The sequence below is a fragment of the Pseudonocardia zijingensis genome (genome assembly GCF_042657305.1).
In the GTDB taxonomy this organism is placed as follows: Bacteria; Actinomycetota; Actinomycetes; order Mycobacteriales; family Pseudonocardiaceae; genus Pseudonocardia; species Pseudonocardia zijingensis.
Genome location: NZ_JBHSKO010000009.1, coordinates 1 through 114861, shown reverse-complemented (window position 1 = coordinate 114861; position 114861 = coordinate 1). Strand labels below are relative to the sequence as shown.

Here is a 114861-nt window from a genome sequence, read left to right as displayed (position 1 = left end):
GGCTCGTACTTCACCTGGGTGGCGTGGTTGCGCCCGGTGGAGCTGTTGATGACGTCCAGCATGATCTTCGGGTCGAGCCCGAAGCGGGTGCCGGTGGTGAGCACCTCGGCGGCCCCGGCGAGGCCGATGGCCGAGAGCAGGTTGTTGAGCGCCTTGAGGGCGTGGCCGGAGCCCGCCGGTCCGGTGAGCTGGATGGTCGTACCCATCGCCTCGAGCAGCGGCCGCACCTGCTCGACGGCGTCCGCGTCGCCGCCGACCATGATCGACAGCTCGCCGGTGACGGCCCTGGCCTGCCCGCCGGACACCGGCGCGTCGACGAACCGCACCCCGCGCCCGGCGGCGCGCTTCGCCAGCTCCACGGTGCTCGCGGGCCGCGACGAGCTCATGTCGAGCACGATCGCGCCCGGCTGCAGCCGGTCCAGCAGCCCGTCGCCGAGCAGCAGCGACTCGACGATGTCGCTGCTCGGCACCATCAGCAGGAGCACGTCCGCCTGCGCGGCCTCGGTGCGCGGATCCCCGGCGGGCACGGACAGCTCCTGCGCCCTGGCGGGGTCGACGTCGTGGACGACCAGGTCGCAGACGCCCGCCGCGGCGAGGTTGCGGGCCATCGGCAGCCCCATCACCCCGAGTCCGATGAACAGCACCCGCTTCGTCACCCGCACGACCTCCGCACTCGGCACGTCCGTCGTGCCGTCGGCATACGGTAATACGATCTCAGGCCGCGGGCGAGACCTCGGGGGTGACGGCGGCCGGACGCCGGGTGGTGATCGTCATGGCGACGCCGCCGAGGATCAGCGCCCCGCCGACGGCCTGCACCGCGGTGGGCACCTGCGCGAGCAGCAGCCACGAGGCGATCGCGGACGCCACCACCTCGAGCAGGGCCACGAGCGACCCGCGGGACGCGCCGATGCGCGCGATCGCGGCCACGCCGGCCAGGTAGGCGATCACCGACGAGACCACCACGAGCAGGAACGCCACCAGCGGCCACCCGACGTCCACCCCGGCGAGGAGCACGCCCGTGGCGGCGGTGTCGATCACGATCGGCAGCGCGCCCGCGACCCCGAGCAGCACCACGACGACCGTGCCCACGGTCATCCCGACGCCGGCGAGCACGAGCGGCGGGGTGCTGCTGCCCGCGCGGTCGGCGACCAGGAAGTAGGAGGCCTGGCACACGGCGGCGGCGAGGCCCCAGGCCAGGCCCTCCCAGCGCAGCTCGACGCCGGTCCACACCTGCACCACGAGGGACAGCCCGAACAACGCGATCGCGGCGCCGCACAGCGTGCGGGCGCCGAGCGGCTGCCTGCGCACCAGCCACACCCAGGCGAGCACGAGGATCGGGCCGAGGAACTCCAGCAGCAGGGCGATCGCGACCGGCACGTACAGCAGGGCGTTGAAGAACGCCACCTGCACGCCGGCCACCGCGAGCACGCCGTAGAGGAGCAGCGCGGGCGAGTCGGAGCGGATCGCGGCGATCACCCCGGGACGGGTCAGCGCCAGGACCACCAGCAGTATCGCCGCGGCGCCACCCATCCGGACGAGCACCGCACCGCTGGCCGACCAGCCCGCGTCGGTCAACGCCTTCGCGAACGGCCCCGACAGCCCGAACGTGACGGCGGAAACGACCGCCAGCGCGACACCGACCCCCGTACGTCCCCGCAACACGTGGCAGTCAACCGGGGCGGCGCCGCGCGCATTCCCCGGGCAGACGGGGCAGCGGGTCCCGGCCCGATCGGCCGCCGGGAATTCCTCCTGCCCACGACAGGCATTTTCATGGTGCAATTGTTTGGACGCGCGAGGGGATTCCGGACGGTCCGAGCGAGGTGGGCCATGACGCGGTCCGGTTCGAGGCGAGCGGTGCTGTCGGGGGCACCCGTCCGCCCACGATCGGCGAGGGGCACGCACCGACCGCTGCCCGCGGTGCACGACGTCGACCTGCGGCGATTGCTCGCGGTCGCGCGACTCACCCCTGCCCAGGCCGTCGCGCTCGGCACGGACGTCCTCGCCGCGCTCGAGGACCCGGAGGCGGCCGCCGGGTCGGCCGTGCTCGTCGGGCCCGACGGCAGGGCCCGCGTGGCCGGCTCGGGCCCCGCCGGGAGCCATGAGGCCCGGCTCGCCACCGCCGCCGCGGTACTCGACGAGCTCCGGGCGGCCACCGACGGGGAAGCGGCCTCCTCCCTGGAGCGCGCCGCGGCGGAGACGCGGTCGCCGGAGGGCCGCCTCGCGTTCGCGGCGGCGATCCTGCGCGAGGCCGACGCGCCCGAGGGTGCCCAGGCGCGGGCGGAGCTGTCGACCTTGGTCAGGGTGCTGACCGGGGTCGCGCAGCCGATCGTCGCCCCCAGCCCCCCGCCGCGGCGCCGGACCCGCCCGCGCCGCACCCGGCGGGCCCGCGCCCGGGCCCTCGTGGCGCGCAGCTGGAAGTGGGGACTGTCGCTGGTGCTGCTGGTCGCGATCGTCGGCGTCGAGATCGCCTTCCTGCAGGACCGGATCGCCGAGGACGTGCAGGCGGTGCTCGACGCGGGCCGGTCCGCGGCCGCGCCGGCGACGCCGACGGGGCTGCCCCCGGTCGTCCCGCCGGAGCCGGCGGCCGCGGGCCCGATCGACCGCGTCGATCTCCGGCCGGTCCAGCCGTGCGCGCCCGGCACCGCGTGCGCCCTGCGCACGCAGGTGGTGGTGCAGCCGCAGGCCGGACCGCAGACGGTCACGTGGAACATGCGGATCCTCGACCGGTGCACCGGTGTGGCGACCACCGTGCCGGGTGGGTCGGTCACCGTGCCGCCCGGCGGCGACCGGGCCGACGCGGTCGGCACCGTCGCGCTCCCCGACGCCGGTGCGCTGGCCGTCGTGGCCGTCGCGACCGCGCCCGCCACCGCGGCGAGCGCGCCCGTGGACATCCCCGGGAACGGGGCGTGCGCGAACTAGCGGAGAACGTGGATGGGGGGTGCAGGCATGCTGGTCGTGGAGCACGGCGATCACCCGGTGCCGGAGGAGCCCGAGCGCGAGCCGATGCGGCGCCGGGACACCCGCGGTCTGGCGTTCGACCTCGTGGCCGTCCTCGCGGCGGTCGCGCTCGTCGGCCTCGGGCTCGCCAACCTCTACGCCGTCGACGGTCTCGAGATGGCGGCCCGGCAGGCGGCGCTCGCCGGCGTCGGCGTGGTGGTGCTCGTGGCGCTGTGGCAGTTCCGGATGCGGGTGCTCACGGTGCTGGGCTGGGTGGCGTACGTGGCCGCCGTCGCGCTGCTGGCCACGGTGCACGTCGCCGGCGTGACGTTCAACGGCGCGAAGCGCTGGATCGCCTTCGGTGACCTCACGTTCCAGCCCTCGGAGCTGGCCAAGCTGGGGTTGCTGCTGGCACTGGCCGTGACGCTCGGCTCGAGCCGGCCGGCGTGGCAGCGCTTCACGTTCGCGATGGTGCTCGCCGCCGTCCCGATCTCGCTGACCGTGTTGCAGCCCGACCTCAGCACCACGCTGATCCTGCTGGCCCTCACGATCACGATGTTGATCATCGGCCGGGTGCCGGCCCGCTTCCTGGTGCCGCTGTTCGGGGCCGCGGCGATCGCGGCACCGCTCGCCGTCGGCCTGCTGCGCCCCTACCAGCTCCAACGGCTGGGCAGCTTCCTCGTCGGGGCCGAGGAGTCCCCGACCAGCGCCGGGTGGACGCTGCTCCAGTCGCACATCGCGATGGCCTGGGGGTCGCTCTTCGGCCGGGCCGACGACCCGCTGACCGGCCTGCTCGCCGAGTACCTCCCGGAGAAGGAGACCGACCTCGCGCTGGCGAGCCTCGTCGAGCAGTACGGGCTGGTGGCCGCGGCCTGCGCGGTGGTCGCGGCGGTCGTGCTGATCTGGCGGCTCGCGCTGGCCGCCCGCGCGGTGCGGCCCGCCGCGGGCGCGCTGGTGGCAGGCGGGCTCGCCGTGCTGTTCGGCGTGGAGGTCATCGTGTCGGCCGGAGGCAACCTCGGGCTGCTCCCGCTGGCCGGGGTGCCGTTCCCGCTGGTCAGCTACGGCGGCACCGCCCTGCTCGTGCACCTGGCCGCGCTGGGGGTCGCCCTCGGCGTGCGACGCGACGGGGCCCGGCGGCGGCTCTGGATGATGTCACGCTGGCGCAGCAGGCGGCCCCGGCTCGTGCGGGCGATCGCCCTGGCCGTGACCGTGCTCCTCATCGTGTTCGGCCACTCCGCGTGGACCCTGCTCGCCGAGCGCGGACCGCAGCTCGCCGCGGCGGGCGAGGACCAGATGACGCGCTGCATCCGCATCCCCGCGCAGCGCGGTGCGATCACCGACCGGCACGGGGCACCGCTCGCGTTGAGCGCCTCGGTGGCGGACGCGGGCACCTACGAGGTCCGCGCGGTGCCCAACATCGTGCTCTCCCGGCCGGACGACCTCGCCGGGCTCGCGGAGCTCACCGGGCGGCCGGCCGACGAGGTGCGCACCGAGCTCGAGGGCGTCCCCCGCACCACCCTCTCGGTGGTGGTGGCCGAGGTGCCCCGGGCGGTGGCCGACGCCGTCACCGCCGCCGGTCTCACCGGTGTGGTGGTCACGCCGACGCCCCGGCGCACCTACCCGACCGGCTCGTTGCTCGGGCCCGTGCTCGGGTTCGTCGGCATCGCGACGCCGAAGGAGACCGACCGGTGGCCGGGCCTGCCGTCGGGCGAGTTCGTGGGCCGGGCGGGCCTGGAGATGCAGTACGACGCGCTCCTGCGCGGGGTGAACGGGCGCCAGTGCGTGTACGTCAACCCCGTCGGCGTGCCCGTGGCGATGGCCGAGCGGGTCGAGCCGGTGCGCGGCGCCGACCTGCGGACGTCCCTGGACCTCGGGTTGCAACGGCAGCTCACCGCGAGCCTCGAGGCCGCCCTGCGCGCCGGCACCGGGCGCGGCCGGGTCGCGGCGGCAGTGGCGATGGACCCCCGCGACGGGCAGGTCCTGGCGATGGCGAGCCTCCCGTCCTACGACAACAACGTCTTCGGTCCCCCGCTCGACGCCGCGGCCCTCGACGCGGCCGCGAAGGCACCCGGCCACCCGATGCTGGAGAAGGTCACCCAGGCGGCGCTGCCACCGGGGTCGACGTTCAAGCTCGTGGTGGCCACGGCCGGCGTGCTCCACCCGGTGTTCCCGCCGGAACGGGCGATCCCGACGGGCGGCAGCTTCACCCTGGGCGGCCACACGTTCGGCAACTGGCGGGTGATGGGCCCGATGAACCTCGTGCAGTCGATCGCGTGGTCCAACGACGTCTACTTCTACAAGCTGGCGAACGCACTCGGCCCGGAGCCGCTGATCGAGGCCGCCCACGCGCTCGGCGTGGGCTCCCCGACCGGCATCGACCTGCCCGGGGAGTCGCCCGGCTACCTCGGCACCCCGGAGTCCGTCACCGCGGCGGGCGGCCACTGGTACGGCGGGTCGACGGTCATCCTCGGCATCGGGCAGGGCTACCTGCAGACCACGCCGCTGCAGAACCTGCGGTGGACGGCCGGGATCGCCACCGGACAGATGGTCACCCCCCGGCTGGGTCTCGCCACGGGCACCGAGGGGAGCACCTACACGGCGTTGCCCGCCCCGGCCCCGTCCCCGCTGCCCTTCGCCGACCGGCTCGGCCCGATCCGCGAGGGCATGCGCGGCGCGGTGACCGGTGGCACCGCGGCGGCGCTCTCCGGCCTGCCGATCCCGGTGGCGGGGAAGACGGGAACGGCGCAGGACGGGAGCCTGCCCGACGGCTCGTACGACAACTGGCTCTCGGCCGTCGCACCGGCGGACAACCCCGAGCTCGTGGTCACGGCCGTGGTCCAGGGCTCGGGGAAGGGCGGCAACAACGTGAAGGGCGTGGTGGCCGGCGCATTCCAGTACTACGCCGACCACCGGGAGGAGATGCTCGCCACCGGGCCGATGCAGCAGCCCACCGGATGAGCAGGAGGTGAGCCCTACCTCCAGCCGAAGGCGTCGAGGACCCCCGGGGCGTGCAGGCTCAGGGCGGCGCCTTCGGCCACGCACGTGAGCGGGGAGTCGGCCATCTTCACCGGGAAGCCGAGCATCTTCTCGAGCCGCTGGTCGAAGTCCCTGGTGAGCGACGCCCCGCCGAACGCGACGACCCCGTCGGCCAGGATGTCGCTCGCGGCGTCGGGCGGCAGGTCGTGCAGCGCCGCGCCCAGGGTGCGGATGATCTCCTCGGTGATCGGGCGGATCACCTCCGCGATCTCCGCCGTCGAGATCGTCACCAGCCGGGCGTGCCCGGTGCCGGCGTCCAGGCCCGGCACCGGCAGGCTGGGCTCGCTCGCGACCCCCATCCGGATCTTGAGCTCCTCCGCGGTGCGCTCGCCGACGATGAGCTGGTGGTGCTCGCGGAGGTGGCGGAAGAGCGCAACCGTCATCTCGTCGCCCGCGACGCGGCAGGAGCGGGAGGTCAGCACGCCGCCGTAGCAGAAGGCCGTGGCCTCGGCCGTTCCGCCGCCGACGTCGACCACCATGTGGGCGCGCCGGTCCATGGGGTCGATGCCGCACCCCAGCGCGCCCGCGATCGGCTCGTCGATCGCCGTGGCCCGGTGCATCCCGGCCTCGTCCGCCGCGGCGAGCAGCGCGCGGCGTTCCAGATCGGTGGCGCCGGACGGCACGCCGATGGCCACCCGCCCGTGGACCCGGCTCCAGGGGTTGGACACCGCGCGGCGCAGCACCGCCCGCAGGTAGGTCCGGGCTGTGTCGAGGTCGGTGATCACCCCGTCCTGCAGGGGCCGCACCGCCTGCATGCCCGCGGGCACCCGCCCGAGCAGGTCCGCCGCCTCCCGCCCGATCGCGACCAGCGCGCCGCGGCGCCCGCCCCGGCGCCGCCGCAGCAGCACCGACGGCTCGTCGTACACGACCTCCTGGTTGATGTCGTAGACGACGGTGTTGGCAGTTCCGAGGTCGATTCCGAAGTCCGACACACCGCCTCCCCCACACCCCGCGTCGCCGATGGACTCGCCCCGGGCCCCGCCAGCGTTAGTGTGCGCGGTCGGTCCGGGCGGCGCAGGCTCGACGCCGCCAGGTAGGAATGGCGGTGTGCGACTGAACCAGTGGACGGTGCAGACCACCGACTCGCCCATCGGCACTGCCCACGCCCTGCTCGACCGCCGCGCGAAGGAACGCGAGCTGCTCGACCTCTCGCAGGCGGCGCCCCAGTACCCGGCGGCCCCCGAGGTGCTCGAGCACATCGTCGCCACCGCCCGCCACCCGCGGGGCGGCGACTACGTGGGGATCGCGGGCCTGCCGCACCTGCGCGAGGCGTTCGCCGCGGACCTGTCCGACGCGTACCGGGGGCGGGTGCGGGCCGAGGACGTGATCGTCACATCGGGGTGCAACCAGGCGTTCTGCCTCGCGGTATCGGCGCTCGCCGCGCCGGGCGACGAGGTGGTGCTCACGCTGCCGTACTACTTCAACCACGACATGTGGCTGCGTATGGCCGGGATCGTGCCCGTGTACCTCGAGCCGGGTCCCGACATGGTGCCCACACCCGAGGCCGCGCAGGCCCTGATCACCCCGCGCACCCGCGCGATCGTGCTGGTGACGCCCGGCAACCCGAGCGGCGCCACCGCAGCGCCGGAGCGGATCGCGGCGCTGGCCGAGGTCGCGGCCCGCCACGACGTCGCGCTCATCCTCGACGAGACCTACCGGTCCTTCCGCGACACCGAGGAGCCCCCGCACGAGCTGTTCTCCGTCCCGGACTGGGGCCGCACGGTCGTGAGCCTGCACAGCTTCTCCAAGGACTTCGCCATCCCCGGCTACCGCGTGGGTGCGCTGGTCGGCTCGCCGGAGCTGGGCCGGGAGGTCACGAAGCTGCTCGACTGCGTGGCGATCTGCGCGCCGCGGATCGGGCAGGAGGCGGCGTGGGCCGGGCTCACGGCGGCCCGGGAGTGGCGCCGCGACCGGGCCCGGGAGATCGCCGACCGGCGGCACTGGTTCCGCACGGTGATGGCCGACCGGCCCGGCGGTTTCGAGCTCCTGTCTGTGGGCGGGCTGTTCGGCTGGGTGCGCCACCCGTTCCCCGGCCGGCCCACCGAGGACGTCGTGCGCCGGCTCGTCGTCGAGCTCGACACGCTGGTCATCCCCGGTACCGCCTTCCTCCCGGACGACCGCGGCACGTTCCGGGTGAGCCTCAGCAACGCCGACCGCGACGCGCTCACCGACTTCGCGGGGCGCCTCGAGATCGCGGCCGGCTGACCGGCCCGGCGATCACTGCGCGTCACCGCATCCAACCTGTGCGGGCGACGCCCGGAGCTCTCTTTCGGGTCCGGGCGCCGTTGCTAGCTTTCCCGCCATGTCCAGGCCAGGGCACCGCCCCGTCAGCGTCTCCCTCACCGTCCTCGCGCTCGCTGCGCTGCTGTTCGGCGGCGCCACCGCCGCCGCTCCCGCGGCGGACGCGTCGGCGTCGGCGGGCAGCCGGGCCACCGACGTGATCGCACGGACCAACGCGATCCGCGCGGAGGCGGGCTGCGACCCGGTGCGCGCCGACCAGCAGCTCGGCGCCGTCGCCCAGAAGCACGCCACGGAAATGGCCCGCCACCGCTACCTGGAGCACGAGAACCGCAGCGGCACGACCTCGGGCGAGCGGATCAGGTCCGCCGGGTACGACGAGGCCACCGGCGAGAACCTCGCTCACGGCTACCCCACCGCCGCCGAGGTCATGGACGTCTGGATGGCGTCGGCGGGGCACCGCAGGAACATCGAGGACTGCGAATTCACCCACGTGGGCATCGGCTACGCGCCCGACGGCCACTACTGGGTGCAGGACTTCGGCGGCTGAGGCACGGCGCCGGCGCTGGGCCCATGATCGAGGAGTTGGCGCATTCCCGGGTCGATTTCGCCCGAGAACGCGCCAAAGCCCTGATCATGCCCGCGGGACCGGCCGGAGGTGGCGCCGCGCGCCCACCCGGGCCGGGCCCCGGCCTGGCCGCGATTCGCCCGGGAGGGGCCGCAGAGGCTCACGGGTCAAGGGGCGCGAAGCGACGCCGCAGGCGCCCTTCAGGCGTGAGGAGCGGCCCCGCACGATGCGCGGCGCCACCGGAGACCCGAGCCGGGCGGCTCAGTCGCCGGTCTGAGCGGCCTCCCGCTGGGCCACCGGTGCGCCCGCCAGGTCCTCGTCGTTGCAGAGCAGTTTGACCTCGTAGTACGGAGAACCGGCCTCGTCGTCGTAGTCGAGGTGGATCGCGATCACGTCGACCGGTTCACCCAGCCACTCCTGGGTGCGCCGCAGCCAGGCGGCCGCGCGTTCCAGGGCCGTCGGCAGGTCGTCGTCGCGGAACTGGACGGGCCGGAAGGGCACGTCGTGGATCTGGTCCTGCGGATTCTGGGGTCGGGGCAGCTCGGCGGCCAGTCCGGCCTCGTCGAGTTGCAGGTCCAACGAGTACTCGCTCACCCCCCGAGTCTCGCGACTCTCCCCGCCGGGGACAAGCGGCACGCCGAGACGGGCCTATCCGACCCAGATGGGCGAGGACCAGGCCATCTCCCCGTCCACCTGGTACACGCGGGCGTAGTAGAACGCCGGCGCGGTGGAATCGTCCACGAGCGGCACGTCCAGCTCGCGCACCCCGAGGCCCAGCAGCGCGCCGGTGGCGGGCAGCAGCGCGAGCTCTCCGGGCAGCTCGTCGTCGAGCACCACACCGCGCGCGGCCAGCTTCGTGAGCTCGAACGACGCCGTGCGGCCCGCGCACTCGAGGTGTACCACCGCGTCCGGCGGCCCGCACACGCTCACCTCCACCCCGCCGCGCTGCGCGCCGTAGGGCTCGCCGAAGCTGTGCGTCACGTGCTCCCAGGACACCGACTCCTCGTCCATCGCCACCACCTCGGGGCCGACGAACTCCGGCAGCAGCAGCCTGGCCCCGCCGCTCACCCGCAGCCGGCCGTCCCAGCACATCGTGACGTCGGCCTTGCCCCACTCCACGCGCAGGTCGACGCGCACGTGGCCGTCGCGCAGCTCGGGTTCGCCGCGGACGCTGTGCACGACCTCGCCGTCGCGCACGATGTCGATCCGGGCCAGCTCGGCGTAGCCGCGGACGTGCACGGTGAGCGGCCGCGGGCCGTCCCAGGTGACCTCGGAGCCCATCAGGTGGGGGCCGAGCCGCAGGTCGGCGACGATGCCGCGGGTGGTGGCCGCGCAGGTGCGCCGCGCGTGCAGCCCGTCGAACACGTCCGCCCGCGAGAGCGAGCGCGCCAGCACACCGACGTAGCTCGCGCCGTGGCCGTGGTCGGAGGAGGCGATCAGACCGAACCGGTGCCCGCGGTGCAGCCCGTCGAGCATGAAGGTGCCGGTCGCGGTGCCGTCGGAGTACTGCCGGAAGCAGTTGTCCGACTCGTAGTTGCCCCGGCAGGCCTGGAACACCTCGACCAGGCGGCTGTAGCGCGGGTCGTGGTAGTCCCAGTCGTTGTGCACCATCGCCGAGCCCGGGTGGTGCGGGATCGTGATCGCCGGGTGGTCCGGGTGCTGCGCGAGGGCCCGCCACAGCCCGTCCGGGGTGGTGGTGCCCTCGGCGAACGCCGAGAAGATCGGGGCGCCGCGCGCCACGTCCCCGTAGATCACGTTCTGGTGGCCGGTGTCGGCGGAGGTCCACTCGAAGCCGTAGAGGGGCACGAACCGGCCCGGCACGTGCAGCAGGTCGGCGATCTTCTGGATGCTCCACCACTGGTACTCGGTGGAGTTCTCGGCGTGGTCGGTGACCGCCCAGAAGTCGTAGGAGTCGACGTCCCACGCGTAGCGGTAGAAGTCCTCCAGCGAGGGCTCGTCGCCCGAGGTGCACCGGCTGACCAGCGAGTGCCGGTGCAGATCACCCCAGTAGAGCGTGTGCTCCCCCACGCGGTAGCGCTCCTGCGCGGCGGCACCGACCCAGCGCCGTTCCTCCTGGCGCCCGTCCGAGCTGATCAGCGCGGACCGCTCGCTGCCGTCCGCCGCCGGTCCCGCGGACGCGACCGGGGCCACGACCACCTGGCCCGCGCCGTGCACGCCGTGCCAGATCACGGCGCCGTGGTGGTCGGCCAGGTACGGGCACTCGCGCCCGCCGAACCCCTCGGTCCAGCCGAGGGCGCGGTCGAGCCTGCCGTCGGACTGGGTGACCAGCAGGCCGTCCGCGAGCGCCACCTCCTCGAGCGTGGCGTCGGTGCCCGTGTACGTGGTGGGCGGCAGCCACCCGTCCGGGCCGAGCACCTGGGAGGCGGCCTCCCAGTAGTACGTCATCAGCGGCAGCTGCCGGTGCACCCGGTAGGCCACCACGAGGCCGCCGTCGGGGGTGGCGTGCAGCCGGGGCAGCGCCGAGGGCACGACGTTCAGCCCCGGCGCGAGCTCACCGGGCGGGGTGACGAGCCCGTCGCCGGTGACGCACACGACCCGGATCGCGGCGCTCACCTCGGGCAGCAGCTCCGGGGGCACGCTGTCACCCGCCTCGCGCATGCCGCTCGGCAGCGGCGCGGCCTGCCCGCGGGGACGCAACCGGGTCGGCCCGCTCCCGCCGTGCCCCTGCACCGTGACCACGTCGAACGCGCACCACAGCCGGCCGTCGGCGGTGCAGGCCAGGCTCGGGTGCAGGGCGTAGTCGGAGCCTCCGGTGAGCCGGCGCGACGTGCCGCCGACGTTCAGCACCACCGCGTAGCTACCGCCGTCGTACTCCGACCAGGCGTACGCCATCCCGTCCGGCACGACGGCGAGCGTGGGGTCCCACGCGTTGCCGGTGGCGCCCTCACTCACCCACCGGGCCGGTTCCCAGCCGCCCGCCCAGCGGCGCGCGAAGATCCCGAAGCCGTCGCCGGAGCGGCCCTGCCAGCACACGTGCAGGCTGCCGTCGGGGTGGGCGAGCACCTCCTGGTTGAACGACGGCCCGTCCGTGGTGCTCACGAGCTCCGGCTCGGTCCAGCCCGCCCCGTCGAACCGGCTCGCCCACACCCCCACGACGGACGCGACCGACCGCCCGAACAGCAGCCACGGCGTGCCGCCGGCGGTGATCACCGCGGTGGGGCGGAACAGGTCCTCCGGGCCCTCGATCACCACCGCCGTGGCGCCGTCCAGCTCCGCGACCAGCCGGTCGCCCTCGCCCGGCACCCACTCCAGCCAGCCGATCAGGGTGCGGCCACCACCGGTGGCGACGGTGGGGCGGGCGGCGTTGCGGCTGTGCTCACGCGGCCGGGCCGTCTCCCGCACGTGCCCGGCGAGGCGCGGCGCGCCGTCCAGCACCTCGGCCGCCCGCGCCAGCTGGTCCGGGATCAGCCCGGCGCCCTCGTCCACCCACATGTAGCGCAGCGGGTCCGGGTCGAGCGCCGCGATCGTGTCCCCGATGTCGACGCACTGCTCCACGGCGTGCGCCAGGCGGTGGTTGAACGCGAGCACCAGGTCGAGGTCGGCGCGCTGCCGGTCGGTGTACTCCCCGCGGTGGTGGTCGGCCGCGCAGCCGTGCCCGTGACCATGACCGTGTCCGTGCCCGTGACCCATGTACTTCCTTCTCCTCCTCACCCCAGCGCTCACCCCAGCGCGATCCGCCGCCCGGCGTGCGCGGGCGCAGGCACCCGCAACGCCTCGATGCGTGCCCGCAGCTCGTCCGGGAACGGGCTCGAGCGCCCGGCTCCGGCGTCCACGTGTACCGCGAGGACCTCCTCGGTGGCACGCAGCCGGCCCTCGGACCGCATCTCGTGCCAGAGCCACAGCAGCTTCGCACTCGCACCGATCACCGATGTCCGCACCTCCAGGCGCGCGCCGGGCGGCACCTGGTCGAGGTAGCGGACGTGTGCCTCCACCGTGTAGAGCGACGTGCCGGTGACGGCCGGGTCGATGCCCAGCCCGAAGATCACCGCGTCGGTGGCGTGCCCGAACACCAGCACGTAGTAGGCCTCCGACAGGTGGCCGTTGTAGTCGATCCACTCCGGCCGGACGTCCTCGGTCCAGACCCGCGGCTCAGGAGGCACCGGGCACCTTGCCGAGCACCCGCAGCACGTCGACGAGCCGCCGGTCGCGCTCGCGCACGAGGTCGGCGATGGTCCGCTCCCCCGCCGACTCCTCGGTGCCCGCCACCACGCTGTCGCGCAGCTCCGGGGTGAGCTCGGGGGCGTCGAGCCGGGTCCACGGCGAGAGCAGGGAGGGCCCGAAGTGGTCGAGCATGTGGGCCATGCCGCCGGGCCCGCCCGCGAGGTGGAAGGTGAGCATCGGGCCGTGGAAGGCCCAGCGCAGGCCGGGCCCGTCGATGATCGAGGCGTCGATCTGGGCGGGGGTGGCCTCGCCGTTGGCCACCATGTGCAGCGCTTCCCGCCACAGCGCCTCCTGCAGGCGGTTGGCGATGAACCCCGGCACCTCCTGGTCCATCACGATCACCGACTTGCCGATGTGGCGCAGGAACTCCTCGGTCCAGGCGACGGCGTCGGCCGCGGTGCGCTCGCCCCCGACGACCTCGACCAGCGGGATCAGGTACGGCGGGTTGAACGGGTGCGCGACCACGAGCCGGTGCGCGCCGGCGGCGTCGGCCGCCATCTCGGTCATGCCGTAGCCGGAGGTGGAGGAGCCGATCACGACGTGGGCGGGCGTGGCCGCGTCGATGTCCGCCAGCAGCTCGCGCTTGAGGTCGAGCTGCTCCGGGGCGCTCTCCTGCACGTAGTCGGCCTCGCCGACGGCGTCGGCGAGCTCGGCCGTGACGGTCAGGTGGTCCACGCTCGCGCCCGGGGCCAGCCCCAGCTCCGTGAGCGCGGGCCAGGCCGCGTCCACGAGCGTGCGCAGCCGCGCCTCCGCGTCGGGCGCGGGGTCCCAGGCGTGCACCCGGAAGCCGTGCGCCAGGAAGTAGGCCACCCAGCCGCCGCCGATCACCCCGGCCCCGATGCAGGCGACGGTGCGCACCCGCTCGGGCGGGACGCGCCCGGTCACGTGCGGGGCCGCAGGGACAGGATCTCCCGCGCCTCGTCCGGCGTGGCCACCTCGGCGCCCATGGCCTCGATGATCGTGACGGCGTTGGCCACCAGCGCCGCGTTGTCGACCTTGTTGCCGCGCCCGAGGTAGAGGTTGTCCTCCAGCCCCACCCGCACGTGCCCGCCGAGCAGCACCGACTGCGCCACCCACGGCATCTGCATCCGGCCGAGGGCGAACGACGCCCACACCACCCCCGGCGGGATCTGCGCCACCATCGCCACGAGCAGCGCGGGATCGGGCGGGGCGCCGTACGGGATGCCCATGCACAGCTGGTACATCCCGGGCGGGTCGATCAGGCCCTCCTCCACGAGCTTGTTGGCGAACCAGAGGTTGCCGGTGTCGAAGATCTCCAGCTCGGGGCGCACCCCGAGCTCCTGGATCCGCTTGGCGCCGGCCCGCAGCATGTCCGGGGTGCTGACGTAGACCAGGCTGCCCTCGCCGAAGTTCAGGCTGCCGCAGTCGAGGGTGCAGATGTCGGGCAGCAGCTCCTCGACGTGCGCGAGCCGCTCGATCCCGTTGACCAGGTCGGTGCCCTCGGCGAACCCGGACGGGTCCCGCGGGTCCAGGTACAGGTCACCGCCCATCCCGGCCGTCGTGTTGATCACGACGTCGACGTCGCTGTCCCGCAGCCGCCGCACGACCTCCCGGTAGAGCGCCACGTCGCGCGACCCTGCGCCGGTCTGCGGGTCGCGCACGTGGACGTGCACGATCGCCGCTCCCGCGCGCGCCGCGGCGATGCCGGCCGCGGCGATCTCCTCCGGTGTGACGGGCACGTGCTCGGACCTGCCGACGGTGTCCCCCGCACCGGTCAGCGCGCAGGTGATGACGACTTTCCTGGTCACGACCGAACCACCCCCTGACTCCCTTCAGCCGACCGTGGGCGAGTTGCCGATCAGCCGCTTCGTGTACTCCTGCTGCGGCGAGTCGAGGACCTCCACCACGAAGCCCGACTCCACGACCGCACCGGCGTGCAGCACCTGCACCCGCGCGGCGATCGAGCGCACCAGCGCCAGGTCGTGGGTGACGAACAGCATGCTGATCCCCCGCGTCTGCCGGAGCTCCTCCAGCAGCGCCACGATCGAGCCCTGCACCGACACGTCGAGCGCCGAGGTGATCTCGTCGCAGACCAGCAGGTCCGGCTCGGCGGCCAGGGCGCGCGCGATCGCCACCCGCTGGCGCTCGCCGCCGGAGAGCCGGTCGGTGCGCAGCTCGAGCACGCCCGGCCCGAGCGCCACCGCGTCGAGCAGCTCCACCACGCGGTCGCGGGCCGCCTTGCCCTTCGCGATGCCGAACAGCTCCATCGGCCGGGCCACGATCTGGGCGATCGTGCGCCGCGGGTTCAGCGAGAGGTAGGGGTTCTGGAAGATGTACTGGATCCGCTTGCGGTCCTCCACGCTGCGCGCCCGCGAGCCCTTGCCCAGCGGCCTGCCCTCGAACGTCAGCTCGCCGGACCACTGGGCGTGCAGCCCGCCGACGCAGCGCGAGATCGTGGTCTTGCCGCTGCCCGACTCCCCCACCAGCGCCACGACCTCGGCCTTGCCCACGTCGAACCCGACGCCGTGCACGACCTCCTTGCGCCCGTAGGACACCCGCAGGTCCTCGACGGTGAGGATGATGTCGCGTTTCTTGGCGGGGTCGGTGTCGGCGACGTTGCCGCGGTCGATGTCCCAGTGCCCGATCTCGCCGATCCGCACGCACTTCGCGGCGTGGTCCGGGCCCACCTCGACGTCCGGCGGATCGACCTGTGCGCAGCGGTCCTGGACGTACTCGCAGCGGTCGTGGAACCGGCAGCCGGACGGGCGGCGCCCGGGGCCGGGGGTGCTGCCCGGGATGCCGGTGAGCGCGCGGGCGTGGCCCAGGTGCGGGATGGCGTCCAGCAGCGCCCGGGTGTAGGGGTGCGCGGGCTGGGAGAACATCCGTTCCCGCGAGCCGAGCTCGATGATCCGCCCGGCGTACATGACGGCCACCCGGTCGGCGATGTTGGCCACCACGGCCAGGTCGTGGGTGACGTAGAGCGCCGCCACCCGGTAGCTGCGGCACAGCGCGGCCATCGTGCGCAGCACCATGCCCTGCGTGGTGACGTCGAGGCCGGTGGTCGGTTCGTCCAGCACCAGCACCTTGGGGCGGGGCAGGAACGCCATCGCCAGCGCCACCCGCTGCACCTGGCCGCCGGACAGCTGGTGGGGGTAGCGGGCCAGGAACTCGTCGTCGTCGGGCAGGCCGACCTCGCGCAGGCCCGCCCGGGCACCGTCGAGGCGCTCCGCGGGCGTGCCGATCCCGTGCAGCTCCAGCAGCTCCACGATCTGACGGCCGATGCGGATCGCGGGGTTGAGCGCCGCGCCCGGGTCCTGCGGCACGTAGGCGATCTTGCGGCCGCGGATCTCGCGCACCCGCTCCCACGGCAGGGCCAGCACGTCCTGGCCCTCGAACAGCAGCGTGCCCCGCTCGATCACCGCGCCGTGACGCGCGTACCCCAGCAGCGCCGTGCCGGCCGTGGTCTTGCCCGACCCCGACTCCCCGACCAGCCCGACGACCTCACCGGGCCGCAGCTCGATGCTGATCTCGTCGACGACGTCGACGTCGCTCCCGGTGAGCGCGACCCGCAGGTCGGACAGGACGCACCCGGCTTCGGTGGTGGTGGTCATCTACTCGCCCCGTCCCGAGAGCTGCGCGATCCCGTCGGCCATGAGGTTGGTGCCCACGGTGAACACCCCGATCACGAGCACGGGCGCCAGCACGCCCCACGGCTGCACCAGCAGCGCCAGCCGGTTCTCGTTGATCATCTGCCCCCAGTCGGCGGCGCCGGGGTTGGCGGCGAAGCCGAGGAACCCGATGCCGGCGACCATGCCGATCGAGTACGTGAGCCGCAGCCCGGCCTCGGCCAGGAGCGGCGCGCTCATGTTCGGCAGCACCTCGGCCGCGAGCACCCGCAGCCGGGACTCGCCGAGCGCCTCCGCCGAGTGGACGTAGTCGCGCGAGACGATGCCCAGCGCCACCCCGCGCGCCACCCGCGCCACGCGTGGCGCGTGCGAGACCCCGACCAGCAGCACGATCATCCAGGCGGCCGGCTGGTCGACCGCGGTGAGCACGAGCAGCGCCAGCAGGATCTGCGGGAAGGCGAGCGCGACGTCGTTGAGCCGCATGATCGCCTCGTCGAGCCAGCCGCCCGCGTAGGCGGCCACCACCCCGATCACGATGCCGAGCACCATGCCGAACGCGGTGGCGGCCACCGCGGTGACCAGGATCGGGCCGCCGCCCGCCAGCACCCGGCTCCACACGTCCTGGCCGAGGTAGTCGGTGCCCAGCCAGCCGCCCTCCATCGTGAACGGCTTGCCCACGATCTCGGTCTCGCCGTACGGGGCCAGCCACGGGCCCACGATCGCGATCAGGGCGACGACCGCCGTGATCACCAGCCCCGCGGCGAGCCTGCGCTGCCGCCCGATCCGCTTCGTCGTGAGGATCATGAGGTGATCGCCGTCCTCGCTCGCGGGGTGAACAGGATCGACAGGACGTCGGCCACCAGGTTCACGCCCACGTAGACCGCGGCGATGACCATGGCCAGCACCTGCACGACCGGGAAGTCGGAGTTGCGCACGGAGTCGACGAGGCTCGCGCCGATCCCGGGGTAGGAGAACAGGTACTCGACGATCACGATGCCGCCGGCGAGCCACGCCAGCTGCAGCGCGATCACCTGGATCCCGGGCACGATCGCGTTGAGCAGGGCGTGGCGGCGCATGACCACGCGCTCGGGCACACCCTTGAGGCGGGCCAGCTCGACGTAGTCGGAGTCGAGCACCTCCAGCAGGCTCGCCCGCACGATGCGCGCCACGTACGGCGCCACGGCGATCACCAGCGTGAGCACCGGCAGCACCATCGACCCCGGCGCCGACCACGGCGGGGCGCCGCCACCGGCGATGGTGACGGCCGGCAGCACGTGCAGCACCGTGGTGGAGAACAGCGCCACCAGCAGGATGCCGACCACGAACTCCGGCAGCCCGGCCAGGGTGATCATGACGAGCTGGATCACGCCGTCGGTGCGCCTGCCCCGGTGCGCGGCCGAGAGCATCGCGATGCCGAACGCCACCGGGATCATCACGATCGCCGCCACGATCACCAGCACCGCGGAGTTGACGATCCGGCCGCCGACCAGCTCGCCGACCGGCAGGCCGTTGGCCACCGAGTTGCCGAGGTCGCCGGTGAGCAGCCCGCCCAGCCAGGCGAAGTACCGGCTGATCACCGGCTGATCCAGGTGCAGCTGCGCCTCCAGCGCGGCCACGCGTTCCGGGCTGGTGCCGTAGTCGCGGCCGAGGATCGCGCGCACCGGGTCGCCGAGCGCGGCGGTGGCGAAGAAGACCAGCATCGAGCACAGCCAGAGCGTCAGCACGGCGAGGCCGATCCGGCGGGCGAACCACGTGATCCACGGCCGGGCGGCGGGGGGTCGGCGGGGCGGCGCGGGCGCCGCGGTGCCGGTGGCGGAGTCCGGCGTCACGAGATCGGTCACGGCTGCCTCACGAAGGACGCGCGAGAGAAGCGGAAGTTCGAACACGGCAGGTACCGGTGTGGTTCCAGGCCCTGGACCAGGTTCGAGTACGCGTCGAGCTGGCGCTTGAAGCCCCAGATGATGTAGCCGCCGGTGTTGTACTCGATCTCCTGCGCGTCGTGCAGGAGCTGCGTGCGCCGCGCCGGGTCCGGCTCGCGCTTGGCCTGTTCGATCAGCGCCGTGAACGTCGGATCGTCGAAGTGGGTCTCGTTGTAGGTGGCGCCCGCCACCGACGAGGTGGCCACCTGCGGGATGTAGTTGCGGGTGTTCCAGAAGTCCTGGGCGAAGTTCCACGACAGGTACCGGTCGCCGTAGAAGACGTTGGCGTCGGCCTTGTTCAGCCGCACCGTGACGCCCGCCTGCCGGGCCTGCTCCACGAACAGGTTCGCCGACTCGACCCCACCGGCGCCCACCGCGCTCGACGTCACCAGCTCGACCTCGAGGTCCTCGTGCCCGGCCTGGCGCAGCAGCGACCGCGCCTGGTCGACGTCCTGCTCGCGCTGCGGCAGGTGGCTCGCGTAGGCCGGGTCGAACGGGGCGTACAGGTCGTTGCCGAGCACGCCGAAGCCACCCAGCGCCTGGTCGATCATCTGCCGGCGGTCGACGATCAGCCGCAGCGCCTGCCGCACCCGCACGTCGGAGAAGGGGGCGACGTCGACGCGCATCGTGAACGGCACCCACGCGCCGGTGTCGGACACCAGCGGCGACGCGCCCTGCTGCTCGATGGTGCCCGCCAGGTAGTTGGGCAGGTTGTCGATGCTCTGCACCTGGCCCGCGAGCAGCGCGTTGACCTTTGCCGCGTCGTCGGCGAAGTCGTAGATGAACAGCTCGTCGACGTAGGCCGGGCCGTCCCAGTAGTTCTCGTGCCGCACGAAGCGCGACAGCTGGCCGGGCACGAAGTGCTGGTAGGCGAAGGGCCCGGTCCCCACCGGGTGGGAGATGTCGAAGTCGGTGGGGATGATCCCCACGGTGTACTCGGCGAGCAGCTGGTCGAGCACGGCGTACGGGGAGTTGAGCTGCAGCACGATCGTGCGCGGGTCGAGCACCTTCGAGTTCTGCAGCTCGACGACGGTGGCGAGCTCGGTGCCGCCGGAGCCCGGGTTGTCCGGGTCGGTCACCGTGGCGAGGCTGTGCATGACGTCCTCGGCTGTGACCGTCTTGCCGTGGTGGAACTCCACGCCGTCGCGGATCCGGATCGTCCACTGCGTGTTGTCGGCGTTCGGCGTGACCGACTCGGCGACCGCGGGCTCGATCTCGTAGTCCGGGTTCCACCGCAGGAGCGGCTCGTACAGCTGCACGCACCGGCTGATGTCCGGGTTGGTCACCGGGAAGTACGGATCGAGCGTGTCCTTCAGGCCACCGCCGGTGGCGCCGTGGCTGTACACGCCGCCGCGCACCGGGGGCGTGCCGGGCGGCGGCCGCTGCGGCACCGCGCCACACCCCGGCAGGCCGGCGAGCGCGGCGCCCGTGAGCAGGCCGAGCTTCAGCACATCTCGACGGGACGGCGGCAACTGTCGCATGATGCGAACCCCCTCGGAGCAATGTGAACCTAGCCACCCCGAGGGGGACCGTCAACGCAGGAGGGTTCGCGCCGCGGGAGCCGTTACTCGACGGTCACGGACTTCGCGAGATTCCGCGGGCGATCGACGTCGTGACCCAGTTCGACCGTGACCTCGCGGGCGAGGTGTTGCAGCGCCACCACCGACTCCAGCGGACCCCACGGGGGCTCGCGGGTGGGCAGGACGGCGGGCAGCACGGCGTCCTGACCGGCCCCGCCCACGGTGATGATCCGGGCGCCGCGCGCGGCGAGCTCGCGGGCATTGACGGCGAGCCGGTCGGCGGGCGCGGCGGTCACCGAGACGACGGGGACGCCTGCGGTGACGAGGGCGATCGGCCCGTGCTTCAGCTCGCCCGCAGGCAGCGCCTCGGTCCAGCGGTAGGCCAGTTCCTTGAGCTTGAGCGCGCCTTCCTGCGCGTAGGGCACGCCCGCGCCGCGGGAGATGAACACCCAGCCGGGCTGGTGGGCGAACGCCTTCGCCAGTTCCTCGGCGACGGGCCGCGCCATGGCGTCGGTGGCGGCGAGCCGGTCGGGGATGCCGAGCAGCACGCGTTCCCACTCGGCGACGGCGCGCCGGTCGCGCGCGGCGGCGAGCGCCAGCGCGAGGGCGGCCCCGGCGACGACCTGGGCGGTGAACGACTTGGTGGCCGCCACGGCGAGCTCGGGTCCGCACCCGAGGTCGAAGACCCCGTCGCTGCGCCGCGCGAGCGTGGAGTGCGGGTTGTTCGTGACGGCCAGCCACGGGCCGGGCCCGCCGTCGGCGTGCGCGGCGAGCAGGTCGGCGGTCTCCCCCGACTGGGAGAAGGCCACCGTGAGCTCATCGCCCGCGGGCGAGTGCTCGCTGGCAGGCACCACGTGGGCCGGCAGGCCGGCGAGCCTGCTGATCATGCGCGCGGTCACCGAGGCGGCGTGGGCGGAGCTGCCGCACGCCAGCAGGCGCACCGGCCGGTCCCCCGGAATGCCGAGGTCGCCCAGCAGCCTGCCGGTGGCGAGCCGCCCGGCCACCGCGTCGAGGATGCGGGCGACCACCGCCGGCTGCTCGGCGATCTCCTTGCTCGTGTGGTCCGGCGCCCCGTCGAGCTCGACCGTGTGGTGCCGCACCGAGAGCCGCAGTGGCGCGGGCGGCTCGGTCTCCCGTCCGCCGGGACCGCGCCAGCGCAGCGTGCGGCCGGGGGCGAGGGTGACGGTGTCGCCGTCGCCCAGTTCCCGGACGGTCGCGGTCCGCGGGCACAGCCCGAGGGTGTCCGAGGCCGCGGTCAGCGCCGTGGGAGTGGTCCCGACCAGCAGCGGGCTGCGGTGGCGGGTGAGCACCACCCCCGGCACGCCCTCGGCGGTCACGGCCAGCGCCCACGCTCCCCGCAGCTGCCCCACGGCGGCGGCGACGGCCTCCGCGAGCCGGTCCAGGCCGTCGCCCGTCCCGGGAGATGCCCCATCGAGCTGTTCCTCGATGAGGTGCGCGATCAGTTCGGTGTCGACCTCGGTGCCGATCCGGTGGCCCGCGGCGGAGAGCCGCTCCGCCAGCGCGTCGGCGTTGTCGATGGTGCCGTTGTGCACCACGGCGACGGTGCCGGTGCAGTCGCGGTGCGGGTGGGCGTTGGCCGCGGTGGGCTCACCGTGCGTGGCCCAGCGGGTGTGCCCGATCCCGACCGCCACGTCGTCCGCGGCGTCGGCGGGCAGCACGTCGAGCAGCGCCGAGAGCCGGCCGGCGGCCCGGGCGACCCGCAACCGGTGCCCGGCACCGTGCAGCCACGCGATTCCCGCCGAGTCGTATCCGCGGTATTCGAGGCGTTCCAGTCCGCCGAGCAGCGAAGGCACGGCCGACGCCTCTCCGCAGTGGGCGACGATTCCACACATAGGGCGCCTCTCCTCGAGTCGAGTTCGCGTCCCGCGGAAGAAGAGTCGGCGACCGCACCGAACGCGACCAGGGTGCCCCCACGAGGAAGGGGGGAGGCCGGGCCCCCGGTTCCGCCGTAGGGTTTCCTCCCTCCGCTCTCGGGGGGTGGCTCCAACAGCTGGGGGGACCACTCCATCGATCGGCCACGCCTTCCGATCCACGCTGTCCGCAGCGATTCACGAGCCGGGCCGACCGGCCAGAACCGGATCCGAAGGACGTGCCGAGATGTCGAAGACCGCAGCCGACCGCCAGCCCCGGGCTCGCGCGACCAGCGGCCACTCGCCCGCGCTGTCGGTGATCATTCCGACGTTCAACGAGGCCGAGAACATCGAGGAGCTGCTGCGTCGGCTCGACGAGGCACTGCCCGCGACGCGGCCGGCCGAGGTGATCTTCGTCGACGACAGTTCCGACGACACCGCGTCGGTGATCACCGAGAACGCCGCGCGGATCGCGCTGCCGGTGACGCTGATCCGCCGCGAGAAGCCGACCGGCGGGCTCGGCGGGGCGGTGGTCGAAGGGCTGCGGGCGGCGCGCGCGCCGTGGGCGGTGGTGATGGACGGCGATCTGCAGCACCCGCCGTCGATGGTGCCGACCCTGCACGAGGCCGGGATGCGCTCGGGCAGCGACGTCGTGGTGGCCACCCGCTACCGCGAGGGCGGCAGCAGCGACGGCCTCGGCAGCGCGTACCGCCGGCACGTCTCGTCGGCCTCGAAGCGGCTCGCCGCAGCGGTGCTCGGCGGCCCCATCGGGAACATGAGCGACCCGCTGAGCGGCTTCTTCGCGGTGCGCACCGATGCGCTGCGCCTCGACGCGGTCAACCCCATCGGCTACAAGGTGCTACTCGAGCTGATCATGCGTTCGGGGCTGACCCGGATCGACGAGGTGCCCTACCGCTTCGGCGCCCGGCACGCGGGCACGTCGAAGTCGACCCTGCGGGAAGGCATGCGCTACCTGCAGCACCTGCTCGTCCTGCGTGCCGCGCAGCTCCGCGAGGGGCGGCAGGCACCGGCCACGCGCCGCGCCCACCTGGAGCTCGTCGGCAGCCGGACCGAGGACGCGGCGCACCCGCAGCTGAAGATCCTGCTGGTCACCAGCGAGGCCCCGCCGATCGTCTCCGGGATCTCCCGCACCGTGGACCGGATCGCCACCGGCCTGCGCGAGCGCGGCCACACGGTCGACGTCCTGTCCTCGGTGCAGATCCCCCGGCTGGTGCTGGGCGAGTACCGGTTCAGCGCGCTGGCCGCCTACTGGCCCGCCATCTCCCGCCGCCTGGCCGGCTACGACGTGGTCAACCTGCACGGACCCGTTCCGACCATGAGCGACGTGTTCCTCGCCCTCGGTGCACGCCGGCGCGCGCCGATCGTCTACATGCACCACTGCCCCCTGGCGATCCGCGGCGTCGAGAGGCTGTGCGCGGTCTACAACCGGATCCACCGGGTGCTCTCCGGGCGCGCCGACCTGACCCTGGCCACCTCCGAGTACTACGCCGAGCAGGAGCGCAGGCCGGGCGGGCCGGAGGTGCGGGTGGTGGCCCACGGCGTCGACGTGCGGCCCCGCCCGCTGAAGGCGCGCGCGGGCGAGGGGCCGCTGCGGGTGCTGTTCGTCGGCCAGATGCGCGGCTACAAGGGCGTCGATCGGCTGATCGGGGCGGTGGCCGGCCGGTCCGAGATCGAGCTCACCCTCATCGGGGACGGCCCGGAGCGCGCCGAGTACGAGCAGCTGGCCGCCGACCTGGGTGGGGGCAACGTGCGCTTCCTGGGCCGGGTGCCCGACGAGGTGCTGCACGCCGAGTACGACCGCAACGACGTCGTCGTGCTGCCCTCGGTCACCAAGGCCGAGGCGTACGGGCTGGTCACTCTGGAGGGCATGGCCGCGGCGTGCGTGCCCGTGGTGTCCGACCTGCCCGGCGTGCGGGACCTGGCCCAGGACGTCGGGCTGGTCGTACCGCCCGGTGACGAGGCCGCGCTGCGGGAGGCGCTGCTGGGGCTGGCTACCGACCACGCCCGGCGCAAGGAGCTCTCCGGGCTGGCCCGCCGCAAGGCGGAGGGCCTGAGCTGGGACAACTGCGTGGGCCAGTACGAGCGGGCCCTGCTGGACGCGGCCACGAGCCGTGCCGCACGCCCCGTCCGGTCCCTGCGGCCCGTCCGGTACGTCGCCGCGGCCGCCGCCATGCTGTCGATGCTCCCGCGCGCCGTGCGGGCCGGCGGCGCCCGGTGAACCGCCCGCACGTCGTGGTCTCGAACTACGACGACATCGGCAACCCGCACTACGGCGGCGGTGGCGCGGTCGTCGTCGGGCAGATCGCGCGCCGGCTCGCCCGTGACTTCCGGGTGACCGTCTACACCGGCTCCTACCGGGGCAGCGGCCGCTCGCAGGTGCGGGACGGCGTCCGCTACGTCTTCCTCCCCGTCGGGTGGGCCGGGCCGAGGGGCGGCCAGCTCGTGTTCATGGCGTTGCTCCCGCTGGTCGCGCTGCTGCGGCGCCCGGACCTGTGGATCGAGAGCGTCACCCCGCCGGTGTCCGCGAGCCCGTTGCCGCTGTTCGCGCGGTGCCCGGTGGTCGCGCTCGTGCAGATGCTCTGCGGCGCCGACATGGGCCGCCGCTACAAGCTCCCGTTCGCCGCGATCGAGCGCCGCACGCTGCGGCTCTACGGGCACTTCGTGGTGCTGAACGAGACCGACCGGGAGACGGTGCAGGCGGCCAACCGCCGCGCGAGCGTCACCGTCATCCCCAACGGCATCGCGCGGCCGCCGGACGCCGACCTCGCGTACGGCGCGGGCGAGCACATCCTGTTCCTCGGCCGCGTCGACGTCCGGCAGAAGGGCCTCGACCTGCTGCTCGGGGCCGTCCCCGCGGACTGCCCGCTGCCGGTGGTGATCGCCGGCGGTGGAACCCAGCAGGAGGAGGCCAGGCTGAAGGCGCTGCTGCCGGAAGGCGACGACCGGGTCCGGTTCGTCGGCCGGGTCGACGGCGAGCGCAAGGAGGACCTGCTGCGGCGCTGCGCGTTCATGGTGGTGCCGTCGCGGTACGAGACGTTCTGCCTCAGTGCGCTGGAGGCCATGGCCCACGGCAAGCCGGTGGTGCACTTCGAGCTGCCGCAGCTGGCCTGGATCGGCGCCGGCTCCGGCATCGCCGTCCGCGCGTTCGACGGCGACGAACTCGCCGCAGCCGTCGCCCGGCTCGTGCACGACGGGTCGCTGCGGGCCCGCCTCGGCCGCGGTGCCCGGGACCGCAGTGCCGCCTACGACGCCGCGCTCACCGGCGACCGCTACCGGACTCTGGTGGCGGAACTGCTCGCGAGCCCGGGGTGGGGACAGCACCCTCCCGGCACGGGGGAACGCCGCGCAGGTCGGGGGCGCACCCCATCGAGTCGGAGGGCCAGGAGGGCGACGCTGTCCCGGAGCAGAGCGGAAGGACGAACGCGATGATGCGCGCGCTACGGGTCGAGCAGACCGCCGCGACCGGCACCGCCATCCTGATCACCGGGATCGGTGTCACCGCGGCGCTCAACCACGGGTTCGGCGTGGCCCTCACCTGGCTGCTCCCCACGGCCGAGTTCGGGCTGGTCGGCGTGCTGCTGACGGTCCTGTTGCTGGCCACCTCGGCGCTCGCCGCAGGCTTCCCCTGGACCCTGACCCGCGACATGGCCCGCGCCGACGGCACCGACGGCCACAACAAGGCCGATTCCGACTCCGCTGTCCGCGCCGCGCTGGTCGGCAACGTCGCACTCGGCGCCACGCTCGCCGGCGCGTTCGCCGCCGTCCAGCTGAGCACCGGCGCCATCCTGCCGGGCGTCGGCCCCGGCGTGACCCTGATGCTGGCGGCCACGATCGTGCTGCTGGCGCTCGGCCAGGTGCTGTCCGGAGGTCTTCAGGGCGCGCGCCGCTTCAGCGCGCTCGGGCTGAGCCGCATCGCCGAGATCGTCATGAAGGTCGCGGTGGGCATCGCCCTGGTCGCGTTCGTCGGGCTCGGTTTCCTGGGCGTGGTCTGGGCCCTCTTCGTCAGCGCCGCGGCCGTGGTGGGGATCGCCGGCTGGGCGCTGCGCGACCGGCTGCCCGGCCCCGGTTCGCTCGCCGGCGTCCGCACGTTCACCTCCGCCGCGCCCATGGCGGTCGGCACGGCGACGTTCGGGATGCTCGCGACCCTGGACCTGCTGCTGCTCCCGGCGATCGGCGGCGCCCACGGCGTCACCCTCGCGGTGGTGGCCGTCTACCAGGCCGCCGCCGTGCTGGCGCGGGCGCCGTACCTGCTGGGCAAGGGCATCTCGGACGCGGTGTTCCCGTTCATCGCGAAGGCGCGTACCGCGGCCGACGCGCACCGCTGGTTCCTCACCGGCTTCAAGTGGTTGCCGCTGGCCATCATTCCGGCCCAGATGACGCTGCTCGTCTGCCCGGGGGCCCTGATCGGCCTGCTGTTCCCGGCGGCCTACGCCGACGGGGCGGGCCTCGTGCGGATCATCACCGTCGGTGCCACCGGCGCCATCGCGATCGACCTGCTGACCAAGGCCCTCTACGGGCGTGGCCGCGCCGTGTCCGTCGCCGTGCGCATGCCCGGCGTCGTCGTCATCCAGCTGATCAGCATGCTCGTCCTGGTCCCCGAGTTCGGCGCGATCGGGGCCGCGGTCTCCTACGCGGCCGCGAACTGGATCGGCGCCGGCCTGCTCGCCGTGGCGTACCTGCGTCCTCTCGGGTACGGGCGGCTGCCGCTGCGCACCGCCGTGCACTGGTTCGTCGCGGTCGGCGCACTCGTGACGATCCTGCTGGCCGCGCCGCTGGTGCCGCGGCCCCTCGATCTCCTCGTGATGGTCCTCGGCCTCGCCTGCTACGCCGCGATCGCCGTTCGCCTGCGGCTGGTGTCCGAGGCCGAGGTCGAGCGCATCCGCAAGCGGCTGACGCGCTCCACGGCCCGCTCCGATGCCCCTGCACTGCCCGACACCCGGACGACGCTCAGCGAGGTGGCGCCATGACCGCTCCGGCATCCGCCCTGAACGGGGTCCGGATCGTCAGCCCGGCACCGCGGGACGACTGGCGGGCCGTGCTGGCCGCCGATCCCGACGCCACGCCGACCCAGCTCCCGGAATGGCTGGACTGCCTGCGCGACGCGCGAGGATTCGCCGACGCCAGCAGGCTCTACGAGCTGCCCGACGGGCGCAGGCTGGTGCTGCCGATGGCCGCCCGGGCGCCGGCGGGCATCCCGATCTCCGAGGAGTCCTGGCCCTACGGCTGGGGCTACGGCGGGGTGCTCGTGGAGGGCGGCCACGGCGGGCTCACCCCGGACGACTGCCGCGTCGTCCTGGCCGACCTGGCCCGGCGGCCGGCGCTGCGGCGCGCCGTCGTGCCGGCACCCGCGCTGGGCGGCGTGTGGCAGGCCGCGGCGCCGCCGAACGCCGTCCGGATGCCCTACCTGACCCAGGTCCTCGATCTGGAGGGCGGTTTCGAGACCGTCTGGTCGACCCGGTTCCGCAGCAAGACGCGCAAGCTCGTGCGCAAGGCCGAGCGGTTCGAGCTGGACGTCCGCTGCGAGCGCGGCCCGGAGGCGGTGGCCGGGCGGGGCCTCGGCATGTTCGCCCTGCTGTACCGCGAGGCGGTCGACCGGTGGGCCGTGCAGCGCGGCCAGCCCCTGGCGGTGGCACGCCGGCTCGCCGCCCACCGGGACCGTCCGGGCCAGGTCGCCGCCGTCGCCGCGGGGCTGGGTGAGCACTGTGCGATCTGGTCGGCCACCTGGCGCGGGGAACCGGTCGCCGTCAAGGTGGTACTGCGGTTCGGGCGGCACAGCCTCGCCTGGATGGGTGCACGCAACGCCGCGCTCTCCCGGGAGACCCTGGCGAACTACCTGTTGCAGTCGCTGGCGATCGAGGACGCCTGCGCCGCGGGGGTGCGCCACTACAACATGGGAGAGTCCGACCCCGGCTCCGGCGTCGAGCACGCCAAGCGCGTCTTCGGCGCGGTGCCCGTCGAGTACCAGGCACTGCGGTTCGAACGACTCCCCCTCACCAGGGGCGAGCAGCGGCTGCGAGCGCTGTTCGGCACGCTGTCGCGCCTCAACATCCGGCGCAGGGAGGTCGGTGCGACGTGAACGGGTTGCCACCTCGGCTGGAGGAGCACGTCGCCGCCGGCGAGCCGGTGCTGTTCCTCTCCGCCCACCTCGACGACGCGATCCTCTCCTGCGGCGGGCTCATCTCCGAGCTCAGCAGGAGATGCCCGATGACCGTGGCGACGCTCTTCACCGAGGCGTCCGCCCCGCCGCACACCTACGCGGCGCGCTCCTCCCTGCGGCAGTGCCGCGCGACCGACGCCGCGTCCCTGTACGAGGCGAGACGAGCCGAGGACCAGGATGTTCTCGCACAGCTCGGCATCGACTGCGTCCACCTCGGTGCCACCGACGCGCTGTACCGCCCCCGCGAGATCGGCAACGGGCTCGTCACCGGGCTCGGCCGGCACCTCCCGGAGGTGGTCCACCGGTACCCGACGTACCGCTTCGACATCGCCAAGGGGCGGGTGTCCCGTGGCGACCGGAACCTGATCGCCGACCTGTGCACCCGGGTGGCGGACCTCGTGGTGACGATCGGCCCCGCGCTGGTGTTTTCCCCGGTCGGCGTGGGGAGGCACGTCGACCACCTGGTGACGCGGACGACCGCCGAACGCCTGCAGACCGGCGTCGTCTACTACTCGGACTTCCCGTACGACGAGCAGGCACAACCGGATCCGGGCTTCCTCGGGCAGCACCGGCTCCTGCCGTGGACCTGGGGTCGGCGGATCGCGGAGAAGCACCAGCTCATCCGCGCCTACCGCACCCAGGTCGACGCCCTCTTCCCGGGCGGCCGGATCACCAGGAAACCCGAGACCTACTTCGAGACCTGCTTCGAGGGAGCCTGAGATGCCAGTGCACACGGCTGCGTCCCGGCTGCGCCCGGTGGACGTGATGCTCGAGCGCCAGTGGGACGAACTCGTGGTTCGTTCGGGCGCCCCGCCGTTCATGCGTCCCGGGTGGCTGCGAGCCTGGATGGACGCGTTCGCGCCCGGGGAGCCGCTCCACGCCCTGACCGTCGAGTCCGGCGGTGAGCCGACCGCCGTGCTGCCGCTGCGGCAGCAGCGTGGCACGTTGCGCTCGCCGACCAACGGCGAGTCGATGATCTTCTCCCCCGTGGTCGCCGACGCCGCGGCCGCCGCAGAACTCGCCGACCGGCTGTTCGACGGCCCACGCCGCACGATCGACCTGACCTCCCTCCCCGTGGGCGGCGGCGCGCCGGCCGAGGCACTGGTGGCCGCCGCGGCGCGGAACGGGAACGCCGTGCTGCACCGCACCACGAACGTGTGCCCCTTCCTGGACGTCAGCGGCGATCGCGATGCGTTCGTGCAGGGTCTGTCCGCGAAGCGCCGGCAGAGCCTGCGCCGGCTGCACAACCGGCTGGGGGCCGCCGGCGAGGTCACGGTGACCGTCCACGACGGGCGGGAGCACCTCGACGCGCTGCTCCGCGAGGGGTACCGGCTCGAGGCACGGGAGTGGAAACGCGCCGCCGGCTCGGCCATCATCTCGCGCCCGGCGGCCGCGAAGTTCTACACCGCCGTCGCGCGCTGGGCCGCGGAGAACCGCATCCTCCGGCTGGTGTTCCTGCGCCTCGACGGCCGGCCCATCGCGTTCAGCTACAACCTCCAGCAGGGTGGCGTCCTGTACGGGCTCAAGCTCGGCATGGACGACGAGTTCATGAAGTTCAGCCCCGGGGTGCTGCTCACGCAGCACCTGATCGACCACGCATTCGCCGATCCCGATGTCCGGCTGTTCGACTACCTCGGCCAGAACGAGTCCTACAAGACCGAGTACGCCAGCGGGACGCGGGAGCAGGTGCGCCTGCAGGTCTTCCCCGGGCCCACGGGCAAGCTGCGCCGGGCGGCCGTGGTGAAGACGGGCGAGCTCCGGGCGTCGCTGGTGAACCGGCTGCCCGCCTCGACGAGGAAACGCCTCGTGGCGGTGCGCAACCGGATCACCCTGTGACCGGGCCACCGCGGCGACCGGCTAGCGCGATGCGGCCACCAGCTGGGCGAAGGCCTCGAACGGCACGGTGTCGTCCCACAGCTGCCGGTCGTGCGCCCAGTAGAAGGTGACGAACTCGCAGTCCACCGCCTGGCGCACCGCGCTCGCCATCATCCCCCGTGGTGACAGGTCCGTGTAGTAGTCGCCGAAGGAGCCGGGTTGGCCCCAGCCCGGGTTCTCCCCGCTGACCGGGTAGCCGTACTCCCGTGCCACGCGCGAGATCCACCGCGTGGCCGACCAGCTCTCCGCCGCAGGCGAGTCGAGAGGCACCGCGCGGTCCTCCGGCGTGCAGGTGTCGTTGCCGCCGGAACGGTCGGCCACCGAGCTCACGTAAGCGATGATCCTCGGGTCGCGCGGCAGCTTGCTGTAGAAGACGTGCCACGCCCCGCCGGCGCCGAGCAGACCGGGGGGAAGCCCCTCGCGGATCGCTTCCTCGTACTGCCGGGGCCGGACGCCCGAGCCCGGCGTCATCACCTCGAACGCGTTCCGGTAGCCCAACCGCGTCCAGGCGTCCATCTGCCAGGCGACGACGTCGGCGAGCGCTCCCACGTACCAGTCGGCCCACTCGCGCACCCGGTCCGGGCTGAGATCATCGGTGCCCGGATGCCATCCCGGAGCCGGGTTCGGCCGCAGCGACCGCGGCAGGTCGGGCCCGTTCTGCGCGTTGTCGTCGAAGGCCCAGTAGTGGCCACTGTCCGGGTAGAAGACCTCGGCGTACCAGCCCGCCCCCAGCCGGATCGCCTGGACGTCGTCCAGGTCGATGCCTTCCGCGACGTGCCGGAAGTAGTCCAGCGCAGCACCCCGGACCCGCTGGTTGAAGATCAGGTTCGGTCCGTCCTCGGTGTTGTCCCGGTCGTCGACGAGCCGGCTGTCCGGGTCCTCCAGGAGCCAGTCCGGCGCGTAGTGGATCGCCAGGTCCAGCGTGATCGTCCGGCCGGCCGCGCGGAGTTCGGCGATCTCCGAGCGCACCGACCTGATGAAGTCCTCGTCGAACTCCCCGTCGGCGGGTTCGAACCGGCCCCACCCGAGCTCCACCACCGCCGCCGTGACACCGGCCCTGGCCTCGTCCTCGGCGGCCTCGAGCACCGGGAGCAGGGTACCGAACGCGGGTCCGGGTGGACGGGCCGCCTGGGTGGAGACGGTGGCCTCCCCCGAGACCCGGGCGCCGCAGCCGGCGAGCAGGACGGCGAGGGCGAGCGAGAGGATCGCCGGCGCCTGCCGGCTCGTCATCAGGGCACCGTTCGCAGCGACGCGTACGGGCTGTTGGCAGGACCGGTACCGCGCATGACGTCCCACACCTCCTGGAGCGCTCGGGTCTGCGCGGGAGTCAGCGAGACGCGCGCGGTGTCGCTGAGCCCGGCCAGGGCGTCCGGCAACGACGTCCCGGTGGCGAGCTGCACCATCGCCGCCATGGTGACCGCGGCCCCCGCGTCGGAGGTCCCGTGCAAGTACACCACCGCACCCGCGGCGGTGTTCGCCTTCACGAGTGCGATCAGCGCGGCCACCTGTTCGGCCGATGGAGCCGCGTCACCCGCGAGGGGGAACTCCTCCATCCGCAGCCCGAACGCCTTGACGCCCGCCCGCTCCTCCACCGACGCCTCCCCCGTCACGGCGATCACCCGGACGCCGAGGGTGTCGCGCAGCAGCACCATCTCGTCCTCGTTCGGCAGGCCCGCCCGGACCAGCCCGGGCACCACCTTCGCCGCGCCCGGCATCGGCGGCAGGGCCGGGTCCGCGGGGGTCGGCGCCAGGATTCCACTGGTGCGCACGACCAAGCCGACGACGAGCAGCCCGATGAGCAGCGCCGCCCGTACCCACACGGCCCGCCGGCCGAGCGGCGCGACCGTTCCGAGTGGAGGGGGGTCCGCGGGGCGGAGACCATGTCCGAGATGTCCGTTCATCGCGCACTCCAGGGGTGCGGGCCGGCGGCGCGCCGGGTGCGGAGCAGGCGGAATCCGAGGAGCAGCGCCGCGACGACCGTCCAGAGCGCGAGCGCGGCACACAGGGCCGACACGAACGGCCGGACCGTCGTCGGCTTGGCCGGGCCCTGCTCGTCGACCAGCGGCGGAGCCGGGTCGGGCGTGGTCGCGTCCTGGGGCGGCGCCAGCACTCCGGTGTCGATCGCCAGCCGGCCGATGGCCGCCAGCCGCGCCGGCCCGGCCGGGTCCGGGCGCTCGAACACCCCGTTCGCGAAGGCCTGCCGCAGCACGCCGTCTCCCATCTGGGTGGCGGGGCCGATGGGGTCACCGAACCGCGCACGGGCCCGCTCGACCGCCGCCGCCGGCGGGTTGTCAGCCGTGCCGAAGTACGCGGTCCTGATCGCCGGATCGACCACCAGGGCGAGGGTGTCGGCCGGATTCCGGGACCCGGTCGGCTGCGTGACCGGTGGGAGGTCGGCGCGGTTGTACACGTCGGCGTGAGCGGACGCGAGGGTGGCCACGATCGGCATGGCGGTGGCGATCTGCCCGCTCGCGGAGAGCGCGGCGCCCGTGAAGACCTGGATCGAGCCGCCGTTCTGGCTCCAGCTCCTGGTCAGGGGCGGACCCGCCACCGCCTTGCCGCCCAGCTCGTCCCAGCCGCCCGCGAACCCACCCGCCGGGCCGTCCAGCACTGCGAACCCACCGCAGCGCGACCCGACCGTGGTCACGAACTTCCCGTCCTTGATCAGGTCGGTGTCCGCGAGCGGGTCGTACGGGTCGCTCGCGACACTCCACAGTTCGATCCCCTGGTAGGTCTTGCTCGCGAACGACTCGACCCTGAACCCGTTGGCCTTGACGTAGGCCGGCAGCTCGGGGTGCGCGTAGCCCAGCTTGGCGTCCTTCTCGTTCAGGTAGAACAGGTGGATCCCGTGGCTCAGCGCGGCTTCGGCGGAGCCGAAGTCCGTCACGACCCGGCCCGGCATCAGCGGTGCCCAGGCGCCGGCCGAGGTCATGGCGTTCACGACCGAACAGGGCTCCTCGTTGTTCTGCACGTAGGCGGCCGCGCGGACGATCCCGTCGCCGGCCGGGAGGTAGGAGCGGGCCCAGCTGTCGGCGGAGAACCCGACCAGCGCGACCAGCGCGAGCACGGGCAGCAGCACGACCGGCCGAGCCCGGCCCACGGTGACACCACGGGCACGCAGGGACGCCACGCGACGGGCGATGATCGCGTCCCCGACGAGCACGGTGCCCGTGACCGCTGCGGGCAGCAGGTAGACGAAGAGGTGCTCGTTCAGGGTGCCGAAGGCGACCATGTAGGAGCCGAACGCGTAGCTCGTCAGCAGCCAGGCGAAGAGCCACCGGTACGGGCTCTCGCCCCGGTGGAAGAACAGCCACAGCAGCGCGAGGCCGCCGGTCGCGAGCAGCAGGTAGGTGGTGCCGTAGTCGGTGGCTTTCGCCAGCACCTCCGACAGGAACGTCCCGAACCCGAAGCCGGGCCGGTTCCACCCCGTCGTCTTGACGAGCCCCAGCAGGCGCTTGAACAGCAACAGCTTGACGTCCGCGAACTCCGACCACAGCCCCAGCTGGAGCGGCCACGCCGTGAAGGCGAACGCCCACAGCGCGCTGCCTGCGCTCACGGCGCCGAGGGCCTTCAGCGCGTGCCGGCGGTTGCGCTCCAGCAGCGCGTACACCAGTGGGGTGGCGACCATGAAGATCGCCATCTCCTTGGTGAGCAGGGCCAACCCGGTGGCCAGCCCCACGATCGGCACGTACACCGAGGGCGGCCGGTTGCGCAGCCAGATGGCCGCGCACAGCGTCAGCATCGAGGAGAACAGCGCGAAGGACTCGATGAGCCCCATCCGGCCGTAGCGCAGCAGGATGGGATCGGTCGCCAGGAGCACGACGACCACCCCGACGAGGAGCAGCGCCCGTCGCCGGCCGGCCCGGTGGGTCAGGTACGCGGCGACGAGGCTGATCAGCAGGATCGTGAAGACCAGGACGCCCGCGGCGAGCACCCGTCCCGCGACGAGCGATTCCTGCAACGGCGCGCGTTCGAGGCCGAGGAGGCGCAGCCAGGCGGCCTGCGCGAGGAACGACATCGGCGGGTGCACGAACACCGGCGAGTTGCTCCAGGTCAGCTGCCAGTCCTGCGCCACGTTGCGCGCCGCCGTGACGTACGAGACCTCGTCGTACATGGTGTCCGGGCTGGACGCGATGTTCCACAACATCGTGATGCCCGCGATCAGCGCGGATCCGAACACGACCAGCACCTCGGTGGGAAGTTGCCGCCGGGCCTTCCGGGGGCGGATCGGCGGCGGTGCCGCATGCTCCGCCCCGGCGTGGGGTGGATGCTCCTCACCCCGCGGCAGCAGGCCCAGGGCGGCGTTGCCGGGCTGCTGGACCGTGTCGGTGTTCGACGACATCGCGTTCGACGACATCGCGTTCGACCACGTCGCGTTCGACCACATCGCGGTTCGCCCTTCCGGTTCCGTGATGGGCAAGCGTCGCAGCGCGGACCGCCGGACTCGATGGAGCGCGCCCCCGGACGAGCGAGGTCGGCCCCCCAACTCCGCGGGGGACAACCCCCGGTCCCCGCCGGCTCAGGTCACCCCACGAGCCGGTTGCGCACCGCGGAGAGCCGGGTGCGACTCGCGTCGGACAACCTGCTGACGACGAAGGCACGGGCCCTGGCCGTCGTGACGATCGCGGCGCGTTGAACGCCGCCCCACCAGGAACGCGGGAAGGTGTGCAACCGGATCAGCTCGCGCGTACCGCTCGCGAAGTCGACCTTGTACGGCTCGTCCTCCCCCAGCATGTCCACGCAGGAGACGTCGGGCTGGGCGAACGCGTGCTCGACGAGGTGGGAGGTGAAGACCACGCCGGGGCCGAGCTTGAGGTGCTCGTCGCTCATGCCGACCTTGATGAAGTACAGGACCGATCCCTGCTGCACGTTGTAGCCGAACGCGATCGGTCGCCCGGCGAGCCGCAGGAACGCCAGGCGCAGGATGCCCGCCTCGGCCGCCCAGCGGGCGGCCTCGGTGAAGAGCTCGGTGGAGCCGGGCCGGGAGAGGATGGCCGACCCGGCCGCTCGCTTCCACTCGCGGGCCTCCAGCCGGAACCCCTCGTCCAGGAGCGCGTCGAGGTTCTCGCGTCCGTCGTGCACCTCGAAGCTGACCTCGCCGGCGTCCCCCATCCGGTTCCGGAGCCGCCGCAGGCCGTGCCGCCGGTTCTTGGACAACCCCCGCCAGAAGCCGGCCGGGTCGCCGGTGACGTCGACGTAGGGCGACGCGCGCAACGTCCTGCGCAGCACCGGCGCACCGGAGCGTCCGGCGGCGTCGAGCAGCACCTCGGTCGGTGCATCGTCGGGCCGCAGCGCAGACAGGTGAACGGCCCCGGAATCGACAGCGAGGAGCCGCTCGGCGAGCTCGGCAGCGGCCTCGTGGTCGGCCGCGATCGGGGCGAAGAGCGGGCTCTCGAAGTTGGTCGGCGACCGGAGCACCCCCCGGGCGGCCAGCAGGGGCAGCACGCCGGTGAGCTCGCCGCCCCGTTCGACGGTGAGCAGCCGCAGCGCCTCGGTCTGCCGGAACGCGCCGGCCCAGGCCTTCAGCCAGCCGGGCCGCACGAACGGCGAGCTCCCCGTCGCGACGGCGAGCTGGTCCCACTGCCGTTCGAGGTCCGGGTCGAGCGGGCGGAGAAGGTCAGAAGCGTTCTTGCCGGCCACACGCATGTGGCTCCTCCAGGTGTTGCCGCCGCTGTGCGGCTCGATGAGGGATCAGCGCGTCCACCGCGCTCGGGAGGTCGGGACGGACCGCGTCGGCGAGAGGGCTCCGGGCCCCTGCGCCCAGGAGGATCGTGCCCGTGCCTGCCGCTCTCCCGGCCTGCACGTCCGACACGGCATCGCCGACGATCACGGACCTCGTGAGGTCGATGGCCAGCTCGTCCGCGGCGCGCCACAACATGCCCGGGGCCGGCTTCCGGCACAGGCAGGACCGATGTGCGTGCGGGCAGTGGTACGCGGCGTCGAGCCGGGCCCCCTCGGCGGCGAGCAGCTCCACCAGCCGGTCCTGCGTCGCGACGAAGGCGGCGCGGTCCGCGCCGGGCATCGACAGCCACCGCTGGTTGGTGACGAGGACCGTGCGCAGTCCCGCTCGGTTGAGCCGCCGGATCGCGGCAGCCGCGCCCGGCAGGAGCACGAGCTCATCCGGGCTGCGGACGTAGTCACCGGCGGCGGCCGGGACGTTGATGGTGCCGTCACGATCCAGGAACACGGCCTCCAGAGGCCGCCCGACGGCATGCGCGGCGATCACGGCGATCTCGGGAACATGCCGGCCTCCACGAGTTCGCAGATCGTGTGGCCGACGTGGAGGCACGCTTCCTGCACCCGCGCGGTGTTCGAGCTCGGCACGCGGATGCAGTGGTCGGCCACGGCGAGGCACTGGCGACCGTCCGCCCCGGTGAGGGCGACCGTCACCATGCCCGCCCGGCGGGCGGCCTGGAGGCCCCGCACGACGTTCGCCGAGCTCCCGGAGGTGCTGAGGCCGAACGCCACGTCTCCCGGCCTGCCGAGGCCGAGCACCTGCCGGGCGAACACCTCCGCGTAGGAGTAGTCGTTCCCGATTGCCGTGACGGCGGCGGTCGAGTCGGACAGGCTGAACGCCGCGAGCCCCGGGCGGTCGTAGGCGAACCGGCCGGTGAGCTCGGCCGCGAGGTGGCCCGCATCCATAGACGATCCACCGTTGCCGAAGAACATGATCTTGTTGCCGGCGCGCAGCGCCGCCACCACCACGTGCGCGATGGCGACGGCCTGCTCGAGCACCCCGTCGTCCAGCATCGCCTGCTTCACCGCGATGGCGTCGCTCAGCCTTGCTCTGGCCGTCACCAGGCCGTGCGCCGTGACGTTCTCGACGGTCATGCTCGCCATGTCCTCAGACCTTTACCCTCGAAGGAGAATTCCATGGTGCTCGCACCGGCCTTCTCCAATGCCTCGATCACGCGGTGTTTGCGCGTGAAGTCGCAGTAGAAGAGGATGAATCCGCCACCGCCTGCCCCGGTCACCTTCCCGCCGAGAGCACCGTTCCTGGTCGCGATCTCGTAGATCTCGTCGATGCGCGGGTTGGAGATCAGCGGGGACATCCGCTTCTTCTGCTTCCACGCCTCGCCGAGCAGTTCACCGAACTCCCGCAGGGCACCACGCAGCAGCGCCGACTTCATCGCCACCGCGAGTTCCTTCTGCGCACGCAGCCCGGCGAGAGCATCGAAGGATCCCTCGCTCACCCGGCGCGTCTGGTCGTCGATGACCTTGCTCGACGCGCGGGTCGTCCCGGTGAAGCACAGCATGAGGCTGAGCTCGAGTTCGTGGACGACCTCGTCCCGCACCCGCAGCGGGTTGACGACGACCCGGTCGCCGAACTCGATGAAGTTGAACCCACCGAACGTCGCCGCGTACTGGTCCTGCATCCCCCCGGAGATGCCGAGGTCGACCCGCTCGATCGCGTGGGCGAGCTGGGCGATCTCGTACTCGTCGAGCGTCCTGCCGTGGTGCTCGGCGAGCAGGCCGGTCAACGCCACCATCACCGTGGAGGAGGAGCCGAGTCCCGAGCCCGGCGGCGCGTTGGACCGCAGCACCAGGTCGTAGCCACCGACATCAGGAGCCCCGAAGCGGTAGACCGCGGCCTTCACGAGGTCGAGCTCGCCGTCGAAAGCGGTGTCCTCGTCGAGCCCGACCTCGATCGTGCTACCGAAGTCGACCGATTCGACGGTGACGCGGCGGTCCTCCCTCGGGCGCAGCGAGCCGTACGCATAGCGGTTGATGGTGGCCGACAGCACGCATCCGCCCTCGGACTCCGGAAAGGGAGGTACGTCGGTACCCCCGCCCGCGAAGGAGATGCGCAAGGGGGCACGCGCGCGAAGACTCCGGGGAATTCCGGTGCCCGAAACCGCCTGCCGTGGAGGCATCATCTTCCACCTCGATCATCGCGCTGCGATCCGCCGGCTGGTGCCGGGGTGGATGAGACCTTGACACCGATGCGCGTCGGAATCTGCCGTGCAGGCCCCCGGACGGCAGCGGATTTCTCCGACCTGCGGGTAGGGCAGGCCCTACTGCCCGATACTGCCGGGCTGGAGAACTAGATCCGGATGAGAAGTGCGAAAACGACCACCAGCGCCACGACGATCAGCGCCAGCACGGCCACTCCGATGACCAACATCCGCGAGGTGGCGGTCGGTTCCCAGTCCCCGTCGGCGTGCCCGTGCCGGGTCGGCGGGTGCGGCGCCGGCGGGGCCGGATTCGTCTGGGGCGGAGGCGGATGCTGCGGCGGCGGGTCCGGTGGCGGCTTTGGGGGTGGCGGCTGTCGGGGCGGCGACTGCTGGGGCGGCGGGGGCGGCGGCACCGGACCTCCGGCCGCCGCGAGCACTCCCAGCCGGGCGGCACCGAGCACCACTGCGTGCTTGCCATGCGGGTACGGCGTGACCGGACGCCCCACCATCTGCGACACCAGCTGCGCCACGAGCGGGATCCGTGAGGAGCCCCCCACCAGCAGCAGCGCGCTCAGCTGCGCGGGGGTGACCTGCGCCGACCGCAGCACCCGCCACAGCGAGGCCACGGTGGCGTCGATCCGGGCGTGCACCCGCTCCTCGAAGGCGGCGCGCGTGACCCGCACCTCCAGGTGCCGGCCCGGCACGAGCACCGGCACCGTCGCCTCGGTGTCCGACGAGAGCGACTCCTTGGCGACCACGCAGTCGTGGCGCAGCCGGGCCAGGGCGGCCACCGTGGCGGGGTCCCCCATGTCGAGCTCGTCCAGCGCCCCGGCGGAGGAGCTGATGACGAGGTCGAGGACCGCCTCGTCGAACGTGGTGCCGCCCAGGCGCTCGAACCCCTCCGGGCGGCCCAGGATCTCCACCCCGCCCGGCCGCACACCCAGCACGGCCGCGTCGAACGAGCCGCCACCGAGGTCGTAGACCGCCAGCAGCGACCCCGATGGCAGGCCGTGCGCCTCCGCGAAGTACGCGGCGACGGCCTCCGCGTCGCTGATCATGACCGTGTCGGCCCGCCCCACCAGCCGGGGCGCCTCGGCGAACAGGCGCTGCCGGTAGGCCCCCCAGCTCGCGGGCCGGGTCAGCACCAGCCGCTCGGGCGGAGCGCCCTCGGCCTCGGCGACCCGTCGCAGCACGTCGCGCAGCTGCGCGGCCAGCAGGTCGACCACCGAGCGGGGCTGCCCGGCCAGCGTCACCGACGTCTGCTCGCCCAGCAGGTCCTTGAACCCGCTCGCCGCCCGGCCGGGGTCGGCCGCGGCCCTGCGGCCGGCCACCTCACCGGTCAGGAGGCCGCCGTCGGCGCCCTGGTACACCACGGACGGTGCGACGGCCGCGTTGTCCCCGAGGAAGGCCATGCGCGCCCGGGGTCCGAACGCGGTCGCCGCCGCGACGAACGACGAGCCGAGATCCACACCGAGGGCGTAGCTCACCGCACCTCCCCTGCCGACGGGGCGTGTCGTCGTGGACCGGGGGTCCACCAGGGCACACTGGGTCTGCCTGCGCAGACGATCCGCTCACCGCGGCGGAAGGGCAAGGAGGCACCGCGATCGACCGACACCCGTGTGCACTGCCGCTGCCGGTGGCCCTGGGCGACGAGTTCACGTGCACGTGCTCGGCGCGCTACGTCGCGGTACGCCGGCGCTGGTGGAGCCGCCGCCTCCGCTGGAGCCGGGTCATGTTCGCCGTGCCCGGCGAACCGACCGCGAGGCGCGAGGGCGGGTCGCCGGACCGCGAGTCCGGCTGACGGCCGTCAGGTCGCGGGCACCTCCGCCGACGAGCGCCGCTCGGAGAGCGCGTAGTAGAGCGTCGCGACCTCCTCGATCGGCAGCCGGTCGCGCTTCCCCTCGGCGAGGGCAGCCACCTCGACGACGTCGAGCAGGCCTGCGCCGTGCCGGAGGCTCGCCGACCGCGCGGCCAGGTCGCCCGGCACCCCCCGTCCGGTCAGTTCCGCGGCCCGGCGGGCGGCCGCCTCCGCCTCCCGGCCGCGCAGCAGGGACCGGAGCCGGGGCATCAGCCGTGAGACCGGCGGACCGAACCGGTCGATCTCGGCGGGCACCGCCAGCGGCTGCGGGCGGTTGGTGAGCAACCAGCGCGCCGCGCCGTCGAGCAGGCGACGCGACTCGAGCACCATCTCGTCGGTGAGCGCCGTCGGCACCGTGACCGGGAGCGCCGCGATCGCGGCCCACAGGCCGGGCAGCCCGAAGACCGCGGTGGTCACCCGGAAGGCGCGCACGGCGTCGGCAGGCGTCGCCGCGACGTCCTCGGCCAGCCGGTGGGCGAAGGTGATCCCGGCGCCGCCCACCATCTCGTTGACCAGCAACGTGGTGACGATCTCGCGACGCAGCGGATGGGCGGCCACGGCGTCGGGGAACCGGCGGGACAGCACGGAGGGGAAGTACTCGGCGAGCCGGTCGGCGAACTCGGGCCGGTCGGGCAGGTCACTGCCCAGGATCGACGACTTCAGGTCGAGTTTCGTGTGCGCGAGCAGGACGGCCAGCTCGGGCGAGCTGAGTCCCGGCCCGGCCCGCTCCAGCTCCGCGATCTCCTCGGGTCCGGGCAGCACCTCGAGCGCGCGGTCCAGGTCGCGGCGGCGCACGAGGTCGGCGATCATCCGCGCGTGCACCGCGAGCATCTCGGGGGCGCACATCCGGGCGATGCCGAGCACCGTGTTCTGTTCGCGGTTGTCGGCGAGCACCAGCTCCGCGACCTCGTCGGTCATCGCCGCCAGCAGCTCGTCGCGACCGGCGCGGTCGAGCTCGCCCGCCGCCACCAGCCGGTCCAGCACGATCTTGATGTTGACCTCGCGATCGGAGCAGTCCACGCCCGCGGAGTTGTCGATCGCATCGGTGTTGATCTTCCCGCCGCCGCGGGCGAACTCGATCCGCCCGCGCTGGGTCGCCCCGAGGTTGCCGCCCTCGCCCACCACCCGCACGCGCAACCGGCCGCCGTCGACCCGGATCGCGTCGTTGGCCTTGTCCCCCACGTCGGCGTGGGTCTCGGTGCCCGCCTTCACGTACGTGCCGATCCCGCCGTTCCACAGCAGGTCGACCGGCGCCAGCAGGATCGCGCGGATCAGCTCGGGCGGGGTCATCGCGGTGACCCCGTCGGCCAGCCCGAGCGCCGCACGCATCTCCGAGCCGACCGGCACCGACTTCACCGTCCGCGGCCACACCCCGCCACCGGGGCTGATCGCGTCCCGGTCGTAGTCGTCCCACGACGAGCGCGGCAGGTCGGACAACCGGCGGCGCTCGGCGTATCCGCGCGCGGGGTCGGGATCCGGGTCGACGAACACGTGCCGGTGGTCGAACGCCGCCACCAGCCGGATGGCGGGCGACAGCAGCATCCCGTTGCCGAACACGTCACCGGACATGTCGCCGATCCCCACCACCGTGAAGCCCTGCGCCTGGGTGTCCACCCCCAGCTCCCGGAAGTGGCGGCGCACGCTCTCCCACGCACCCCGGGCGGTGATGCCCATCGCCTTGTGGTCGTAGCCCACCGACCCGCCGGAGGCGAACGCGTCGCCCAGCCAGAACCGGTGCTGCGCGGCGACCCCGTTGGCGACGTCGGAGAACCGGGCGGTGCCCTTGTCGGCGGCCACGACGAGGTACGGGTCGTCGCCGTCGTAGTGCAGCACGCCGGGCGGCGGCACGGTCGTCGCCGCGCCGTCCTCCCCGGTCACCACGTTGTCCGTCACGTCGAGCAGCCCGGAGACGAAGGTCCGGTAGCAGGCCTCGACCTCGTCCGGCGCGGGGGCGGGCGCCGTCACCACGAACCCGCCCTTCGCCCCCACCGGCACGATCACCGCGTTCTTCACCGCCTGGGCCTTCACCAGGCCCAGCACCTCCGTGCGGTAGTCCTGCGGGCGGTCCGACCACCGCAGCCCGCCACGGGCGACCGGGCCGAACCGCAGGTGGACCCCCTCCACCCGCGGCGAGTACACGAAGATCTCACACCGCGGCCGCGGCGCCGGCATGTCCGGCACCGCGGTGGAGTCGATCTTGAACGAGAAGTACGGCCGCTCGTGGAAGAAGTTGGTGCGCACCGTCGCGGTGATCAGGGCGAGGTACCCGCGCAGGATCCGGTCGGCATCCAGGCCCGTGACCTCGTCGATCAGGGCGCGCACCTCGGCGAGCGCCTCCTCCGAACGCACCGACGGCTCTACCGGCCCCGGGGCCGGGTCGAACCGCGCGTGGAACAACGCCACGAGTGCGCGGGACGCGGCGGGGTGGGCCAGCAGCACGTCGGCGACGTACTGGGGCCCGAACGGGCCACCCAGCTGGGCCGCGTACCGGGCGTAGGCCCGCAGGACCGCGACGTCGCGCCAGCCGAGCCCGGCCCGCAGGACCAGTGCGTTGAACCGGTCGGCCTCGGCCGCGCCTTCCCACACCGCGCGGAAGGCGGCGCAGAACCGGTCCTGCGTCTCCCGGCGCCGCGGCCCGGCCATGCTCCGCGCGGTCACGTCGTCGACCCCGAGCCCGAAGTCGTAGATCCAGCACCGGCTCCCGTCCGGCCTGATGATCTCGAAGGGCCGCTCGTCCAGCACCTCGACGCCGAGGCTCTGCAGCGCCGGGAGCACCGCCGAGAGCGAGACGCCCGCTCCGGCCAGGAACAGGCGGAAGTGCAGCTCGTCGCCGCCGGGGTCGGTCGAGAGCTCCAGGTGCGGCTCGGCACCCAGCGCGCGGAGCCGGCGCAGGTCGGCGAGCGCCTGCACGGGGTCCACGTCGTCCTTGTAGCCCTGCGGCACCCCCGCGAGGTGGTCGGCGATCTCGTCGGCGTCGGCGCCCGCGGCGTCGAGCACCCAGTCGTCCCAGGTCAGGATCGCCGCCGCGAGCTTGCCCTGCAGCCGGTCCGGGTCGGGGGCGGGTGCGGCCGGGTCGACCTGCACGGTGAAGTGGACCAGCACCAGTCCCGGCTCCCCGGGCAGCGGGGTGTGGTCGATGCGCCACCCGCCGAGCTCGCGCAGGAGCACCTTCTGCATCGCGGCCCGCGCGTGCGGCGAGTACCGGTCGTGCGGGAGGTAGACGAGGCAGGAGAAGAAGCGGCCGTAGGGCTCCCGGCGCAGGAACAGGCGCAGCCGCCGCGGCCGGCTGAGGCCGAGCACGCCGATCGCGGTGTCGTGCACGTCCTGCGCCGTGGCCCAGAACAGCTCGTCGCGCGGGTGCCGGGAGATCACGTCGAGCATCCGCTGGCCCGACCACGACTCCAGCGGCACCCCCGCCAGCCGGACGGCCGCGCGGACCCGCCGCGCGAGTACCGGCGTGTCCAGCACGCTCTCGTGCAGCGCGGCGGCCTCGAACAAACCGACGAACCGGTGCTCACCGACGATCGCGCCGCCGGCGTCGACGACGGCGATCCCGAGGTGGTGGGGGTGCACCGGACGTAGCACCCTGCTCGGCGCGTCGGCCCGGGTGAGGACGACCGGCGGCTGCGCACCGCCGTCCCCTCCCCCACCCGGCTCCCGGGGCACGCCGTCGGGCACGTCGTCGCGGCGCAGCACGCCCAGGCCCGATCCGGGCACGGCGCGGAACCGGCGCGGACCGGCTGCCCGGTCCACCTCGTGCCGCCGGTACCCGAGGAACACGAAGCGGCCCTCGCCCATCCACTCCAGCAGGCGGGCGACGTCGGTTCGCTCGTCGTCGGGAGACCCGGGCCGCCCGGACAGCTCGGGTGCCTCGGACAGCTCGGCAGCCACCTGCCGCACCGTCGCGGCGATCCGCTCGCGGTCCTCCGCGACCTCCCGGACGGCGCGGAGCACCTCGCGCAGTTCGCTGCCGAGGTCCTCGTTCTCCTCGGTCGAGAGCGGGTCCAGGTCGAGCCGCATCCAGGCCTCGACGACGGTGCCGGGTTCCCGGTCCTCCGGAGCGGCCGTCGGCAGCACCTCGACCAGCTCGCCACCGGGCGTGCGGCGCACCACCACCAGCACGTGGATGACCCGCCGGACCCGCGGACCGGCCCGGCCGACGGCGGCGAGCACGGACGGCACGAGGTAGGGCATGTCGTCGCTGATCACGTCGACGAAGGCCGTGCCGTTGGCGGCCGGACCGTGGATCTCGACGATCGGCTCGCCCGGCTCGCGGCTCGACGCGAGGCGCCGGTGGGCGCGCGCGGCGGCGGCGAGGGCTGCCGTGACCTCAGCGGGATCGTCGGACCCGAGCGCCACGGCCGGAGCGTGCTGGGCATAGAGGCGGCACAGCCCGGTCGACTCCCTGGTGCGGCTCATCGCCCCTCCGCTCGGCTAGTGCATGCCGGCTGCCCGCACGAGCAGCCGTTCGCAGGTCTGGACGATCGCTCCGGCCGCGGTCCGCGCGTCGTTGCCCGCGCCCGGGTTCGCCGCGCGACGCTTCCAGAGCCGCAACTGCTCCTCCGCCGATCGGACGACCTCCTGCACGGCGGCGTCCGGGGCCAGGCCGAGGCGCGTCTGCGGCTCCGGGCCGCCCGCCCCGAGCAGCTGCTCGGCCTCGTGGCGCTGCTTGTCCGGGAGATTCAGCTCGCCCGCCCGCAACGCGTCGACCAGGTCGACCTCGGTGAGTTCGTGCGCGGCCGACCGGATCCGGTCCAGCCGGTAGAGCAGCCGGGGGGGCGGCGGGTCCGCCCGCACCAGGGTCTCCAGCGCGAGCAAGACGGAGCGGGCCTTGAGCGTGTCGGCACGGCACGCCAGCCGGGCGTCGACGAGCTCGCGCAGCCGGAGCACGCCGCTGTGCTGCAGGAGCGCGGCGGCGAGCGCGGACCGATCCCCGGCATCCCCGGACCGGATCGACGCGATGGCCGCCCGCACGACCGCCGGGCCGAACCGCTCGAGCAGCTCCTGCTCGCTCGCGTCGGGCACGAACCCCTGCTGCGCCCACTCCCGCAGCGTCCGGTCGTCGTCCTCCCCCAGCGCGACGCCGGCGCGCGCGAACGCAGGCGCCACGGGCACGACGGCGTGGCACAGGCGGCGCACCTCGGGCCGGGCCACGCAGCGAGCGGCCGCGTCCTGCGCCGTCTCGTCGACCGGCTCCTCGCGGACGAGGGCTCCGATCACGTGGGCCGGGCGGGGCCGGGCCGGGCCGCCGGAGGCGAAGACGGTGCTCTCGCAGTGCGTCTCGTGCAGCAGGAGCACGAACGCGTCGGCGGGCGGGATCGGCAGACCGTCCGACGCCACCGGCGGTGGCAGGTCGATCAGCGTGGCCGCGGTGGAGCCGGGTGGGCGACCGTCGCCGTCGGGAGCGAGCGCGTCGAGCGCGTGGACCAACGCGGATCTCCCCGCCTCTCCGGTGACGGCGATCCGCAGCGGCGCGTCGAGCCGCTCCGCGAGCAGGCGCAGCTGCTCGGCGCGCGCCGTGCCGTGGTAGAGCTCCCGCGCATCCCGGACCGCGTCGCGGACCTGATCGACCAGCGGGACGGGGGCGGCCGCCACGGCCCGTGCACCGGGCGCAGGCGGCTCCGGAGCCTCAGCGGGAGTGCTGTCGGCTCCCGGCCCCGCGACGGCGGGCGGCAGGGGGACCGACCCCTCCACCGTCGTGCCCTCCCCCGGGGCCGACCGGACGTCGACGTGACCTCCCACCACGAAGATCCGCGCCGCGACGTTGCGCAGCCCCCGTCCCGGCGAGCCCGCCTGCTCCTTCGGGTCCCAGCCCGGGCCGTCGTCGTGGACGGTGAACAGCAGCCGGCCGTCCCCGGCGCCCAGGCGCACGACGATCGGCGCACCGGGCGCGTGCTTGCGCGCGTTGTTCACCGCCTCCAGGCAGCAGAAGTAGACCGCCGTCTCGACGTCGTGCGGGAGCCGCACGCCGGAGTGCATGCCGGCGACCTCCACCGGCACCGGCGGCTGTCCGCCCGCCAGGTCCTTCGTGAGCGCGCCGGCGAGGCCGACCTCGGCCAGCAACGGGGACGAGACGCCCGTGGCCGTCTCCGCGAGGATCGACTCCGCCATGTCGATCTGGTCGGCCACCTGCTCCAGCCTGGCCCGCGCCTGGTCGAACTGGTCGGTCGACACCTGGTGCTCGACCAGGCCGAGGGCCAGCCGCAGCGAGACGAGGTGGTGCTGGGCGCCGTCGTGCAGGTCCCGCTCGATCCGCCGCCGCTCCGCGTCCATCTCGGCCACCACCGCCCGGCGCGACACGGCGATCTCGTTGGCGTGCGCCAGCGCGGCCCGCAGGTGGCGCTCGAGCTCGATCCCGAACCGGTTGGCCTGCAGCACGACGCCGAGGCTGTCGGCGATGTCCTCCAGCAGGTGCTGGCGCTGCCGGTGCAACCCGGAGACGGCGGCGCGGTCGACGGCGATCGTGCCGATCACCTCGGCGCCGTGGCGGATCGCCGCCTCGACGAGGTCGTCGGCCTCGGGCCCCTCCGCGGCCTCGGACCACGTGTAGCTGCGGTCGCGCAGCCCGGGCCGCGCGACGGTCAGCCGGCAGGTGCTCGCGCCGAGCCCGCGCCCGACCGCCTCGGCCACCCGCCCGAGGTCGGGGGCGTCCGTTCCCGTCCCCCGGGACAGGGCCGTGACCCCGGCGAGCACGCTGTACGGGGTGGGCCGGCTGCCGTAGAGCATCCGGTCGGCCAGCCGCTCGGCGCGGACGTAGACCGGCAGGGTGGCCAGCGCCGTCGGCACCGTCGCGATGACGAGGGCGAGCGGGGTGTCGCGCGCGAATTCGACGAGCAGGTACTCCGCCGTGCGGTGCAGCACGACGTAGCCGCCCCCGACCAGGGCCGCGGTGAGCCCCGCGGCCAGGCCCCTGCTGAACAGGCGCTCCGCGGTCGAGAGCCCACCAGGTCTGGTGGCGACGAACACGGCCCCCGCGATCCCGATGCACACGAGCCGGGAGAACCAGAACAGCAGCGCGGTGGGCTCCCCGGTGTCCGGCTGCCCCGCGTGCACCGTGGGGTCCACCAGGACCACGCCCGTCCAGCCGGTGGCCGACAGCACGAGCGTGATGAGCGCGAGCACCACCGCGACCACGAACGAGACCGCGAGCACGCTGAACAGCAACCGGGCCTGCGTGCGGACGGTGGCGGTCGGGCCCCCGCGGACCTGGCGCGGCAGCGCGGCCAGCCCGACGAGTGGCACGAGGAACCCGAAGAACAGCACGCAGCTCACGGTGTGCGGCAGGAGCGCGGTGCCGATGCCGACCAGCAGCGACGTCACGGTGCCGACCAGGACGAGGGCCGTGCGGGCGCTCCCTTCGAACCGGGCCTCCCGGTCCGGCGGGAACACGAGCAGCGCGAGGATGTAGGCCGCGGAGGCGACGCCGTGCAGCAGCACCTGGTGCAGGCCGCCGATCGCCAGCCCCATCGCGGTCTGGACGGCCGTGGCGGCGGCGTGCGCCTGCAGGTTGAACGCCCCGGCCGAACCCACCAACGCGAGCACCAGCAGCCGGATCGACCAGCTCCGCTCCTGGCCGGCGAGCAGCACCACCGCGATGACGAGCGTGACCACGCTGAACCCGTAGTCGAGGACGGCCTGAGCGGCGGGCTCGCTGCGCGGCAGCGCGTCGAGGACTCCCTGCGCCCACCGGTCGCCCGCCGCCGCGGCCGCGGCCACCGCGGCGGCGAGAGACGGGACGTACGCCGCGACCCCGACGACGGCGCCCACCGCGAGCCACGCGAGCGACAGCACGGCGCAGGCCGTCAGCAGCACGGCGTACCCCGCCGTGGCGAGCGCCGCGCGCGTCCGGTCGGTCAGGAGGGCCACGACGTCCTCAGCTCCGCCCGGCACCGACGCTGCTCTCGACGACCGGCTCGAGCCGGTCGGGCAGCCGGACGTTCAACCCGAGAGGACCGCCCTCGCTGCCGCCTGTGTCCAGGTCGATCACCCCGCCGAGCGCCGCGAGCCGCTCGGCGTCGTCGGCGAGGGCGCCGCGCAGGTCCTCAGGGCTCGTGGTCGGCGCGGGATCCTCGATCCGCACGCCCACCCGGCCGTCCGCGCGCTCGAAGTGCACGAGCACCTCGCCCGGACCCGGCCTGCCGGCGAGGGCGTTCATGGCTGCGGCGACCACGAAATAGGCGCCGGACTCGATCTCCCAGTCCAGTCGGCCGCCCAGGTCCCCCGTGAGCCGCACCGGCCGGGGCAGGTCCGCGGCCACCTCGTCGAGCGCCGCCGCGGGGCCCTGGTCGCGCAGCACCGCCGGGTACACACCCCGGGCGATCAGGCGGAACCGGTCGAGCAGCTCGTCGAGCCCGACCCGGGCCCGGGCCAGCGCCTCCTGGGCACCGTCCACGTCCTCCGGGCGCCGGGCGAGACCCACCCCCGCCGCGGCGACATCGGCCCGCAGCGTGGCCAGCCGGTCGCCCGTGGCGTGGCCGAGCTCCATGATCAGACGCCTGCGCTCCACCTCGCGGGCCCGGGCGAGGCGTTGCCGCGACGCCCGCAGCTCCGCCGCGAGGTCGTCGGCGCGCCGCACGCGCTCGGCCAGCTCGGCGTTCAGCGCCACCCCGCGCAACAGGAGCGCGGCGCCGTTCGCGGCGTCGCGGACGAGCGCCTGGTCGGCCGGCGTGATGGGCGCGCCGGGCTTCGCGATCGCCAGAGCCGCCCGCAGCACGGGCCCGTCGAGCACCGGGACCACGTGGTCGGTGTCCGGCCGGCTGAGCAGGATCGCGAGGTTCTCGACGGTCTCCGCCCCGCCCCTGGCCCCGTCCGCCGGCGGCGGGTGTGCGGCGGCGCGGACCAGCCGGTCGCCGACCGCGAGCCACACGGCGGCGTGGCTCGCGCCGGTGCCGTCGGCGACCACCTGTGCGAGCCCCGGAAGTGCCTGCTCGAGCTCCCCCGCCCGGATCCGCGCCGCGGTCTCGGCGAGCGCCGAGTACGGCGTCACCTCGCGGTGGTGGGTGAGCCGCTCCACCAGCTGGTCGATCCGCGGCAGGACCAGCCCGAGCCCCAGTGCGATCGCCATGACGGCCGTGAACGGCAGCAGCACGTCGAGCGGGCCGGATCCGATGACGAGAGCGGCCACCCCGAGGGTGGCGACGAGCACGGCGCAGGAACCGCAGGCGACCAGCATCGCCCGCAGCAGCCGCGCCACGATCGTCCGGTTCATCGTGCTCCGCCGGTTCGTCCCCGGATCGGGTCCGGGTCTCGCCCGGCCACGCTAGGCGCCACGGGGACCGCGGCCCACGGCCAGAAGTCCCCGGTTCAGTCCCGGCCCGTCACTCCTCGTCGCGCTGCGAACGCAGGTAGGTGAGCACCGCGAGCACCCTGCGGTGGTGCTCGGCGGTGTCGGCGTGCAGGTTCAACTTGCCGAAGATGTTCGCGATGTGCTTCTCGACGGCCTTGGGTGTGACGAACAGCTGCGCCGCGATGCCGGTGTTCGAGCGGCCCTCCGCCATGAGCCGCAGCACGTCCAGCTCGCGTTCCGACAGCGTGGCGATGACCCCCTTCTTGTCGCCGCGGGGCCGTTCGACGAGCCGCTTGGCCAGCGTGGGCTCGATGACGATCTCACCGCTCTCGATCCGCGTGAGCGTGTCGGTGAGGACGTCGACGCTGCCCACCTTCTCCTTGAGCCGGTAGCCGATCGAGTCGGTGCCGATCTGGAGGATGCGCATCAGGTAGTGCGACTCGGCGTAGTGCGAGAGGAACAGCAACCCCATGTCGGGGTGGGCGGCGCGCAGCCGCTCGGCGGTCACCAGGCCGCCGTCCGGCTCGGGCGGCATCCGGATGTCCAGGATCGCGACGTCGGCGGGCTGGGTGGCCAGCAACGCGACGAGCGAATCGCCGTCGGCGGTGCACCCGACGACCTCGTGCCCCGCCGCCTGCAACAGCATGAGCAGGCCCTCGCGGAACAGGGCGCCGTCCTCGGCCAGTGCTACTCGCATGGGAGTCTCGCTGTGATCGTGCCGGCATCCGGTCCGCCGGCGACGTCGATGGTGCCGCCGAGTCGCCGCACCGCGTCGAGCATCGCGTCGGCGTGGCGCAGCTCCACACCGACGACGTCGACGGCGAGCACGGCACCGTCGCGCCGGACCACGACGTCGAGGCCCGGCGACGCCGCGGTGGCGGCCTCGAGGCACTCGGTCACGGCGAAGTACGCGGCGCCCTCCGCGGCAGGACCGAACCGGTCGTCCGGGGCGACGACGCGCACCGGCGTCTCCACCCGATCGGCCGCCTCGCGCAGCGCCGGGCCGAGCCCGGCCTCGTCGAGCAGCGGCGGGTAGATCTTGCCCGCCACGTCGCGGAGCTCCTGGAGCACGGCGTGCAGCTCGTCCTGGAGGCCGTCGATGGACGCGTGCAGGTCGGGTTCCGCCTCGGGGACGCGGTGCCGGAACAGCCCGAGCTGCAGGCTGAGCGCGGAGATCCGCAGCGCCGCGCCGTCGTGCAGCTGCCGCTCGAGGCGGCGCCTGCGCTGCCACTGCTCGCGTTCGGCGCGGAGGCGGGCATCGCGCGCGGGGGCGGGGAGCCGCGTGGTGTGGTCGGGCGGCGGGCTGTGGTCGGGCAGCGGGCTGTGCGGGTCGTTCGGCGTGCGGGGAGCATGGGTGCGGGGAGCGTCGCCGGCGCACTGCGCAGGCTCGAGCATCATGCCCGAATCGTCCGCCGCCCGGGGGCCCGGCGGGAATGGGGCCTGCCCCACCGGGGGTAGGGCATACCCCCCGAATGCAGCTGGGCAGGTAACGCTGCGCGGTCGAGAATCGAGCCAACGCGGTTCTGGCCTCCGGGAGGCATCGTGGGATATCACCTCGGAGTCGACCTCGGCACGACGTTCGTCGCTGCTGCGGTCGCGAATGAATCCCGTGTCGAGATGTTCACCCTGGGTGACCGGACGGTGGTGACACCGGCGGTCGTGTACCTGCGGGAGGACGGCACCCTCGTCTCCGGTGAGGCCGCCGCCAGACGCGCCGTCAGCAGCCCGGACCGGATCGGCCGCGAGTTCAAGCGCCGGCTGGGCGACCCGACCCCGGTGATCCTCGGCGGCACCCCGTACGTGGTCACCGACCTGCTCGGCAGCCTGCTGTACGACGTCGTCACGCGGGTGACCGAGACCGAGGGGGCGAAGCCCGACAGCGTCGTGCTCACCCACCCGGCCAACTGGGGCCCGTTCCGCCGGGAGCTGTTCGACGAGGTGCCCCAGGTGGCGGGGCTGACCGCCACCCGCACCGTCACCGAGCCGGAGGCGGCGGCCGCGCACTACGCCGCGTCGCGGCACCTCGCCGACGGCGAGATCATCGCCGTGTACGACCTGGGCGGCGGCACGTTCGACGCCACGGTGCTGCGCAAGAACCCCGGCGGCATCGAGATCCTCGGGGTTCCGGAGGGGATCGAACGGCTCGGTGGTGTCGACTTCGACGAGTCGATCCTGTCCTTCGTCAACTACGCGGCCGGTGGTGCGCTCTCCGAGCTCGACATGAGCGACGCGCAGACCGCGGTCGCCCTCGCCCGGCTGCGCCAGGACTGCGTCACGGCCAAGGAGGCCCTCTCGGCCGACACCGAGACGACGATCCCGGTGTTCCTGCCCCACCACCACTTCGACGTGCGGCTGACGCGGGCGGAGTTCGAGGACATGATCCGGGCTCCCATCGAGTCGACGATCGGCACCCTGACCAAGACGCTGCGCTCGGCGCAGGTCGAGCCGGAGCAGCTGTCCGCGGTGCTGCTGGTCGGGGGTTCCTCCCGCATCCCCCGGGTCACCCGGATGATCTCCGAGGAGCTGGGCTGCCCCACCGTGGTCGACGCCCACCCCAAGTACGCGGTCGCGCTGGGCGCCGCAGCGCTGGCGCTCGCCGGCGCCGTTCCCGCACCCGCCGGGGCCCCCTCCGGTGCCCAGCCCCGGTCGGGCACCCCGGATGTGGCCATTCCGGCGCAGCGCGGTCCCGAGCCCGTCCCGCCCTCGGGCGGGGTTCCGGTCGCCGCGGGGGCGGTGGCCGCACCCGGACGGGCCGACGCGCCCGCCGGTTCGCAGCCGCCACCCCCGCCCCGCCCCAGGGCACCGCAACCCGCCGGGCGTCCGCCGTACCCGGCCGGCGACGGCCGGCCACCTGCCGGTCCACCCCCGGGGACGGGGCAGCCCGGGGGGAGCCCGCCGAGCTGGCCCCCGCCCGCACCTCCCGCCGGAGGAGGCGGGGCGAACCGGCGGGTGCTGCTCGCGGTGGCCGCGGTCGTCGCCGTCCTCGCGGTGGTCGGCGGGCTCCTGTACGTCGCCGTGGACCAGTTCCGGTCGGGAGCACCGGAGGCGGCGGCGCCCTCACCGGCGATCGTCGAGCCGCCGGCCCCGGAACCCGCCCCCGCGGCGGCGGTCGCCGCCAGCGTTCCGGTCCCGTCCATCGAACAGACCGTCGCGGTGGGCGCCACGCCGGGATTCGTCGCGGTCGCACCCAGCGGGCGCCAGGCCTACATCGCCAACCGCACGGCGGGCGTGGTCACCGTCGTCGACACCGCGGTGAACCGGGTGACGGCCACGATCCCGGTGCCCGCAGGCCCTCCGCAGTTCCTGTCGTTCTCCCCCGACGGCCGCCGCATCTACGTCAGCATCTTCAACGACGAACGCACGATCGCCGCCGTCGGTGTGCTCGACACGACCACGAACTCGATCATCGCGACCATCCCGGTGCGGACGCGGCCCTACCTCGGAGCCGTCACGCGCGACGGCGCGCGGCTGTACGTGCCCAACCACGACTCCGGGACGATCTCCGTCATCGACACCGCCACCAACGCGGTGACCTCCGAGATCAAGGTGGCGCCCAACCCCCACTGGATCGAGTTCACGAAGGACGGCTCGCGCGCCTACATCGCCAACCACGAGTCGAACGTCGTGTCCGTGCTCGACACCGCGACCAACACCGTCCTGACCGAGGTGCCGGTCCAGAAGAGCCCGCACAGCGTGGCGGTCCACCCGACCCGGCCCCTCGTCGCGAACGTCAACTACGACTCCGCGTCCGTCACCATGATCGACACGAACACGAACCAGGTCGTGGCCACGATCCCGGTGGGGCTGAACCCGCAGGACATCACGTGGTCGCCGGACGGGCGTTTCGCCTACACCGCCAACGTCAACGACAACACGGCGTCGGTGATCAGCGTCGACTCGATGTCGGTCACAGCGACGATCCCGACCGGCGTCTCCCCGACGTCCTTCGCGGTGCTGCCGGACGGCCGCACCGGCTACATCACCAACCTCAAGGACGGCACGGTCACCCTGCTGAGCCTGGGGTCCTGAACCCGCGGGGCGAACCCGCTGGATCGAGGTGGGGTGAACCCGACCTCGTCCGGCGGGTCCGCCCTGTCGTTCGTAGGGACAGCGAGATGTTCGCGGGCGTCGTCGCGGCGCATTCTTGGGCGGTCACGAGCACCACCCGGACCGGAAGGAGAACGGCGATGAACGCCACGACCGCCCCTCCGCTCAGCCACCGCGATCACGCCGTTCTCCGCGCCGTCGCCGCAGGCCGTTGCGCCACGGCCGCAGGTGGTGCGCTGGTCGTCGACGGGCTCTTCCTGAGCGACCAGTTCACGGGAGCGCGCCTCGCCGCGGCGGGCCTGATCACCGACGGACCTCGGCTCACGGCGTCCGGCCACGCACTGCTCGAGGCGGCGTGACGACATGAGCACCGACACCCTGACCCGCGTCCTCACCCGTCACGACCGCTGCGACGGCTGCGGTGCCGCAGCACGCGTCGCGGTGCTGCTGCCCACCGGCGGCGAGCTCCTGTTCTGCGGCCACCACGCCCGCAAGCACGCACCCAGGCTGCGCGAGCTCGGTGCCGAATTCAGCCCTGGTTCCTGAACACCCCGACGTGCCGGCCGGAGAGGAGATCACGCCATGACCGTCACCGCCATGACCACTGCGCGCCGGAACGGCGCGATCCCGTGCACCAACCCCGCGAGGCCGGCGACTTCGCACAACCCCGCGACGAGCGCCTCCGGCTCGGTGCACGAGGCCACCGCGCCGCTGCTCGCCGCGCTCGCCGACGCCGTCACCGCGGCGGCCGCCCGGGGCATCAACGACACCGGCGCCCGCGAGACCGCTGCGGCGCTGCGGGATGCCCGCATCGCACTCGACGTCGCCATCATCGCCGCCGGTCGCGCACTCGCCGACCGGGAGGTGAACGTCCGGGTGGATCCAGCTGTCGCATGATGCGAACCCCCTCGGCGTAATGTGAAACCGTTCATGTCGAGCGCGTGATGGGGGCTGGTGCGTCGTGGGGACACACGAGCCGGCGGCTTCCGTCCGGATCCAGTCGGTCGACCGGGCGGTCGACCTCCTCATGGCCGTGGCCGCGGCGCAGCCCGAGAACGCCACCGCCCCCGCGCTGGCGCGGACCTGCGGGCTCAACCGGGCCACCGCATGGCGGCTGCTCAAGACCCTGCAGGCGCGTGGCCTGGTCAGCGTCGACGACGCGACCGGCCGCTACGCGATCGGGCTCACCACCATGGAGCTGGGCAACGCCGCCGAGCCGGACGCGCTGATCGCCGCCGCCCACCCGATCCTCGAACGGACGTGCCGCCGCACCGGCGAGACCGCCTCCCTCGCCGTGCCCGGCATGGGCGGGCTCACCTACGTCGACGAGGTCACGCCCACGGCCGTGCTCACCGCGAGCTGGTTCGGCCGCTCGGTGCCGCTGCACGCCACCTCCACCGGCAAGGCGCTGCTCGCGTTCCTGCCCGCCGACCACGTGCAGCGGGTGCTGAACGGCCCGCTCACCCGCTACACCGACACCACGATCACCGACCCCGGGGCGCTCGCCGCCGAGCTCGCCGCCACCCGCGCGCGCGGGTACGGCGAGTGCGCCGGCGAGCTGGAGTCGTCGCTGTACGGGGTGTCGGCCCCGGTGCTCGACCGCAACGGGCGCCCGCTCGCCGTCCTCTCGATCTGGGGGCCGCGCGACCGCGTGCCACCGGCCCGGTTCGCCGAGCTCGGCGCGGAGGTCGTCGCCGCGGCGGCCGACGTGACGTGACCGGCTAGGTCGCAGAGTCGAGGAAACCGACGGCGAGCGCGGCGAACTCGGCGGCGCGCTCGACCTGGGGCAGGTGCCCGGCGTCGGGGAAGACGTGCGACTGCGCGTGCGGCAGCGCCGCGCGGGCGGCCCGCAGGTGGTGCGCGGGGAGGATGCGGTCCCGGTCGCCCCAGACGACCAGGGTCGGGCGCGGGTCGCGCGCCACGTCGGCGAGCAGGGCGCAACGCCAGCCCGGCCGGATGCCGCGCACCGTGCCCAGCTCGCGGACGACGTCGAGGAAGACCGCGGGCCGGGCCGGCTGCGCGGCGACGCGCAGTGCGTGCCGGACCCGCTCGTCGGTGACGAACGAGGGGTCGTGGAACAGCGCGCGCTCGGTGCGGCGCGCGGTCCGCGGGCCGGCGTGGCGCAGCAGGACGTGGCCCAGGCCGGGGATCGTGAGCAGCCGCAGGTCCAGCACCACCTCCTGCCCGAACCCCGCGGGTGCGGCGAGGACGAGGGTCTGCACCCGCTCCGGGTGCGCCGCCTGCATCGCGAGCGCGACGGCCCCGCCCAGCGAGTTGCCGAACAGGTGGACCGGCCGCCGCACGCCGAGCGCGTCCAGCACGTCACCGACGCCCGTCGCGAGCCGGGCGAGCGTGCTCGGCCCCGGTGGGGGTTCCGACAGCCCGAACCCGAGCAGGTCCATGCTGATCACGCGGTGCGTGGCGGGCAACGCCTCGTGCTGGGGCGCCCAGTCCTCGAGGCTGCGGCCGATGCCGTGCAGCATGACGATCGGGTCGCCGTCGCGGGGCCCGGTGTCGCGCACCCGGACCCTCGCCCCGCTCGCCTCCACGAGCTCGGTCATCGGGTGACCAGCCGGGAGATCGCGGCCATGTGCCCGACCGGCAGCAGCCGGGCGAGCACGTCCGGGATCTTCGCGCTCGCGGCGATGAGCAGCCTGGCCTTGCGGCGTTCGACGGCGCGCAGGATGTCGGCGGCCGCCTTCTCCGGCGGGTAGGTCAGCAGCCGGGAGAACGTCGCGAGCCCCGCCTCGAACTCCGCGGGGTCCACCCCGGAGCCCACCCGCGCGTCTGCCGCGATCCGCGTGTTCACCCCGCCCGGGTGCACCGTGGTGACGCCGATCCCCTGCTCGGCCAGCTCCCCGTGCAGCGACTGGCTGAAGCCGCGCAGCGCGAACTTCGACGCGGCGTACGCCGACTGGGCGGGCGGGGCGATCAGACCGTAGAGGCTGGAGACGTTCACGAGGTGCGCGCCCGGCTGCATGGTGGGCAGCAGGTGGTGGGTGAGCACGACCGGCGCGTGGAAGTTCACCTCCACGACCCACTCGAACTCCTCGAGGGTGACCTCCGCGAACCGCCCGGCGAGCGCCACCCCGGCGTTGTTGATCAGCAGATCGGTGCGCGGGTGGTCACGGACGATCCGCTGCGCGGCGTCGGTGGTCGCGGTGCGGTCGGCCAGGTCCACGATGATCTCGTCGACCGTGATGCCCGGGTGGGCGGCGCGGATCTCGCCCGCCACCCGGTCGAGGCGGTCCGGGTCCCGCTCGAGCAGCACGAGGTGGCTTCCCCGCTCGCCGAGCGCGCGGGCCAGCTGCTCACCGATGCCGCTGCCCGCGCCGGTGACGACCGCGGTGCGCCCGGCGAACCGGTACGGCTTCACGGGATGGCCGACCGCAGCGGTCCGAGCACCGGCTCCCACTCCACGATCTCGTTGGAGGTGATCACACCCGCCTTCCTGAACGGGTCGCCGTCCACGATGGCCTGCACGGCGTCCTTGTCGTCGGCGCGGAAGAGCAGCAGCGCGCCCGCCTGCTCACCGGGGCCGTACGGCCCGGACAGCAGCAGCTGCCCCGTGTCGGCGAACCCGCCCAGGTACGCGCGGTGCTCGGGCCGCACGCGGTCCCGCGTGTCCACGTCGTCGGAGTACCGGTAGGTCACCGCGTAGATCGTCATGCTCACATTCTGGGTGCCCGGAACCCCCGGATGGAAGGATCGGCGCCATGTCCTCGACCTTCGCCGTGATCTACACCTACACCGACGACACCGCACTGCGGGAGGCCACCCGCCCCACGCACCGCGACTACCTGCGTGGGCTCGACGAGCTGATCGTGGCCGGTGCATGGGCGCCCAGCGAGGCCCCAGGCGGCCTCCTGGTCTTCCGCGCCGAGGACAAGGCCGCGGTGCAGGCCATCGTGGAGGCCGACCCGTACAAGAAGGCAGGCGTGATCGCCGATGTCCAGATCCGCGAGTGGGTCCCGCCCCTCGGCCCCCTGGCGGGGCAGATCACCGGCCAGTAGGCGGTCGCGGTAGGGCCCCAGACACCATGATCGCCGGCCGGGAGCGAAACCCGACACAGGGCGTCGGGAAACGCGCCAATCTGGTGATCAAGCCCCACGGCGCCTGGACCCGGTTGACCAGCCGTGGGTGTGAGAGAGCCACCGGCGATCGGCGCCGAGCCGCATGATCCGCGCGACCCGCACACCATGGTCGTGACCAGACCCTGACGTACGACTCAGATCGGCCACCGGGAGATCAACAGCACCTGGGGGTCGTGACGAGCACCCTGGTGTGCGGGTCGGCCGGCTTCGGCGTTCCACGCACGGCTGGGCGCTCGGCTCCGGAGGCCGACGGCCCTGATCAGCAGCATCTGGGGGTCGTCCGACCGCGCTGGTGTACGCCTCGCGCTCAGGCCTTCCCGAGCCCCCCGCGCTTGACGAGCTGGGCCGCGATGACGCCGCGCTGGATCTCGTTGGTGCCCTCGCCGACGATCATGAGGGGGGCGTCGCGGAAGTAGCGCTCGACGTCGTACTCGGTGGAGTAGCCGTAGCCGCCGTGGATGCGCACGGCGTTCAGCGCGACCTCCATGGCGATCTCGGAGGCGAAGAGCTTGGCCATGCCGGCTTCCATGTCGCTGCGCTCGCCCGCGTCGAACCGGTCGGCGGCGTGCAGGATGAGCTGGCGGGCAGCGGTGATCTTGGTGGCCATGTCGGCGAGGTAGTTGCCGATCGACTGGTGCTGCCAGATCGGCTTGCCGAAGCTCTCGCGTTCCTGGGCGTAGCGCAGGGCGTCGTCGAAAGCGGCCTGGGCGACACCGAGGGCGCGGGAGGCCACCTGGATCCGCCCGGTCTCGAGGCCCTTCATCATCTGGGCGAAGCCGCGGCCCTCGACGCCGCCGAGGAGCGCGTCGGCCGGCGCGTGGTAGCCGTCGAACACCAGCTCGCACGCCTCGACGCCCTTGTAGCCGAGCTTGGGGAGGTCCTGGGAGACGGTGAGGCCGGGGCCGTGCTCGACGAGCAGGATCGAGATGCCGCGGTGCTTCGGTTCGGCCACGGGGTCGGTCTTGCACAGCAGGGCGATGAGCTGGGAGCGGCGAGCGTTGCTGATCCAGGTCTTCGCGCCGTCGATCCGGTAGCCGTCGCCGTCGGGGCGGGCGACGGTGGTCATCGCCTGCAGGTCGGATCCGCCGCCGGGCTCGGTCAGCGCCATGGTCGCGCGGATCTCGCCGGTGGCCATGCGGGGCAGGTAGCGGTCCTGCTGCTCCTTCGTGCCGAACGCGGTGAGCAGCTTCGCGACGACGGTGTGCCCGCCCATCGCGCCGGCGAGGCTCATCCAGCCGCGCGCGAGCTCGGCGGTGACCAGGGCGTAGCAGGGGGTGGAGACCGCGACCTCGCCCCACGGCTCGGGCACGGCGAGGCCGTAGATCCCGAGCTCCTTCATCTGCTCGATGAGCTTCTCGGGGTAGGTGTTGGCGTGCTCCAGCTCGCGGACCACGGGCCGCACCTCGTTGTCGACGAAGTCGCGGACGACCTCGACGATGGCCTGTTCCTCGGCGTTCATGGGTTCCTCTCAGACGACGGCGCGCTCGTGCAGCGCCGCGATCTCGGTGTCGGTGCGGCCGAGCTCGCGCAGGATCGCGTCGGTGTGGGCGCCGAGCACGGGCACGGGTCCCATCACCGGGTCGACGCCGGCGATGTCGGCGGGCGGGCGCAGGGCGCTGACGGTGCCGCCGGGGACGTCGACCGGCTGCCAGCGCCCGCGGGCGGCGAGCACCGGGTGGTCGAGGAAGTCGCGCACCTGGTTCAGCCGGGCGTTGGCGATGCCGGCCTTGTCGAGCAGCGCGGACGCGGCGTCGGAGTCCAGGGTGGTGAGCCGGGCCTCGATCAGCGTGTTCAGCTCGGCGCGGTGCTCGACCCGCGCCGAGTTGGTGACGAAGCGCGGGTCGTCGGCGAGGTCCGGGTCCTCGAGCACGACGGCGCACAGGGACCGCCACTCGCGGTCGTTCTGCAACCCGAGCACGACGGCGCCGTCGGCGGTGGCGACCGGGCCGTACGGCGCGATCGTGGCGTGGTCGGCGCCGCTGCGGGCCGGCTGGCGGCCGCCGTAGGCGGTGTAGTTGGCCGGGGAGCCCATCCACTCGGCGAGCGCCTCGAACAGGGACACCTCCACGGCCGACACCTCGCCGGTGGTGGCGCGGCGCAGCAGGGCCGTGAGGATCCCGGAGTAGGCGTACATGCCGGCGGCGATGTCGGCGATGGAGATGCCGACGCGGGCGGTGTGCTCGGCGGTGCCGGTGAGCGCCAGCACGCCGGTCTCGGCCTGCACGAGCAGGTCGTAGGCCTTGCGCCCGGCCCAGGGACCGTCGGTGCCCCAGCCGGAGACGGTGCACGGGATCACGCGCGGGTGGGTGCGGGCCAGCGTCGCGGCGTCGACGCCGAGGCGGCCGGCCGCACCCGGCCCGAGGTTCTGCACGAACACGTCGGCCCGGTCGAGCAGCTCACCGAGCACGGCGCGCCCCTCGGGCGACTTCACGTCGAGGGTGAGCGACTCCTTCGAGCGGTTGAGCCACACGAAGTAGCTGGAGTTGCCGTGCACCGACTCGTCGTAGCCGCGGGCGAAGTCGCCGCCGTCGGGCCGCTCGATCTTGATGACGCGGGCGCCGAGGTCGGCGAGCTGGCGGGTGGCGAACGGGGCGGCGACCGCCTGCTCGAGGCTGACGACGGTGGTGCCCTGCAGCGGCGGGGTCATGCCAGCTCCACCGTCGCGGTGAGGGACGGGGCCGCGCCCTGCGCGGCGACCACGACCTCCAGCTCCGAGCCCCGCGCCGTGCCGGCGGACACGATCCGCGACGGCGCGAACGCCGGGCGCACCAGCCGGTAGGTGAAGGAGCGCACGGTGCGGCCGGGGGCGTGGCGTCGCGGCAGTTCGAGGGCGAGCATCGCGAGCAGCGGGCCGTGCACGACGAGGCCCGGGTAGCCCTCGGCCTGCGTGGCGTAGGGCAGGTCGTAGTGGATGCGGTGGCCGTTGTAGGTCAGGGCGCTGAACCGGAACAGCGCCACCGGGTCGGCGGCGAGCTCCACCCGCCACTCCCCCTCGGGTTCGGGCTGCCCGGTCTCGGGCGGCGGCAGCGTGCGCGGGGGCGTGCCCGGCGGCTCGGAGCGGTAGACGATGTCCTGTTCCTCCACCCCGACCGGCGCGCCGTCGGCGAACAGCTCGGTGCGGACGGTCACGAACGCCATCTCGCCGCTGCGGCCCGTCTTCACCGTGACGTCGGAGACGGCCGCCCGGCTCGCCAGCTCCGCGCCGAGCGGGATCGGGGCGTCCTGGCGGAGCCGGCCGCCCGCGAACATCCGGCGGCGGCCCGGGATCGGCGGGAGGAACGGCGCCCGCGCCGGGTGGCCGTCGGCGCCGGTGTTGGAGCCCGCGGGGTGGTCGAGGAGCACGAACCAGTGCCAGAGCGGGGGCAGCACGTCCGGGCGCGGGGCGTCGAGCAGGTCCGCGAACGCCTCGGCGAACCAGGGGTCGACACGACGGGTCAGCTCGACCGGGTCCGGCTTCCAGCCCTCCAGGGCGTCGGTCAACGAGACCTGCGCGACGTCGCTCATCCTCCCATCATCGACGCTGATCCCGGCAGGAGTGAAATAGTGATTCCTGATGGGGGGATGCGTGCCGGGCATGAGGAGGTCGCCGTGGAGCTGCGCCAGCTGACCGCGCTGCTCACCGTTGCCGAGGTGGGCAGCGTGACCCGGGCGGCGAAGCTGCTGCACCTCGTGCAGCCCGCCGTGACCCGGCAGATCCGGCTCCTCGAGGAGGAGCTGGGCACCCCGCTGTTCGAGCGCACCCGGCACGGGATGGTCCCCACGCCCGCAGCCGAGGTGCTGATCATGCGGGCCCGCCGTGCCCTGGACGAGCTGGACCGGGCCCGCGCGGAGCTGCGTCCCGAGCCCGGCGAGGTCACCGGCATCGTGAGCGTGGGCCTGCTCGAGAGCGTGCTCGAGATCCTCGCCGAGCCGCTGACCGACGCCGTGGCGCGCCGCCACCCCGGCATCGAGCTGCGGCTGTTCAGCGGCTACTCCGGCCTGCTCCAGCAGTGGCTGGACACCGGGGAGATCGACCTGTCCCTGCTCTACAACCTCAGCGACACGCCCTCGCTGTGGGTCGCGCCGCTGCTGCGCGAGCAACTCTGGGTCGTCGGCCCGCCGGACGCGGACCTGCACGTCGGCTCCCCCGTGCCCTGGGCCACGGCGCTCGCCCACCCCCTCGTCCTGCCGGTGAGCGGGCACGGCCTGCGCGCGCTGGTCGACCGGGCACGCTCGGTGGCACCGGTGCAGCCGCGCATCGTCGCGCAGACCAACTCGATGCTCCTGCAGAAGCAGCTCGTGCTGGCCGGGCACGGCTGGACGGTGCTCCCGGCCGCGGGCGTGGCCGCCGACGTCGCGGCCGGCCGGCTGTCCGGTGCCCCGCTCACCGCGCCGGACGTCGAACGCTCCGTGGTGCTCGGCGTGCAGCACCGCAGCAGGCTCATCGCCCCGGTGGAGGCGGTGGCCTCGACGCTCACCCGCCTGGTCGGAGAACTGGTGCGCTCAGGGGCCTGGCCGGCCGCCACCGCAGATGCCCGTCCGAGGGCGGCCGGCGGATGAGCTCCAGGCGCGGCTTGGGCCCGTCGCTGCGGCCGGTCTGGGGCTTGCGCCTGCCCGCCCGCCACGGGGCGGGCCACACCGCGCCCCGGCCGTCGTAGTCCTGCTCGACGGCGGCGTGCAGCGTCCAGTTCGGGTCGTAGAGGTGGGCGCGGCCCACGGCGCACAGGTCGGCCCGGCCGGACAGGATGATCGTGTTGACGTCGTCGGGGGACGAGATCACGCCCACGGCGATCGTCGGGATCTTCAGCACGTTGCGGATCGCGTCGGCGAAGGGCGTCTGGTACGAGCGGCCGAAGGCGGGTCGCTCGTCCGGGGTGACCTGTCCGCTGGACACGTCGATCGCCGCGGCTCCGGCCTGCTCGAACGCCCGCGCGACCGCGAGGGTGTCCTCGAGGGTGATGCCGTCCTCGACCCAGTCGGTGGCCGAGATCCGGACGGTCATGGGCTTGTGCGCGGGCCACACCTCGCGCATCGCGGTGAAGACCTCGAGCGGGAACCGCAGCCGGTTCTCGATCGGGCCGCCGTAGGCGTCGGTGCGCCGGTTGGTGACCGGCGACAGGAACGCCGACAGCAGGTAGCCGTGAGCGCAGTGCAGCTCGACGAGGTCGAATCCGGCGCGGGCGCCGCGCTCGGTGGCCGCCACGAACTCGGCGACGATCGCGTCCATCCCGGCGCGGTCGAGCTCCCTCGGCACCTGGTTCACGCCCTCCCGGTACGGGCGCGCGGACGGGCCGACGACCGGCCAGTTCCCCTCGTCGAGGGGCTGGTCGATGCCCTCCCACATCAGCTTTGTGGACCCCTTGGGGCCGGAGTGCCCGAGCTGCAGGCCGATCTTCGCGGCCGACGAGGAGTGCACGAAGTCGGTGACGCGCCGCCACGCGGCGGCCTGCTCGTCGGTCCACAGACCGGTGCAGCCGGGGGTGATCCGGCCCTCCGGCGAGACGCACACCATCTCCGTCATCACGAGGCCGGCGCCGCCGAGCGCCTTGCCGCCGAGGTGGACGAGGTGGAAGTCGGTGGGCATGCCGTCGACGGCGACGTACATGTCCATCGGGGACACGACGACCCGGTTGACCAGCTCCAGCTCGCCGAGGCGGAAGGGGTGGAACATCGGCGGCCGCGGCTGCCCGCCCCCGGCGAACCACCGGTCGACCGCGGCCACGAACTCCGGGTCGCGCAGGCGCAGGTTGTCGTAGGTGACGCGGCGGCTGCGGGTGAGGATGTTGAACGCGAACTGCAGCGGCGGCTGGTGGACGTACTGCCCGAGGTTCTCGAACCACTCCAGGCTCGCCTGCGCGGCCCGCTGCGTGGACTCCACCACCGGCCTGCGCTCGGCCTCGTAGGCCGCCAGCGCGGCCGGCACGTCGTCGCACTCGTGCAGGCACGCGGCGAGCGCCAGCGCGTCCTCCATGGCGAGCTTGGTGCCGGAGCCGATCGAGAAGTGGGCGGTGTGCGCGGCGTCGCCGAGCAGCACCACGTTGTCGTGGCACCAGTGCGCGTTGCGCACGGTGGTGAAGCTGATCCAGCGCGAGTTGTTGGCGAGCACCCGCCCGCCGGCCAGGACGTCGGCGAAGATCTCGCGCACCGCCTCGACCGACCGCTCGTCGGACTCGCCCGGCGCCAGCAACAGCGCCTCGCTCGCCCCGAACCCGGCGCGGCGCCACACGTCGTCGTGCATCTCGACGATGAACGTGCTGCTGTGCGCGTCGAAGGGGTAGCCGTGCACCTGCATGACGCCGTGCTCGGTCTCGCGGACGTCGAAGGTGAACGCCTCGAAGACCGTGTCGGTGCCCAGCCACATGTAGCGGCACCGGCGCACGTCGAGGTCGGGGCGGAACTGGTCGGCGTACTTCGTGCGCACCGCCGAGTTGAGGCCGTCGCTCGCCACCACGAGGTCGTGCTCGCGGCGCAACTGCTCGACGTCGGGGGCCTCGGTGGAGAACCGCACGTCGACGCCGAGCTCGCGGCAGCGCTCCTGGAGGATCTGGAGGAGGCGCTTGCGGCCCATCGCGGCGAACCCGTGGCCGCCGCTGGTGATCGTCTGCCCGCGGAAGTGCACGTCGATGTCGTCCCACCGCGCGAACTCCCGCTGCATCGCGGCGTGCACCGCCGGGTCGGCGTGCTCGATCCCGCCGAGCGTCTCGTCGGAGAACACCACGCCGAAGCCGAACGTGTCGTCGGCGGCGTTGCGCTCCCAGACGGTGATCTCGTGGTCTGCCCCGCGCAGCGCGCCGAGCTGCTTCGCGAGCGCGGCGAAGTACAGGCCGCCGGGGCCGCCGCCGATGACTGCGATGCGCACGAGCCAAGTATATTGTTTGTTTGACGGCCGTTGTCAATGCGACATACGATGCCGGCATGGAGCAGGCCGCCTACACCGATCGGGTCCGCAGGCTCGCCACCGACCACCTCCTCCCCCTCGCGCGCGAGGACGGCCGCGTCAACCGCCCGCTCGTGTCGGCCATGGGCGAGCTGGGGCTGCTCCGCGACCTCTTCGGCGGCCGCCCGGACGAACCGCCCCGCGACGCCGCCGCGATGCAGCTGTGCCTGCTGCGCCAGACGATCGCCGCCGTCTGCCCCGAGGCCGAGACCGCGCTCGCCCTGCAGGGGCTGGGCAGCTACCCGATCCTGCAGTCGGGTTCACCTGCCACCGTCGAGCGCTGGATCCCCGGCGTGGTGAAGGGCGAGGTCGTCGCCGCGTTCGCGCTCACCGAGCCCGGCGCCGGGTCCGACGCCGCCGCGCTGGCGCTGCGCGCCGAGTCCGACGGCGACGGGTGGCGGCTCTCGGGCGAGAAGCTCTGGATCTCCAACGCCCCCGAGGCCGACGTCTACACCGTCTTCGCGCGGACCTCCGGCAGCGGGGCGCGTGGCGTCACCGCCTTCGCCGTGGCGGGCGACTCCCCCGGGCTGTCCGGCGAGCACCTCGACATGCTCTCCCCGCACCCGATCGGGCGCCTCACCTTCGACGGCGTTCGCGTCGGGCGCGCTGATGTGCTCGGCGAGGTCGACGCCGGGTTCCGGGTGGCCATGCGCACCCTCGACCTGTTCCGGCCCAGCGTCGGCGCGTTCGCGGTGGGCATGGCGCAGGCCGCGCTCGACGCCACCGTGGCGCACGTCAGCACCCGCGAGGCGTACGGCGGCCCGCTGTCGGCCCAGCAGGCGGTGGCGCACGCGATCGCGGACATGGCCACCGACCTGGAGGCCGCGCGCCTGCTGGTGCACGCCGCGGCCCGCGCCTACGACGAGGGCGCCGACCGGTCGTCGATCACCCGGTCGGCGGCGATGGCGAAGCTCTTCGCCACCGAGGCGGCGGGGCGCATCGTGGACCGGTGCGTGCAGCTGCACGGTGCGCGGGCGCTGCAGCGCGGCCACCTGCTCGAACACCTCTACCGTGACGTGCGGGCGCCCCGGATCTACGAGGGCGCGTCCGAGGTGCAGCGCACGATCATCGCGCGGGACATCTTCAGGGAAAGGACGAACAGGTGAGCCGTTTCCGGGCGTCGGCGCCCCTCACCACGGACTGGGCGCACTTCGACTTCGCCGTCGACGGGCCGGTCGCCACGGTCACCCTCAACCGGCCCGAGAAGCTCAACCCGCTCACCTTCGAGTCGTACTCCGACCTGCGGGACCTGATCACCGAGCTGCCGCACCACGAGGGCGTGAAGGTGCTGGTGATCCAGGGCGAGGGCCGCGGGTTCTGCGGCGGCGGCGACGTCGAGGAGATCATCGGCGAGCTGCTGAAGATGCAGGCGGCCGACCTCATGCGCTTCACGAAGATGACCGGCGACGTCATCCGGGCCATGCGCGAGTGCCCGATCCCGATCATCGTGAAGATCCAGGGCATCGCCGCGGGCGCGGGCGCGGTGATCGCGCTCGCCGCCGACTTCCGGGTGGTGGGCGCCTCCGGGCGGTTCGCGTTCCTGTTCACGAAGGTCGGTCTCTCCGGCGGAGACATGGGTGCGGCCTACCTGCTCCCGCGCGTCGTCGGGCTCGGGCGCGCCACCCAGCTGCTGATGCTCGGCGACACCATCGACGCCCCCACCGCCGACCGCTACGGGCTCGTGTCGCAGCTCGTGGCCGACGACGAGCTGGACGCCGCCGTGGCCGCCCTCGCCGCTCGACTGGCCGGCGGCCCGACGCTGGCCTACGCGCAGACCAAGTCGCTGCTCACCCGCGAGCTCGACATGCCGCTGTCGGCGGCGATGGAGCTCGACGCGATGACCCAGGCCCTGCTCATGACCACCGAGGACCACGCGGAGTTCCACGCCGCCTTCACCGGGAAGCGCCCGCCGGCGTGGAAGGGCCGGTAGCGCCGGTCGCCGTCGTCACGGGCGCCGGTCAGGGGATCGGGCTCGCGACGGCGCGGCTGCTCGCGCAATCCGGGTACCGCACGGTCCTGGCCGGGCGCGACCGGGCGAAGCTCGACGCGGCCGCCGCCGCGGTGCCCGGGCCGGCGCTCGCCGTGGCGGCCGATCTCACCGTGCCCGCGCAGGTCGAGGAGCTGTTCGCCACCGTGGAGGACACCTGGGCGCCCGCGGAGGTGCTCGTGGCGAACGCCGGCACCTCCCTCGCCGCGCCGATCACGCGGACCACCGACGCGCAGTGGCAACAGATGCTCGACACCAACCTCACCGCGCCCTTCCGGTGCATCCGCCGCGCGCTCCCCCCGATGCTGGAGGCGCGCCGGGGCCGGATCGTGGTGATCGCCTCCGTGGTCGCGAAGCGGGGTGAGCGGCAGGTGAGCGCCTACACGGCCAGCAAGCACGGCGTGCTCGGGCTCGTCCGCGCCGTGGCCGACGAGGTGGCCCGCCACGGCGTCACCGCCAACGCCGTGTGCCCCGGCTACGTCGACACCCCGATGACCGACGCCACCGTCGCGGCCATCGCCGAGCGGACCGGAACCACGCCCGCCGAGGCCCGGGCCGTGCTCGAACGCCGCCAGCCGATCCACCGGTTGGTCCAGCCCGAGGAGGTCGCCGCGGCCGTACTCTCCTGCGTGCAGAACGGCGCGATCAACGGGCAGGGCATCAACGTGGACGGAGGGGCGGTCCAGTCATGACGTTCGAGCGCATCAACCCACCCCAGCTCGCCGCCTCCCGCGGGTTCAGCCACGCCGTGTCGACCGACCGCGCGCGCACCGTGTACCTGGCGGGGCAGACCGCGCTCGACCGTTCGGGCACGATCGTGGGCACCGACATCGTCACCCAGTTCGAGCAGGCCCTGCTCAACCTCCTGCAGGCCCTCAGAGCGGCCGGCGGGTCCGGCGACGACCTCGCCTGCGTCACGATCTACATCGTCGACATGGACGCCTACCTCGCGCACTCCCGGGAGATCGGCAAGATCTGGCGCCGCCTGGTCGGCACCGAGTACCCCGCCATGGCCGGCATCGGGGTCTCCCGGCTGTGGGACGCCGAGGCGCTCGTCGAGATCCAGGGGATCGCGGTCCTCGACTAGCCACCCGAGCCCCGTGATCGCTCTGAAATGTGATGGATCGCCCTGGCCAGGGCGATCAGCAGCATCTCGCGGAGATCAAGGCCCCATGATCCTTCCGAGATGACGTGAAGCGCCCCTGGCCGGGACGCTGAGCGCCCTCTCGCAACGATCACGGCCCGCTGTCCTCGCGTGTGCATGATCATGTCGACACGATGATCGGTGGTGAACCCGACCCAGCCACCTCGCGCACGTGAGCGCGCCGCAGCACGCGACCGCTCGCACGCAGGGCATGACAGGCCGGCCGAGCACCGGGCTGCCGGTCGGGAACGGCGCGCACACCGGCAGCCGGGCGGACCCGAACACAGAATCGGGGGGTCATGATCACCAAGTGCGGTGCTCAACCCGCACCGTTGCGGGTCTGTGACCGCAGACGCTGATCATGACCCGAGTCGGACAGGTCAGGCGTGGATCGCCGCCAGCGCGTGCTTGCGCGCCGGCGCGCGCAGCAGCCCGTCGAGGTCGGCGAACAGATCCGCCGCCCGCCCGCCGTTCCAGCCCGCGGGCAGCAGCTCGGGGGGCAGGCCGGGGTCGAGGTAGGGCAGCCGCCGCCAGACCGTCAGCATCGGCACGTAGATCGCGAACGCGGTGCGGCAGCCGTCCGCCGCGACCTCCCAGCGGGCCCGCGCGTCGGCGAACCGCTCGAGGAACGCGGCGTACTCGGCGTTGATCCCGTCGAGGTCCCACCACCGCGCCACCTGCCGCTTCAGGTCGCTGAAGCCCTCGTGGGCGGCCGTGAACAGGTCGACGTAGGTGGAGAGGCCGCGCCGCTCCAGGGTTCGCCGCACCTCGTCGCGCAGGTGCGCGGGGCCCACCCACACCCCGGGCGCGGCCGTGCCGAACCCCAGCCCGGACAGCGTGGTGCGCAGCGTGTGCCGCTTCTCCCGCTCCGACTCCGGGATGGAGAACACCACCAGGACGAACCCGTCCTCCGCCCGGGCCTCGCGCCGGTCGAAGATCCGCGTGTCGCCCTCCCGGAGCACCTCCAGCGCGCTGTCGGACAGCGCGTAGCCCGCGGTCCGGCCCGACTTCATCGACTCGAGCACCCCGCGCCGCTTCAGCCGCGAGATCGACGAGCGGACGCCCGCCGAGTCGACGCCGAGGTCCCCCATCAGCGCCACCACGGAGCCGACCGACATCCAGTTGTGCTCCTCGCGGGCGTACAGCCCGTACAGGGTGAGGATGAGGTGGCGCGGGGCGAGCTCTGCCATGGCGGCCACTCTAAGGAGGAGCAGGCAGGATGGCGGTGTGACGGAGCGGCTCGCCACCAAGATCGTGGATCTCACCGGACCGGGGCTCACCGACCGGTTCGGCATCGGCGGCACCGATCTGGGCGCCACCGCCACCGCACCGCAGGGCCACCTGGTGTCGGTGTTCGGCGACACGTTCCGGGAGGCGGGGGTCGGCGGGCCCGGCTGGCGCTCCCCGGTGGTGCTCTTCGCCGACCCGGCCAGCGTGCCCACCGGGTTGCGCTGGACCGGGGCGGCCGGGCGGCGCAACGGGCGCGCGCGGCAGGTGGTGCGGTACCTGCACCACGGCTGGCGCCGCCACGGCATGCGGCTGCGCCGGATCACCACCGTGCTGCCCACCGACCTGATCACGGTCGGCGACGAGATGTTCCTGCACGTCATGGTGTGCCGCGAGCTGGGCAACGTGCGCTGGACCGAGCTGCACCGCTCCCGCGACGGCGGCCGCACCTGGCGCCCCACCGGCACGCGCTGGCCGGCGGACCTGCACGACGGGCTGTTCCAGATGCTCACCTGGGAGCGCGGCGGCGACGGCTGGGTGTACGCGCTGACCACCGGGTTCCAGCGGGCCCACGGCCTGCTGCTGCACCGCGTGCCCGAGGCGGAGCTCACCGACCCGGACGCCTGGGAGACGTGGGGGCTCGACGGCGACCGCTGGGGGTGGGGGAACCCGCCCACGATCGTGCTGCCCGGCCGGTTCGGGGAGCTGTCGCTGCGCCGCGTGCCCGCCGACGGGGGCGAGCGCTGGGTGCTCGTGGCGTTCGACGCCGGCCACTACTGCCTCGACGTGCGCGTGCTGGACGGTCCCACCGCCGACATGCACCGCGCCCCGCTGGCCACCGTGCTGCGCGGCTGCGACTGGGACGGAGAGGACCACGCGGCCGGGCACGTCGCGCAGCTCTACGGCGGCTACGTGCTGCCCGGCTCCACGCTGCGCGACCTGCACCTCGTGGTGAGCCAGTGGAACACCGCGACGGGCTGGCCGTACCGGGCGATGCAGTTCCGCGCGGACGTGGCCGACCTCCCCTGACCCCCTGACCGGGCGGGTCAGCGGCCCTCGCGCGCCGTGACCGACGGGAGCACGCCGAAACGCGCCCGGTACGCCGCCGCGAACCGCGACGGGTGGCTGAACCCCCAGCGGTGCGCCGCCTCGGTGACGCTCGACGTGCCGGCCCGCAGCTCGTCGTGGACCCGGTCGAGCCGCACGGCCCGCAGGTACTCCATGGGCGTGCTGCCGACGTGCTCGCGGAACGCCTCCTGCAACCGGCGGGCGCTCACGCCCGCGGTGCGGGCCAGGTCGCCGAGCGTGTGCGGGTCCTGCGGGTGGCCCTGCACGAGGTCGATCACGCGCCGCACGGAGCGCGGGGTGGCGGGTGTTCCTCCGCCCTGCAGCGCCTCGGTGTAGCTGTGCCGCTGGGCCAGCAGGAGCCCGGTGGCGAGCGAGCGCTCGTGGTAGGAGCGCACCGCCGCGCTCCAGATCAGCCCGTCGGGGCGGTCGAGCTCGGCCAGCAGCAGGTCGAGGCCGGCCCGCCACGCCCGGGCCGCGGGCGAGGACAGGTCGAAGTCGAGGGCGAACTCCACCGGCGCCCGCACCGGGCGCCCGAGCAGCACCTCCAGTTCGGTGTCGACCAGCCGCCGGTCGACCTGGATCCCGAGCTGGACCGCTCCCGCCGGGCAGTGCTCCAGCCGGTGGCCGCGGTGGGGGGCGAACACCGCGGCGCGGCCCACGGTCGCCACCGTCTCCTCACCGTCGGACGCCGACGGGATCCGCCCGGCCAGCGTGACGTTGACGTGGTACCCGGCGCCGGTGCGGCCGGGGTCGACGAGCGTGGGGCGCCCGAACCGCATGAGCCCGACCGTGAGGTGCTCGGTGCGGACCCCGCGCAGCAGGCCGCCGCGCGCACCGCCGTCCCCGAGCGGTTCGACCCGCGCCGGGTAGAAGAGGGTGTTGAGCTCCTCGCGGAACTCCTCGACGGCCCCGCCCTCCCAGATCGGGTATCGCGAGAGCACGTCCGTCGCGGGATCCGGACCCCGGTCGCGCGAAGCGGCTGTCGGACCGGCCGCCCGCCGACCTACCTTCTCACGGATGGACCTCACCTCCGAGAGCACCACCGCCGCGGTGGTCGACAGCTTCGCAGGCGCCGCCGACCCGCGCCTGCGGGAAATCCTGCAGGAACTGGTGCCGCACCTGCACGACTTCGTGCGCAACGTCAAGCTCACCCTCCCGGAGTGGGAGGCGGCGATCCGCTTCCTCACCGAGGTCGGGCAGAAGTGCGACGAGAACCGGCAGGAGTTCATCCTGCTCTCCGACGTGCTCGGCATCTCGATGCTCGTCGAGACGATCAACGGGCAGGAGTCGGGCACGGAGAGCACCGTGCTCGGCCCGTTCCACGTGGTGGACTCGCCGGAGCGGGAGAACGGCGACACCATCGACCTGATCGGCGGGCAGCCGCCGTGCGTGGTGACCGGCCGCGTGCTCGGCACGGACGGCACGCCGCTGCCCGGCGCCACCGTGGACGTGTGGCAGTGCAGCGCCGACGGGTTCTACGACGTGCAGCAGCCCGACGTGCAGCCGCCGGGCAACGGCCGCGGCCTGTTCCGCACCGACGCCGAGGGGGCGTTCGCGTTCCGGACGGTGCTGCCGAGCCACTACCCGATCCCCACCGACGGCCCGGTGGGCCGGATGCTGCAGGCCACCGGGCGCCACCCGTACCGCCCCGCGCACATCCACTTCATCGCCGCCGCTCCCGGGTTCCGCACCCTGACCACCCACATCTTCGTCGCCGGGAGCCCGCACCTCGACTCCGACGCCGTATTCGCGGTGAAGAAGAGCCTGATCGCCGACTTCGCCGAGGTGGACGACGCCGAGCGGGCCCGCCGGCACGGCGTGGGCAACCCGTTCCGGGCGGCGTCGGTCGACCTCGTGCTGGAGGCCGAGCGTGTGGGATGAGGGCGTGTGGGATGAGTTCGTCCACCAGAGCCCGCCGATGCGCGTGGTCTTCGGCGCGGGTTCGGCCGCCCGGCTCGGGGAGGAGCTCGACCGGCTCGGCCTGAGCCGGGTCCTCGTGCTGTGCACCCCCGGGCAGGAGGCGCTCGGGCGGAAGGTGGCCGACGGGCTGGGGCCGCGCGCGGCGGGCCTGCACCCCCACGCCCGGATGCACGTGCCGGTGGAGGTGGCCGCCCGCGCCCGGGAGGTGGCCGCCGAGCTGGGCGCCGACGGCTGCGTGGCCGCGGGCGGCGGGTCCACGATCGGCCTGGGCAAGGCGATCGCCCTCCAGCACGGCCTGCCCGTCGTCGCGCTGCCCACCACGTACGCGGGCTCGGAGATGACGCCGATCTGGGGGCTCACCGAGGACGGCCGCAAGCGCACGGGCCGCGACCCGGCCGTGCTCCCGCGCAGCGTGGTCTACGACCCGGAGCTGACGCTCGGCCTGCCCGTGCCGCTGTCGGTGACGAGCGGGTTCAACGCGGTGGCCCACGCCGTGGAGGGCCTCTACGCACCGGACACGTCACCGATCCTCTCGTTGATGGCGCGCGAGGGCGCCCAGGCGCTGCTCGACGCGCTCCCGGGCATCGCCGCGGACCCCACCGGACTGCCGGCCCGAACCCGCGCCCTCTACGGCGCGTGGCTGTGCGGGGCCGTGCTCGGGGCCACCACCATGTCGCTGCACCACAAGCTCTGCCACGTGCTCGGCGGCACGTTCGACCTGCCGCACGCCGAGGTGCACACCGTGGTGCTGCCCCACGTCGCCGCGTTCAACGCGCCCGCGGCCCCGGCCCTCACCGCGCTGCTGGGCCTCGAGCCCGGCGGCGCCCTCTGGGACCTGGCGGCCACGCTCGACGCACCGCGGTCGCTCGCGGCGCTCGGCATGCCCGCCGACGGGGTCGCCGAGGTCGTGCGGCAGGCCGCCGCGGCGCCGTACGCCAACCCGCGGCCGGTCACCGAGGCCGACCTCACCCGTATCGTCGAGGCCGCCCACCGGGGGACGCGCCCGGAGCCGGAACGGGCAAAATGATCAGTGGGTTCACACCCGCGGAGCCCTCCGGCCTGTCAGGATCGGGGGTGACTGCGCAGCACCAGCTCGACCGCTCCCCGGTCATCACGACAACGCGGAGGATCCGTGCCCCGGCTCTTCACCCGACGCCGTACCGCCGGCGTCGACGACCTCGACGCCCTCTCCAACGCGCACTTCCGCGCCGTCGAGCTGGCCGCGATGGGCGAACACCAGCAGGCCAGGGAGCTGAACGAGGACACGCTCGAACGCCGCCGCCGCCTGCTGGGCCCCGACGACCCCTCCACGTTGGCCACCGCCAACAACCTCGCCACGGACCTGCGCGAGCTGGGGGACTTCGCGCGGGCGCACGAGCTCGACCGCGACACGTTCGACCGGCGGCGCCGCGTGCTGGGCCCCGACCACATCGACACCCTCACCTGCGCCCACAACCTCGCCGCCGACCTGCGCGGGCTCGGCGACTTCCCCCGCGCCCGCGAGCTCGACGAGGACACCCTCTCCCGGCGTCGGCGCACCCTCGGCGACGACCACCCGTCCACGCTGCGCTCCGCCCACGCGCTCGGCATGGACCTGCGCCAGCTCGGCGAGTACCGGCTCGCCCACGACATCGACCGGTTCGCCCTCGGCCACCGCCGCCGCATCCTCGGCGACGACGACCCCGAGACGCTCGTGAACGCCAGCAACCTCGCCCTCGACCTGCGCAGGCTGGGCGACTACGCCCAGGCCCGCGAGCTCGCCCGCGATGTCCTCGAACGCCGCCGCCGCACCCTCGGCGAGGACCACCCGGCCACCCTCAACTCGGCTGCCAACCTCGCCTACGACCTGCGCGCCCTCGGCGAGCACGAGCAGGCCCGCCGGCTCGACGAGGACACCCTCGACCGCAGGCGCCGGGTGCTCGGGCCGGCCCACCCGGAGACCCTGCAGAGCGTCGAGGCGCTGGCCACCGACCTGCGCACGCTCGGTCAGCGCGACCGCGCCGCAGCGCTGCTGGCGGAGTACGGGATCGCCCCGGGCGCGTAGGCGCTCAGACGTGCACCACCACGTAGCTGCGGCGCACCTCCACGTCGTAGCGCTCGGCGCGGTACGGGCCGGGCGCGTAGCCCGCGTCCGCGAGGTCACCGTCGGCACGATCCCCGTCCGCCGGCTCCACCGTGGCCTCGTAGGCGCGCACGCGCGTGCGGGCCGGGTCGAACCACGAGCGCCCGGTGGTGAGGTCGAACTCCCAGCCGTGCCAGGGGCAGCGCAGGATCTCGCCGCTGCGCAGGTACGTGTACTCCCCCGGCGAGCCGGAGGTCACCAGCCCGGTGAGCACCCCGTCGCACAGCCGGGCGCCCGCGTGCGGGCACTGGTTGCGCAGCGCGTAGTAGCGCCCGCCGACGTTGAACACCCCGATCGACCGCCCGTCGATCTCGACGATCTTGCGCTGGCCCGGCCCGATCTCGTCGGTCGTGCCCACGACGTGCCCGGTCACGCGTTCAGCCCGTAGAGCGCCATCGCGTTGCCGCCGAAGATCCGCGCCCGGGTCTCGGGGTCCAGCCGCGCCTTGATCGCGCGGTCCGGGTCGTCGAAGTCCCAGTGCGGGTAGTCGGTGGAGAAGAGGATCCGGTCGGTGCCGCCCATGTGCTCGAACACGGTGAGCAGTTGCCGCGGGTCCGGCGGCTCCTCGATCGGCTGCGTGGTGAACCAGACGTGCTCGCGCACGTACTCCGAGGGCTTGCGCGTGAGGTGCGGGACCTCGTCGCGCAGCCGCGCCCAGTGCTTGTCCATCCGCCACATCACCGACGGCACCCAGCCGAACCCGCCCTCGATGAGCACGACCTTCAGGTCCGGGAAGCGTTCGAAGACGCCCTCGAGAACCAGGCTGACGAGCTGGGCCTGGAACGCCTGGGCCATCGCCGTGTGGTCCTCGATGTAGTACGAGGGCCACCCCGAGCCGGTCAGCGGGTTGGCGCGGCCACCGCCGAAGTGCACCCCGACCGGCAGGCCGTTGCGGACGGCGGCCTCGTAGATCGGCCAGTACCGGCGGCGGCCCAGCGGCTCATCGGTGCGCACCAGCAGCAGCACCTGGACGAAGCCGGGGTGGGCCGCGGCCCGGTCGATCTCCTCGGCGGCCAGCGCGGGCTCCTCGTAGGGCACCGTGATGCCGGCGCGCAGCCGTGGCTCCTTCTCCAACCACTCCTGCACCTGCCACTCGTTCACCGCCCGGCACAGCGCGGCCGCGTACTCCGGGTTCTGCTGCCGGTTGGCCTTGCTCAGGCAGTTGAGGATCCCGTAGCGGACGTCGTAGGCGTCCAGGAGCTGCTCGCGCATGAAGTCGAGGTCGCCGCCGGCGGGCAGCCCCGAGGGCGGCCAGGCGTCCGTGCGCGCCGCGCGCGGGGCGCCCTTCGGGTAGGAGGAGCCGCCGTCGCCGCGGTTGCCGTAGGTCTCGTCGTACTCCTGCCACCGCCGCGGCAGGTACGGGCGCAGCGAGCCGGGCGCGAGCTCGTTGTGGATGTCGCAGTCGACCAGCGGCGGGCGTGGGCGAGCCAAGACGATCACTCCCCGTTCAGGCGGTAGGTCTCGAGCGCGGTGCCCCCGAGGAACCGGGTCATGGCGTCGGTGGACAGGCCGATCGGCGCGGAGCGCACCGGGTCGTCGAACTGCCGGTGCGGGTAGTCGGTGGAGAACATCAGCATCCGGTCGCTGCCCAGCGCCTCGACGACCTCGAGCAGCTGCCGCGGGTCGTCGGGCTCGTCGAGGGGCTGCGCCGTCAGCCGCACCGACTCCCGCACGATCTCCGACGGCAGCCGGTCGACCCACGGGATCTCCCGGCGCAGGCCCTTCCAGTTCTTGTCGAACCGCCACATCAGCGGGGGCAGCCAGGTGAACCCGGCCTCGATGAGCACGATCCGCAGCTCCGGGAACCGCACGAGCACGCCCTCGCTCACGAGGCTCACCAGCTGGGCCTGGAAGGCCTGGGCGAGCAGGACGTACTCCTCCAGGTAGTAGCTCGGGGCCCCGACCGGGGTGATCGGGTTGCCGCCCGCGCCGCCCGCGTAGACGCCGATCGCGAGCCCGTGGCGGGCCGCGGCCTCGTAGATCGGCCAGAAGGCCCGGTTGCCCAGCGGCATGCGCGCCCGCACCGGCATGAGGACCTGCACGAACTCCGGGAGGTGGCCGACCCGGTCGATCTCGTCCGCCGCCCGCTGCGGGTCCTGGGCCGCCACCACGATCGACCCCCGCAGCCGCGGCTCACCGGAGAGCCACTCGGCCAGCTGCCAGTCGTTGACCGCGCGCGCCATCGCCACGGCCCAGTCGGGGTTGTGGATGCCGTCGACGCCGTAGATGCAGTGGGTGATCGCGAACCGGGTGCCCCACGCGTCCAGGAGCTGGGTGCGCAGCAGGTCCGGGTCGGAGCCCGGCGGCCCGCCTGCGGGACGCGAGCCGGGGATCGCCGACAGCGGCGACCCCGGGGGGTAGAGGTCCGACTCGAGGCCGGTGACCCCGCTCTCCCGGATGTAGTCGCGCCACCGCGCAGGCAGGTGGGGCAGCAGCGCGTCGAGCGAGCGGGGCGTGATGTGGACGTCGGTGTCGACGAGGTCGACGTCCGGCCACTGCTCCGGGCGTGCGTACCGGCCCGGAGCGGCGATCTGCGTCATGTGCCCCCCATTTATGTATCGCGATCGAACGTAAATCGAGGGTCTGGGGGTGTCAACGGCCCAGCACGTGCCGCAGGGCACTCCCGATCTCGGGGTGCCGGAACCGGTGGCCCACGGCCAGCAGGCGGTCCGGACCCACGCACGGGCCCGCGACCGGCAGCGGCAGGCGCACCGGGTGCGGCGTGACCGCGTCGACCGGGCCGGACAGCCCCGCGTCGCACGCGGCGCGGAGGTAGACGTCGGCGAGGTCGTCGACGCCGATCCACGGCACCCACCGACCCCCGCGCCCCGGCCGCGGCAGGCCCCGCGGGCCCAGCACCGCCGCGGTCCGCACGAGGACGCAGCGCACCCCGGCCGCGGCGGCGGGTGCGACCGCGTCCTCCCGCCGCGAACCGCCGACCGACGACGCCGCGACGTACGCGCCCACCCCGGCCTCCGCGGCCCGGGCGGCGAGCCGCCGGGTGGCACTCGCGCGTCCGGTGGCGAGGTGGATCACCGCGTCGACGCCGGCGAGCAGGTCCTCGGCCGGGGCGTCGGGGTCCCAGCGACGTTCGCCGTCCGTGCGGGGTGCCCGCGGCACGAGGTGCACCACCCGGTGTCCCCCGGTGGACAGCAGCGCGGCGACCGGGGTGCCGACCGGCCCGTCGGTGCCCGTGATCGCCACGGTCAGGGGCTCGGCCCGCCACTGCCGTGACCGGGCGTGGACGGCGAGATCCCCGGCCAGCTGGGCCTGCCGGTAGGCGAGGACCGGGCGCAGCAACGTGGCGGGCACCTGCGTCTCGACCGTGTCGGTGATCCGGGTCGAGGCCGGGCCCTCGGCCCGGAACTCGTGCGTGTGCCGCCACGACAGCAGCCACGTCAGCGGGGGGTCACCGGCGAGCTCGTCGACGAACCGGTGCGGCGGGTCGTAGGCGGCGGGGTCGTGGGCCGCCACCCAGCGCAGGCCCGGTGGCACCTGCAGCACCGCGCGGCCGTCCCGCAGGGACTCCGCCTCCGCCACCACCCCTAATGGCTGCCACGGCGGCATCAGCCGCAGCAGCGCCCCGGGTCGCGCGTGCCAGGCGAACACCTCCTCGAGCGGCGCGTCGACCACCGCCGACCACCTGATCCCCACGTCCACCACTCCCCCGGGCCTCGTCCCGCCCGGCGACGGCCGTCCCGAGCCGGTACAACGGTCCCCGTGCCCGACGACGACCGCAGGTCGGGGCGACCGGCCACCGTCCTGTGGTTCCGCCGCGACCTGCGTCTCTCCGACCACCCCGCGCTGCTCGCGGCCCTGGAGACGGGCCACGACGTGCTCCCGGTGTTCGTCCGCGATCCCCGGCTCGTCGCCCACGGCGGCGCCCGGGTGCGGAGGCTGGAGGCCTCCCTCGCCGCGCTGGCCCGCGACACCGGCGGCGCGCTCGTGGTGCGCACCGGTGACCCGGCCCGGGTGGTGCCCGAGCTGGCGCGCGAGGTGGGGGCGGGCGAGGTGCACATCAGCCGGGAGACCACCCCGTACGGCCGCTCGCGCGACCAGCGCGTGAAGAAGGCGCTCGGCGCCGACGGTGCCCGCCTCGTCGAGACCGGGAGCCCGTACGCGGTGGGGCCCGGCCGCCTGCTCACCGCGACCGGCCACACCCCGTTCCGGGTCTTCACGCCGTTCTCGCGGGCGTGGCACGACCACGGCAGGTCCGGCCCCGGGCCGCGGCCCGACGCCGTCCCGTGGCGCCGCGGGATCGCGGGCGACCCGGTCGGCGCGCCGGAGCCCGGCGCGGGTGAGGCGGCGGCGCTGGCGCGCTGGGCCGCGTTCGTCGGGCACCACCTGGACGACTACGCGAAGCAGCGCAACCGCCCGGACCTCGACACGACCAGCCGGATGTCGGCCCACCTCAAGTACGGCGAGATCCACCCGCGCACGATGCTCGCCGACCTGGACGAGCACGCCGACCGATCGGGGGCCGAGCGCTACACCACCGAGCTGTGCTGGCGCGAGTTCTACGCCGACGTCCTGTACCACTGCCCGCACTCGGCCTGGCAGGACCTGACGCCTGCGCTGCGGGGGATGGAGTACGACGAGGGACCCGAGGTCGACGAGCTGGTCGAGGCGTGGCGGCGCGGCCGCACCGGCTTCCCCCTCGTCGACGCCGGGATGCGCCAGCTGCTCGCCGAGAGCTGGATGCACAACCGGGTCCGCATGGTGACCGCGAGCTTCCTGGTGAAGGACCTGCACGTCTGGTGGCCGGTGGGCGCCCGCCACTTCCTCGACCACCTCGTCGACGGCGACCTCGCTTCCAACAACCACGGCTGGCAGTGGGTGGCGGGCACCGGCACCGACCCCTCCCCCTACTTCCGCGTGTTCAACCCGGTGTCCCAGGGCCTGCGCTTCGACCCCGACGGCGCGTACGTCCGCCACTGGGTGCCCGAGCTCGCCCACCTCGAGGGCGCAGCCGCCCACGAACCGTGGCGCCACCCGGACGGCCTCGCCCACGGCTACCCCGAGCGGATCGTCGACCACGCGGCCGAACGCCGCCGCGCCCTGTACCGCTACGAACGCGCCCGAGCGTGACGGTCCCGGCCCACCGCGTCACCGTCGCGGCGGCCTGACATCCCCGCCACGGCCACTACCATGGCCTGGACCCCGGGGAGTTGCGCATGGCCCAGCAGACCGGACGGCTGCGCCGTCGTCGTCCGCCCGCGAAGCTCGTGATGGCCGCCGCCGCGGCCGTGGCGGTCGCCGTGCCCGTCGGCGCCTACACCGTGGGAGCGATGCCGTCGCTGGCAGGCACGTTCGAGCAGCGCACCGTGGAGCGGGGGCCCGCTCCGCTGCTGGCCGCGCTGGCCGACATCTCCGACTACCACGCCGCCACCGGCACGTTCCAGGTGCTCGTCGACCTCGAACGCGACACCCCGCACGTCCCGGCGCTGATCAGCGGGGAGCGCACCACGCTGTTCGCCACCGGGCACGTCGACGCCGTGGTGGACCTGTCAGCGCTCGGGCCCGAGCACGTCGACGTGTCGGCCGACCGCAGCGCGGTGCGGTTCGCGCTGCCCGCGCCCCGGCTCGCGCCCGCCAGCGTCGACCCGACGGCCAGCCGGGTGGTCGGGCGCGAGCGCGGCCTCGTCGAGCGGCTCACCTCGGTGATCGAGAACAACCCGGTGAACGACGAGGAGCTCTACCGGCTGGCCGCGCAGAAGCTCGACGCCACCGCCCAGCAGAGCGACCTGGCCGTCCGCGCCGAGACCAACACCCGCGACATGCTCACCTCGCTCGCGCGGTCACTCGGGTACGAGCAGGTCACGGTCACCTTCGGCGATACGCTCTGACACCGGCCGCCGCGGCCTGCGCAGCACCGTGAACGCCACCGCGCCGACCGCGGTCACCGCGGCGAGCACGAGGAACGCCGCCGGGTAGCCGGCCGCCCCGTCCACCATCGCCGTGACCAGCAGCGGGCCCACCACCAGCCCGATCGACACCAGCCCCATCGACCAGCCCATGATCGCGCCGAACGAGGCGATGCCGAAGTAGTCCGAGCGCAGCGCCGTCATCACCGGCCCGCGCAGGCCCCACGCCACGCCGTGCACCACGGCCGCGGCCATCGCGAGGGCGGTGCCGGGCAGCAGCGCGAGCGCCACCAGCACGGCCGTCTGCACCACCATGCACACCGCGGCCAGCACCCGCTGGTCGATGCGGTCCCCGACCAGGCCCGTCACGATCTGGCCCACCAGCTGCGCGATCGACATCATCGCCACCGTGAGCCCGGCGAGCGCGAGCGACGTGCCGTGGTGGTGGGTCATCAGCGGCACCAGGTGCAGGCTCACGGCGCTGACGGCCACGAGCGCCGTGCCGTGCCCCACCACGAGCAGCCAGAACGCCGAGGTCCGCAGCGCACTGGCGAGGTCGTGGTCGCGGCGGGACGCGGCGGGAACCTCCCGGACGCAGGCGGCGCGCGGGGCCCGGCCGGACGGGAGCGACGAGCAGGCGAGCTGGCCGACCACGAGGATCACCACGGCGATGCCGGCGAACGTGGCCCGCCAGCCCGTGGCCGCCAGCGCCCAGGCGACGAGCGGGACGGCCAGGCCGCCGACGGCGATCCCGGTGGGGAGCAGCCCCAGCGCGAGCGTGCGGCGCGCCGTCATCGTCTGGACGACCGCCACGGTGAGCGGGGTGATGCCCGCCGCCGAGCAGCCGAGCGCGATCACCACGATCCCGCCGACGAGGTGCGACGCGTCGGCCGCGGCGGCGGCCAGGGCGAACCCGCCCGCCGTGACCACGGTGCCCGCCCGGGCCACCGCCCGCACGCCCAGCCGGTCACAGCACCACCCCGTGAGCGGGGAGAGGAACCCGTTGCCGAGCTGCACGATCGCGTACCCGAACGCGATCACCCCCGGCGCCCAGCCGGTGTCCGCGGTGATCACCACGAGGTAGGCGCCGAAGGCGCTGATGATCAGGCCGTTCTGCAGCATGAGCAGGACCGACCCGCCCGTGACGACCCACCAACCGCTGTGCGAGGACCGGGTGCGGCGCAGCCTCACGGTGCGGTGGGCGCCGGTACCGCCTCGGCCCCGAACTGCCTGCGGGCCCAGCCGAGGTCGGCCTTGCCCGTGTTGAGCCGCTGCACCTCGGGCACCACCACCACGCGGCGTGGCTTCTTGTACCCGGCCAGCCGGGTGCCCACGAAGGCGGCGAGCTCGTCGGGCGTGGCCTGCGCGCCGGCCTGCAGGGACACCACGGCAGCCACGGCGGAGCCGAAGCCCGGGTCGGGCACGCCGAGCACCACGGCGTCGCGCACGGCGGGGTGGGCGCGCAGCACGAGCTCCACCTCGTCGGTGAACACCTTCTCCCCGCCCGTGTTGACCACCGAGCTGCCCCGGCCGAGCAGCCGCAGCCGCCCGTCGGCGCCGAGGGTGGCCAGGTCGCCGGGCAGGGTGTAGCGCACGCCGTCGATGTCGCGGAACGCGCCCGCCGTCTTCTCCGCGTCGCCCTCGTACCCCGCCCCGGGCGCCACCGGGGCGGCGAGGGTGCCCACCACCTCCGACCCGGGCACCACGTCGCGGCCGTCCTCGTCGAGCAGGCGGGCGCCGGGCGCGAGCTCGAACGTGCCCTCCTCGTGGTCGATCGTGGCCCGGGTGGTCTCGGACCGGGCGTACATCCCGCCCTCGGCGGACGCGATCGTGTCGAACAGCGTGACGTCGAGGTGCTCGAGCAACCTGCGCTTCACCCCGGGAGTCCACACCGAACCGATGCTGCGGATCCGGCGCAGCGAGCCGATCCCGAGCGACCGGCCCGCGGCGGCCGCCTCGTCGAGGGCGTCGAGCAGCCGCAACCCGAACGCGTCGCCGACGATCGCGAGGTCGGTGACCCGGTGCCGCGCGATCGCCGCCAGCAGGCCCGCACCGGTCACCCGCCCGCGCGGCAGCAGCGCCACCGGCGCGCCGACAGCGAGCGCGCCGAGCGCGGTGTAGAGGCCGGTGCCGTGCAGCAACGGCGACGCGGGCAGCGCCACCATGCCGCGCGGCCCGTAGGGGTCGATGTCGAGCGCCTGGTGCAGCGCCTCCACCTCGGGCACGCCGGCCAGCCCGAGCGTGGCGAACCCGCCCGTCCGCACCGACCGCAGCCGCTCGGTGTGGCTGCCCAGCACGGCCTTGGGGCGACCGGTGGTGCCGCCGGTGAACAGCCGCCACACGGTGTCGCCCCGCGGCCGCCGCGGGTGCCGGTCGGCCGCGGCGACCTCCGGGCCGAACCCGCCGTCCGGCCGGATCCGCACCAGCAGGTCGCAGCCCGGCAGGGATTCCGCGGCCTCGGCCACGACGCCGGCCAGGTCGTCGTCGGCGATCACGGCCCGGGCCCCGGAGATCTCGAGCAGGTAGCGCACCTCGCCCGCCCGGTAGCGGTAGTTGACGTTCACCGGCGCCGCCATCAGCTTGTACAGGGCGTGCAGCACCACCAGGTACTCGGGCGAGTTGCGGGCGTCCAGGGCCACCCGGTCGTCCGGGCCGATCCCGCGCGCAGCCAGGTACCCGGCGAGCCGGTCGGCCTGCTCGTCGAACTGCGCCCAGGTGAGCTCCCGGTCCTGGGCGGCCACCGCCGTGCGATCCGGTGCCAGGTCGGCGATGTGCTCGAAGTGCGAGGCGAAGTTGTCCTCGAGCCGGATCAGGCCGTTGATCGCACCGGGACTCACGGCGCTCCCACGGTGGCCCGGCCGCGGTCGATCACCACGGTGTCGTCGTCGGTGCGGGTGCGGTGCAGGACCTGCCCGCCGCCCTCGTCCCAGATGTCGACGGTGAGGGCCTGGCCCGGCACCACGGTGGCGCTGAAGCGCCCGTACATGCCGGTGAGGCGGGCCGGGTCGCCGCCCGCGACGGCGTGCAGCAGGGCCCGCCCGGTGACGCCGTAGGTGCACAGGCCGTGCAGGATCGGTTTGCCGAAGCCGGCGCGGGCCGCGAACGCCGGGTCCGAGTGCAGCGGGTTGCGGTCGCCGGAGAGCCGGTAGAGCAGCGCCTGTTCCGGGCGGGTCTCGTAGCGCACGCTGTGGTCGGGCGCCCGGTCCGGCGCGGCCCACTCGTCGCGCGGGCCGCGGTCGCCCCCGAACCCGCCCTCGCCCCGGATGAACAGGGCGCTGCGGTTGGTGGCCAGCGGCACGCCGTCGGCGAGCACCGCCGTGGACTCGGTGACGACGAGCGCGCCCTTGCCCTTGTCGTACACGCCCGCCACGCGGGCCGTGGCCGTGACCGTGCCCTCCACCGGGACCGGGCGGTGCAGGGTGATCTCCTGCTCGGCGTGCACCAGCATCGCCGGGTCGAACGTGCCGAACGGTGGCGTCGGTGCCTGCGAGAGCAGCACGGCGAACGTCGGGAGCACCTGCTGAGCCACGCCGTCGCTGTTCTCGGTGGTGAACGCCAGCTCCTGGGTGGGTTCCCCGAGCCCGGCGCCGACGCCCACGGCGTAGAGCAGGACGTCGGTGGAGGTCCAGGTGCGGGTGCGCGGTGCGCCTTCACGGCCGATCGCGCCGGGGTCGACGGGCATCAGTCTCCTTCGTCGTCGGGGGATTGTCGCAGGATCGGGTGGTGGCAGGCGGCGAACCGCCCGGGCTTCACCTCGCGCATCGGCGGCACCTCGGCCGCGCACCGCTCGGTGGCGAGGGGGCAGCGGGTGCGGAACCGGCAGCCGCTGGGCGGGTTGATCGGCGAGGGCATCTCGCCGCGACCGCGGTCGGCCTGCTCGAGGTCGGTGCCGAGGTCGTGCACCGCCTCGATCGAGGGGATCGACGAGACGAGCAGGCGCGTGTACGGGTGCACCGGGTCGTCGAACAGGGCTTCGGTGGTGCCCAGCTCGCAGATCCGGCCGAGGTACATCACCGCGACGCGGTCGCTGATGTTGCGCACGACCCCGAGGTCGTGGGCGATGAACACCAGCGTGAGCCCGTAGCGGCGCTTCATGTCCTCCAGCAGGTTGAGGATCTGCGCCTGCACCGACACGTCGAGCGCCGACACCGGTTCGTCGCAGATCAGCACCTCGGGTTCGAGCACGAGCGCCCGGGCGATCGACACGCGCTGGCACTGCCCGCCGGAGAACTGGTGCGGCCGCCGGTCGGCCACCTGCTCGGGGTCGAGCCCGACCGCGGCCAGCACCTCGGGCACGACCTCCGCGCGGTCGGCGGCCCGCCCCCACACCACGAGCGGGTCGCCGACGATGTCCGGGATCCGCCGGCGCGGGTTGAGCGACGAGATCGGGTCCTGGAAGATCATCTGCAGCTTGGGACGGAGTTCCCGCAGCTCACGGGCCGACAACGTGGTGAGGTCGCGCCCCTCGAACACCACCGATCCGCTGGTCGGCCGTGGCAGCTGCATGATCGCCCGGCCCGTGGTCGACTTGCCGCACCCGGACTCGCCCACCAGGCCGAGCGTCTCGCCGCGGCGCACCTCGAGGTCGATCCCGGACACGGCGTGCACGGTCTGCCCGCCGCCCACCGGGAACTCCACCACCAGGTCCTCGAGCCGCAGGACGACGTCGCCCTCCGTCCGGTCCGGCACACGGGCCTCGGACTGGCGGTCGGTCCGGGCGGCCGTCATCGGTCGAGCCAGGTCGTCGAGAAGAGCATGTCCCTCGTCAGGTAGCGCACCACGCCCTTCACCTCCGGCTTCGCCACGGTCGACAGGTAGCCGCGGCTGTAGTACGCGATCGCGATGTCCTGGTTGGTCAGGAGCCCCACCCGCTGGTAGGCCCGGGTGCGCTCGGCCTCGTCGGTGGTGGCCGCGGCCTGGTCGAGCAGCGCGTCGACCTCCGGGTTGGAGTAGTTGCCGTAGTTGGTGTTGCCGCCGGAGTGCATCAGGTTCAGCACACCCGGGTACGGCACGTCGGTGGGGCCGCCGACCCAGCCCGCGAGCTGGAAGTCGTGGCTCTGCACGACGCTCGAGGAGTACTGCGCGAGGTCGAAGAACAGCGGCTGCAGCGTGATCCCGATCTCGGCCATCTGGGCCTGCAGGAACTCGGCGAACTGCACGCGGTTGGGCGCGTTCGTGGTCTTGTACTCCACGGTCGCGCTCCCGCCGGACGCCACGTACTCCTGCACGAGCGCCCGCGCGCGCTCCGGGTCGTAGGCAGGCCACGCCGCCTCGGCCTCCGGCGTGGAGTAGCCGCTGTCGGCACCGAACCAGTTCGACGCCCGCGCCATCTGGCCGCGGAACTGCGTGGCCGCCAGCGCGTCGAGGTTGATGCCGCGGACCACGGCCTCCCGCATGCGCTTGTCGTCGAACGGCGCGCGCTCGTGGTTGAAGTAGAGGTACTCGGCGCCGTTGCCCGGGCCGTAGTACACGGTGAGGTTCTCGTTCTGCAGCCCGCGCAGCAGCTCCGTGTGGTAGCCGCCGAAGATCAGGTCGACGTCGCCGTTCTCGATGGACGCGTAGCGCGTCTCGGTGTCGGGCAGCGGCCGGAACTCGAGCCCGTCGAGGTAGGGCATGCCCTCCTGCCAGTAGTTCGGGTTGCGGGTCAGCACCATCCGCGAGTCGCGCTGCCAGTCCGAGAGGACGAACGGGCCCGCGCCCACCGGGTGGGTGCCCACCTCGTCGCCGTACTGCTCCAGCGCCGCGGGCGAGATGATCGCGCCCAGGTTGCCCGCCGTGAAGTTCAGCGCGAACACCGACGCGAAGGACCCGAACGGCTCGCCGAGGGTGAACTCGACAGTGCGCGGGTCCACCGCGCGCATCGACGCGATCCGCTGGGCGTAGAGGTGCCCCGGCGAGGAGACTTTGTCGATGTGCCGCTGCACGTTGGTGATCACGGCCTGCGCGTCGAGCGGGGTGCCGTCGGAGAACAGGACGCCCTCGCGCAGGCCCATCCGCCAGGTGGTGCCGCCGTCGGTGGTCTGCATCGACTCTGCGAGATACGGCTGGGGGTCACCGTTCTCGTCGATCCGCAGCAGCGAGTCGTAGACGGCAAGGGCCGCCTGGTTGGTGTTCTGCACCGTGGGGTCGAAGGTGATCGCCTCGCGGTCCGTGCCCATCACGAGGGTGCCACCGCTGCGCGGCGTGCCCTCGGCGGCGAGGTCGCCACCGCGCGGGTTGACCGCGCTGATGCCGTCGGTGCCCTCGGGCACCGGCGCGGACGGTCCGACGTTGCCGCATGCGGCGAGCAGCGTGAGACCGAGCAGGAGCGCGAGCACCCGTGCTCCGGTGGACGAGCGCCATTGCCCGTTCGGGTTCATGTGAGGACCTTTTCGTCGGTGACCGGGGTACCCGCGGCACTCGCGCCGCGTGCGATGTTGCGCGCCCTCGCCTCCTCCCAGGCGGGGGTGCCGATCGGGAACCAGCAGCGGTACCGGTGGTCCGGCGACCCGGCGTCGCGCAGGGGCGGTTCCTCGGTCAGGCACCGGTCCTGGGCGAACGGGCAGCGCGGGCTGAACCGGCATCCGGCCGGCGGGTTGAGCAGGTCCGGCGGACGACCGGGGATCACGTGGAGCCGGGCGTGGTTCGGGCCCGCGAGCGGCGGCACCGCGTTCATGAGCGCCTCGGTGTAGGGCATCCGCGGCGACGCGAAGAGCGTGGCCGTGGGTGCCGTCTCCACGATGCGGCCCGCGTACATCACGGCGATGCGGTCCGAGCGGCTGCGCACCACCCGCAGGTCGTGGGTGACCAGCAGCATCGCCATGCGGAGGCGCGACTGCAGGTCGGCGAGCAGGTCGAGGATCTGCGCCTGGACGGTGACGTCGAGGGCCGTGGTGGGCTCGTCGGCGAGCAGCAGACGCGGCCGGCACGACAGCGCGATCGCGATCGTGACGCGCTGGCGCATCCCGCCCGACAGCTCGTGGGGGTACTGGCGCACCCGCCGCTCCGGCTCGGAGAGCCCCACCGAGCGCAGCAGCTCGACGGCCCGCTCGAGCGCCTCCTTCTTCGACACGCGCTCGTGGAGCACGATCGACTCCGTGAGCTGCGCACCGATGCGCTTGACCGGGTTCAGCGACGTCATCGGGTCCTGCAGGATCAGCGCGATCTCCGTGCCCCAGAACCGGGACAGCTCCTTGCCCGAGAGCGCGGTGAGGTCCGTGCCGTCGAAGGTGACGGTGCCGGCCACCTCGGTGCCTCGGCCGCCGGCCACCAGCCCCATGACGCGGCGGGTGAACACGGTCTTGCCCGAGCCGCTCTCGCCGACGACGGCGAGGACCTCCCCCTCCCCCAGCCGCAGCGACACGCCGTCGACGGCGTGCACCACGCCCTTCGAGGTGTGGAAGCGCACCACGACGTCCTCGGCCGTGAGCAGGGGCGTCGGCTCGCTCACAGGTTGCTCTCCTTGACCTCGAACCGCTTGCGGGTGCGCTCGCCGATGTAGTTGATCGACAGGACGGTGAGGAACATGACCGCGGCCGGGTAGAGCGAGATGTGCGGGTAGTCGAGCAGCTCGGCGCGGCCGCCGGCGATCATGCCGCCCCAGCTGGGCGTGGGCGGCGGGATGCCGAGCCCGAGGAAGGACAGCGAGCCCTCCACCACGATGAAGACGCCGATCATGATGAAGCCGTACGCCGCCACCGGGAGGACGACGTTCGGCGCGATCTCCTTGGCGATGATCCGGATCGGGCTGCATCCGTAGGCACGGGCGGCGAGCACGAACTCCCGCTGCGCCACCACGAGGGTGGTGGCGCGGGCGAGCCGGATGAACGTCGGGACGGACAGGATCGCGAGCCCGATGATCAGGTGGGGCAGGCTGGAGCCGAGGATCGCGACGATCGCGATGATGAACACCAGCCCCGGGAACGCCAGCACCACGTCGGTGACCAGCGCGAGCAGCCGCTCGGTGCGCCCGCCGAAGTAACCGGCGAGCATGCCGAGGAAGCCTCCCACCAGCGCGCCGAGCCCCACGGCGCAGATGCCGACGAGCAGGGAGGCGCGCGCACCGTGGATCACGCGGGAGAACGTGTCGCGCCCGAGGGTGTCGCCGCCGAGCCAGTGCTGCGGCGTGATGCCCGAGAACACCGCCGTGTAGTCGGGCACCGCCGGGTCCCACAGCGGCAGCACCGGCGCGAACACGGCCGCGAGCACCACGGCACCCAGCCACGTCCACGCCAGGTACCAGCCGATCGGGGCCCGCGCGGCCCGGCGGGCCCGCGTCGTCGTGTCAGGCATCTCGGCGCACCCGTGGGTCGAGGGCCAGGTAGAGGAGGTCGATGATCATGTTGATCACGACGTAGGCGACGGCCACGAACAGCAGCGCGCCCTGCAGGATCATGTAGTCCCGGTTGAACACGGCCTGCACGATCAGCTGCCCGAGCCCCGGGATCGCGAAGAGCGTCTCCACGATCACCGTGCCGCCGAGCAGGCGGCCGATGTTCACGCCGGACAGCGTGATCAGGGAGAACGAGGAGGGCCGCAACGCGTGGCGGAACAGGATCCACGCCGGCCCCAATCCCTTCGACCGCGCCATCAGGATGAAGTCCTCCTGCAGCGTGGACACCATGTCCGAGCGCAGCAGCTGCCGGTAGACCGCGGCTTCGGCGATCATGAGCGTGAGACAGGGCAGGATGATCGATCTGATGTTCTCGAACGGATCCTCGAAGAACGCCGTGTAGCCCGTGGCGGGCAGGATGCTCGACACCCCGCCCGCGAAGAGCACGATCAGCACCATGCCGAACACGAAGTTCGGCATGGCGGCGGCGCCGAACCCGATCGTCATCGACGCCCGGTCGACGAACCCGCCCGGCCGGTACGCGGAGTACACGGCCAGCGGCACGGCCACCACCAGTGCGAGCAGCTGGGCGATGATCGTGATCTCGAAAGTGACGGGGATGCGCTGGGCGAGCGCCTCCAGCACCGGCTGCCCGGTGCGGAACGAGCGGCCCAGGTCGCCCGTGACCACGCCGCCGAGCCAGTCGACGTAGCGCACGAGCACGGGCCGGTCGAGCTGCAGCTCGGTGCGCACCTGCTGCACCTGCTCCGGGGTCGCGTTGTCGCCCGCCACCACCACGGCCGCGTCGCCGGGCAGGAGGTCGACCACGACGAACGACAGGAACGTGACGGCGAGCAGCACGAGCAGCAGGTGCGTGACCCGCTTGCGGACGCGGCGCAGCGTGGACCTGCGCGCGGCGCCGCGACGCGCGAGCGCTGCCGCCCCGGTCGACGGCGGCGCACTCAACGTGGCGGCCATCGCGGCCTCAGCTCTTCGGGGGCAACGCCGCGACCAGCGGCGTGTCCACCCCGACCGGGCCCGCGGCCGACGCCCCACCCGGATCACCGAGCGGGGCGTCCCGGCCGGGGAGCACCTCGTAGAAGAAGGCCGCGTTGTCGGCGATGTGAGGGGCCTCGGCCTCGGAGGCCTGCTGTCCGTACACGATCGAGTCGACGGGGCACTCCGGCTCGCACGCTCCGCACTCGATGCACTCGGCGGGGTTGATGTAGAGCTTGCGCTCCCCCGTGTAGATGCAGTCGACCGGGCAGACGTCGACGCAGCTGCGGTCCATGAGGTCGACGCACGATTCGGCGATCAGGTAGGTCATTCGGTTCGGCCCTTCCGCGAGGGCATCGACGGCCGTGCCGCGGGACACCCGCCGGTCGACGCCCGTGACCTCGGGTGGAGTCAGCTCTCGGCGAGAGGTGTGCGGACGTTGGCCGCGTCGTACCTCTGGACCATCGGGTCGGCGTCGGTGCCCAGCAGGCGCCAGTCCTCACCCGACTCGAGGATCTTCTCGGCCGACCGGATGCCCCGGTAGTCGAGGTCACCGCCCACCGCGGGCGGCTCCCCGCCCTCGGCGAGGCGCTTCGCGGCGGCGATCAGCAACCTCCGCATCCGGATGATCGCCTTGTCGGAGGTGCCGAGGTGCTCCTGCGAACGGTCGTAGATCGGGCCCATGGTCTCGGTGACCATGAAGTCCTGGCTGATGAACTCGCGCACGCCGGAGAAGGTGGTGGTGCGCTGGTCCTCGCGGTCGATCCCGTAGTCGTTCTCCAGCGTGTAGCGGCGCGGGATGATCCCGTTGCGGCCCACCTCGGCCGGACCGAACTCGAACGGGCTCACCGCGAACAGGTTCTCGCCGCCCACCTCGTTGAGGCCCTCGTTCACGCGGGTGGAGAAGCTGTACCGGTAGGTGTTGTGGTCGTCGACCGGCACGAACAGCCCGTGCTGCGTGCTGAAGGGCACCGACGCGATCACCGTGTGGTACGGGTAGCAGTAGGCGCTCATCCGCACGTGCGTGTGGCCGGCCGGGGTCTCGCGGATGCCCACGTACTTGAACCCGTACCAGGTGTCCTCGATCTCCAGGCGCGGCGCGCGGTCGTGCTTCCAGAACTTCCACGACATCGCGTTCGAGGGATATCCGGGTTTGTCGCTGCCGTCGTCGGGGATGTCGTCGACGCCGTTCCACTGGTGCAGCCAGGAGATGTGGGAGGTGTCCATGTTGCCCTCCATGGCCTGCATCCAGTTGCACGAGGTGTGCAGCTTGGTGGCAGCGACCTGGTCGGGCTCGAGCGACTCGGTGCCGAAGTCGCGGAACGGGGTGATCGTGTCTGACGGGCCCATGTAGGTCCACACGATCCCGCCGGACTCGTGGGTGGGGTACGCCTTGGCCCGGACGCGGTCCTTGAACGTGCTGGTGGGCGGCTCGCTGGGCATGTCGATGCACGCGCCGTCGGCGTCGAACTGCCACCCGTGGTACGGGCAGCGCAGGCCGCAGGTGCCGTCGGGGCCGATCTCGTTGCGCCCGTAGAACAACGACGCCCCGCGGTGGGGGCAGTTCTCCTGGATCAGCCCGACTCGGCCGTTCACGTCCCGGAACGCGACCAGGTCCTCACCGAGCAACCGCACGCGCACCGGGTCGCCCGCCGGCTCCGGCACCTCGCTGACCAGCAACGCGGGCGTCCAGTACCGGCGCAGCAGGTCGCCCATCGGCGTGCCCGGCCCCACTCGGGTCAGGAACTCGTTGTCCTGTGCAGAGAGCATCATCGGCCTCTCGGGGTGTGGTGGTGGGACGGGAGGTCAGCCGGCGGTCACCGCCGATTCCTCCCCGTGACGCGACAGGGGAACGGGCACGCGGAGCCGGGCCTCAGGTCCGTCCTCTCCGACGGCTGCACCCATTGACAGGCCCCCTGGCTGCGGGATGAATGGCATGACCATAGCTCCGTAAAACCAATTCCGGCAACCATATTGTTAACAATCTTGATGATGCGTAGGGTTCAGCGGCGCTGATGGTGGAGGTGACCATGGAGCTGCGAGACGCACCCACCGCGCGCCTCCACCCCGAGGGCCGCGCCGGCCCGGTCGCGGCGCCGACCTCCGTGGTGCGGACGGTCGCGGAGGCGTTCCTCGTGCGGCTGCGCCGGCGCGGGGTCGACCGGCTGTTCGTCAACAGCGGCACCGACTTCGCGCCGATCGTCGAGGCGTACGCGCGGCGCCACGAGTCGCGGCTCGACCTCCCCGACGTGGTGGTCTGCGCCCACGAGAACCTGGCCGTGTCGATGGCGCACGGGTCCTACCTCGGCGACGGCCGCATGCAGGCGGTCGTGCTGCACACGAGCGTCGGTACCGCCAACGCCGTCTGCGCGGTGTTCAACGCCGCCCGCAGCCGGGTGCCGATCCTGCTCGCCGCGGGCCGCACCCCGCTCTTCGAGCACACCCGCCTCGGCGCCCGCGACTTCCCGATCCACTGGGCGCAGGAGATGTTCGACCAGGCCGGGATGCTGCGCGAGTTCGTGGCGTGGGACTACGAGCTGCGCGACGGCGCGCACGTCACCGACGTGGTCGACCGGGCCGTCGACGTGGCGTGCACGGAGCCCGGCGGGCCGGTGTACCTCACGCTGCCGCGCGAGGTGCTGGCTGCGCCGATGCCGGGCACCGGCGCCCCGCCCGCGCCCGCCCGGCCGGCCCCGCCCCACCCCGACCCCGGTGCCGTCGCCCGGCTCGCCGACCTGCTCGCCACCGCCTCCTTCCCGGTGGTCGTCACCGCCGACGCGGGTGCCGACGCGCACGCGGTCGTGCTGCTCGACGAGCTGAGCCGCCGGTTCGGCATCGCGGTGGTCGAGCAGGGGCCGCGCCACGTCAACCTGCCCGCCGACCACCCGCTGCACGCCGGCTACTCCGTCGACGCCGTGCTCGGCGAGGCCGACGTGCTCTGCGTGCTCGACCTCGATGTGCCGTGGATCCCCGGCACCGCCGCACCGCGTGCCGACGCCGTGGTCGTCCAGTGCGGGCCCGACCCGCACTTCTCCCGCTACCCGGTGCGCACCCACCGCGCCGACCTGTCGATCACCACCACGTCCACGGCCCTGCTGGCCGGGCTCAGCGCGGCGCTCGGCACGCGTGCCGTCGACCCCGGCCGGGCCGACCGGTTGGCGGCGCGGGTGAGCGGCTGGCGGGCCCGCCGCGAGCGGGTGCTCGCCGACGAGGCCGAGCGCACCGGGCCGATCACGAAGACCGCGCTCAACGCGGCGCTGGCCCGGGTGCGGCCGCCCGGCGCCGTCGTCGTCAACGAGTACTGGGCATCGGCGGAACTGCTCGCCTCCACCACCCCCGGCACCTGGTTCGGCACCCCACCGGCGGGCGGTCTCGGCTGGGGGCTCCCGGCCGCGCTCGGCCTGCAGATGGCGCGCCCGGAGGCCACGGTGATCGCCGCCGTCGGCGACGGCGCCTACCTGTTCGCCAACCCGGCGGCCTGCCACCACGCCATGGCCATGCACGATCTGCCCGTCCTCACCGTGGTGTGCACCAACGGCCACTGGGGCGCGGTGCAGGGTTCGACGTTGCGCATGTACCCGGACGGGCACACGGCGGGCGGCGGCGCGCTCTCCCCGCTCGCCCAGCTCGGCCCGGTGCCGGACTTCGCGGCCTACGCCGAGGCGTCGGGTGGGCTGGGGCTGCGGGTCGAGCAGCGCGCGCAGCTCGTGCCGGCGCTCCGGCAGGCCCTCCGATCGGTCGAACACGACCGCAGGCCTGCGCTGGTCGACGTGCGGTGCGTGTAAGGGTTACGCCCGGATCCGGACCGGTACGAGAGGACGGCCCATGGCTGATGGGGAGACGGCCCCGAGCGAGGCGGTGGCCGAGGTGGTGTCCGCCGTGCGCGACGGCATCATGCAGGGCCGCTACGCGCCGGGCCAGCGGCTGCCCGAGGCCGACCTCGTGTCGCTCTACCAGGCCTCGCGCGGCACCGTCCGCACAGCGCTCGCCCAGCTGGAGAACGAGGGGATCGTGCAGCGCGAGCGCAACCGCGGCGCCCGCGTGCGCCCGATCTCGCTCGAGGAGGCCGTCGAGATCACCGAGACCCGCGCGGTGGTGGAGGGGCTCTGCGCGGCCAAGGCCGCCGAGCGCGCCACGGAGGAGGACCGCGCGCGCCTGCGCGAGCTGGGCGACCGGATGCGCGCCGCCGTCGAGGGTGGCGACATCCCGACCTACAGCCGCACCAACCAGCTCGTGCACCGGGCCGTGCGCGAGATCTCCGCGCACCAGACCGCGGGCCTCATGCTCGACCGCCTGCGCACCCAGAGCGTGCGCTACCACTTCAGCGTGGCCCTGCTGCCCGGCCGGCCCGCCGTGGGGCTGCGCGAACACCTCGACGTCATCGAGGCGGTGTGCTCCGGCGATCCGGAACGGGCCGAGCGGACGATGCGCACCCACCTGCTCAGCGTGGTGGGGGCGCTGCGGGAGCTCGCGACGATCCAGAGCCGTTGGTGACGGCGGAGCGCGCCGCGCAGTCGCGGGCCGCGCGCCCCACCAGCCCACGGAACCAGCGGTGCCCCGGGTCCGCGTCGTGCCGGACGTGCCACCAGAGCCGGATCTCGAGCGGCTCGAGCGGGCGGGGGCTCTCCAGGATCCGCAGCGGCAGGTAGCGCGCGCACGCCGCGGCGAGCCGCTGCTGCATGAGCGCCACGTGGTCGGTCGAGGCCACGAGGTAGGGCACGGCGTGGTAGCTGTCGACCCGCACGGCCACCCGGGGCCGCACGCCGAGCCGCGCGAACTGCCTGCTCACCGGCACGACCGAGGGGAACGTCGCGTCGTCGTGGTAGGGCACCACCCAGGTGGCCCCCGTCAGCTCGTCGAGGTCGGCGACCTCGCCCCCGAACCGGGGGTTGTCCCGCGCCACGACGCACACCCAGCGGTCCTCGAAGAGCAGGGCCGAGCACATCTCGGGCACCAGGAACCGGGTGGTCGGCTGGGAGACCACGCAGTCGGCCACCTGGATCGTGTGGCCGATGTTCGCGGCGAGCGCCTCGCGCACCATCACGACGTTCAGGCGCGCGCCCGGGGCGTCGGCGTTGAGCAGCCCGGTGAGCCGCTCCCCCAGCACCGTGACCACGAAGTCGGACATCACGATCTCGAACTCCCGGCGGGTGGTGGCCGGGTCGAACCGCGAGCCGGTGGCGATGAGCCGCTCGACGCCCTCGCACACCGCCTCGACCTGGTCGACGAGCTGGAAGGCCAGCGCCGACAGCTCGTAGCGCCCGCCCCGCCGCACCAGCAGGTCGTCGTCGAAGTGGCGCCGCAGCCGCGAGAGCGCGGCGCTCGCCGCGGGCTGCGACACCCCGACCCGCTTCGCCGCCCGCGTCACGTTGCGCTCGCGCAGGAGCTCGCGCAGCACGACGATCAGGTTGAGGTCGAGCCGCGTGAGGCGCGACGTTGCGGACTTCACCCGCTCATGGAAACCCAGGGAGCGGGGCCGCCGCCACCCCTCCGGGTAGCCGGATCATCAGCGCGGCGGATGGACCGCCAGAAGCAAACGTTGCTTCCCGGACCCGCCGGCACCGCTTACGCTCCGTGCGGATGGGGATCCACCGCTTGAACCACGCCGTGCTCTACGTGCGCGACGTCGACCGCAGCGTGGCGTTCTACCGCGACCTGCTCGGCTTCACCGTGCAGATGGAGCGGCCAGGACAGGCCGCGTTCCTGCAGGCCCCCGACTCCACCAACGACCACGACCTGGGCCTGTTCGCCCTCGGCGACGACGCCACCGACTCCCCCGCCGGGCGCGGGGCGGTGGGCCTGTACCACCTCGGCTGGGAGGTGGGCACCCTCGACGAGCTCGACGACCTCGCCCGCGCGCTGGCGGCGGCGGGCGCCTACGTCGGCGCCACCGACCACGGCACGTCCAAGAGCGTCTACGCGAAGGACCCGGACGGGCTGGAGTTCGAGATCGCCTGGCTCGTGCCGGCGGCCCTGCTGGACGACGCGGCCTTCGAGCAACGGTCGCAGCGCGGCCGCCCCCTGGACCTCACACGGGAGAAGGCCCGGTACGGGGCCACCACACGGGGCGGGATCGGCGTATCGACGGAGGCGGCATGTGGCTCGTGAGCGGCATCGACGAGGAGCACCGGTTCCCCGACTGGCGCGACGCCGCGGCCTTCTACCGCCAGATCGTCGGCGACTGGGTGGCCGCCCACGGCGACCCGGGCACCGACGTCCGCGAGGACGTGCTGGGCGACCTGCGCCAGGGCGGCACCCACGAGGTCGAGTTCCCGGCCGGGGACGACGGGCGGCCGGCGCGGTTCCGCCTCTCCTGGGACGCGCGCGGCGGCCGGACCGATCACTTCGTGGCCTGTTGACGCAGAGTCGTCATCACCGGTCCTGATGGTCCGGTAGAAACAATCGGAGTTTCGTGCGGACCCACCCCCGGCGTTAACGTCGAGGACGGCCCGCCGAAATTCCTGGAGGTCGGACGATGCTGTCCCAGCAGGACAACGAGGTTCTCACCCGAGTCGGCCCCGGCACCCCGATGGGCGAACTCCTGCGGCGCTACTGGACGCCCGCTCTGCTCTCCAGCGAAATTCCGGAACCGGGCGGGGATCCGGTCCGGGTGCGGCTGCTGTGCGAGAACCTGGTGGCATTCCGCGACCTCAACGGCCGGGTCGGGCTGATCCAGGAGAACTGCCCCCACCGCGGCGCGTCGCTGTTCTACGGGCGCAACGAGGGCACGGTCGGCGCGCCGGGCACCCCGGGCCCGGGCATCTGCGGCCTGCGCTGCCCGTACCACGGGTGGCAGTTCGACGCCGACGGCGCGTGCATCGACATGCCCAGCGAGCCGCCCACCAGCACGTTCAAGGACCGCGTCCGGGCCAAGGCGTACCCCACCCACGAGTCCGGCGGGATCGTGTGGACCTACATGGGCCCGGCAGACACGATCACCCCGTTCCGCGACTTCGGCACCGAATCCCTCCCGCGCGAGCACCAGCTCGCCACCAAGCTGGGCTCCACGTGCAACTGGGTGCAGACGATGGAGGGCAACGTCGACACCGCCCACATCTCGTGGCTGCACATGTTCGACGCCGCCGAGGAGGTGCCGGACGACGGCAGCGACAAACCCGGATATCCCTCCAACGCGATGACGTGGAAGTTCTGGATCCACGACCGCGCGCCGCGGCTGGAAGTGCAGGACACGTGGTACGGATTCCGCTACGCCGGCCTGCGCACCACGCCGAACGAGCACACGAACGTCCGGATCACCGAATACATCTTCCCGTACAGCACGATCATCGCCGCGGTGCCGTTCAACACCCGGCACCTGATGGTCGTGCCCGTCGACGACCACAACTGCTTCCGCTACACGTTCAACGTGTCGGTGGACGCCAACCCGCACGGCTACGGCGGCGGCCCGCTGCACGACTACAGCCCGTTCGAGACCCCGTTCACCCGGCAGGCCGGCGGGATCACGCCCCGCGACTACGTCGAGGACAACACCTACCTGATCGACCGCGACGTGCAGCGCACCGAGACGTTCAGCGGGATCCGCGACTTCGTCAGCCAGGACCTGATGGTCACCGAGTCGATGGGGCCCGTCTACGACCGCTCGCAGGAGCGGCTGGGCACGATCGACAAGGCGATCATCCGGATGCGGTCGCTGCTCATCCGGGCGGCCAAGAGCCTGACGGCCGAGGGCACCACCCCGCCCGCGCTCGCCGGGCCCGATCACGATTTCACCAGGCTCCGCGGGGCCGACAAGATCCTCGCCGACGGTGAGGACTGGCGCTACCTGGGCACCGACGACGACCCCGCGGTCCAGGAGGCCGAGGCGTTCCGCCGGGCCGAGGTCGCGGACGCAGCGGACGCGCCGACCGTGACGCAACCGGCCGCAGGCGAGTAAGCCGTGTCCGGCGCGCCGTCCCGGGTCCTGCCGGCCCTGGCAGCGGCGATCGGGCTCCTCGCGCTCGCGGCCTGCGGCGCCGCGGACGTCCGCACCGGCGAGACGCGGATCCAGGCCGTCAACGCCTACGGCGGCGACCGCTCGGCCGAGGGCACCCCGCAGCCGGGCGGCACCCTGCGGATCGGCATGGACCGCGAGCCCGCGAGCTTCGACCCGACGGTCCAGAACGCCAACCCCGCAGCGTTCGCCGTCTACGACACGCTGATGCGGCTCACCCCCGACGGCACGACGCAGCCCTACCTGGCGGAGTCGATGGACACCCCGGACGACGGCCGCACCTGGCGGATGCGGCTGCGGCCCGGGGTGACGTTCTCCGACGGCACGCCCCTGGACGCCGACGCCGTCCTGCTCAACGTGCAGCGCCACGTGGACGCACCGTCCACCCCGGCGCGCACCGCGGCGCAGAGCATCGCGTCGATGCGGGCGCTCGACCCGCTCACCGTCGAGTTCGCGCTGACGTCCCCGCTCGGCGCGTTCCCCGCCGTCTTCGCGCAGCCGATCTTCGCCGGGAGCCTCGGCATGATCATCTCGCCGGCCGCCCTGGAGCAGCAGGGGGACGCGATCGGTGAGCACCCGGTCGGGGCCGGCCCGTTCCGGCTCGTCGAGTGGGTGCGCGACTCGCGGATCGTGCTCGAGCGCAACCCGACCTACTGGCAACAGGGCATGCCATACCTGGACGGGCTCGAGTTCCGGCCGCTCTCGGACACCGAGAGCCGCTACGCGTCGATCCAGAACGGCGACGTGGACGTGATCCTCGCCGCGTACAACCAGGAGCTGGTGCGGGCGTTGCAGAACCCGGACCTCGCCGTCTACTACGGCCCGGGCGACAGCGGCGAGCTGCTCTACTTCAACTTCGCCCGCGCCCCGTTCGACGACCGGCGGATGCGGGAGGCGGTGGTGCGCGCGCTCGACCTGCAGGCGCTGTCGGCGAGCCTCTACAACAACCAGCTCGTGCCGGCGCAGAGCCTGTTCGGGGAGACCAGCCCGTACCACTCCGCGCAGGCGACGCAGGCGTGGCCCGCGTTCGACCAGGAGCGGGCGCGGCAGCTCGTGGCCGAGTACCGGGCAGGCGGCGGGAGCACCGCGGTCGCGTTGAAGACGACCACCGCCCGCGGGCAGTTCGGCGAGTTCGTGCAGGCCCAGCTCGCCGCCGTCGGCATCGACGTCGACGTGGAGCTGTTCGACCTCGCCCGCTACTCCGCGGAGGTCGTGCAGAGCGGCGACTTCGACCTCACCACCACCGTGAGCTCGTTCGACACCCCGTTCCCGCCGGTGCAACGCCTGCTGGGCACGGGAGGGAGCGCGAACTACGGCACCTACTCGAACCCACAGGTGGACGCGCTGCTCGCCGAGGCCGCGAGCACCGGTGACGAGGCGCGGCGCGACGCCGCCTACCAGCAGGTGGAGCTGGTGGTGAACGAGGACCTCGCCGTCTGCTGGCTGAGCCGGGCCTACCTCGCGACCATCACCCGCACCACGGTGAAGGGCGTCGACCGCTACCCGAGCCGGGAGATGTTCTTCGCCACGCTGTGGCGCAGCGGATAGGTGCTCAGGTGCCGCAGTAGGTGACGTGGCGGCCGCTCCCGGCCGGCGCCGGTTCGGCGTAGCGCTCCAGCCCGGGACGCTCGTCGAACGGGCTCGTGACGACGTCCACGAGGCGGTGGAACGGTGCCATGTCCCCGGCGGTGGCCGCGGCCAGAGCCTCCTCCACCAGGTGGTTGCGGGGGACGTGGACGGGGTTCACCCGGTCCATGGCCGCCGCCACGGCGCTGCGGTCCGGCGGCAGCAGCACCTCCCACCGCGCGACCCACGCGTCGAACGCGGCCGGCTGCGCGAACAGGGACCGCGCACCAGCTCCCCGCAGGTGCGCCGACAGCGCACGGAAGAACCGGGTGAAGTCCACGCGCTGGGCGTGCAGCAGCGCCAGCAGGTCCTGCACGAGCGGGGCGTCCGGTGTCTCGAGGCCGAGCTTCGCCGCCATGCCGCTCGCCCAGTAGCGCTCGTACCGCTCGACGAACTCGGTCACCACCTCGGTGGCGGCGTCGACGGCGACGTTCGGGTCCTCGTCGATCAGCGGCAGCAGCGTCTCGGCCAGCCGGGCGAGGTTCCACTGGGCGATGCCGGGCTGGTTCCCGTAGGCGTAGCGCCCGCCGTGGTCGATCGAGCTGAAGACCGTGGCCGGGTCGAACTGGTCCATGAAGGCGCACGGGCCGTAGTCGATGGTCTCCCCGGAGATCGTCGTGTTGTCGGTGTTCATGACGCCGTGGACGAACCCCACGAGCATCCAGCGGGCGACGAGCGACGCCTGCGCGTCGACCACCCGCCGGTAGAACTCCAGGTACGGGTTGTCCGCCTCTGCCACGTCGGGGAAGTGGCGGGCGATCGCGTGGTCCGCGAGGTCGCGCACGAGCGCCGGTCCGCCCGCCGCGGCCGCGTACTGGAACGTCCCGACCCTCAGGTGGCTGGCCGCGACCCGCGCGAGGACCGCACCGGGCAGCAGGCTCTCCCGCACGATCTCCTCACCGGTGGCGACCACCGCGAGCGCCCGGCTGGTGGGGATGCCGAGCGCGTGCATCGCCTCCGCCGTCACGTACTCCCGCAGCATCGGCCCGACGGCCGCCTTGCCGTCCCCACCGCGGGCGAACGGGGTGCGTCCGGACCCCTTCAGGTGCAGGTCGCGGCGCCGGCCGCCGCGGTCGACGAGCTCACCGAGCAGCAACGCCCGCCCGTCCCCCAGCCGCGGCACGTAGCCGCCGAACTGGTGGCCCGCGTAGGCCTGCGCGACGGGGCGCGCGCCGTCCGGGAGCCCGCTGCCGACGAGCAACGCGACGCCGGCAGGCTCCCGCAGCGCCTCGGCGTCGAACCCCAGCTCGGCGGCCAGCCCTTCGTTGAGGGCCAGCAGGGTGGGCGCCGGGACCGGGGCGGCCGTCCACGGCACGGCCAGTGCGGGCAGGTCCCGGGCGTAGGAGTGGTCGAACTCCACCAACGGCCCCGCGCCGACGCTCATGCCCCCAGGCTACGCACGCGACCGCTGCCCGATACCTGCGATCACGACCTCCCCGCGGGGGTGCGGAGCCGCCTGCGGACCTCGGGGAGCACCTCCTGGCCGAACCGCTTGACGTTGGCCAGCACGCTCTCGTGGTCGCCGCTGATCTCCACCTGGCACAGCACCCGCGTGCAGCCGGACCGGCGGATCTGGTCGACCAGGCGCTCGACGCAGTCCTCCGCGGTACCCACCGGGTGGGTGGCCAGGACGGCCTCGGTGAGCCCCGCGGCCACGTCGTCCTCCGTGGCGCCCGGCTCGATGCGCTGGGGTACGTCGAGCAGCAGCCGGTACTCGCGGTTCGCCCGCACGAACTCCCCCGCGGCGCGCCGCACCACCGATCGGGCCTCCTCGGCGTCGTCGCACACGTGCGCGAAGAGGGCCATGCCGTGCTGGTAGCCGGTGGCGGCGTGGCCTGCGGCCTCGGCGATCGCGGCGTGCCGCGCGAGCAGGTCGGCCTTCGTCCCGGCGTCCTTGTCGAAGAAGAGCAGCATCGGCAGGCCCCGGCTCGCGGCCAGCTCCACCGACGTCGGGGAGTTCGCCGCGACGTACACCGGTGCCGGCCGGGGCCCTGCGGGGCCGAGGCCGGGCGTCACCTCGCGGAACCGGTAGAGGTCGGAGTCGGCCGACACCGGGCCCGACAGGGCCGCCAGGGTCAGGTCGAGCGCCTCGGGCAGCCCTCGCTGCCAGTATTCGACGCCACGCCCGATCACCTCGTAGTCCACCACCGGCTGCGCCCGGCCCACCCCGAGGTCGAACCGCCCGCCGGAGACGTGGTCCAGCAGCGCCGCCTGCTCCGCGACGTGGACCGGGGAGTGCAGCGGCAGCACCGTCACCGCGGTGCCGACCCGTACCGTGCTCGTGCGCCCGAGCAGGTACCCGGCCAGCGTCAGCGCCGAGGGGTTGACCCCGAACGGCACGAAGTGGTGCTCGGTGACCCAGACGTCGTCGAAGCCCGCCGCCTCGGCCGCACGTGCCACGGCGACCCCGCGGGCCAGCACCTCCCCCGCGGTCTGCCCCGCGTACCGGCTGGTGAACACGAACGCGCCGAGGCGGACATCCTGATCGTCGCTCATGCCGCGATGATCGCCGTCGCGGCGGCCCGGGCGCTTGAAGGAATGAGAACAGCCTCAAGGGCGCCTGGCGGCGTCGCTCGCCCGGAGACCGGCGCCGCGGCCATGATCGCGACTTTGGCGCATTATCGGGCGTTTTCGACCCGGGAATGCGCCAACTCCCTGATCATGGGCCCAGTGGAGAGCGAAATTGCCTCCATGGGTCGTCGATCAAGGGCAAATGGTCGCTAGATGTGCCGGAGGAGCTGCGAGGAGCGGCCCCGCAGAATGCGCGGCGCCATCAGGAGGCCGGCCCTCCGAATGCCAGCATGGTGGCTTTACTGGCGCAATATGCCAGTAAAGCCACCATGCTGGCATAGGGCGGGGAGCTACCGGGCGAGCCCCGCCACCACGGCGTCGACCTCGCTCCACAGCGCGTCCGGGATCGGCACGGTGGCGAGCTCGACGCTCCCCGCGATGCGTTCCGGGCGCGAGACGCCCACCACCGTGGTGGCGATCCGAGGGTCGCGGGTGGAGAACTGCACCGCGGCAGCACCGAGCGGAACCCCGTGCTCCCCGCAGAGCCGCTCGATCTCGGCCACCGCGGCGAGCAGCTCCGGCTCGGCCTCGCGGTAGGCGTAGCGGGACGACGCCCTGGCGCCCGCGGCAAGGATCCCGCCGCCGAACACCGCGGCGTTGATCACGCCGAGCCCGCGGGCGGCCGCCTCCTCGATCAGCGGCCCCGCCGACCGGTCGACCAGCGTCCACCGGTTGTGCGTGAGCACCGCGTCGAACACGTCCGTGGCCACGAACTCGCGCAGCATGTCGATCGGCCCGCCGGCCACCCCGATCGCACCGGCGATCCCCTCGTCACGCAGCTGGACGAGCACCTCCACCGGGCCGCCCGGCACCATCGACTCCGCGAACCCGATGTGTTCCGGGTCGTGCAGGTGCAGCAGCGGCACCCGGTCGAGGCCGAGCCGCTCCAGGCTCTCCTCGATCGAGCGCCGCATCCGGTCGCCGGTGAACTCGCCGGTGTCGAGGTCCCGGTCCAGCTTGGTGGACAGCACGTAGCCCTCGGGCAGCCCGCCGATCTGCCGCAGCGCCTCCCCGACCCGGCGCTCCGACTCGCCACGGCTGTAGGAGTTCGAGGTGTCGAGCGCGTTGACCGGGCCGGTCAACGCGGCCACGGCGGTGGCGATCCCGCGCTCGGCGGGCACCTCGTAGCCGAAGTTGGCGGGCATCGACCCCAGCGGGCCCGCCCCGATCGTCAGCGACGTGATCTGCAGCCCGGTGGAACCGAGCGGGCGCCGGGGCAGGTCCTGGGTGCTCGTCATGCGAAGAAGTCCTCGTCCTCGGGGGCCAGGTGGGCGGAGGCGGCCTCGCGGTCGAACTCGACGCCGAGCCCGGGCCGGTCCCAGACGTCGATGAACCCGTCGACCACGATCCGCTCGGGCAGGCCGGTGACGATCGAATACCACCACCCCGGCTTCGCCACCGGGTACTCGAACGCGATGAAGTTGTCCGGCAGCGTGGCGCACACCTGCACGAGCGCGGCGAGGCCGAACACGCCGTCCAGCACGCCGTGCGGCGCGATCTGCACCCCGTGCAGGTCGGCGTACTCGGCCACCCACTTCAGCTCGGCGATGCCGCCGACGTCGCACGGGTCGGGCCCCACCACCCGCACGGCCTGCGTGGAGATCAGGTCCTTGAAGTTCTGCCGCAGGTAGATCTGCTCGCCGGTGTGGGTCGGGGTGCTGGTGGCGACGGTGACCTCGCGGTACTGGTCGGCGTGCACCCACGGCACGTAGTCGCCGGTGAGCAGGTCCTCCACCCACATCAGGTTCAGCGGCTCCAGCGCGCGCAGCAGCCGGATGGCGTCGGGCACGGTGAACCCGGGACCGGCGTCCAGGGCCAGCCCGACCTCGTCGCCGAGCACGTCCTTCATCGCCTCGACGCACGCGATCGCGTGCTTCAGGCCCCGCTCGGTGAGCGGACCGCGGTCGGGGTGGCGCGGGCCGGTGCGCAGGTCGCCGTAGAAGAAGCCGGGGGTGCTCTTCGCCATCGGGCCGTGGAAGGCCACGCCCTCCTTGATCAGGGTGAAGCCCTCGGGCGCGGCCTTCATCTCCGCCATGGCCCGCGCGTAGTCCTCCGGCGCGTAGCCGTTCATCTGCGGGCGCACGCCCCCGTTGTAGACGCGCACGCGGTCGCGCACCTTGCCGCCGAGCAGCTTGTACACCGGCAGCCCCGCGGCCTTGCCCGCCACGTCCCAGAGCGCGATCTCGATGGCCGACACGGCGCTGCCCCACGGCTTGAACCCGGCGAAGCGGCGGATCTTCAGCAGGCACCGCTCGACGTCCGTGGGGTCCTCACCGAGCAGGAACTCGCGGTACATCTCCATGACCGGGCGCATGTAGGGCTTGGACGACTCGATCTCACCGAAGCCGTCGACCCCCTCGTCGGTGACGATCCGCACGATCGGGCTGTTCCCGATCACCGCGCACCTCAGGTCGACGATCTTCACCCGTTCACCCCTTCACCCCACCGCTGGCCAACCCGCGCACGAAGTACTTCTGCAGCGCGATGAACGCGATCACCACGGGCACGCTCAGCACCACCGACGCGGCCATCGTCGAGCCCCAGTCGACCGAGTACTCGGAGGCGAACTCGGTGAGCGCCACGGGCGCGGTGCGCGCGCTGGTGGTCGAGGTGAGCACCGAGGCCAGCACGAACTCGTGCCAGGACTGCAGGAACGCGTACATCCCGGCCGCGGCGAGCCCGGGCGCCGCCACCGGCAGCGTGACGTAGGTGACCGCGTCGAACCGCGAGCCGCCGTCGATGAGGACGGCCTCCTCCAGCTCCACCGGGATCGCCGCGATCTGGTTGCGGATCATCCAGGTGACCAGCGGCACGGTGATCACCAGGTGGGCGATGCCGATCCCGGCGATCGTGTCGAGCAGCTGCATCGCGCCGATCATCTCGTAGAGCGGCAGCAGCAGGACCGTGATCGGCACCATCTGGCCGAGCAGGATGAACAGCGCCACCGGGCGCGCCGAGCGGAACCGGAAGCGCGCGAGCGCGTAGCCGACGCTCCCGCAGAGCAGGATCGTCATGATCGTGACGAGGAGCGCGGCGAGGATCGAGTTGAGGAACGCCCGCGGCATCGAGGAGTTGGTGAACACCTCGACGTAGTTGTCCAGCGTCCACGTCCGCGGCAGCAGCGCGGGCGGGATCGCGAAGATCTCGTCGCGGGGCTTGAGCGACGTCGCCGTCATCACCGCGATCGGCGCGAGCGTCCAGACCGCCAGCACGGCGATGCCGATCCACGTGCCCGTGGCGAGCACACGCCTGTTCACGACGCCGCCTCCTCCATGTCGTCCCGGATCGCCCGGATGTAGATCACCGCGAACACCATCGAGACGACGAGCTGGATGAGCGCGACCGCGGAGACCATCGCCGCGTCACCGGTCTGGAACGCCTGGTAGATCAGGATCGGCAGGATCGTCGACGCCCCGGCCGGGCCGCCGCCGGTGGCCACCCAGATGATCGTGAACGAGTTCAGCGCCCACACCACCATGAGCAGCGCGGCGAGCCCGCTGGTGGTGCGGATCGCGGGCAGGATGATGTGGCGCAGCACCGCGGGACCGCCCGCCCCGTCGATCCGGGCCGCCTCTATGCGCTCCTCGGGGATCGCGGTGAGCGCGGCCGAGACCATCAGCATGATGAACGGCGCGGTGAACCACACCTGCACCACGGCGAGCGCGATCAGCACCACCGATGGGTCCGACAGCCAGCCGATCGGCTGGGCGATGAGCCCCGCCTGCAGCAGCCAGTGGTTGACCAGCCCGTAGTCGACGGAGAAGTTCCACTTCCAGACCGTGGCGCCGACGACGTTCGGGATGATCCACGGGATCATGAACAGGCCGCGCCAGAACCCGGCCAGCCGCAGGTACCGCGAGTGCATCAGCAACGCTGCCGCGTGGCCCACCAGGAGCGCGCCGACCACGGCCACGACCGTCCACACCGCGGTGTTGAGCAGGACCCGCCCGAAGTCCGGCGAGCCGACCAGCCGCCCGAAGGCCGCGCGGCCCTCCCCGCTGATCGCCCGCTGGATCACCGAGACGACCGGCACGACCGTCAGGCCGGCCATCACGAGCACGGCGGGCAATGTGAGGGCGAGCCCCGTGCGGCGCCGGTTGCGGGCGGCGCGCGCGGCCGGGGTGGGGTGCGCGATCGTGGCGGTGGCACCGGCTGCAGTCATCGACGTCCTCCTCAGCCGGCCGGCCCGAGCACCCGGTCGGCCTCGGCCTGGATGGCGCGAGCGCCGTCCGCGGGCGAGGTCTGGCCGAGCGCGACCGCCTGGACGGTGCTGTAGACGAACGGGTTCAGGCCCACCCAGGCCGGGTCGTTCGGGGGCGGCACCGAGTGCTCGGCGAGCTGCTCGTAGTGGGGTTCGCGGTACTCGTCGTGGAACCGCGGGTCGCCGCTCGCGCTGATGCGGGCCGGGTAGGTCATGGTCAGCCGGGCCATGGTCTCCGGCCGGGAGAGGAACTCGACGAGCCTGCGCGCGCCCGATACGTTCTTCGCCTTCTCCGGCACGAGGTAGCCCCAGCCGTCGGCGGTCTGCATCCCCGGGCCGTCCGGGCCGGGGGTCAGCGCCGTGCCGACGTTGATCCCGGCCTCGAGGTGCTGCTCCACGTCGAACACGCCGCCCAGGTACATCGCGATGCGCCCGTTGATGAACAGCTCGCGGACCTCGGAGTTGTCGACCTCCAGGGAGCTGCGCGAGGCCCAGCCCTCGGCCACCGAGCCGCCGACGATCTCCAGCGCGGCCTGCGACGACGCGAGGTCCATCCGCGGGACGCCGTGCTCGATCGTCGCACCCGCCGAGAGCGCGAAGCCGAGGTAGCGGCGCACCAGGTCCTCCGCGGCCCCGCTCATCGGCCACGCCGTGGCGGTGACGTCGCCCGACGTGAGCTTGCGGGCGTCGGCCAGCAGGTCGGCCCACGTGGCGGGCGGCTCGGTGATGCCGGCCGCCGCGAACAGGTCCTTGTTGTAGATCAGGGCGACGCAGTCCCACCGGTAGGGCACGGCGTAGGTGGCGGCGCCGTCGGTGACGGCCTCCAGCGCGCCGGGGATGAAGTCCGACCGCGGCATGTCCGGCCCGTACATGTCCGAGAGGTCGGAGAGCGCGCCCTTCGCGATGTAGGTGCGGGTGCGCGACGACAGCTCGGTGATCACGTCGGGCGGGTTGTCCGAGTCGAGGGCCACCGAGACCTTGTTCGCCATCGTGTCCGACGTGGTCTCGACCATCTCGACCGACAGGTCGGGGTTCTGCGCCTCGAACTCCGCCACCAGCTCGGTGGCGATCTCCGAGTCCCAGTTCGGCACCCACCACGTGACCGTCCGGGACGGGTCGCGGCCGGTGCCCACGGAGTAGCCGATCGTGGCCGCCACCCCGAGCACCATGGCGCCGGTGACGGCGATGAACGCGGCCGTTCTCCCGCGGATCCTCATCCCGCCGCCCCACTCCTTCCGGCCGCCTCGTTGCGAAACCGGTTTCGTCGAGGGTCGTCGAGCAACCGGCGCACTCCCGGCCCTTCAACCGACGAACCGTGTCGCCGTCGAGTAACCGGTTTCGGGACCGTAGCACGGCGACCGGAGCCCCCGGCAAGCACGCCCGATGATCGTGCTTTGCTGGGCAGATGGCACTGCGCACGGGCGTCATCGGCACCGGCACGTGGGCGAGCGACACGCACGCCCCCACCCTCGCGGCCCACCCCGACATCGAGTTCGCGGGCGTGTGGGGCCGCGACCCCGCGAAGGCCGAGCGGGTCGCCGCCCCGCACGGCGTGCCCGCCTTCGGAACGGTCGACGCGCTCCTCGACGCCGTCGACGCCGTGGTGCTCACCGTGCCGCCCACCGTCCAGCCCGAGCTGGCCGTCCGGGCCGCCCGCGCGGGTGTGCACATGCTGGTGGAGAAGCCCCTCGCGCTCGACCTGCCCGCCGCCCGGCGCATCCGCGCCGCCGCCGAGGAGCACGACGTCGCGGGCCTGGTGTTCCTCACCTCGCGCCACCGGCCCGAGCAGGGCGCCTGGATCGCCGCCGCCCGCGAGCGCGGCGGGTGGCACAGCGCCCACGCGAGCTGGCTCGCCGGCCTCTACGCCCCGGACGCCCCACGCGACCCCGCCGACTGGCGCCAGGCGAAGGGCGCGCTGTGGGACGTGGGACCGCACGCGCTGTCCGTCGCGCTCGGCGTGCTCGGCCCGGCCGCGGAGGTCACCGCCCGGCCCGGCGCGGGCGACACGGTGCACCTCGCGCTGCGTCACGAGGCGGGACCGTCCAGCACCGCCACACTGAGCCTCACCGCCCCGCTGCAGCAGAGCCTGTTCACCGCCGTCGGCGCGGCCGGGGCCCTGGCGATGCCCACCCCGCTGTCCACCGTGGAGACCGCCGCGGCCACCGCGCTCACCGACCTCGCCGCGATGGCCGCCACCGGTGCCCGCACCCACCCCACCGACCTGCGGTTCGGCGAGGAGATCGTGGAGGTCCTCGCCGCGGCGGAGCAGTCCCTCGAGCACGGCCGCCCGGTCACCCCCGCCGAGGTCCGGTAGGGGCCGGACCGGTCGACTCGCGCACCACCAGCCGCGGGTCGGGCAGCGGGCCGTGCGGCGCGGTGGTCACGCCGAGCAGCTCCAGCAGTCGCAACGCGCACCGCTCGCCGAGCTCCTGCACGTCCTGCTGGATCGTCGTCAGCGCGGGTGTCGTCCAGCGGCTCAGGTGGATGTCGTCGTGCCCGATCACCGACACATCCCCGGGCACGCTCAGCCCGCGCGCCCGCGCCGCCCGGCAGCCCGCGATCGCCATCGGGTCGCTGTCGTAGAGGATCGCGGTGGGCCGCTCGCGCTGCCCGAGCAGCTCGTCGGTGGCCCGGTACCCCGCCTCCGCGGAGAAGTCGGTGCGCACGATCCCGAGCACCGACAACCCGTGCGCCGCCACCGCGGCGAGGAACGCGTCCGTGCGGTACTGCACGTGGGAGCGGTCGTGCGGGCCGGCCACGTACGCCAGCTGCCGGTGCCCGAGCTCCGCGAGGTGCGCCACCGCGTCGGCCACGCCCCCGCCCGGGTAGCCGGCCCCCTCCCAGGGGAGCGCGGTGCTCCCCCACGGCCGCGACACGATCACGGCCGGGAGCCCGAGCTCGGCCACGATGTCGAAGCGCTGGTCGATGATCCGCGTCTCGGCGAGGAACACCCCGTCCACCCGCTGGGTCTGCGCGAGGTCGGCGTAGGCGTGCCGCTCCTCGGCGGCGTCGGCGTGCTCGGCGATCTGCAGCAGCAACCAGAACCCGTGCTCGGCGAGGGGGCGCTCGATCCCGGAGATCAGCTCGCCGAAGTACGGGTCCGAGGAGAGCAGGTCCGGCGGCCGGTTCAGCAGGAACCCGATCGCGCCCGCGCCCCCGCTCGTCAGCGCGACGGCGCGGGCCGAGGGCCGCCAGCCCAGGCTCTCCGCCACCCGCAGCACCCGGTCCCGGGTCTCGACGGAGACCCCGCCCCGGTTGTTGAACGCCTTCGAGACGGTGGCCTTCGACACCCCCGCGAGCTGCGCGACCTGCGAGATCGTCGCTCGGCGGCGCGCCGAGGTGGGCGGCCCACCCATGGTCCTCGCCCCCGTCTCTCACCCACCGGTCGGACGTCAACACTAGGACCTCGCGGCCGGGGTTCGCCTCGTCGCCCGTCCGGGTGGCCGGTGCCCGACGACCCGGACCCCGCCCCTCCAGCTGGATACGCTGCGCCCCGTGGACCGCCCGGCCGGGAGACCTCGACCCCGTTCCCACCTGCGGCCGCTGCTGGCAGCAGCCGCGCTGGCCCTCGCCTGCGTCGCGGCGTGCGGTGGCCCGGAGCCCGCTCCGCCGCCACCACCGGCACCGGGCCCGCCGCCCGTGTCCGGCCCGGCCACGGTTCTCAACCTGGCGAACTGGAAGCTCACGCTCCCCACCGGCCAGGAGGGCGAGCCCGAGGAGATCCACCCGCCTGCCCTGCTGTCGTTCAGCGGCGACTGGTTCCGCCTCAACGACACCGGCGACGGGGTGGTCTTCACCGCACCCGCGGGCGGCGTCACCACCTCGGGCAGCAGCTACCCGCGCGCCGAGCTGCGGGAGCTGGACGGCGGGGAGCTCGCCAGCTGGTCGAACCGCACCGGCACCCACACGATGCAGCTGCGCGAGGCGATCACCCGGCTGCCCGAGGTCAAGCCGCACGTCGTGGCCGCCCAGATCCACGACGCCGAGAACGACGTCCTGATGGTCCGGCTCGAGGACACGCACCTGTTCGTCGAGTACGCCGACGGCGAGGGCGAGTTCACCCTCGACGACGACTACCAGCTCGGCACCCCGTACGACCTGCGCATCACCGCCCAGGACGGCCGCGTACAGGTCGCCTACAACGGGGAGGTGAAGGGCGACGTCGCGCTCGCCGGTGAGGGCTGGTACTTCAAGGCGGGCACATACACGCAGTCCAACCCCGAGCGGGGCGACGCCCCGGATGCCGCGGGCGAGGTCGTGATCTACGCGCTGGACGTGACGCACACGCCGTAGGAGCTAGAACGTGCTGCGGGAGGTCGGCGTCGCCGAGAAGGCCTCGCTCGACGTGAGACTCCTCGCCAGCTCGCGCACCTCGTCCACGGACGGGAAACCGTCGCCCTCGGCCGAGCCGAGGACGACACCGCCGCTCTCGAGCTTGCGCAGGTGCCCGTCCACGCCACCCGGCAGGACTCGGGCCCTCTCCTCCGGGAGGTAGGTCAGGTACCCGACCTGCGGGCCCCGACCTCCCGGAGGCTGCACGTCGGCCAGAGCGGAGCGGAGCGACCGCGACGTCACCTGCGCCCAGTCCGGATCCCACGCCGATGCGATCCGGCGCAGAACCGGGTCGGCGATCGCCTCCGCATCGGCGCCGTGCCACTTCACCACGACACCGTTCTTGATCCTCGGGTTGTCCGAGCTTCCCCCCACGATCATCGTGAACGAGATCGTCCCGAACCTCGGGACGCGCGCCTCGTACGCCTGGCTCACCCCGAGGTGCGGAGCGTCCGTGTTCGCACCGAACGCGTCGGAGAGCACCCGCCGGGCGTTCGCCGGCTCGGTGAGCAGCCCACCCGGGAGGTCGGGGGACGACCACGGGAGGCCCTCCCCGACCACGTCGTCCAGGCCCGTGAGGAACTCGACCAGTCGGTCGGCGATCCGATCCGGCGACTCCGGCCTCGGACCCCAGAACCCTCGCGCTGTCAGCCCGTCGTCCATGATCAGCAGCCTAGGGGGACGCCGCCGCGACCCGGACGCCGCTCCGCTCGCCGTCGGACAGGAACGCCGCCAGCCGCCCGCCCTCCTCGGCGACGGCGGCCCGGTCGGCCCGCGAGAAGTGGCGCAGCGGGGTGACCACCACGGTGCCGGCGTCGACCACCCAGGTCGCCGCGACCCGGCCGTCGACCAGCACCACCCGCTCGCCCGCCACCGACAGCAGCCGGTGGTCCGGGTCGATGATCCGGCTCCGGTCGTCGTAGCCGAGGATCGCGTTGTCGAACGCCGGGAGGAACCGCACCGGCGCCGGGGTGTCCGGGTCGGGCCGCGGGGCGTCGGGGAGGTCGAGCAGCTCGCGCCCGCGCTCGTCGCGGAAGGTCACGAGCTCGTCGCGCACGGACGCCACGGCCCCCGGCAGCCCGGCGAGGCCGCACCAGGCACGCAGGTCCGCCGTGGCGGCGGGGCCGAACGCGGCGAGGTAGCGGCGCACCAGCGCCTCCCCCACCGGATCCGCCCCGTCCGGCGCGGGCGGGTCGACGTCGCGGCCGAGCCACGCCGCCATCGGGACGTACCGCGCGCCCCCGGCGGAACGCCACAGCCCTCGCGGCGGGAGCTGCACCACCGGCACCAGTGCGCCGATCACCGCCTCCCCGAGCGGCCGCGGCGCCACGTCCTGCCAGCGCTCGGCGAGCTCGCGCCCCAGCTCACCCATGGTGCGCGGCGTGCCGTCCGCGAAGGCGCTCTCCCCCGCGGCGCCGAGCTCGGCGGGGTCGATCCCGTCGAGATCGCGGCGGTACACCCCCCACACCCGCTGGCGCAGCATCGCGCCGTGCCGCGACCGCCACGCCAGCGCGTCATCCGCGGCGAGGAGGTGCACGGTGCGCCGCATGAGGTGCGTGCGCACCACCTGCCGGTCCACGAGCAGCGTCGACAGCTCGTCCGGGTCGAACCCCTGCAGGCGGGACCAGAGTCCGACGAACGGCTCCTGCGGCTCCTGGGCCTGCAGGCCGCACAGGTGCGCGACGGCGTCTTGGACGGGGACGTCCGCCCGGTCGAGCAGGAGCTGCCGGGCGAGCGTCGCGCGGTTGAGGGCTCGCGCACCGAGAACCGGGGTCACGGTCATCAGTGTGTCGGGAAAAGCGGCCACTACCTGACCGCTGTCCGGACGGGTCGAAAAACTGTCCCAGCGGTCGACTGGCCTACACTCGGGTCGTCCGGGCCGGAGCCGCCGGCCGCGGCATCGACGGGGAGCGAGACCAGTGACCCAGCCGGCGACCACGCGGGTGGCGCGCAGGCGCGACCGGCGCAAGGCGGAGATCGTGCGGACGGCCACGGCGCTGCTGTCGGAGCACGGCTACCAGGGGATGAACCTGGAGGACGTCGCCGAGCGCACCGACATCGCCAAGGCCACGCTCTACCACTACTTCTCCGGCAAGGACGAGCTGGTGGCCGCGGTCATCGAGGCGATGACCACGGAGGTCAACCAGCGGCTCGAGCAGGAACTCGGCCGCGTGCGCGACCGCAGCCACCTCGAGCAGATCCGCACGCTCATGCGCGAGCAGATCCGCATCCTCACCGACACCGCTCCGGAGGTCGCGCCGCTCTTCTCGTGGCCCACCACCTGGCCCGACTCGTTCCAGGACACGATCAAGGACAGCAGGCGCCGCCACGACGCGATCTTCCGCCGCGTGGTCGAGGCCGGGCTCGCGGCGGGCGAGTTCGACTGCCCCGACGCCGACGTCGCCCTGCAGTGCCTGCACGGCGTGCTCAACCAGTCGTCGCTGTGGATCCGCCCCTCGCTCCCCCCGGAGCGGAAGGCGCAGCTGTGGGACGCCGTCGTCGACACCGCATCGCGGATGCTCAGCCTCCGGGCCGCGTCGGCCGGCTGACCCGGAGCTAACCCGCCATGGTCAGCCCGCCGCTGACGCTCAGCACCTGGCCGGTCACGTAGTTCGCGCGGTCCGAGGCGAAGAACAGCACCGCGTCGGCGATCTCCTCCGGCTTGGCGAGCCTGCGGAACGGGATCGCCCGGACCAGCGCCTCACGGACCTTCTCGGGCAGCGTCGCGAACAGCGGCGTGTCGGTGGGGCCCGGGCACACGCAGTTGACGGTGATCCCGTGCCGGGCCATCTCCCGGGCCAGCGACTTCGTGAAGGCGATCAGCCCGCCCTTCGTCCCGGCGTAGACCGTCTCCCCCACGCTCCCGACGCGGCCGGCGTCGCTGGCGATGTTGACGATCTTGACCCGGTGCTCGGCCGCGAGGATCGGCTCGAGGAACGCGTGGGTCAGCCGCACCGGCCCGAGGAAGTTCACCGCGGCCAGCGCCTCCCACAGGGCGTCGTCGTTCTGCATGAACGGCTCGGCCCGGTCGAACCCCGCCGCGTTGACGATCACGTCGGGGAGGCCGTGCGCGGCGACCACCTCGTCGCGCAGGGCCAGGATCGCCTGCTTGTCGGCCAGGTCGGCCTGATGGGCCGTGGTCGCGCCGCCGATCGACCGCACGGTGCTCGCGAGCCCCTCACCGTCGCGGTCGACCGCCGCCACCGTGGCCCCGGCCGCCGCCAGACCCATCGCGATCGCCCGGCCGATCCCGGACGCCGCACCCGTCACCACCGCCACCTTGTTCCCGAGCTCCACGGCGAAGACGGTAGCCAGCTAGCCACCCATTTCTCAACCCAACGGTCGGTTTTCAGGCGGACTGGTCGGCAAGCCGTCACTGTGGTTGACTCACGTGCGTGAGCCTCGACGACTACGAGCAGCTGACGTTCGCCCGCCACGACAACGGGATCCTGGTCATCACGCTCGACCGGCCCGAGAAGTACAACGCCGCCGACGAGGTGATGCACGCCGAGCTCGCCCGGGTCTGGAAGGACGTCGACGCGGATCCCGCCACGCGCGTCGCGGTGGTCACCGGCGCGGGCAGGGCGTTCTCCGCGGGCGGCGACCTGGCAATGGTCGAGCGGATGGCAGGCGACTACGACCGGGTCTCGCACATGCTCCGCGAGATGAGCGACCTCGTCTACAACATCATCAACTGCGAGAAGCCGATCGTCTCGGCGATCAACGGGGTCGCCGTCGGCGCCGGCACCGTCGTCGCGCTGCTCGCCGACGTCGCGATCGCGGCGGAGGACGCCAAGATCGGCGACGGCCACGTCCGGCTCGGCGTCGCGGCGGGCGACCACGCCGCGATCATCTGGCCCCTGCTCGCCGGGATGGCCAAGGCCCGCTACCTCCTGCTCACCGGCGAGATGGTCACCGGCGCCGAGGCGGAGCGGCTCGGCATGGTGGCGAAGGCCGTGCCCCGCGACCAGGTGCTGGACGAGGCGCTGCGCGTCGCCGACGTGCTGGCCACCGGCTCGCAACCCGCGATCCGGCTCACCAAGAAGGCGCTCAACAACTGGCTGCGCGCCGCCGGTCCCGCCTTCGACCAGTCCGCCGCCTACGAGATGCTCACCTTCCTCGGACCCGACGTCGTCGAGGGCTACACCGCGCTGCGCGAGAAGCGCGAGCCGCGCTTCCCCTCGGCGCAGGACTGATCAGGTCCAGCTCGACGCCACCTCGATCAGGCTGAGCTCGTTGGCGTGGACCCGCTCGGGGTCCACGCCGTAGTGCGGCGGGTAGAGCAGCGCCCAGTCGACCACGCCCTCGTAGCGGCGCAGCTGGGCGGCGACGTCCTCGGGCGTGCCGAACACCGCTCGCTCCTCGACCATCGCCTCCCCCGCCGCGACCACGCCCGCGACGTCGCGCCGGGCCACCGCGTCGCGCGCGGCGGCGCGCTCCTCGGCGAACCGCCCGCCGGGGAACAGCGCGTCGTACCCCTTCGGCGTGGCGTAGAAGCCGACCTGCGCGGCGGCGTCCCGCCGGGCCGCCCGCGAATCGGACGACGCCGCAGCCACGATCTGCGTCGTGCGCCGCAGCTCCGCCACGTCCCGCCGGCCGCGAGCCGCACCCTCGGCGAGCAGCGGCTCCGCGACGTCGCGCAGGTAGTCGACCGAGGCGATGGTGTGCCCGACGAACCCGTCGGCGCACTCCCCCGCCACCCGGACCATGTGCTCCCCCACCCCCGCCGCGAGGATCGGCACGCTGTCGGGCAGCGCGGTGCGCTCGTAGTGCCCGAGCGCGACGCGGTCGAACTCGCCGTCGTAGCGGAACGGCCCGCTGCGGTGCGCCAGCAGCCGCCGGATCAACGCGATCCGGTCCCGGACCTGCGGCGCCGGGTGCTGCAGCGCGGCCCCGTACCAGTCCTGGTTCATCCGGCGCGTGCTGCTGCCGACCCCCAGCACGAACCGGCCCCCGGCCACCGCCTGGACGTCGGCCGCCGCCGACGCGAGCGCGAGCGGCGACCGCGCGAAGAGCGGCGTGACGCTCGTGCCGACCAGCGCGTTCTCGCTGACCGCCGCGAACGCTGCCGCACGCGTGAGGCTGCTGCGGTTGTAGTAGTCGATGCTCCACAGCGAGTGCACCCCCGCGCGGTCGGCCGCCCGCACGACCCGCAACGCGTCGGCCGGGTTCTCGTCCATGACCACGAGCCCGATCTGCATGCCCCGATCCAACCACGGAGGCGACAGTCCGACCAGCCGGTCGGTGTGGCACGCCGGCGGCGGGAGGCATGATCCGCGCGAGTCGCGCTCCAGGGTCGTGGGATCACCGTGGTGTACGTCTCGCGCGGGGTCACCGCAGGTCAGCAGCACCTGGAGGTCGTGGCGGCCGCGCTGGTGTGCTTCTCGGGTGGCGAGGTTGAGCCTGATCGATGGTCATGGAATGCCGCGGCCCGGCCGTCGCGAGGTGTCCCAGGCCTCCGGTGGCGCGACTGCGCGATCAAGGGGAGATGGTCGCTCCTGGAGATCAACCAGCGACCATGTGCCCCTTGGTCA

99 protein-coding genes (1 of these 99 only partly in view) are annotated in these 114861 nt (G+C 73.5%); 37 read left to right on the top strand and 62 right to left on the bottom strand.

What is annotated here, in order from left to right; all coding sequences use genetic code 11:
* Both ACFPL3_RS19550 and ACFPL3_RS19545 read right to left on the bottom strand, forming a co-directional pair.
* Nucleotides 1-656: the 5' portion of an NAD(P)-dependent oxidoreductase gene (locus ACFPL3_RS19550; RefSeq protein WP_343945434.1), read on the bottom strand. Its footprint begins 253 nt before the window's first position; only the first 656 of its 909 coding nucleotides appear in the window; the start codon lies at nt 654-656; its stop codon lies off the left edge, out of view.
* A 58-nt stretch (nt 657-714) separates the two neighbouring features.
* Nucleotides 715-1662 carry an EamA family transporter gene (locus tag ACFPL3_RS19545; RefSeq protein WP_343945435.1) on the bottom strand — a complete coding sequence of 316 codons (948 nt, stop codon included), beginning with the start codon at nt 1660-1662 and terminating at the stop codon, nt 715-717.
* A gap of 255 nt (nt 1663-1917) precedes the next feature.
* Here ACFPL3_RS19545 and ACFPL3_RS19540 point away from each other — a divergent pair, with 255 nt between their 5' ends.
* The gene (locus tag ACFPL3_RS19540; protein ID WP_379589471.1) at nt 1918-2919 is read left to right on the top strand and encodes a hypothetical protein; all 1002 of its coding nucleotides are present in this window, start codon (nt 1918-1920) and stop codon (nt 2917-2919) included.
* A gap of 27 nt (nt 2920-2946) precedes the next feature.
* Nucleotides 2947-5895, top strand: coding sequence for an FtsW/RodA/SpoVE family cell cycle protein (locus tag ACFPL3_RS19535; protein ID WP_343938006.1), 2949 nt, complete (start codon nt 2947-2949; stop codon nt 5893-5895).
* 14 nt (nt 5896-5909) lie between these two features.
* On the opposite strand, the gene mreB is transcribed toward ACFPL3_RS19535, so the two are convergent.
* A complete protein-coding gene (gene mreB, locus ACFPL3_RS19530) occupies nt 5910-6905 on the bottom strand; it encodes a rod shape-determining protein (RefSeq protein ID WP_343938008.1) in 996 nt (331 codons plus the stop codon).
* 115 nt (nt 6906-7020) lie between these two features.
* On the opposite strand from mreB, the gene ACFPL3_RS19525 reads away from it, so the two are divergent.
* Together ACFPL3_RS19525 and ACFPL3_RS19520 are read left to right on the top strand one after the other, a co-directional pair.
* On the top strand, nt 7021-8178 hold the full coding sequence (locus ACFPL3_RS19525; RefSeq protein ID WP_343938010.1) for an aminotransferase: 1158 nt from the start codon (nt 7021-7023) through the stop codon (nt 8176-8178).
* 97 nt (nt 8179-8275) lie between these two features.
* Nucleotides 8276-8761: a CAP domain-containing protein gene (locus tag ACFPL3_RS19520; RefSeq protein WP_343938012.1), complete on the top strand. Its 486-nt coding sequence runs from the start codon at nt 8276-8278 to the stop codon at nt 8759-8761.
* 279 nt (nt 8762-9040) lie between these two features.
* Here the strand turns inward: ACFPL3_RS19520 and ACFPL3_RS19515 are convergent, their stop codons facing one another.
* The 10 genes from ACFPL3_RS19515 to glmS all read right to left on the bottom strand — a co-directional run bounded on the left by ACFPL3_RS19515 (nt 9041) and on the right by glmS (nt 21840).
* A complete protein-coding gene (locus tag ACFPL3_RS19515) occupies nt 9041-9373 on the bottom strand; it encodes a hypothetical protein (RefSeq protein ID WP_343938014.1) in 333 nt (110 codons plus the stop codon).
* Between the two features lie 54 nt (nt 9374-9427).
* Nucleotides 9428-12430 (bottom strand): DUF3604 domain-containing protein, encoded by a 3003-nt coding sequence (locus ACFPL3_RS19510; RefSeq protein WP_343938015.1) that lies wholly within the window; start codon nt 12428-12430, stop codon nt 9428-9430.
* Between the two features lie 29 nt (nt 12431-12459).
* The gene (locus ACFPL3_RS19505) at nt 12460-12900 is read right to left on the bottom strand and encodes a thioesterase family protein (protein ID WP_343938017.1); all 441 of its coding nucleotides are present in this window, start codon (nt 12898-12900) and stop codon (nt 12460-12462) included.
* Complete coding sequence (locus tag ACFPL3_RS19500) at nt 12890-13846, bottom strand: 3-hydroxyacyl-CoA dehydrogenase NAD-binding domain-containing protein (protein WP_343938019.1); 957 nt, start codon at nt 13844-13846, stop codon at nt 12890-12892. Before ACFPL3_RS19500 ends, ACFPL3_RS19505 begins: the two co-directional genes overlap by 11 nt.
* Complete coding sequence (locus ACFPL3_RS19495) at nt 13843-14730, bottom strand: beta-keto acid cleavage family enzyme (protein ID WP_343938021.1); 888 nt, start codon at nt 14728-14730, stop codon at nt 13843-13845. Before ACFPL3_RS19495 ends, ACFPL3_RS19500 begins: the two co-directional genes overlap by 4 nt.
* 24 nt (nt 14731-14754) lie before the next feature.
* Nucleotides 14755-16533 (bottom strand): ABC transporter ATP-binding protein, encoded by a 1779-nt coding sequence (locus ACFPL3_RS19490; protein WP_343938023.1) that lies wholly within the window; start codon nt 16531-16533, stop codon nt 14755-14757.
* A complete protein-coding gene (locus tag ACFPL3_RS19485) occupies nt 16534-17352 on the bottom strand; it encodes an ABC transporter permease (RefSeq protein ID WP_343938025.1) in 819 nt (272 codons plus the stop codon).
* The gene (locus ACFPL3_RS19480; RefSeq protein ID WP_343938027.1) at nt 17349-18389 is read right to left on the bottom strand and encodes an ABC transporter permease; all 1041 of its coding nucleotides are present in this window, start codon (nt 18387-18389) and stop codon (nt 17349-17351) included. Before ACFPL3_RS19480 ends, ACFPL3_RS19485 begins: the two co-directional genes overlap by 4 nt.
* Nucleotides 18386-19918, bottom strand: a complete 1533-nt coding sequence (locus ACFPL3_RS19475) for an ABC transporter substrate-binding protein (RefSeq protein WP_343938029.1) — start codon at nt 19916-19918, stop codon at nt 18386-18388. Before ACFPL3_RS19475 ends, ACFPL3_RS19480 begins: the two co-directional genes overlap by 4 nt.
* Before the next feature lie 113 nt (nt 19919-20031).
* Nucleotides 20032-21840: a glutamine--fructose-6-phosphate transaminase (isomerizing) gene (gene glmS, locus ACFPL3_RS19470; protein WP_343938031.1), complete on the bottom strand. Its 1809-nt coding sequence runs from the start codon at nt 21838-21840 to the stop codon at nt 20032-20034.
* Nucleotides 21841-22105: 265 nt separating this feature from the next.
* Here glmS and ACFPL3_RS19465 point away from each other — a divergent pair, with 265 nt between their 5' ends.
* From ACFPL3_RS19465 to ACFPL3_RS19440, 6 genes are read left to right on the top strand one after another with little or no spacing between them, the layout of a single operon-like run.
* Nucleotides 22106-24097, top strand: coding sequence for a glycosyltransferase (locus tag ACFPL3_RS19465; protein WP_343938033.1), 1992 nt, complete (start codon nt 22106-22108; stop codon nt 24095-24097).
* On the top strand, nt 24094-25308 hold the full coding sequence (locus ACFPL3_RS19460) for a glycosyltransferase family 4 protein (protein ID WP_343938035.1): 1215 nt from the start codon (nt 24094-24096) through the stop codon (nt 25306-25308). Before ACFPL3_RS19465 ends, ACFPL3_RS19460 begins: the two co-directional genes overlap by 4 nt.
* Nucleotides 25305-26846, top strand: coding sequence for a lipopolysaccharide biosynthesis protein (locus ACFPL3_RS19455; RefSeq protein WP_343938037.1), 1542 nt, complete (start codon nt 25305-25307; stop codon nt 26844-26846). Before ACFPL3_RS19460 ends, ACFPL3_RS19455 begins: the two co-directional genes overlap by 4 nt.
* Nucleotides 26843-27955, top strand: a complete 1113-nt coding sequence (locus ACFPL3_RS19450) for a GNAT family N-acetyltransferase (RefSeq protein ID WP_343938039.1) — start codon at nt 26843-26845, stop codon at nt 27953-27955. The genes ACFPL3_RS19455 and ACFPL3_RS19450 overlap by 4 nt, the downstream gene beginning before the upstream one ends.
* On the top strand, nt 27952-28755 hold the full coding sequence (locus tag ACFPL3_RS19445) for a PIG-L deacetylase family protein (protein WP_343938041.1): 804 nt from the start codon (nt 27952-27954) through the stop codon (nt 28753-28755). The genes ACFPL3_RS19450 and ACFPL3_RS19445 overlap by 4 nt, the downstream gene beginning before the upstream one ends.
* Nucleotide 28756: 1 nt before the next feature.
* Complete coding sequence (locus ACFPL3_RS19440; RefSeq protein WP_343938043.1) at nt 28757-29872, top strand: GNAT family N-acetyltransferase; 1116 nt, start codon at nt 28757-28759, stop codon at nt 29870-29872.
* Between the two features lie 21 nt (nt 29873-29893).
* On the opposite strand, the gene ACFPL3_RS19435 is transcribed toward ACFPL3_RS19440, so the two are convergent.
* From ACFPL3_RS19435 to ACFPL3_RS19375, 13 genes are all read right to left on the bottom strand, one after another.
* Entirely contained in the window at nt 29894-31141 is a 1248-nt protein-coding gene (locus ACFPL3_RS19435; RefSeq protein ID WP_343938044.1) for a hypothetical protein, read from the bottom strand.
* Nucleotides 31141-31812: a hypothetical protein gene (locus tag ACFPL3_RS19430; protein WP_379589463.1), complete on the bottom strand. Its 672-nt coding sequence runs from the start codon at nt 31810-31812 to the stop codon at nt 31141-31143. The genes ACFPL3_RS19435 and ACFPL3_RS19430 overlap by 1 nt, the downstream gene beginning before the upstream one ends.
* Nucleotides 31809-34268 carry an ArnT family glycosyltransferase gene (locus tag ACFPL3_RS19425; RefSeq protein ID WP_379589462.1) on the bottom strand — a complete coding sequence of 820 codons (2460 nt, stop codon included), beginning with the start codon at nt 34266-34268 and terminating at the stop codon, nt 31809-31811. The genes ACFPL3_RS19430 and ACFPL3_RS19425 overlap by 4 nt, the downstream gene beginning before the upstream one ends.
* A gap of 167 nt (nt 34269-34435) precedes the next feature.
* A complete protein-coding gene (locus ACFPL3_RS19420) occupies nt 34436-35557 on the bottom strand; it encodes a GNAT family N-acetyltransferase (protein WP_379589461.1) in 1122 nt (373 codons plus the stop codon).
* Entirely contained in the window at nt 35529-36098 is a 570-nt protein-coding gene (locus tag ACFPL3_RS19415; RefSeq protein ID WP_343938052.1) for a D-glycero-alpha-D-manno-heptose-1,7-bisphosphate 7-phosphatase, read from the bottom strand. The genes ACFPL3_RS19420 and ACFPL3_RS19415 overlap by 29 nt, the downstream gene beginning before the upstream one ends.
* A 35-nt stretch (nt 36099-36133) precedes the next feature.
* Complete coding sequence (locus ACFPL3_RS19410; RefSeq protein ID WP_343938054.1) at nt 36134-36751, bottom strand: D-sedoheptulose-7-phosphate isomerase; 618 nt, start codon at nt 36749-36751, stop codon at nt 36134-36136.
* The gene (locus tag ACFPL3_RS19405; RefSeq protein WP_343938056.1) at nt 36739-37656 is read right to left on the bottom strand and encodes a GHMP family kinase ATP-binding protein; all 918 of its coding nucleotides are present in this window, start codon (nt 37654-37656) and stop codon (nt 36739-36741) included. Before ACFPL3_RS19405 ends, ACFPL3_RS19410 begins: the two co-directional genes overlap by 13 nt.
* Nucleotides 37657-37955: 299 nt before the next feature.
* Entirely contained in the window at nt 37956-39293 is a 1338-nt protein-coding gene (locus ACFPL3_RS19400) for an Hsp70 family protein (protein WP_343938058.1), read from the bottom strand.
* Between the two features lie 320 nt (nt 39294-39613).
* Nucleotides 39614-44083 carry an NAD-glutamate dehydrogenase gene (locus ACFPL3_RS19395; RefSeq protein ID WP_343938060.1) on the bottom strand — a complete coding sequence of 1490 codons (4470 nt, stop codon included), beginning with the start codon at nt 44081-44083 and terminating at the stop codon, nt 39614-39616.
* Between the two features lie 15 nt (nt 44084-44098).
* A complete protein-coding gene (locus tag ACFPL3_RS19390; protein WP_343938062.1) occupies nt 44099-47554 on the bottom strand; it encodes an ATP-binding protein in 3456 nt (1151 codons plus the stop codon).
* Nucleotides 47538-48872: a hypothetical protein gene (locus ACFPL3_RS19385; protein ID WP_343938064.1), complete on the bottom strand. Its 1335-nt coding sequence runs from the start codon at nt 48870-48872 to the stop codon at nt 47538-47540. Before ACFPL3_RS19385 ends, ACFPL3_RS19390 begins: the two co-directional genes overlap by 17 nt.
* 109 nt (nt 48873-48981) lie before the next feature.
* Nucleotides 48982-49647 carry a response regulator transcription factor gene (locus ACFPL3_RS19380; protein WP_343938066.1) on the bottom strand — a complete coding sequence of 222 codons (666 nt, stop codon included), beginning with the start codon at nt 49645-49647 and terminating at the stop codon, nt 48982-48984.
* Entirely contained in the window at nt 49638-50348 is a 711-nt protein-coding gene (locus ACFPL3_RS19375; protein ID WP_343938068.1) for a sensor histidine kinase, read from the bottom strand. Before ACFPL3_RS19375 ends, ACFPL3_RS19380 begins: the two co-directional genes overlap by 10 nt.
* 144 nt (nt 50349-50492) lie before the next feature.
* Here ACFPL3_RS19375 and ACFPL3_RS19370 point away from each other — a divergent pair, with 144 nt between their 5' ends.
* From ACFPL3_RS19370 to ACFPL3_RS19350, 5 genes are all read left to right on the top strand, one after another.
* Nucleotides 50493-52979: an Hsp70 family protein gene (locus tag ACFPL3_RS19370; RefSeq protein ID WP_379589459.1), complete on the top strand. Its 2487-nt coding sequence runs from the start codon at nt 50493-50495 to the stop codon at nt 52977-52979.
* Nucleotides 52980-53137: 158 nt separating this feature from the next.
* Nucleotides 53138-53356 carry a hypothetical protein gene (locus ACFPL3_RS19365; RefSeq protein WP_343946739.1) on the top strand — a complete coding sequence of 73 codons (219 nt, stop codon included), beginning with the start codon at nt 53138-53140 and terminating at the stop codon, nt 53354-53356.
* 4 nt (nt 53357-53360) lie between these two features.
* Nucleotides 53361-53543, top strand: a complete 183-nt coding sequence (locus ACFPL3_RS19360; protein ID WP_343946740.1) for a DUF7455 domain-containing protein — start codon at nt 53361-53363, stop codon at nt 53541-53543.
* Between the two features lie 36 nt (nt 53544-53579).
* Nucleotides 53580-53894, top strand: coding sequence for a hypothetical protein (locus ACFPL3_RS19355; RefSeq protein ID WP_343946741.1), 315 nt, complete (start codon nt 53580-53582; stop codon nt 53892-53894).
* A gap of 64 nt (nt 53895-53958) precedes the next feature.
* The gene (locus ACFPL3_RS19350; protein WP_343946742.1) at nt 53959-54714 is read left to right on the top strand and encodes an IclR family transcriptional regulator; all 756 of its coding nucleotides are present in this window, start codon (nt 53959-53961) and stop codon (nt 54712-54714) included.
* A gap of 4 nt (nt 54715-54718) precedes the next feature.
* Here the strand turns inward: ACFPL3_RS19350 and ACFPL3_RS19345 are convergent, their stop codons facing one another.
* The 3 genes from ACFPL3_RS19345 to ACFPL3_RS19335 are packed head-to-tail and all read right to left on the bottom strand — an operon-like array spanning nt 54719 to nt 56666.
* Entirely contained in the window at nt 54719-55558 is an 840-nt protein-coding gene (locus tag ACFPL3_RS19345; protein WP_343946743.1) for an alpha/beta fold hydrolase, read from the bottom strand.
* Nucleotides 55555-56373 (bottom strand): SDR family NAD(P)-dependent oxidoreductase, encoded by an 819-nt coding sequence (locus ACFPL3_RS19340; protein ID WP_343946744.1) that lies wholly within the window; start codon nt 56371-56373, stop codon nt 55555-55557. Before ACFPL3_RS19340 ends, ACFPL3_RS19345 begins: the two co-directional genes overlap by 4 nt.
* On the bottom strand, nt 56370-56666 hold the full coding sequence (locus tag ACFPL3_RS19335; RefSeq protein WP_343946745.1) for a YciI family protein: 297 nt from the start codon (nt 56664-56666) through the stop codon (nt 56370-56372). The genes ACFPL3_RS19340 and ACFPL3_RS19335 overlap by 4 nt, the downstream gene beginning before the upstream one ends.
* 47 nt (nt 56667-56713) lie before the next feature.
* Between ACFPL3_RS19335 and ACFPL3_RS19330 the strand changes: the two genes are divergently transcribed.
* Complete coding sequence (locus ACFPL3_RS19330) at nt 56714-57010, top strand: YciI family protein (protein ID WP_343946746.1); 297 nt, start codon at nt 56714-56716, stop codon at nt 57008-57010.
* A gap of 388 nt (nt 57011-57398) precedes the next feature.
* Here the strand turns inward: ACFPL3_RS19330 and ACFPL3_RS19325 are convergent, their stop codons facing one another.
* The 3 genes from ACFPL3_RS19325 to ACFPL3_RS19315 are packed head-to-tail and all read right to left on the bottom strand — an operon-like array spanning nt 57399 to nt 60595.
* Nucleotides 57399-58550: an acyl-CoA dehydrogenase family protein gene (locus tag ACFPL3_RS19325; protein ID WP_343946747.1), complete on the bottom strand. Its 1152-nt coding sequence runs from the start codon at nt 58548-58550 to the stop codon at nt 57399-57401.
* A 9-nt stretch (nt 58551-58559) separates the two neighbouring features.
* Complete coding sequence (locus ACFPL3_RS19320; RefSeq protein WP_343946748.1) at nt 58560-59738, bottom strand: CaiB/BaiF CoA transferase family protein; 1179 nt, start codon at nt 59736-59738, stop codon at nt 58560-58562.
* Complete coding sequence (locus tag ACFPL3_RS19315) at nt 59735-60595, bottom strand: HTD2 family dehydratase (protein WP_343946749.1); 861 nt, start codon at nt 60593-60595, stop codon at nt 59735-59737. The genes ACFPL3_RS19320 and ACFPL3_RS19315 overlap by 4 nt, the downstream gene beginning before the upstream one ends.
* An 84-nt stretch (nt 60596-60679) precedes the next feature.
* Between ACFPL3_RS19315 and ACFPL3_RS19310 the strand changes: the two genes are divergently transcribed.
* Nucleotides 60680-61630, top strand: coding sequence for a LysR family transcriptional regulator (locus ACFPL3_RS19310; protein ID WP_343946750.1), 951 nt, complete (start codon nt 60680-60682; stop codon nt 61628-61630).
* Here ACFPL3_RS19310 and ACFPL3_RS19305 read toward each other — a convergent pair.
* Nucleotides 61545-63929, bottom strand: coding sequence for a bifunctional salicylyl-CoA 5-hydroxylase/oxidoreductase (locus ACFPL3_RS19305; protein WP_343946751.1), 2385 nt, complete (start codon nt 63927-63929; stop codon nt 61545-61547). The two genes, ACFPL3_RS19310 and ACFPL3_RS19305, sit on opposite strands and share 86 nt — an antisense overlap.
* A gap of 56 nt (nt 63930-63985) precedes the next feature.
* On the opposite strand from ACFPL3_RS19305, the gene ACFPL3_RS19300 reads away from it, so the two are divergent.
* From ACFPL3_RS19300 to ACFPL3_RS19285, 4 genes are read left to right on the top strand one after another with little or no spacing between them, the layout of a single operon-like run.
* Complete coding sequence (locus ACFPL3_RS19300; protein WP_343946752.1) at nt 63986-65113, top strand: acyl-CoA dehydrogenase family protein; 1128 nt, start codon at nt 63986-63988, stop codon at nt 65111-65113.
* Nucleotides 65110-65937, top strand: coding sequence for an enoyl-CoA hydratase family protein (locus ACFPL3_RS19295; RefSeq protein WP_343946753.1), 828 nt, complete (start codon nt 65110-65112; stop codon nt 65935-65937). Before ACFPL3_RS19300 ends, ACFPL3_RS19295 begins: the two co-directional genes overlap by 4 nt.
* The gene (locus ACFPL3_RS19290) at nt 65922-66686 is read left to right on the top strand and encodes an SDR family NAD(P)-dependent oxidoreductase (protein WP_343946754.1); all 765 of its coding nucleotides are present in this window, start codon (nt 65922-65924) and stop codon (nt 66684-66686) included. The genes ACFPL3_RS19295 and ACFPL3_RS19290 overlap by 16 nt, the downstream gene beginning before the upstream one ends.
* Complete coding sequence (locus ACFPL3_RS19285; protein WP_343946755.1) at nt 66683-67081, top strand: RidA family protein; 399 nt, start codon at nt 66683-66685, stop codon at nt 67079-67081. The genes ACFPL3_RS19290 and ACFPL3_RS19285 overlap by 4 nt, the downstream gene beginning before the upstream one ends.
* Nucleotides 67082-67518: 437 nt before the next feature.
* Here the strand turns inward: ACFPL3_RS19285 and ACFPL3_RS19280 are convergent, their stop codons facing one another.
* Nucleotides 67519-68328 (bottom strand): PaaX family transcriptional regulator, encoded by an 810-nt coding sequence (locus ACFPL3_RS19280; RefSeq protein ID WP_343946756.1) that lies wholly within the window; start codon nt 68326-68328, stop codon nt 67519-67521.
* Nucleotides 68329-68365: 37 nt separating this feature from the next.
* On the opposite strand from ACFPL3_RS19280, the gene ACFPL3_RS19275 reads away from it, so the two are divergent.
* Nucleotides 68366-69394: a DUF4185 domain-containing protein gene (locus tag ACFPL3_RS19275; protein ID WP_343946757.1), complete on the top strand. Its 1029-nt coding sequence runs from the start codon at nt 68366-68368 to the stop codon at nt 69392-69394.
* A 17-nt stretch (nt 69395-69411) separates the two neighbouring features.
* Here the strand turns inward: ACFPL3_RS19275 and ACFPL3_RS19270 are convergent, their stop codons facing one another.
* Nucleotides 69412-70374 carry a helix-turn-helix transcriptional regulator gene (locus ACFPL3_RS19270; RefSeq protein ID WP_343946758.1) on the bottom strand — a complete coding sequence of 321 codons (963 nt, stop codon included), beginning with the start codon at nt 70372-70374 and terminating at the stop codon, nt 69412-69414.
* 76 nt (nt 70375-70450) lie between these two features.
* On the opposite strand from ACFPL3_RS19270, the gene ACFPL3_RS19265 reads away from it, so the two are divergent.
* From ACFPL3_RS19265 to ACFPL3_RS19255, 3 genes are all read left to right on the top strand, one after another.
* Nucleotides 70451-71314 carry an intradiol ring-cleavage dioxygenase gene (locus ACFPL3_RS19265; protein ID WP_343946759.1) on the top strand — a complete coding sequence of 288 codons (864 nt, stop codon included), beginning with the start codon at nt 70451-70453 and terminating at the stop codon, nt 71312-71314.
* Between the two features lie 4 nt (nt 71315-71318).
* A complete protein-coding gene (locus ACFPL3_RS19260) occupies nt 71319-72380 on the top strand; it encodes a maleylacetate reductase (protein WP_343946760.1) in 1062 nt (353 codons plus the stop codon).
* 105 nt (nt 72381-72485) lie between these two features.
* Nucleotides 72486-73397, top strand: coding sequence for a tetratricopeptide repeat protein (locus ACFPL3_RS19255; RefSeq protein WP_343946761.1), 912 nt, complete (start codon nt 72486-72488; stop codon nt 73395-73397).
* 4 nt (nt 73398-73401) lie between these two features.
* On the opposite strand, the gene ACFPL3_RS19250 is transcribed toward ACFPL3_RS19255, so the two are convergent.
* The 4 genes from ACFPL3_RS19250 to ACFPL3_RS19235 are packed head-to-tail and all read right to left on the bottom strand — an operon-like array spanning nt 73402 to nt 77129.
* Nucleotides 73402-73848: a Rieske (2Fe-2S) protein gene (locus ACFPL3_RS19250; RefSeq protein ID WP_343946762.1), complete on the bottom strand. Its 447-nt coding sequence runs from the start codon at nt 73846-73848 to the stop codon at nt 73402-73404.
* The gene (locus ACFPL3_RS19245) at nt 73845-74906 is read right to left on the bottom strand and encodes an amidohydrolase family protein (protein ID WP_343946763.1); all 1062 of its coding nucleotides are present in this window, start codon (nt 74904-74906) and stop codon (nt 73845-73847) included. The genes ACFPL3_RS19250 and ACFPL3_RS19245 overlap by 4 nt, the downstream gene beginning before the upstream one ends.
* A gap of 5 nt (nt 74907-74911) precedes the next feature.
* A complete protein-coding gene (locus ACFPL3_RS19240; RefSeq protein WP_343946764.1) occupies nt 74912-76015 on the bottom strand; it encodes an amidohydrolase family protein in 1104 nt (367 codons plus the stop codon).
* 52 nt (nt 76016-76067) lie between these two features.
* Entirely contained in the window at nt 76068-77129 is a 1062-nt protein-coding gene (locus ACFPL3_RS19235) for a TIGR01777 family protein (RefSeq protein ID WP_379589453.1), read from the bottom strand.
* A gap of 66 nt (nt 77130-77195) precedes the next feature.
* On the opposite strand from ACFPL3_RS19235, the gene ACFPL3_RS19230 reads away from it, so the two are divergent.
* Both ACFPL3_RS19230 and ACFPL3_RS19225 read left to right on the top strand, forming a co-directional pair.
* The gene (locus ACFPL3_RS19230; protein ID WP_343938657.1) at nt 77196-78563 is read left to right on the top strand and encodes a cryptochrome/photolyase family protein; all 1368 of its coding nucleotides are present in this window, start codon (nt 77196-77198) and stop codon (nt 78561-78563) included.
* Nucleotides 78564-78649: 86 nt separating this feature from the next.
* Nucleotides 78650-79321, top strand: coding sequence for a DUF4230 domain-containing protein (locus ACFPL3_RS19225; protein WP_343938659.1), 672 nt, complete (start codon nt 78650-78652; stop codon nt 79319-79321).
* Here the strand turns inward: ACFPL3_RS19225 and ACFPL3_RS19220 are convergent.
* The 10 genes from ACFPL3_RS19220 to ACFPL3_RS19175 all read right to left on the bottom strand — a co-directional run bounded on the left by ACFPL3_RS19220 (nt 79274) and on the right by ACFPL3_RS19175 (nt 90419).
* Nucleotides 79274-80530, bottom strand: a complete 1257-nt coding sequence (locus tag ACFPL3_RS19220; protein ID WP_343938661.1) for an MFS transporter — start codon at nt 80528-80530, stop codon at nt 79274-79276. The two genes, ACFPL3_RS19225 and ACFPL3_RS19220, sit on opposite strands and share 48 nt — an antisense overlap.
* Nucleotides 80527-82176 (bottom strand): AMP-binding protein, encoded by a 1650-nt coding sequence (locus tag ACFPL3_RS19215; RefSeq protein WP_343938663.1) that lies wholly within the window; start codon nt 82174-82176, stop codon nt 80527-80529. Before ACFPL3_RS19215 ends, ACFPL3_RS19220 begins: the two co-directional genes overlap by 4 nt.
* Nucleotides 82173-83021 (bottom strand): MaoC/PaaZ C-terminal domain-containing protein, encoded by an 849-nt coding sequence (locus tag ACFPL3_RS19210; protein WP_343938665.1) that lies wholly within the window; start codon nt 83019-83021, stop codon nt 82173-82175. The genes ACFPL3_RS19215 and ACFPL3_RS19210 overlap by 4 nt, the downstream gene beginning before the upstream one ends.
* Nucleotides 83021-84067 carry an ABC transporter ATP-binding protein gene (locus tag ACFPL3_RS19205; RefSeq protein ID WP_343938667.1) on the bottom strand — a complete coding sequence of 349 codons (1047 nt, stop codon included), beginning with the start codon at nt 84065-84067 and terminating at the stop codon, nt 83021-83023. The genes ACFPL3_RS19210 and ACFPL3_RS19205 overlap by 1 nt, the downstream gene beginning before the upstream one ends.
* On the bottom strand, nt 84064-85698 hold the full coding sequence (locus ACFPL3_RS19200) for an ABC transporter substrate-binding protein (RefSeq protein WP_343938669.1): 1635 nt from the start codon (nt 85696-85698) through the stop codon (nt 84064-84066). Before ACFPL3_RS19200 ends, ACFPL3_RS19205 begins: the two co-directional genes overlap by 4 nt.
* Complete coding sequence (locus ACFPL3_RS19195; RefSeq protein ID WP_343938671.1) at nt 85695-86768, bottom strand: ABC transporter ATP-binding protein; 1074 nt, start codon at nt 86766-86768, stop codon at nt 85695-85697. The genes ACFPL3_RS19200 and ACFPL3_RS19195 overlap by 4 nt, the downstream gene beginning before the upstream one ends.
* Complete coding sequence (locus ACFPL3_RS19190; protein ID WP_343938673.1) at nt 86765-87610, bottom strand: ABC transporter permease; 846 nt, start codon at nt 87608-87610, stop codon at nt 86765-86767. The genes ACFPL3_RS19195 and ACFPL3_RS19190 overlap by 4 nt, the downstream gene beginning before the upstream one ends.
* Nucleotides 87603-88628, bottom strand: a complete 1026-nt coding sequence (locus tag ACFPL3_RS19185) for an ABC transporter permease (protein WP_343938675.1) — start codon at nt 88626-88628, stop codon at nt 87603-87605. Before ACFPL3_RS19185 ends, ACFPL3_RS19190 begins: the two co-directional genes overlap by 8 nt.
* A gap of 7 nt (nt 88629-88635) precedes the next feature.
* The gene (fdxA, locus tag ACFPL3_RS19180; RefSeq protein ID WP_343938677.1) at nt 88636-88977 is read right to left on the bottom strand and encodes a ferredoxin; all 342 of its coding nucleotides are present in this window, start codon (nt 88975-88977) and stop codon (nt 88636-88638) included.
* 80 nt (nt 88978-89057) lie between these two features.
* A complete protein-coding gene (locus ACFPL3_RS19175; protein WP_343938679.1) occupies nt 89058-90419 on the bottom strand; it encodes a Rieske 2Fe-2S domain-containing protein in 1362 nt (453 codons plus the stop codon).
* A 257-nt stretch (nt 90420-90676) separates the two neighbouring features.
* Here ACFPL3_RS19175 and ACFPL3_RS19170 point away from each other — a divergent pair, with 257 nt between their 5' ends.
* On the top strand, nt 90677-92431 hold the full coding sequence (locus ACFPL3_RS19170; protein WP_343938681.1) for a thiamine pyrophosphate-requiring protein: 1755 nt from the start codon (nt 90677-90679) through the stop codon (nt 92429-92431).
* 40 nt (nt 92432-92471) lie between these two features.
* A complete protein-coding gene (locus tag ACFPL3_RS19165) occupies nt 92472-93140 on the top strand; it encodes a GntR family transcriptional regulator (protein WP_343938683.1) in 669 nt (222 codons plus the stop codon).
* Here ACFPL3_RS19165 and ACFPL3_RS19160 read toward each other — a convergent pair.
* Nucleotides 93088-94095: a LysR family transcriptional regulator gene (locus tag ACFPL3_RS19160; protein WP_343938685.1), complete on the bottom strand. Its 1008-nt coding sequence runs from the start codon at nt 94093-94095 to the stop codon at nt 93088-93090. The genes ACFPL3_RS19165 and ACFPL3_RS19160 overlap by 53 nt on opposite strands.
* 131 nt (nt 94096-94226) lie before the next feature.
* Between ACFPL3_RS19160 and ACFPL3_RS19155 the strand changes: the two genes are divergently transcribed.
* The 4 genes from ACFPL3_RS19155 to ACFPL3_RS19140 all read left to right on the top strand — a co-directional run bounded on the left by ACFPL3_RS19155 (nt 94227) and on the right by ACFPL3_RS19140 (nt 98145).
* Entirely contained in the window at nt 94227-94754 is a 528-nt protein-coding gene (locus ACFPL3_RS19155) for a VOC family protein (RefSeq protein ID WP_343938687.1), read from the top strand.
* Nucleotides 94742-95005 carry a hypothetical protein gene (locus ACFPL3_RS19150; RefSeq protein ID WP_343938689.1) on the top strand — a complete coding sequence of 88 codons (264 nt, stop codon included), beginning with the start codon at nt 94742-94744 and terminating at the stop codon, nt 95003-95005. The genes ACFPL3_RS19155 and ACFPL3_RS19150 overlap by 13 nt, the downstream gene beginning before the upstream one ends.
* 116 nt (nt 95006-95121) lie before the next feature.
* Nucleotides 95122-96540, top strand: coding sequence for a Rieske 2Fe-2S domain-containing protein (locus ACFPL3_RS19145; RefSeq protein WP_343938691.1), 1419 nt, complete (start codon nt 95122-95124; stop codon nt 96538-96540).
* A 3-nt stretch (nt 96541-96543) separates the two neighbouring features.
* Nucleotides 96544-98145 carry an ABC transporter substrate-binding protein gene (locus ACFPL3_RS19140; RefSeq protein WP_343938693.1) on the top strand — a complete coding sequence of 534 codons (1602 nt, stop codon included), beginning with the start codon at nt 96544-96546 and terminating at the stop codon, nt 98143-98145.
* A gap of 4 nt (nt 98146-98149) precedes the next feature.
* On the opposite strand, the gene ACFPL3_RS19135 is transcribed toward ACFPL3_RS19140, so the two are convergent.
* The 7 genes from ACFPL3_RS19135 to ACFPL3_RS19105 all read right to left on the bottom strand — a co-directional run bounded on the left by ACFPL3_RS19135 (nt 98150) and on the right by ACFPL3_RS19105 (nt 106212).
* On the bottom strand, nt 98150-99607 hold the full coding sequence (locus ACFPL3_RS19135; RefSeq protein ID WP_343938695.1) for a protein adenylyltransferase SelO: 1458 nt from the start codon (nt 99605-99607) through the stop codon (nt 98150-98152).
* Nucleotides 99608-99648: 41 nt separating this feature from the next.
* On the bottom strand, nt 99649-100719 hold the full coding sequence (locus tag ACFPL3_RS19130) for an LLM class flavin-dependent oxidoreductase (RefSeq protein ID WP_343938697.1): 1071 nt from the start codon (nt 100717-100719) through the stop codon (nt 99649-99651).
* Between the two features lie 365 nt (nt 100720-101084).
* Nucleotides 101085-102032 carry an aldo/keto reductase gene (locus tag ACFPL3_RS19125; protein ID WP_343938699.1) on the bottom strand — a complete coding sequence of 316 codons (948 nt, stop codon included), beginning with the start codon at nt 102030-102032 and terminating at the stop codon, nt 101085-101087.
* Nucleotides 102029-103219, bottom strand: coding sequence for a mandelate racemase/muconate lactonizing enzyme family protein (locus tag ACFPL3_RS19120; RefSeq protein ID WP_343938701.1), 1191 nt, complete (start codon nt 103217-103219; stop codon nt 102029-102031). Before ACFPL3_RS19120 ends, ACFPL3_RS19125 begins: the two co-directional genes overlap by 4 nt.
* Nucleotides 103220-103223: 4 nt before the next feature.
* Nucleotides 103224-104051 carry a carbohydrate ABC transporter permease gene (locus ACFPL3_RS19115; protein ID WP_343938703.1) on the bottom strand — a complete coding sequence of 276 codons (828 nt, stop codon included), beginning with the start codon at nt 104049-104051 and terminating at the stop codon, nt 103224-103226.
* On the bottom strand, nt 104048-104956 hold the full coding sequence (locus ACFPL3_RS19110) for a carbohydrate ABC transporter permease (RefSeq protein WP_343938705.1): 909 nt from the start codon (nt 104954-104956) through the stop codon (nt 104048-104050). The genes ACFPL3_RS19115 and ACFPL3_RS19110 overlap by 4 nt, the downstream gene beginning before the upstream one ends.
* An 11-nt stretch (nt 104957-104967) precedes the next feature.
* Entirely contained in the window at nt 104968-106212 is a 1245-nt protein-coding gene (locus tag ACFPL3_RS19105; RefSeq protein ID WP_343938707.1) for an ABC transporter substrate-binding protein, read from the bottom strand.
* Between the two features lie 188 nt (nt 106213-106400).
* Between ACFPL3_RS19105 and ACFPL3_RS19100 the strand changes: the two genes are divergently transcribed.
* The gene (locus ACFPL3_RS19100; RefSeq protein ID WP_343938709.1) at nt 106401-107309 is read left to right on the top strand and encodes a Gfo/Idh/MocA family protein; all 909 of its coding nucleotides are present in this window, start codon (nt 106401-106403) and stop codon (nt 107307-107309) included.
* On the opposite strand, the gene ACFPL3_RS19095 is transcribed toward ACFPL3_RS19100, so the two are convergent.
* Nucleotides 107287-108351, bottom strand: coding sequence for a LacI family DNA-binding transcriptional regulator (locus ACFPL3_RS19095; protein ID WP_343938710.1), 1065 nt, complete (start codon nt 108349-108351; stop codon nt 107287-107289). The two genes, ACFPL3_RS19100 and ACFPL3_RS19095, sit on opposite strands and share 23 nt — an antisense overlap.
* Nucleotides 108352-108490: 139 nt before the next feature.
* On the opposite strand from ACFPL3_RS19095, the gene ACFPL3_RS19090 reads away from it, so the two are divergent.
* Nucleotides 108491-109288 carry a polysaccharide lyase family 7 protein gene (locus ACFPL3_RS19090; protein ID WP_343938712.1) on the top strand — a complete coding sequence of 266 codons (798 nt, stop codon included), beginning with the start codon at nt 108491-108493 and terminating at the stop codon, nt 109286-109288.
* 3 nt (nt 109289-109291) lie between these two features.
* Here ACFPL3_RS19090 and ACFPL3_RS19085 read toward each other — a convergent pair whose 3' ends face one another.
* On the bottom strand, nt 109292-109990 hold the full coding sequence (locus ACFPL3_RS19085; RefSeq protein WP_343938714.1) for an Imm52 family immunity protein: 699 nt from the start codon (nt 109988-109990) through the stop codon (nt 109292-109294).
* A 10-nt stretch (nt 109991-110000) separates the two neighbouring features.
* Nucleotides 110001-111110 carry a winged helix DNA-binding domain-containing protein gene (locus ACFPL3_RS19080; protein WP_343938716.1) on the bottom strand — a complete coding sequence of 370 codons (1110 nt, stop codon included), beginning with the start codon at nt 111108-111110 and terminating at the stop codon, nt 110001-110003.
* Between the two features lie 136 nt (nt 111111-111246).
* Here ACFPL3_RS19080 and ACFPL3_RS19075 point away from each other — a divergent pair, with 136 nt between their 5' ends.
* Complete coding sequence (locus ACFPL3_RS19075) at nt 111247-111876, top strand: TetR/AcrR family transcriptional regulator (protein WP_343938718.1); 630 nt, start codon at nt 111247-111249, stop codon at nt 111874-111876.
* 7 nt (nt 111877-111883) lie between these two features.
* Here ACFPL3_RS19075 and ACFPL3_RS19070 read toward each other — a convergent pair whose 3' ends face one another.
* Nucleotides 111884-112624 carry an SDR family NAD(P)-dependent oxidoreductase gene (locus ACFPL3_RS19070; protein ID WP_343938720.1) on the bottom strand — a complete coding sequence of 247 codons (741 nt, stop codon included), beginning with the start codon at nt 112622-112624 and terminating at the stop codon, nt 111884-111886.
* Nucleotides 112625-112722: 98 nt separating this feature from the next.
* On the opposite strand from ACFPL3_RS19070, the gene ACFPL3_RS19065 reads away from it, so the two are divergent.
* The gene (locus ACFPL3_RS19065) at nt 112723-113523 is read left to right on the top strand and encodes an enoyl-CoA hydratase/isomerase family protein (RefSeq protein WP_343938722.1); all 801 of its coding nucleotides are present in this window, start codon (nt 112723-112725) and stop codon (nt 113521-113523) included.
* Here the strand turns inward: ACFPL3_RS19065 and ACFPL3_RS19060 are convergent, their stop codons facing one another.
* Nucleotides 113524-114528 carry an LLM class flavin-dependent oxidoreductase gene (locus ACFPL3_RS19060; RefSeq protein WP_343938724.1) on the bottom strand — a complete coding sequence of 335 codons (1005 nt, stop codon included), beginning with the start codon at nt 114526-114528 and terminating at the stop codon, nt 113524-113526.
* Nucleotides 114529-114861 lie beyond the last annotated feature (333 nt).

What these genes read in the sequence shown, in the direction of transcription:
- ACFPL3_RS19535 (WP_343938006.1), top strand. Translation starts at nt 2,947, where the DNA reads ATGCTGGTCGTGGAGCACGGCGATCACCCGGTGCCGGAGGAGCCCGAG.
- ACFPL3_RS19080 (WP_343938716.1), bottom strand. Translation starts at nt 111,110, where the DNA reads ATGACCGTGACCCCGGTTCTCGGTGCGCGAGCCCTCAACCGCGCGACG.
- ACFPL3_RS19325 (WP_343946747.1), bottom strand. Translation starts at nt 58,550, where the DNA reads ATGAACGCCGAGGAACAGGCCATCGTCGAGGTCGTCCGCGACTTCGTC.
- ACFPL3_RS19205 (WP_343938667.1), bottom strand. Translation starts at nt 84,067, where the DNA reads ATGACGGCCGCCCGGACCGACCGCCAGTCCGAGGCCCGTGTGCCGGAC.
- ACFPL3_RS19455 (WP_343938037.1), top strand. Translation starts at nt 25,305, where the DNA reads ATGATGCGCGCGCTACGGGTCGAGCAGACCGCCGCGACCGGCACCGCC.
- ACFPL3_RS19060 (WP_343938724.1), bottom strand. Translation starts at nt 114,528, where the DNA reads ATGCAGATCGGGCTCGTGGTCATGGACGAGAACCCGGCCGACGCGTTG.
- ACFPL3_RS19285 (WP_343946755.1), top strand. Translation starts at nt 66,683, where the DNA reads ATGACGTTCGAGCGCATCAACCCACCCCAGCTCGCCGCCTCCCGCGGG.
- ACFPL3_RS19210 (WP_343938665.1), bottom strand. Translation starts at nt 83,021, where the DNA reads ATGCCCGTCGACCCCGGCGCGATCGGCCGTGAAGGCGCACCGCGCACC.
- ACFPL3_RS19265 (WP_343946759.1), top strand. Translation starts at nt 70,451, where the DNA reads ATGGACCTCACCTCCGAGAGCACCACCGCCGCGGTGGTCGACAGCTTC.
- ACFPL3_RS19190 (WP_343938673.1), bottom strand. Translation starts at nt 87,610, where the DNA reads ATGCCTGACACGACGACGCGGGCCCGCCGGGCCGCGCGGGCCCCGATC.
- ACFPL3_RS19375 (WP_343938068.1), bottom strand. Translation starts at nt 50,348, where the DNA reads ATGATGCTCGAGCCTGCGCAGTGCGCCGGCGACGCTCCCCGCACCCAT.
- ACFPL3_RS19380 (WP_343938066.1), bottom strand. Translation starts at nt 49,647, where the DNA reads ATGCGAGTAGCACTGGCCGAGGACGGCGCCCTGTTCCGCGAGGGCCTG.
- fdxA (WP_343938677.1), bottom strand. Translation starts at nt 88,977, where the DNA reads ATGACCTACCTGATCGCCGAATCGTGCGTCGACCTCATGGACCGCAGC.
- ACFPL3_RS19165 (WP_343938683.1), top strand. Translation starts at nt 92,472, where the DNA reads ATGGCTGATGGGGAGACGGCCCCGAGCGAGGCGGTGGCCGAGGTGGTG.
- ACFPL3_RS19465 (WP_343938033.1), top strand. Translation starts at nt 22,106, where the DNA reads ATGTCGAAGACCGCAGCCGACCGCCAGCCCCGGGCTCGCGCGACCAGC.
- ACFPL3_RS19320 (WP_343946748.1), bottom strand. Translation starts at nt 59,738, where the DNA reads ATGACCCCGCCGCTGCAGGGCACCACCGTCGTCAGCCTCGAGCAGGCG.
- ACFPL3_RS19280 (WP_343946756.1), bottom strand. Translation starts at nt 68,328, where the DNA reads ATGGCAGAGCTCGCCCCGCGCCACCTCATCCTCACCCTGTACGGGCTG.
- ACFPL3_RS19100 (WP_343938709.1), top strand. Translation starts at nt 106,401, where the DNA reads ATGGCACTGCGCACGGGCGTCATCGGCACCGGCACGTGGGCGAGCGAC.
- ACFPL3_RS19185 (WP_343938675.1), bottom strand. Translation starts at nt 88,628, where the DNA reads ATGGCCGCCACGTTGAGTGCGCCGCCGTCGACCGGGGCGGCAGCGCTC.
- ACFPL3_RS19520 (WP_343938012.1), top strand. Translation starts at nt 8,276, where the DNA reads ATGTCCAGGCCAGGGCACCGCCCCGTCAGCGTCTCCCTCACCGTCCTC.
- ACFPL3_RS19335 (WP_343946745.1), bottom strand. Translation starts at nt 56,666, where the DNA reads ATGACGATCTACGCGGTGACCTACCGGTACTCCGACGACGTGGACACG.
- ACFPL3_RS19435 (WP_343938044.1), bottom strand. Translation starts at nt 31,141, where the DNA reads ATGACGAGCCGGCAGGCGCCGGCGATCCTCTCGCTCGCCCTCGCCGTC.
- ACFPL3_RS19485 (WP_343938025.1), bottom strand. Translation starts at nt 17,352, where the DNA reads ATGATCCTCACGACGAAGCGGATCGGGCGGCAGCGCAGGCTCGCCGCG.
- ACFPL3_RS19450 (WP_343938039.1), top strand. Translation starts at nt 26,843, where the DNA reads ATGACCGCTCCGGCATCCGCCCTGAACGGGGTCCGGATCGTCAGCCCG.
- ACFPL3_RS19170 (WP_343938681.1), top strand. Translation starts at nt 90,677, where the DNA reads ATGGAGCTGCGAGACGCACCCACCGCGCGCCTCCACCCCGAGGGCCGC.
- ACFPL3_RS19315 (WP_343946749.1), bottom strand. Translation starts at nt 60,595, where the DNA reads ATGAGCGACGTCGCGCAGGTCTCGTTGACCGACGCCCTGGAGGGCTGG.
- ACFPL3_RS19200 (WP_343938669.1), bottom strand. Translation starts at nt 85,698, where the DNA reads ATGAACCCGAACGGGCAATGGCGCTCGTCCACCGGAGCACGGGTGCTC.
- ACFPL3_RS19385 (WP_343938064.1), bottom strand. Translation starts at nt 48,872, where the DNA reads ATGAACCGGACGATCGTGGCGCGGCTGCTGCGGGCGATGCTGGTCGCC.
- ACFPL3_RS19425 (WP_379589462.1), bottom strand. Translation starts at nt 34,268, where the DNA reads ATGTCGTCGAACGCGATGTCGTCGAACACCGACACGGTCCAGCAGCCC.
- ACFPL3_RS19125 (WP_343938699.1), bottom strand. Translation starts at nt 102,032, where the DNA reads ATGACGAGCACCCAGGACCTGCCCCGGCGCCCGCTCGGTTCCACCGGG.
- ACFPL3_RS19130 (WP_343938697.1), bottom strand. Translation starts at nt 100,719, where the DNA reads ATGAGCGACGATCAGGATGTCCGCCTCGGCGCGTTCGTGTTCACCAGC.
- ACFPL3_RS19095 (WP_343938710.1), bottom strand. Translation starts at nt 108,351, where the DNA reads ATGGGTGGGCCGCCCACCTCGGCGCGCCGCCGAGCGACGATCTCGCAG.
- ACFPL3_RS19410 (WP_343938054.1), bottom strand. Translation starts at nt 36,751, where the DNA reads ATGGCGAGCATGACCGTCGAGAACGTCACGGCGCACGGCCTGGTGACG.
- ACFPL3_RS19365 (WP_343946739.1), top strand. Translation starts at nt 53,138, where the DNA reads ATGAACGCCACGACCGCCCCTCCGCTCAGCCACCGCGATCACGCCGTT.
- ACFPL3_RS19345 (WP_343946743.1), bottom strand. Translation starts at nt 55,558, where the DNA reads ATGACCGAGCTCGTGGAGGCGAGCGGGGCGAGGGTCCGGGTGCGCGAC.
- ACFPL3_RS19145 (WP_343938691.1), top strand. Translation starts at nt 95,122, where the DNA reads ATGCTGTCCCAGCAGGACAACGAGGTTCTCACCCGAGTCGGCCCCGGC.
- ACFPL3_RS19110 (WP_343938705.1), bottom strand. Translation starts at nt 104,956, where the DNA reads ATGACTGCAGCCGGTGCCACCGCCACGATCGCGCACCCCACCCCGGCC.
- ACFPL3_RS19300 (WP_343946752.1), top strand. Translation starts at nt 63,986, where the DNA reads ATGGAGCAGGCCGCCTACACCGATCGGGTCCGCAGGCTCGCCACCGAC.
- ACFPL3_RS19240 (WP_343946764.1), bottom strand. Translation starts at nt 76,015, where the DNA reads ATGACGCAGATCGCCGCTCCGGGCCGGTACGCACGCCCGGAGCAGTGG.
- ACFPL3_RS19085 (WP_343938714.1), bottom strand. Translation starts at nt 109,990, where the DNA reads ATGGACGACGGGCTGACAGCGCGAGGGTTCTGGGGTCCGAGGCCGGAG.
- ACFPL3_RS19430 (WP_379589463.1), bottom strand. Translation starts at nt 31,812, where the DNA reads ATGAACGGACATCTCGGACATGGTCTCCGCCCCGCGGACCCCCCTCCA.
- ACFPL3_RS19395 (WP_343938060.1), bottom strand. Translation starts at nt 44,083, where the DNA reads ATGAGCCGCACCAGGGAGTCGACCGGGCTGTGCCGCCTCTATGCCCAG.
- ACFPL3_RS19105 (WP_343938707.1), bottom strand. Translation starts at nt 106,212, where the DNA reads ATGAGGATCCGCGGGAGAACGGCCGCGTTCATCGCCGTCACCGGCGCC.
- ACFPL3_RS19360 (WP_343946740.1), top strand. Translation starts at nt 53,361, where the DNA reads ATGAGCACCGACACCCTGACCCGCGTCCTCACCCGTCACGACCGCTGC.
- ACFPL3_RS19490 (WP_343938023.1), bottom strand. Translation starts at nt 16,533, where the DNA reads ATGACCACCACCACCGAAGCCGGGTGCGTCCTGTCCGACCTGCGGGTC.
- ACFPL3_RS19330 (WP_343946746.1), top strand. Translation starts at nt 56,714, where the DNA reads ATGTCCTCGACCTTCGCCGTGATCTACACCTACACCGACGACACCGCA.
- ACFPL3_RS19355 (WP_343946741.1), top strand. Translation starts at nt 53,580, where the DNA reads ATGACCGTCACCGCCATGACCACTGCGCGCCGGAACGGCGCGATCCCG.
- ACFPL3_RS19440 (WP_343938043.1), top strand. Translation starts at nt 28,757, where the DNA reads ATGCCAGTGCACACGGCTGCGTCCCGGCTGCGCCCGGTGGACGTGATG.
- ACFPL3_RS19510 (WP_343938015.1), bottom strand. Translation starts at nt 12,430, where the DNA reads ATGGGTCACGGGCACGGACACGGTCATGGTCACGGGCACGGCTGCGCG.
- ACFPL3_RS19150 (WP_343938689.1), top strand. Translation starts at nt 94,742, where the DNA reads ATGTGGCTCGTGAGCGGCATCGACGAGGAGCACCGGTTCCCCGACTGG.
- ACFPL3_RS19225 (WP_343938659.1), top strand. Translation starts at nt 78,650, where the DNA reads ATGGCCCAGCAGACCGGACGGCTGCGCCGTCGTCGTCCGCCCGCGAAG.
- ACFPL3_RS19135 (WP_343938695.1), bottom strand. Translation starts at nt 99,607, where the DNA reads ATGAGCGTCGGCGCGGGGCCGTTGGTGGAGTTCGACCACTCCTACGCC.
- ACFPL3_RS19420 (WP_379589461.1), bottom strand. Translation starts at nt 35,557, where the DNA reads ATGCGTGTGGCCGGCAAGAACGCTTCTGACCTTCTCCGCCCGCTCGAC.
- ACFPL3_RS19155 (WP_343938687.1), top strand. Translation starts at nt 94,227, where the DNA reads ATGGGGATCCACCGCTTGAACCACGCCGTGCTCTACGTGCGCGACGTC.
- glmS (WP_343938031.1), bottom strand. Translation starts at nt 21,840, where the DNA reads ATGTGTGGAATCGTCGCCCACTGCGGAGAGGCGTCGGCCGTGCCTTCG.
- ACFPL3_RS19175 (WP_343938679.1), bottom strand. Translation starts at nt 90,419, where the DNA reads ATGATGCTCTCTGCACAGGACAACGAGTTCCTGACCCGAGTGGGGCCG.